Annotated in this window: 113 protein-coding genes, 2 tRNA genes and 2 pseudogenes (2 of these 117 only partly in view); 85 read left to right on the top strand and 32 right to left on the bottom strand. The window is 68.3% G+C overall.

Annotation, left to right across the window (positions count from 1 at the left end):
* Positions 1 to 191, bottom strand: partial view of a polysaccharide lyase 6 family protein gene (locus HDA39_RS22480; protein ID WP_184798081.1) — the start only. Its footprint begins 1,237 nt before the window's first position; 191 of the gene's 1,428 nt are visible here — the first part of the coding sequence; it begins with the start codon at positions 189 to 191; its stop codon lies beyond the left edge, outside the window.
* A gap of 246 nt (positions 192 to 437) precedes the next feature.
* On the opposite strand from HDA39_RS22480, the gene HDA39_RS22475 reads away from it, so the two are divergent.
* Both HDA39_RS22475 and HDA39_RS22470 read left to right on the top strand, forming a co-directional pair.
* Entirely contained in the window at positions 438 to 1,265 is an 828-nt protein-coding gene (locus HDA39_RS22475) for an SAM-dependent methyltransferase (RefSeq protein ID WP_184798079.1), read from the top strand.
* Positions 1,266 to 1,542: 277 nt separating this feature from the next.
* Complete coding sequence (locus tag HDA39_RS22470) at positions 1,543 to 5,196, top strand: CARDB domain-containing protein (RefSeq protein WP_184798077.1); 3,654 nt, start codon at positions 1,543 to 1,545, stop codon at positions 5,194 to 5,196.
* 265 nt (positions 5,197 to 5,461) lie between these two features.
* Here the strand turns inward: HDA39_RS22470 and HDA39_RS22465 are convergent, their stop codons facing one another.
* Positions 5,462 to 6,139, bottom strand: coding sequence for a GAF and ANTAR domain-containing protein (locus HDA39_RS22465; RefSeq protein ID WP_184798075.1), 678 nt, complete (start codon positions 6,137 to 6,139; stop codon positions 5,462 to 5,464).
* Between the two features lie 73 nt (positions 6,140 to 6,212).
* Positions 6,213 to 7,187, bottom strand: coding sequence for a GlxA family transcriptional regulator (locus HDA39_RS22460; protein ID WP_184798073.1), 975 nt, complete (start codon positions 7,185 to 7,187; stop codon positions 6,213 to 6,215).
* 142 nt (positions 7,188 to 7,329) lie between these two features.
* On the opposite strand from HDA39_RS22460, the gene HDA39_RS22455 reads away from it, so the two are divergent.
* From HDA39_RS22455 to HDA39_RS22440, 4 genes are read left to right on the top strand one after another with little or no spacing between them, the layout of a single operon-like run.
* Complete coding sequence (locus tag HDA39_RS22455) at positions 7,330 to 7,779, top strand: hypothetical protein (RefSeq protein WP_184798071.1); 450 nt, start codon at positions 7,330 to 7,332, stop codon at positions 7,777 to 7,779.
* A 2-nt stretch (positions 7,780 to 7,781) separates the two neighbouring features.
* Entirely contained in the window at positions 7,782 to 8,036 is a 255-nt protein-coding gene (locus HDA39_RS22450) for a DUF3817 domain-containing protein (RefSeq protein WP_184798069.1), read from the top strand.
* Between the two features lie 58 nt (positions 8,037 to 8,094).
* Positions 8,095 to 9,045 (top strand): quinone oxidoreductase family protein, encoded by a 951-nt coding sequence (locus HDA39_RS22445; protein WP_184798067.1) that lies wholly within the window; start codon positions 8,095 to 8,097, stop codon positions 9,043 to 9,045.
* An 18-nt stretch (positions 9,046 to 9,063) separates the two neighbouring features.
* Complete coding sequence (locus tag HDA39_RS22440; RefSeq protein ID WP_184798065.1) at positions 9,064 to 9,342, top strand: hypothetical protein; 279 nt, start codon at positions 9,064 to 9,066, stop codon at positions 9,340 to 9,342.
* 6 nt (positions 9,343 to 9,348) lie between these two features.
* Here HDA39_RS22440 and HDA39_RS22435 read toward each other — a convergent pair whose 3' ends face one another.
* From HDA39_RS22435 to HDA39_RS22425, 3 genes are all read right to left on the bottom strand, one after another.
* Positions 9,349 to 10,086 carry an LmeA family phospholipid-binding protein gene (locus tag HDA39_RS22435; RefSeq protein ID WP_337925849.1) on the bottom strand — a complete coding sequence of 246 codons (738 nt, stop codon included), beginning with the start codon at positions 10,084 to 10,086 and terminating at the stop codon, positions 9,349 to 9,351.
* Between the two features lie 257 nt (positions 10,087 to 10,343).
* Positions 10,344 to 10,871, bottom strand: a complete 528-nt coding sequence (locus HDA39_RS22430; protein ID WP_238356124.1) for a DUF1707 SHOCT-like domain-containing protein — start codon at positions 10,869 to 10,871, stop codon at positions 10,344 to 10,346.
* Positions 10,868 to 11,566, bottom strand: coding sequence for a PadR family transcriptional regulator (locus HDA39_RS22425; RefSeq protein ID WP_184798063.1), 699 nt, complete (start codon positions 11,564 to 11,566; stop codon positions 10,868 to 10,870). The genes HDA39_RS22430 and HDA39_RS22425 overlap by 4 nt, the downstream gene beginning before the upstream one ends.
* A gap of 153 nt (positions 11,567 to 11,719) precedes the next feature.
* On the opposite strand from HDA39_RS22425, the gene HDA39_RS22420 reads away from it, so the two are divergent.
* The 9 genes and pseudogenes from HDA39_RS22420 (at position 11,720) to HDA39_RS22380 (ending at position 22,885) form a co-directional block, all read left to right on the top strand.
* Complete coding sequence (locus HDA39_RS22420; RefSeq protein WP_184798061.1) at positions 11,720 to 11,896, top strand: hypothetical protein; 177 nt, start codon at positions 11,720 to 11,722, stop codon at positions 11,894 to 11,896.
* Between the two features lie 126 nt (positions 11,897 to 12,022).
* Positions 12,023 to 13,033, top strand: a pseudogene (locus HDA39_RS22415) (IS481 family transposase).
* A gap of 209 nt (positions 13,034 to 13,242) precedes the next feature.
* Positions 13,243 to 14,311 (top strand): annotated as a pseudogene (locus HDA39_RS22410) (IS110 family RNA-guided transposase).
* A 426-nt stretch (positions 14,312 to 14,737) separates the two neighbouring features.
* On the top strand, positions 14,738 to 15,424 hold the full coding sequence (locus tag HDA39_RS22405) for a hypothetical protein (protein WP_184798057.1): 687 nt from the start codon (positions 14,738 to 14,740) through the stop codon (positions 15,422 to 15,424).
* Complete coding sequence (locus HDA39_RS22400) at positions 15,421 to 16,047, top strand: RNA polymerase sigma factor (protein WP_184798056.1); 627 nt, start codon at positions 15,421 to 15,423, stop codon at positions 16,045 to 16,047. Before HDA39_RS22405 ends, HDA39_RS22400 begins: the two co-directional genes overlap by 4 nt.
* 80 nt (positions 16,048 to 16,127) lie before the next feature.
* Positions 16,128 to 16,823, top strand: a complete 696-nt coding sequence (locus HDA39_RS22395) for a hypothetical protein (RefSeq protein WP_184798053.1) — start codon at positions 16,128 to 16,130, stop codon at positions 16,821 to 16,823.
* Positions 16,801 to 21,981 (top strand): hypothetical protein, encoded by a 5,181-nt coding sequence (locus tag HDA39_RS22390; RefSeq protein ID WP_184798051.1) that lies wholly within the window; start codon positions 16,801 to 16,803, stop codon positions 21,979 to 21,981. The genes HDA39_RS22395 and HDA39_RS22390 overlap by 23 nt, the downstream gene beginning before the upstream one ends.
* A 110-nt stretch (positions 21,982 to 22,091) precedes the next feature.
* Complete coding sequence (locus HDA39_RS22385; RefSeq protein WP_184798049.1) at positions 22,092 to 22,487, top strand: hypothetical protein; 396 nt, start codon at positions 22,092 to 22,094, stop codon at positions 22,485 to 22,487.
* 23 nt (positions 22,488 to 22,510) lie between these two features.
* A complete protein-coding gene (locus HDA39_RS22380; protein ID WP_184798046.1) occupies positions 22,511 to 22,885 on the top strand; it encodes a YchJ family protein in 375 nt (124 codons plus the stop codon).
* 10 nt (positions 22,886 to 22,895) lie between these two features.
* On the opposite strand, the gene HDA39_RS22375 is transcribed toward HDA39_RS22380, so the two are convergent.
* The 4 genes from HDA39_RS22375 to HDA39_RS43350 all read right to left on the bottom strand — a co-directional run bounded on the left by HDA39_RS22375 (position 22,896) and on the right by HDA39_RS43350 (position 25,965).
* Positions 22,896 to 23,762 (bottom strand): nucleotidyltransferase domain-containing protein, encoded by an 867-nt coding sequence (locus HDA39_RS22375; RefSeq protein ID WP_184798045.1) that lies wholly within the window; start codon positions 23,760 to 23,762, stop codon positions 22,896 to 22,898.
* Position 23,763: 1 nt separating this feature from the next.
* Positions 23,764 to 24,051 carry a YiaA/YiaB family inner membrane protein gene (locus HDA39_RS22370; protein WP_184798043.1) on the bottom strand — a complete coding sequence of 96 codons (288 nt, stop codon included), beginning with the start codon at positions 24,049 to 24,051 and terminating at the stop codon, positions 23,764 to 23,766.
* Positions 24,052 to 24,128: 77 nt separating this feature from the next.
* Positions 24,129 to 24,350 carry a hypothetical protein gene (locus HDA39_RS22365; protein ID WP_184798041.1) on the bottom strand — a complete coding sequence of 74 codons (222 nt, stop codon included), beginning with the start codon at positions 24,348 to 24,350 and terminating at the stop codon, positions 24,129 to 24,131.
* 73 nt (positions 24,351 to 24,423) lie between these two features.
* The gene (locus tag HDA39_RS43350; protein ID WP_184798039.1) at positions 24,424 to 25,965 is read right to left on the bottom strand and encodes a serine/threonine-protein kinase; all 1,542 of its coding nucleotides are present in this window, start codon (positions 25,963 to 25,965) and stop codon (positions 24,424 to 24,426) included.
* 79 nt (positions 25,966 to 26,044) lie between these two features.
* Here HDA39_RS43350 and HDA39_RS22355 point away from each other — a divergent pair, with 79 nt between their 5' ends.
* The 4 genes from HDA39_RS22355 to HDA39_RS22340 all read left to right on the top strand — a co-directional run bounded on the left by HDA39_RS22355 (position 26,045) and on the right by HDA39_RS22340 (position 28,568).
* Positions 26,045 to 26,854, top strand: a complete 810-nt coding sequence (locus tag HDA39_RS22355) for a phytanoyl-CoA dioxygenase family protein (RefSeq protein WP_238356123.1) — start codon at positions 26,045 to 26,047, stop codon at positions 26,852 to 26,854.
* A gap of 124 nt (positions 26,855 to 26,978) precedes the next feature.
* Positions 26,979 to 27,632 (top strand): phosphatase PAP2 family protein, encoded by a 654-nt coding sequence (locus HDA39_RS22350; RefSeq protein WP_184798037.1) that lies wholly within the window; start codon positions 26,979 to 26,981, stop codon positions 27,630 to 27,632.
* Positions 27,569 to 28,243 carry a phosphatase PAP2 family protein gene (locus HDA39_RS22345; protein ID WP_184798034.1) on the top strand — a complete coding sequence of 225 codons (675 nt, stop codon included), beginning with the start codon at positions 27,569 to 27,571 and terminating at the stop codon, positions 28,241 to 28,243. The genes HDA39_RS22350 and HDA39_RS22345 overlap by 64 nt, the downstream gene beginning before the upstream one ends.
* 154 nt (positions 28,244 to 28,397) lie before the next feature.
* The gene (locus tag HDA39_RS22340; RefSeq protein ID WP_184798032.1) at positions 28,398 to 28,568 is read left to right on the top strand and encodes a hypothetical protein; all 171 of its coding nucleotides are present in this window, start codon (positions 28,398 to 28,400) and stop codon (positions 28,566 to 28,568) included.
* A 35-nt stretch (positions 28,569 to 28,603) separates the two neighbouring features.
* Here the strand turns inward: HDA39_RS22340 and HDA39_RS22335 are convergent, their stop codons facing one another.
* Entirely contained in the window at positions 28,604 to 29,266 is a 663-nt protein-coding gene (locus HDA39_RS22335) for a hypothetical protein (RefSeq protein WP_184798030.1), read from the bottom strand.
* Positions 29,259 to 29,777 carry a hypothetical protein gene (locus HDA39_RS22330; protein ID WP_184798028.1) on the bottom strand — a complete coding sequence of 173 codons (519 nt, stop codon included), beginning with the start codon at positions 29,775 to 29,777 and terminating at the stop codon, positions 29,259 to 29,261. The genes HDA39_RS22335 and HDA39_RS22330 overlap by 8 nt, the downstream gene beginning before the upstream one ends.
* A gap of 165 nt (positions 29,778 to 29,942) precedes the next feature.
* On the opposite strand from HDA39_RS22330, the gene HDA39_RS22325 reads away from it, so the two are divergent.
* The 22 genes from HDA39_RS22325 to HDA39_RS22220 all read left to right on the top strand — a co-directional run bounded on the left by HDA39_RS22325 (position 29,943) and on the right by HDA39_RS22220 (position 49,377).
* Positions 29,943 to 31,439, top strand: a complete 1,497-nt coding sequence (locus HDA39_RS22325) for a carboxylesterase family protein (RefSeq protein ID WP_184798026.1) — start codon at positions 29,943 to 29,945, stop codon at positions 31,437 to 31,439.
* Between the two features lie 505 nt (positions 31,440 to 31,944).
* Positions 31,945 to 32,145, top strand: coding sequence for a hypothetical protein (locus tag HDA39_RS22320; protein ID WP_184798024.1), 201 nt, complete (start codon positions 31,945 to 31,947; stop codon positions 32,143 to 32,145).
* Positions 32,142 to 32,798 carry a toprim domain-containing protein gene (locus tag HDA39_RS22315; protein ID WP_184798022.1) on the top strand — a complete coding sequence of 219 codons (657 nt, stop codon included), beginning with the start codon at positions 32,142 to 32,144 and terminating at the stop codon, positions 32,796 to 32,798. The genes HDA39_RS22320 and HDA39_RS22315 overlap by 4 nt, the downstream gene beginning before the upstream one ends.
* 16 nt (positions 32,799 to 32,814) lie before the next feature.
* On the top strand, positions 32,815 to 33,072 hold the full coding sequence (locus HDA39_RS22310) for a hypothetical protein (protein WP_184798020.1): 258 nt from the start codon (positions 32,815 to 32,817) through the stop codon (positions 33,070 to 33,072).
* Positions 33,072 to 34,220, top strand: a complete 1,149-nt coding sequence (locus tag HDA39_RS22305) for an AAA family ATPase (RefSeq protein WP_184798018.1) — start codon at positions 33,072 to 33,074, stop codon at positions 34,218 to 34,220. The genes HDA39_RS22310 and HDA39_RS22305 overlap by 1 nt, the downstream gene beginning before the upstream one ends.
* 552 nt (positions 34,221 to 34,772) lie before the next feature.
* The gene (locus HDA39_RS22300) at positions 34,773 to 36,440 is read left to right on the top strand and encodes an HNH endonuclease (RefSeq protein ID WP_184798016.1); all 1,668 of its coding nucleotides are present in this window, start codon (positions 34,773 to 34,775) and stop codon (positions 36,438 to 36,440) included.
* Positions 36,441 to 36,660: 220 nt separating this feature from the next.
* Positions 36,661 to 37,851, top strand: coding sequence for a phage portal protein (locus HDA39_RS22295; RefSeq protein WP_184798014.1), 1,191 nt, complete (start codon positions 36,661 to 36,663; stop codon positions 37,849 to 37,851).
* Complete coding sequence (locus tag HDA39_RS22290) at positions 37,844 to 39,544, top strand: hypothetical protein (RefSeq protein WP_184798012.1); 1,701 nt, start codon at positions 37,844 to 37,846, stop codon at positions 39,542 to 39,544. Before HDA39_RS22295 ends, HDA39_RS22290 begins: the two co-directional genes overlap by 8 nt.
* A gap of 15 nt (positions 39,545 to 39,559) precedes the next feature.
* Positions 39,560 to 39,889 carry an SAP domain-containing protein gene (locus tag HDA39_RS22285; RefSeq protein WP_184798010.1) on the top strand — a complete coding sequence of 110 codons (330 nt, stop codon included), beginning with the start codon at positions 39,560 to 39,562 and terminating at the stop codon, positions 39,887 to 39,889.
* A 9-nt stretch (positions 39,890 to 39,898) separates the two neighbouring features.
* Entirely contained in the window at positions 39,899 to 40,219 is a 321-nt protein-coding gene (locus HDA39_RS22280) for a hypothetical protein (RefSeq protein WP_184798008.1), read from the top strand.
* Positions 40,219 to 40,554, top strand: coding sequence for a hypothetical protein (locus HDA39_RS22275; RefSeq protein WP_184798006.1), 336 nt, complete (start codon positions 40,219 to 40,221; stop codon positions 40,552 to 40,554). Before HDA39_RS22280 ends, HDA39_RS22275 begins: the two co-directional genes overlap by 1 nt.
* A 3-nt stretch (positions 40,555 to 40,557) precedes the next feature.
* Positions 40,558 to 40,965, top strand: a complete 408-nt coding sequence (locus tag HDA39_RS22270; RefSeq protein WP_184798004.1) for a phage tail protein — start codon at positions 40,558 to 40,560, stop codon at positions 40,963 to 40,965.
* On the top strand, positions 40,965 to 41,306 hold the full coding sequence (locus HDA39_RS22265; protein WP_184798002.1) for a hypothetical protein: 342 nt from the start codon (positions 40,965 to 40,967) through the stop codon (positions 41,304 to 41,306). The genes HDA39_RS22270 and HDA39_RS22265 overlap by 1 nt, the downstream gene beginning before the upstream one ends.
* Positions 41,306 to 41,566 (top strand): hypothetical protein, encoded by a 261-nt coding sequence (locus HDA39_RS22260; protein ID WP_184798001.1) that lies wholly within the window; start codon positions 41,306 to 41,308, stop codon positions 41,564 to 41,566. The genes HDA39_RS22265 and HDA39_RS22260 overlap by 1 nt, the downstream gene beginning before the upstream one ends.
* Positions 41,567 to 41,720: 154 nt before the next feature.
* Entirely contained in the window at positions 41,721 to 42,173 is a 453-nt protein-coding gene (locus tag HDA39_RS22255) for a hypothetical protein (protein ID WP_184797999.1), read from the top strand.
* A 109-nt stretch (positions 42,174 to 42,282) separates the two neighbouring features.
* Positions 42,283 to 43,863, top strand: a complete 1,581-nt coding sequence (locus HDA39_RS22250) for a hypothetical protein (protein WP_184797998.1) — start codon at positions 42,283 to 42,285, stop codon at positions 43,861 to 43,863.
* Between the two features lie 5 nt (positions 43,864 to 43,868).
* Positions 43,869 to 45,287 carry a hypothetical protein gene (locus HDA39_RS22245; RefSeq protein ID WP_184797996.1) on the top strand — a complete coding sequence of 473 codons (1,419 nt, stop codon included), beginning with the start codon at positions 43,869 to 43,871 and terminating at the stop codon, positions 45,285 to 45,287.
* 5 nt (positions 45,288 to 45,292) lie between these two features.
* Positions 45,293 to 46,432, top strand: a complete 1,140-nt coding sequence (locus HDA39_RS22240) for a DUF5047 domain-containing protein (RefSeq protein WP_202893095.1) — start codon at positions 45,293 to 45,295, stop codon at positions 46,430 to 46,432.
* Complete coding sequence (locus HDA39_RS22235) at positions 46,432 to 47,130, top strand: hypothetical protein (protein WP_184797991.1); 699 nt, start codon at positions 46,432 to 46,434, stop codon at positions 47,128 to 47,130. The genes HDA39_RS22240 and HDA39_RS22235 overlap by 1 nt, the downstream gene beginning before the upstream one ends.
* Positions 47,131 to 47,140: 10 nt before the next feature.
* Positions 47,141 to 47,719: a hypothetical protein gene (locus tag HDA39_RS22230; RefSeq protein ID WP_184797989.1), complete on the top strand. Its 579-nt coding sequence runs from the start codon at positions 47,141 to 47,143 to the stop codon at positions 47,717 to 47,719.
* Between the two features lie 2 nt (positions 47,720 to 47,721).
* Positions 47,722 to 47,931 (top strand): hypothetical protein, encoded by a 210-nt coding sequence (locus HDA39_RS22225; RefSeq protein WP_184797987.1) that lies wholly within the window; start codon positions 47,722 to 47,724, stop codon positions 47,929 to 47,931.
* A 117-nt stretch (positions 47,932 to 48,048) separates the two neighbouring features.
* A complete protein-coding gene (locus tag HDA39_RS22220) occupies positions 48,049 to 49,377 on the top strand; it encodes an Arm DNA-binding domain-containing protein (RefSeq protein WP_184797985.1) in 1,329 nt (442 codons plus the stop codon).
* Positions 49,378 to 49,540: 163 nt separating this feature from the next.
* Here HDA39_RS22220 and HDA39_RS22215 read toward each other — a convergent pair whose 3' ends face one another.
* Together HDA39_RS22215 and HDA39_RS22210 are read right to left on the bottom strand one after the other, a co-directional pair.
* Positions 49,541 to 49,810 (bottom strand): hypothetical protein, encoded by a 270-nt coding sequence (locus tag HDA39_RS22215; RefSeq protein WP_184797983.1) that lies wholly within the window; start codon positions 49,808 to 49,810, stop codon positions 49,541 to 49,543.
* Between the two features lie 197 nt (positions 49,811 to 50,007).
* A tRNA-Arg gene (locus HDA39_RS22210) sits at positions 50,008 to 50,080 on the bottom strand.
* Positions 50,081 to 50,196: 116 nt separating this feature from the next.
* Between HDA39_RS22210 and HDA39_RS22205 the strand changes: the two genes are divergently transcribed.
* Positions 50,197 to 50,712 (top strand): putative immunity protein, encoded by a 516-nt coding sequence (locus HDA39_RS22205; protein ID WP_337925848.1) that lies wholly within the window; start codon positions 50,197 to 50,199, stop codon positions 50,710 to 50,712.
* Here HDA39_RS22205 and HDA39_RS22200 read toward each other — a convergent pair.
* The 5 genes from HDA39_RS22200 to HDA39_RS22180 all read right to left on the bottom strand — a co-directional run bounded on the left by HDA39_RS22200 (position 50,702) and on the right by HDA39_RS22180 (position 55,312).
* Complete coding sequence (locus tag HDA39_RS22200; protein ID WP_184797981.1) at positions 50,702 to 51,967, bottom strand: S1 family peptidase; 1,266 nt, start codon at positions 51,965 to 51,967, stop codon at positions 50,702 to 50,704. The two genes, HDA39_RS22205 and HDA39_RS22200, sit on opposite strands and share 11 nt — an antisense overlap.
* Positions 51,968 to 52,103: 136 nt before the next feature.
* The gene (locus HDA39_RS22195) at positions 52,104 to 52,709 is read right to left on the bottom strand and encodes an META domain-containing protein (RefSeq protein ID WP_184797979.1); all 606 of its coding nucleotides are present in this window, start codon (positions 52,707 to 52,709) and stop codon (positions 52,104 to 52,106) included.
* A gap of 81 nt (positions 52,710 to 52,790) precedes the next feature.
* Positions 52,791 to 53,285: a sigma-70 family RNA polymerase sigma factor gene (locus HDA39_RS22190; RefSeq protein ID WP_184797977.1), complete on the bottom strand. Its 495-nt coding sequence runs from the start codon at positions 53,283 to 53,285 to the stop codon at positions 52,791 to 52,793.
* A 105-nt stretch (positions 53,286 to 53,390) separates the two neighbouring features.
* On the bottom strand, positions 53,391 to 54,752 hold the full coding sequence (locus tag HDA39_RS22185; RefSeq protein ID WP_184797975.1) for an alpha/beta hydrolase: 1,362 nt from the start codon (positions 54,750 to 54,752) through the stop codon (positions 53,391 to 53,393).
* A gap of 158 nt (positions 54,753 to 54,910) precedes the next feature.
* Positions 54,911 to 55,312 (bottom strand): hypothetical protein, encoded by a 402-nt coding sequence (locus tag HDA39_RS22180; protein ID WP_337925847.1) that lies wholly within the window; start codon positions 55,310 to 55,312, stop codon positions 54,911 to 54,913.
* A gap of 415 nt (positions 55,313 to 55,727) precedes the next feature.
* Here HDA39_RS22180 and HDA39_RS22175 point away from each other — a divergent pair, with 415 nt between their 5' ends.
* The 3 genes from HDA39_RS22175 (at position 55,728) to HDA39_RS22165 (ending at position 57,932) form a co-directional block, all read left to right on the top strand.
* Complete coding sequence (locus HDA39_RS22175; protein WP_184797973.1) at positions 55,728 to 56,414, top strand: hypothetical protein; 687 nt, start codon at positions 55,728 to 55,730, stop codon at positions 56,412 to 56,414.
* Between the two features lie 345 nt (positions 56,415 to 56,759).
* Positions 56,760 to 57,413: an alpha/beta fold hydrolase gene (locus HDA39_RS22170; protein ID WP_202893092.1), complete on the top strand. Its 654-nt coding sequence runs from the start codon at positions 56,760 to 56,762 to the stop codon at positions 57,411 to 57,413.
* Between the two features lie 39 nt (positions 57,414 to 57,452).
* Entirely contained in the window at positions 57,453 to 57,932 is a 480-nt protein-coding gene (locus tag HDA39_RS22165) for a GNAT family N-acetyltransferase (RefSeq protein WP_184797971.1), read from the top strand.
* Between the two features lie 713 nt (positions 57,933 to 58,645).
* Here HDA39_RS22165 and HDA39_RS22160 read toward each other — a convergent pair.
* The 3 genes from HDA39_RS22160 to HDA39_RS44130 form a co-directional block, all read right to left on the bottom strand.
* Positions 58,646 to 59,032 (bottom strand): MscL family protein, encoded by a 387-nt coding sequence (locus tag HDA39_RS22160; protein WP_238356121.1) that lies wholly within the window; start codon positions 59,030 to 59,032, stop codon positions 58,646 to 58,648.
* 186 nt (positions 59,033 to 59,218) lie between these two features.
* Positions 59,219 to 59,830: an SAF domain-containing protein gene (locus HDA39_RS22155; RefSeq protein WP_184797967.1), complete on the bottom strand. Its 612-nt coding sequence runs from the start codon at positions 59,828 to 59,830 to the stop codon at positions 59,219 to 59,221.
* A 71-nt stretch (positions 59,831 to 59,901) separates the two neighbouring features.
* Positions 59,902 to 60,258, bottom strand: coding sequence for an FmdB family zinc ribbon protein (locus HDA39_RS44130; protein WP_184806441.1), 357 nt, complete (start codon positions 60,256 to 60,258; stop codon positions 59,902 to 59,904).
* 219 nt (positions 60,259 to 60,477) lie between these two features.
* Here HDA39_RS44130 and HDA39_RS22145 point away from each other — a divergent pair, with 219 nt between their 5' ends.
* Complete coding sequence (locus tag HDA39_RS22145) at positions 60,478 to 62,745, top strand: hypothetical protein (protein ID WP_184797965.1); 2,268 nt, start codon at positions 60,478 to 60,480, stop codon at positions 62,743 to 62,745.
* On the opposite strand, the gene HDA39_RS22140 is transcribed toward HDA39_RS22145, so the two are convergent.
* A complete protein-coding gene (locus tag HDA39_RS22140) occupies positions 62,705 to 63,166 on the bottom strand; it encodes a DUF1203 domain-containing protein (RefSeq protein WP_184797963.1) in 462 nt (153 codons plus the stop codon). The genes HDA39_RS22145 and HDA39_RS22140 overlap by 41 nt on opposite strands.
* 99 nt (positions 63,167 to 63,265) lie before the next feature.
* Here HDA39_RS22140 and HDA39_RS22135 point away from each other — a divergent pair, with 99 nt between their 5' ends.
* Positions 63,266 to 65,797, top strand: coding sequence for a penicillin acylase family protein (locus HDA39_RS22135; RefSeq protein ID WP_184797961.1), 2,532 nt, complete (start codon positions 63,266 to 63,268; stop codon positions 65,795 to 65,797).
* Positions 65,798 to 65,800: 3 nt separating this feature from the next.
* Here HDA39_RS22135 and HDA39_RS22130 read toward each other — a convergent pair whose 3' ends face one another.
* A complete protein-coding gene (locus tag HDA39_RS22130; protein ID WP_184797959.1) occupies positions 65,801 to 66,727 on the bottom strand; it encodes an aminoglycoside phosphotransferase/kinase family protein in 927 nt (308 codons plus the stop codon).
* 27 nt (positions 66,728 to 66,754) lie between these two features.
* Entirely contained in the window at positions 66,755 to 67,306 is a 552-nt protein-coding gene (locus tag HDA39_RS22125) for a 5-formyltetrahydrofolate cyclo-ligase (protein ID WP_184797957.1), read from the bottom strand.
* Positions 67,307 to 67,372: 66 nt separating this feature from the next.
* Between HDA39_RS22125 and HDA39_RS22120 the strand changes: the two genes are divergently transcribed.
* From HDA39_RS22120 to HDA39_RS22085, 8 genes are all read left to right on the top strand, one after another.
* Entirely contained in the window at positions 67,373 to 68,761 is a 1,389-nt protein-coding gene (locus HDA39_RS22120; RefSeq protein WP_184797955.1) for a UTP--glucose-1-phosphate uridylyltransferase, read from the top strand.
* 9 nt (positions 68,762 to 68,770) lie between these two features.
* Positions 68,771 to 69,253: a GNAT family N-acetyltransferase gene (locus HDA39_RS22115; RefSeq protein WP_238356120.1), complete on the top strand. Its 483-nt coding sequence runs from the start codon at positions 68,771 to 68,773 to the stop codon at positions 69,251 to 69,253.
* Positions 69,250 to 70,476: a molybdotransferase-like divisome protein Glp gene (gene glp, locus HDA39_RS22110; RefSeq protein ID WP_184797953.1), complete on the top strand. Its 1,227-nt coding sequence runs from the start codon at positions 69,250 to 69,252 to the stop codon at positions 70,474 to 70,476. The genes HDA39_RS22115 and glp overlap by 4 nt, the downstream gene beginning before the upstream one ends.
* Positions 70,473 to 70,997, top strand: coding sequence for a cyclic pyranopterin monophosphate synthase MoaC (gene moaC / locus HDA39_RS22105; protein ID WP_184797951.1), 525 nt, complete (start codon positions 70,473 to 70,475; stop codon positions 70,995 to 70,997). Before glp ends, moaC begins: the two co-directional genes overlap by 4 nt.
* A complete protein-coding gene (locus HDA39_RS22100; RefSeq protein WP_184797949.1) occupies positions 70,994 to 71,482 on the top strand; it encodes a molybdenum cofactor synthesis domain-containing protein in 489 nt (162 codons plus the stop codon). The genes moaC and HDA39_RS22100 overlap by 4 nt, the downstream gene beginning before the upstream one ends.
* Positions 71,482 to 72,099 (top strand): GNAT family N-acetyltransferase, encoded by a 618-nt coding sequence (locus HDA39_RS22095; RefSeq protein WP_184797947.1) that lies wholly within the window; start codon positions 71,482 to 71,484, stop codon positions 72,097 to 72,099. Before HDA39_RS22100 ends, HDA39_RS22095 begins: the two co-directional genes overlap by 1 nt.
* Before the next feature lie 98 nt (positions 72,100 to 72,197).
* Positions 72,198 to 73,058, top strand: coding sequence for a divisome protein SepX/GlpR (sepX, locus tag HDA39_RS22090; RefSeq protein WP_184797945.1), 861 nt, complete (start codon positions 72,198 to 72,200; stop codon positions 73,056 to 73,058).
* A gap of 229 nt (positions 73,059 to 73,287) precedes the next feature.
* Positions 73,288 to 73,360 (top strand) — tRNA-Ala (locus HDA39_RS22085).
* Between the two features lie 588 nt (positions 73,361 to 73,948).
* Here the strand turns inward: HDA39_RS22085 and HDA39_RS22080 are convergent.
* On the bottom strand, positions 73,949 to 74,824 hold the full coding sequence (locus HDA39_RS22080) for an STAS domain-containing protein (protein ID WP_184797943.1): 876 nt from the start codon (positions 74,822 to 74,824) through the stop codon (positions 73,949 to 73,951).
* A gap of 289 nt (positions 74,825 to 75,113) precedes the next feature.
* Here HDA39_RS22080 and HDA39_RS22075 point away from each other — a divergent pair, with 289 nt between their 5' ends.
* Positions 75,114 to 75,836, top strand: a complete 723-nt coding sequence (locus tag HDA39_RS22075) for a hypothetical protein (protein WP_184797941.1) — start codon at positions 75,114 to 75,116, stop codon at positions 75,834 to 75,836.
* A 119-nt stretch (positions 75,837 to 75,955) separates the two neighbouring features.
* Here HDA39_RS22075 and HDA39_RS22070 read toward each other — a convergent pair whose 3' ends face one another.
* Positions 75,956 to 76,651, bottom strand: a complete 696-nt coding sequence (locus HDA39_RS22070; protein ID WP_184797938.1) for a pentapeptide repeat-containing protein — start codon at positions 76,649 to 76,651, stop codon at positions 75,956 to 75,958.
* A 175-nt stretch (positions 76,652 to 76,826) separates the two neighbouring features.
* Positions 76,827 to 77,660, bottom strand: coding sequence for an ROK family protein (locus HDA39_RS22065; RefSeq protein WP_184797936.1), 834 nt, complete (start codon positions 77,658 to 77,660; stop codon positions 76,827 to 76,829).
* Positions 77,661 to 77,877: 217 nt separating this feature from the next.
* On the opposite strand from HDA39_RS22065, the gene HDA39_RS22060 reads away from it, so the two are divergent.
* From HDA39_RS22060 to HDA39_RS22040, 5 genes are read left to right on the top strand one after another with little or no spacing between them, the layout of a single operon-like run.
* On the top strand, positions 77,878 to 78,408 hold the full coding sequence (locus HDA39_RS22060; protein WP_184797934.1) for a hypothetical protein: 531 nt from the start codon (positions 77,878 to 77,880) through the stop codon (positions 78,406 to 78,408).
* A 55-nt stretch (positions 78,409 to 78,463) separates the two neighbouring features.
* Positions 78,464 to 79,156 (top strand): YcnI family copper-binding membrane protein, encoded by a 693-nt coding sequence (locus tag HDA39_RS22055; RefSeq protein ID WP_184797932.1) that lies wholly within the window; start codon positions 78,464 to 78,466, stop codon positions 79,154 to 79,156.
* A gap of 2 nt (positions 79,157 to 79,158) precedes the next feature.
* Positions 79,159 to 79,668: a copper resistance protein CopC gene (locus HDA39_RS22050; RefSeq protein ID WP_184797930.1), complete on the top strand. Its 510-nt coding sequence runs from the start codon at positions 79,159 to 79,161 to the stop codon at positions 79,666 to 79,668.
* Entirely contained in the window at positions 79,665 to 80,675 is a 1,011-nt protein-coding gene (locus HDA39_RS22045; protein ID WP_184797928.1) for a CopD family protein, read from the top strand. Before HDA39_RS22050 ends, HDA39_RS22045 begins: the two co-directional genes overlap by 4 nt.
* 39 nt (positions 80,676 to 80,714) lie before the next feature.
* Positions 80,715 to 81,200, top strand: a complete 486-nt coding sequence (locus HDA39_RS22040) for a MarR family winged helix-turn-helix transcriptional regulator (RefSeq protein WP_184797924.1) — start codon at positions 80,715 to 80,717, stop codon at positions 81,198 to 81,200.
* A gap of 6 nt (positions 81,201 to 81,206) precedes the next feature.
* Here the strand turns inward: HDA39_RS22040 and HDA39_RS22035 are convergent, their stop codons facing one another.
* On the bottom strand, positions 81,207 to 82,613 hold the full coding sequence (locus HDA39_RS22035) for a serine hydrolase domain-containing protein (RefSeq protein ID WP_184797921.1): 1,407 nt from the start codon (positions 82,611 to 82,613) through the stop codon (positions 81,207 to 81,209).
* A gap of 55 nt (positions 82,614 to 82,668) precedes the next feature.
* Between HDA39_RS22035 and HDA39_RS43345 the strand changes: the two genes are divergently transcribed.
* From HDA39_RS43345 to HDA39_RS21985, 10 genes are all read left to right on the top strand, one after another.
* Positions 82,669 to 83,292, top strand: coding sequence for a TetR family transcriptional regulator C-terminal domain-containing protein (locus HDA39_RS43345; RefSeq protein WP_184797919.1), 624 nt, complete (start codon positions 82,669 to 82,671; stop codon positions 83,290 to 83,292).
* 191 nt (positions 83,293 to 83,483) lie between these two features.
* Complete coding sequence (locus HDA39_RS22025) at positions 83,484 to 85,019, top strand: ABC transporter substrate-binding protein (protein ID WP_184797917.1); 1,536 nt, start codon at positions 83,484 to 83,486, stop codon at positions 85,017 to 85,019.
* On the top strand, positions 85,020 to 85,958 hold the full coding sequence (locus HDA39_RS22020; protein ID WP_184797915.1) for an ABC transporter permease: 939 nt from the start codon (positions 85,020 to 85,022) through the stop codon (positions 85,956 to 85,958).
* Positions 85,955 to 86,758, top strand: a complete 804-nt coding sequence (locus HDA39_RS22015) for an ABC transporter permease (RefSeq protein ID WP_184797913.1) — start codon at positions 85,955 to 85,957, stop codon at positions 86,756 to 86,758. The genes HDA39_RS22020 and HDA39_RS22015 overlap by 4 nt, the downstream gene beginning before the upstream one ends.
* Positions 86,755 to 88,299 carry an ABC transporter ATP-binding protein gene (locus HDA39_RS22010; protein ID WP_184797911.1) on the top strand — a complete coding sequence of 515 codons (1,545 nt, stop codon included), beginning with the start codon at positions 86,755 to 86,757 and terminating at the stop codon, positions 88,297 to 88,299. Before HDA39_RS22015 ends, HDA39_RS22010 begins: the two co-directional genes overlap by 4 nt.
* Positions 88,296 to 89,357, top strand: coding sequence for a pyridoxal-phosphate dependent enzyme (locus HDA39_RS22005; protein WP_337925846.1), 1,062 nt, complete (start codon positions 88,296 to 88,298; stop codon positions 89,355 to 89,357). The genes HDA39_RS22010 and HDA39_RS22005 overlap by 4 nt, the downstream gene beginning before the upstream one ends.
* Positions 89,358 to 89,367: 10 nt before the next feature.
* Positions 89,368 to 90,159, top strand: a complete 792-nt coding sequence (locus HDA39_RS22000; protein WP_238356119.1) for a phytanoyl-CoA dioxygenase family protein — start codon at positions 89,368 to 89,370, stop codon at positions 90,157 to 90,159.
* Complete coding sequence (locus HDA39_RS21995) at positions 90,159 to 90,977, top strand: Rossmann-like domain-containing protein (RefSeq protein ID WP_184797907.1); 819 nt, start codon at positions 90,159 to 90,161, stop codon at positions 90,975 to 90,977. The genes HDA39_RS22000 and HDA39_RS21995 overlap by 1 nt, the downstream gene beginning before the upstream one ends.
* On the top strand, positions 90,974 to 92,218 hold the full coding sequence (locus HDA39_RS21990) for an MFS transporter (protein ID WP_337925845.1): 1,245 nt from the start codon (positions 90,974 to 90,976) through the stop codon (positions 92,216 to 92,218). Before HDA39_RS21995 ends, HDA39_RS21990 begins: the two co-directional genes overlap by 4 nt.
* Before the next feature lie 107 nt (positions 92,219 to 92,325).
* Positions 92,326 to 92,982 carry a DUF1707 SHOCT-like domain-containing protein gene (locus HDA39_RS21985; RefSeq protein WP_184797905.1) on the top strand — a complete coding sequence of 219 codons (657 nt, stop codon included), beginning with the start codon at positions 92,326 to 92,328 and terminating at the stop codon, positions 92,980 to 92,982.
* Here HDA39_RS21985 and HDA39_RS21980 read toward each other — a convergent pair whose 3' ends face one another.
* Together HDA39_RS21980 and HDA39_RS21975 are read right to left on the bottom strand one after the other, a co-directional pair.
* On the bottom strand, positions 92,983 to 94,416 hold the full coding sequence (locus tag HDA39_RS21980) for an alpha-amylase (protein WP_184797903.1): 1,434 nt from the start codon (positions 94,414 to 94,416) through the stop codon (positions 92,983 to 92,985).
* A gap of 16 nt (positions 94,417 to 94,432) precedes the next feature.
* Positions 94,433 to 95,983, bottom strand: a complete 1,551-nt coding sequence (locus tag HDA39_RS21975; protein WP_184806433.1) for a phospholipid carrier-dependent glycosyltransferase — start codon at positions 95,981 to 95,983, stop codon at positions 94,433 to 94,435.
* Positions 95,984 to 96,213: 230 nt separating this feature from the next.
* On the opposite strand from HDA39_RS21975, the gene HDA39_RS21970 reads away from it, so the two are divergent.
* The 7 genes from HDA39_RS21970 (at position 96,214) to HDA39_RS21940 (ending at position 101,456) form a co-directional block, all read left to right on the top strand.
* Positions 96,214 to 96,453: a hypothetical protein gene (locus tag HDA39_RS21970; RefSeq protein WP_184797901.1), complete on the top strand. Its 240-nt coding sequence runs from the start codon at positions 96,214 to 96,216 to the stop codon at positions 96,451 to 96,453.
* The gene (locus HDA39_RS21965; protein WP_184797900.1) at positions 96,450 to 96,869 is read left to right on the top strand and encodes a PIN domain-containing protein; all 420 of its coding nucleotides are present in this window, start codon (positions 96,450 to 96,452) and stop codon (positions 96,867 to 96,869) included. The genes HDA39_RS21970 and HDA39_RS21965 overlap by 4 nt, the downstream gene beginning before the upstream one ends.
* Positions 96,866 to 97,708 carry a 16S rRNA (cytidine(1402)-2'-O)-methyltransferase gene (rsmI, locus tag HDA39_RS21960; protein WP_184797898.1) on the top strand — a complete coding sequence of 281 codons (843 nt, stop codon included), beginning with the start codon at positions 96,866 to 96,868 and terminating at the stop codon, positions 97,706 to 97,708. The genes HDA39_RS21965 and rsmI overlap by 4 nt, the downstream gene beginning before the upstream one ends.
* A 32-nt stretch (positions 97,709 to 97,740) precedes the next feature.
* Positions 97,741 to 99,309 (top strand): methionine--tRNA ligase, encoded by a 1,569-nt coding sequence (metG, locus tag HDA39_RS21955; RefSeq protein ID WP_184797896.1) that lies wholly within the window; start codon positions 97,741 to 97,743, stop codon positions 99,307 to 99,309.
* 79 nt (positions 99,310 to 99,388) lie between these two features.
* Positions 99,389 to 99,811, top strand: a complete 423-nt coding sequence (locus HDA39_RS21950; protein ID WP_184797894.1) for a hypothetical protein — start codon at positions 99,389 to 99,391, stop codon at positions 99,809 to 99,811.
* A complete protein-coding gene (locus tag HDA39_RS21945; protein WP_184797891.1) occupies positions 99,808 to 100,197 on the top strand; it encodes a YciI family protein in 390 nt (129 codons plus the stop codon). Before HDA39_RS21950 ends, HDA39_RS21945 begins: the two co-directional genes overlap by 4 nt.
* Before the next feature lie 2 nt (positions 100,198 to 100,199).
* Positions 100,200 to 101,456 (top strand): sigma-70 family RNA polymerase sigma factor, encoded by a 1,257-nt coding sequence (locus HDA39_RS21940; protein ID WP_184797889.1) that lies wholly within the window; start codon positions 100,200 to 100,202, stop codon positions 101,454 to 101,456.
* Here HDA39_RS21940 and HDA39_RS42450 read toward each other — a convergent pair.
* Positions 101,453 to 102,766, bottom strand: coding sequence for a LuxR C-terminal-related transcriptional regulator (locus tag HDA39_RS42450; RefSeq protein WP_184797886.1), 1,314 nt, complete (start codon positions 102,764 to 102,766; stop codon positions 101,453 to 101,455). The two genes, HDA39_RS21940 and HDA39_RS42450, sit on opposite strands and share 4 nt — an antisense overlap.
* Positions 102,767 to 102,919: 153 nt before the next feature.
* On the opposite strand from HDA39_RS42450, the gene HDA39_RS21930 reads away from it, so the two are divergent.
* The 7 genes from HDA39_RS21930 to HDA39_RS43340 form a co-directional block, all read left to right on the top strand.
* Complete coding sequence (locus HDA39_RS21930) at positions 102,920 to 103,825, top strand: NADP-dependent oxidoreductase (protein ID WP_184797884.1); 906 nt, start codon at positions 102,920 to 102,922, stop codon at positions 103,823 to 103,825.
* 61 nt (positions 103,826 to 103,886) lie between these two features.
* Positions 103,887 to 105,632, top strand: coding sequence for a methionine--tRNA ligase (gene metG, locus HDA39_RS21925; protein WP_184797882.1), 1,746 nt, complete (start codon positions 103,887 to 103,889; stop codon positions 105,630 to 105,632).
* Between the two features lie 64 nt (positions 105,633 to 105,696).
* Positions 105,697 to 106,122 (top strand): SRPBCC domain-containing protein, encoded by a 426-nt coding sequence (locus tag HDA39_RS21920; RefSeq protein ID WP_184797880.1) that lies wholly within the window; start codon positions 105,697 to 105,699, stop codon positions 106,120 to 106,122.
* An 81-nt stretch (positions 106,123 to 106,203) separates the two neighbouring features.
* Entirely contained in the window at positions 106,204 to 108,447 is a 2,244-nt protein-coding gene (locus HDA39_RS21915) for a hypothetical protein (protein ID WP_184797878.1), read from the top strand.
* Between the two features lie 18 nt (positions 108,448 to 108,465).
* The gene (locus tag HDA39_RS21910; protein ID WP_184797876.1) at positions 108,466 to 109,377 is read left to right on the top strand and encodes a TatD family hydrolase; all 912 of its coding nucleotides are present in this window, start codon (positions 108,466 to 108,468) and stop codon (positions 109,375 to 109,377) included.
* On the top strand, positions 109,377 to 109,991 hold the full coding sequence (locus tag HDA39_RS21905; protein ID WP_184797874.1) for a nitroreductase family protein: 615 nt from the start codon (positions 109,377 to 109,379) through the stop codon (positions 109,989 to 109,991). The genes HDA39_RS21910 and HDA39_RS21905 overlap by 1 nt, the downstream gene beginning before the upstream one ends.
* Positions 109,992 to 110,209: 218 nt before the next feature.
* Positions 110,210 to 110,832: the 5' portion of a transglycosylase family protein gene (locus tag HDA39_RS43340; RefSeq protein ID WP_184797872.1), read on the top strand. 493 nt of this gene lie beyond the right edge of the window; 623 of the gene's 1,116 nt are visible here — the first part of the coding sequence; its start codon is at positions 110,210 to 110,212; the stop codon falls past the right edge of the window.

The following is a 110,832-nucleotide window of genomic DNA, read 5'->3' as shown; positions in this document are numbered from 1 at the left end:
ACGTCGTACGTGCCGTCGGCGAGCGTGATGAACGCGCCCGGGCCGGCAGAGGCGATCTGGCTGCGGAGCTCGTCGAGCGTGCGGGCCCGGGTCGCGCGGGCGCGGGTGGTGGTCGAGCTGTGGGCCGGGGTGGTGGTCAGGCCCGCGACGGCCAGCGCGGCGGTCGAGGTCAGGAAGGTACGGCGGTGCATGGGCGGTCCTCCGGTACGTCGGGGCGGTGCCGGAACCGTGTCCCACGGCGCCGGGTGGCGCTCAGTCTGAGGTCCCGGCGGACGCCTGGCAAGCGCTTGCCGTCGGAACGCCCAGCGATTTCTGTGCACCGGAACGATCACGTCTCGTAGTTCCGCAGGACAGGAGGATGAAGGCAACCGCCGACCTGCGATAGCCTCGCGACAATCCGGGTTTTCGGATCCTTCGGCGCGGTGGGGTGAACGCGAGTGGCGGCAGACGGCAGCGGGCGCTCCTTCCTGCCGGATGTGGACACCAGCCGCCCGAACGCGGCCCGCGTGTACGACCTGCTGCTCGGCGGCAAGAACAGCTTCGAGGTCGACCGGCAGCTGCACGCCGAGCTGCTCAAGGTCGCCCCCGAGATCCCGAACCTGGTCCGCGAGAACCGCCGCTGGCTGGCCCGGATGATCGAGACGATGGTCCGCGACGGCGGCGTCGACCAGTTCCTCGATCTCGGCTGCGGCCTGCCGACCACGGACAACACCCACGAGATCGTCCAGCGGCTGAACCCGCGCGCGACCGTGGTGTACGTCGACAACGACCCGACCGTCGCCATCCACGGCCTCGCCCTGCTGGCCGACGAGCGCACGGTCCACTTCGTCGACGCCGACCTGACCGACCCGGCCGCCGTACTGGCCGACCCGGTGGTCGCGAAGGTCCTCGACCTGAGCCGGCCGGTCGGCGTACTCCAGGGCCTGGTGCTGCACCACGTCCCCGGCCAGGAGCGCGCCCGGCACGCGGTCGACGGCTACCTGTCGGCGATGGCGCCGGGCTCCTACCTCGCGATGACCCATCCGATCAACCCCCGCGACGGCAGCCGGCTCGCGGAGTTCTCGGCGGCCGTCGAGGACGCGCTACGGCCGGCAGTCCAGCCGAGCGCCTTCCGCACGCCGGCCGAGGTCGCCGAGCTGCTCGAGGGCTTGGAGCTGCTGCCGCCGGGCCTGACCACGATCGCGGACTCCTGCCCAACCGGAGACCAGTCCGCCAAGCCCACAGGCGTCACCCGCCTGGTCATGGCAGTCCTCGCCCGCAAGTAACTGGTGCACCCCTTCAAATAGTCGCCCCGTCAGGCGCACATCACCAATCCCCCTCCGCCACCCCAGTCGCGGCTTTCCTTCCCTGGCACTCCCCACCTGCACCGTCGAGCGACGAACCGTTGACGAAAGCTGCACCACTTGCACCAGCGAGCGACGAACCGTTGACGAACGGCTGCCTCGCCTGCAAACTTTGGCTACCTACGGCGCAAGAAACTAGCAACACAGCGCAAGTTACGTAGCTCAGACTGCAGTTCCCCGCCCAGACCTGAGGACGTCCATGAAACGGAGCCAGCCCCGCAGGCGGCTGATCAGTGGTCTGCTCTCCGCAGCCCTGATCCTCGCCGGTGCCACACCGGTCATCGCCTCCGCGACCGTCACAGCCCAGACCGCCCCGACCGCAGCCGCTGCCCCCGCGGCTGTGCTCCCGAAGACCCTGTCCGCGAGCAGCCAGCTGGGGGAGTACCCGGCGAGCAACACCGGCGACGGCAACCAGAACTCGTACTGGGAGAGCAACAACAGCCAGTTCCCGCAGTGGCTGCGGGCCGATCTGGGTGCGACCAAGAGCGTCGACCGGGTCGTGCTGAAGCTCCCGGCGTCCTGGGGTGCGCGCACCCAGACGCTGTCCGTCCAGGGCAGCACCAACGGCACGGCGTACAGCGACATCGTCACCAGTACCGGCCACAACTTCACGCCGGCCAACGCGAACACCGTGACGATCACCTTCCCGGCGACCAGCGTCCGGTACGTCCGGCTGAACATCACCGCGAACACCGGCTGGCCCGCCGGTCAGCTGTCCGAGTTCGAGGTGCACGGCCCGGACACCGGCGGTGACACCCAGGCGCCGACCGCGCCCGGCAACCTCGCCCTGACCGAGCCCGCGAGCGGCCAGATCCGGCTCGCCTGGTCGGCAGCGACCGACAACGTCGGCGTCACCGGGTACGTCGTCTACCGCAACAACACCGCGGTCACCACGGTCGCGGGCAACGTCCTCACCTACACCGACAACCAGCCGGCCTCCGCGACGGTCGAGTACGCCGTCCGCGCGAAAGATGCCGCAGGCAACGAGTCCGCCGACAGCAACCGGGTCCGCCGGGCCGGCCAGGGCGGCGGCGCGAACCTCGCCACCGGCAAGCCGATCGAGGCGTCCTCCACGATCCACACCTTCGTCGCCGCGAACGCCAACGACAACAACCTGGCGACGTACTGGGAGTCGAACGGCCTCCCGGCCACGCTGACCGTCAAGCTCGGCTCGAACGCCGACGTCAGCTCGGTCGTCGTCAAGCTCAACCCGGACCAGGCCTGGGGCGCCCGCACCCAGAACTTCGAGGTGCTCGGCCGCGAGCAGAACGCGACCGCCTTCACCACGCTGTCCGGCCGCGCGAACCACGTCTTCAACCCGTCCGCGCAGAACACCGTCGAGATCCCGGTCAGCGGCCGGATCGCCGACCTGCGGCTGCAGTTCTTCAGTAACACCGGCGCACCCGGCGGTCAGGTCGCCGAGCTCCAGGTGATCGGTACGGCGGCGCCGAACCCGGACCTCGTCGTCAACGCCCTGTCCTGGACGCCGGCCGCACCGAGTGAGACCAGCCCGATCACGCTGTCCGGCACCGTGCAGAACACCGGCTCGGCCGCGGCCCCCGCGACCACGGTCAACTTCACCCTCGGCGGCACCGTCATCGGCAGCTCCCCGGTCGGTGCACTCGCCGCCGGTGCCTCGACCACGGTCACCTTCAACGCCGGCACCCGGGCACAGGGCTCGTACGCCGTCGGCGCGGTCGTCGACCCGACCAACACGGTCGTCGAGCAGAACAACGACAACAACGCCTTCACGGCCCCGACGCAACTGGTGATTGCGCAGGCGCCCGGCCCGGACCTCCTGGTCACCGGCGTCACGACCAACCCGGCCAACCCGGCGGTCGGTCAGGCGGTCAGCTTCACCGTTGCCGTCAACAACCGGGGCACCTCGGCGTCCGCCGCTTCGGTGACCCGCGTGGTCGTCGGCGGTACGACGCTCAACGGCACCACTGGCACGGTTGCGGCTGGTGCCACCAGCAACGTTGCGATCAGCGGGACGTGGACGGCCACCAACGGCGGCGCGACCATCACGGCCACGGCCGACGCGACGGGAGTCGTTGCCGAGACCAACGAGACGAACAACGCGTTCGCCCGGGCGATCGTGGTCGGCCGCGGCGCCGCCGTACCGTACACGTCGTACGAGGCGGAAGCGGCGAACTACACCGGTCAGCTGCTCGTCACCGACCCGCTGCGCACCTTCGGCCACACCAACTTCGCGACCGAGTCGTCGGGGCGGAGCTCGGTGCGGCTGACCACCCAGGGCCAGTTCGTCGAGTTCACCTCGACCAACCCGTCGAACTCGATCGTGGTCCGCAACTCGATCCCCGACTCCGCCAACGGACAGGGGCTGGAGGCAACGATCAGCCTGTACGTGAACGGCACGTTCAGCCGCAAGTTGACACTGTCGTCGCGGCACAGCTGGCTGTACGGCACCACCGACCAGCCCGAGGGACTCACGAACACACCGGGTGGCGACGCACGTCGCCTCTTCGACGAGTCGAGCGCGCTGCTCGGGACGTCGTACCCGGCCGGGACGAAGTTCAAGCTGCAGCGCGACGCCGGCGACAGCGCGTCGTTCTACATCATCGACACGATCGACCTCGAGCAGGTCGCTCCGGCGCTGAGCCAGCCGGCGGGTTGCACGTCGATCACGCAGTACGGCGCCGTGCCGAACGACGGGATCGACGACGCCGACGCGATCCAGCGGGCCGTCACCGACGACCAGAACGGCGTGATCTCCTGCGTCTGGATCCCGGCCGGCCAGTGGCGGCAGGAGAAGAAGATCCTCACCGACGACCCGCTGAACCGGGGTCAGTACAACCAGGTCGGGATCAGCAACACCACGATCCGCGGCGCGGGGATGTGGCACTCGCAGCTGTACTCGACGATCGAGCCGCAGAACGCGGGCGGGATCAACCACCCGCACGAGGGCAACTTCGGGTTCGACATCGACAAGAACACGCAGATCTCGGACCTCGCGATCTTCGGGTCGGGCCGGATCCGTGGTGGTGACGGCAACGCCGAGGGTGGCTTCGGGCTGAACGGCCGGCTCGGGGTCGGGACCAAGGTCACCAACGTCTGGATCGAGCACGCCAATGTCGGGGCCTGGGTCGGTCGCGACTACGACAACATCCAGGAGCTGTGGGGTCCGGGCGACGGGGTCGAGTTCAGCGGGATGCGGATCCGCAACACCTACGCCGACGGGATCAACTTCACCAACGGCACCCGCAACTCCAAGGTGTTCAACTCGTCGTTCCGCACCACGGGTGACGACGCGCTCGCGGTCTGGGCGAACAAGTACGTCAAGGATCCGTCGGTCGACATCGGTCACACCAACTCGTTCACCAACAACACCATCCAGCTGCCGTGGCGCGCGAACGGCATCGCGATCTACGGCGGCTACGACAACAAGATCGAGAACAACCTGATCTACGACACGATGAACTACCCCGGCATCATGCTGGCGACCGACCACGACCCGCTGCCGTTCTCGGGTCAGACCTTGATCGCCAACAACGGGCTGTACCGGTGCGGCGGCGTGTTCTGGAACGAGGACCAGGAGTTCGGCGCGATCACGCTGTTCCCGCAGAACCTCCCGATCCCGGGTGTCACCATCCGCGACACGGAGATCCTGGACTCGACGTACGACGGCATCCAGTTCAAGACCGGCGGCGGGCTCCTGCAGAACGTCGCGATCACCAACGTCCGCATCGACAAATCCAACAACGGCTCCGGAATCCTGGCGATGGGTGGCGTCCGAGGAAACGCCACCCTGACCAACACCACCATCACCAACTCCAGGGACGGCAACGTCCTGATCGAACCGGGCTCGCAGTTCACCATCGCGGGTCAGTAGTCCCACCTGAACCCCCGGGCCCGACGCCACAGCGCCGGGCCCGGGGTGCGTTCGCAGTGGTAGGTGTGAGGAGGAGGCCGGCCGCCCAGAAGACCTACCGCCTTCGGCGGTGGTCGCGCGGGGCGGGTGGTGAAGAGGTGGGGAGGCCGGGGGCCCGGGGGACCTACCGCCTTCGGCGGTGGTCGGGCGGGGCGCGGCGAAGACGCCCGGCGGGCGCGGAGCGCCTGGCCGTCGGGGGCGGTGGGCTCCTCCTCTATCCCCTCTGTCAGGCGCGTTGGTCTAGTTCTTTGACGAGTTCTTCGGCGACGCGGTGGAGTTTGATGTTGTGGTCCTGGGAGAGGCGGGTCAGGAAGGCGAAGGCTCGTTCGTCGTTCAGTTGGTAGCGCTCCATCACGATGCCGACGGCCTGGCCGATGGTGCCGCGGGTGTGGATGGCCTGTTGGAGGTCGTCGATCTCCTGGGCGTACGCGATCGCGGTCGCGGCCTGGTGGGTGAACAGGGCACTGATCGCCTCGAAGTCCTCGAAGGCGCCGATCTCGGTGGCGTACAGGTTCAGCGCGCCCTGGGACTTGGGGGCGTCGAAGAGGCGCAGGCCCGCCTGGGACTTGATTCCGGCGGCCACCGCGACCGCGGCGTAGCGGGGGAAGCGGGTGTCGCGGGCGAGGTCGGGGGAGATGATGTGTACGGCGTCGACGGCCGCGTAGTAGCACGGGCCTTCGCGGAACTCGTACTGCGCGGCGTCGAGCGGCAGCAGCCGCTGGTCGGTCGGGGCGCTGGTGCCGAGCTTGCCGTCGCTCTGCAGCACGGTGATGCTCGCGTACTCGACCCCGGGGATCATCGTGACCGCCGCGTGCGTGATCTGGCTCAGCGTGTGGTCGAGATCGCCGGGCGTGAGCGCGCGGCTCAGCAACCGGGCGGTTTCGATCAGGCGCGTGTCATTCATGCCCCCGAAGTACCCAGCACGGCGGTTGGCGAACCGGCGCCGGTACGACGGGCGCGCGCTTCGCGCCGCCAGGTCAGGCGGGGGCTGCCCGCCGTACGGCCGGGTCGGACTGGCGGAAGGCCGCGCGGTAGGCGTGCGGGTTGGTGCCGACGACGCGCTTGAAGCGTTCGCGGAAGGCGCTGGGGGAGCCGAAGCCGACGCGGCCGGCGATGCGGTCGACCGGCTGGCTGGTCGCCTCGAGCAACGACTGCGCGCGGCGGATCCTGGTCCGCAGCAACCATTGCAGGGGAGTGGTCCCGGTCTGCTCGCGGAAGCGGCGGTTCAGCGTGCGGGTGCTCATGCCGGCCTGCGCGGCGATCGCCTCCAGGCTGAGGTCACGCGCGCAGTGCTCCTCCATCCAGCGCAGCAGCGGTTCGAACTCGGAGCCGCGGGGAGTCGGCGGCTGGTCGTGCACGATGAACTGCGCCTGCCCACCTTCCCGTTCCAGCGGCATCACCGCCGTCCGGGCGGCATCGGCGGCGACGGCCGAGCCGTAGTCCCGGCGTACGACGTGCAGGCAGAGGTCCAGCCCCGCGGCCGCGCCTGCTGACGTGAGGAACTGGCCGTTGTCGACGTAGAGCACGTTCGGATCGACGTCGATCGCCGGGTGGCGCTCGGTCAGCACATCGGCGGCGAACCAGTGCGTCGTGGCGCGCTGCCCGTCGAGCAACCCGGTCGCGGCGAGGACGAACGCGCCGACGCAGATCGACGCGATCCGCGTGCCCTGTCCCGCGGCGTCGCGGAGCGCGTCGAGCACCTGAGGCGGGATCGGACGGTCGAAGTCGCGGCAGCCCGGCAGGACGATCGTGTCCGCCTCGCCCAGCGCCTCCAGCCCGTACGGCGGCTGCAGCGCGAACGCGCCGGCGCTCACCGAGGGGGTCGCGCCGCAGACCTTCACCTCGTACGCCGCTCGCCCGTCCGGCAGCCGCGCCCAGCTGAACACCTCGATCGGCGTCGCCAGATCGAACGGGATCACGTCGTCGAGAGCGAGCACGGCCACGGTGTGCATGGCTGGATTGTAGATGCCCTGCTGATTCCAGCCAACGCCTGGTATCGACAAATCGCCTCGCCATGACCGGTGGCCAGAATCCGTTGCAGTCTGGCTGTCCAGCCAGTTCCTCCCGAGGCGCGTACGCCGCTACCGTCCACCCGTGACCAAGCTGCTGCTCTCGATCCACGTCATCGCGGCGATCCTCGCCATCGGCCCCGTGGCAGTAGCCGCCAGCCGCTTCCCCGCGGCCACCCGCCGCCTGCTGGCCGACGACGGAGCAGAACGCGAGGTCGCCGAACTGCGGACCCTGCACAAGATCTGCCGGATCTACGCCGTCGTCGGCATCGTCGTACCCGCGTTCGGCCTCGCGACGGCTCAGAGCCTCGACGTGCTCGGCGACCCCTGGCTGATCATCTCGATCGCCCTCACGGCCATCGCGGCCGCCGTACTGGTCCTGCTCGTTCTCCCTGGCCAGGAACGCGTTCTGACCACCACGCCCGACGAGAAGACCCCTGCCCGCCTCGCCATGCACGCGGGCCTGTTCAACCTGCTCTGGGCCACCGTCACCGTCCTGATGATCACCCGCCCCGGCTCGACGACAGGAGTCTGACCATGAACCCCCTCCGAGCCGCCGCGACCGCCGAGGTCGTCTCCCTGGTCATCCTGTTCACCAACGTCTTCACCGTCCACTGGCCGGCCGTCTCCTCCCTGATCGGCCCGATCCACGGCTGCTGCTACCTGCTCGTCGTCATCCTCACCGCCCGCACAGTGCAAGCCGCCACGAACACCAAGCTCCTTGCCCTCATTCCCGCGATCGGCGGCCTGCTCGTCCTCCGCCGTCTCAACACCGTTGCCTCAAGCAACTAGTAACGTCCACTAGGTGGGACACCTGCCGCGCGACTAACCGAATGCCTAGCGTGAAGACATGCGAGCGATCCAGGTCACGAGATTCGGCGGTCCCGAAGTCCTTGTCCCGGCAGAGCTGCCGACACCAGCAGCAGGTCCCGGCGAGCTGCTGGTCGAGGTGAGCGCCGCCGGCGTCAACTTCGCCGACACCCACCGCACCGACGGCTCGTACCGCGGCGGCCCGAAGCTCCCGCTCGTCCCCGGCGTCGAGGTCGTCGGCCGTACGCCGGACGGCCGCCGTGTGCTCGCGCCGGTCTTCACCGGTGGCGGCTACGCGGAGTACGTCGCAGTGCCGGCCGACCGCGCAGTCGACGTACCAGCTGACCTCGGCGACGGCCCGGCGCTTGCGCTGCTCGTCCAGGGCCTGACCGCCTGGCACCTGCTGCGCAGTAGTGCCCGGATGAGTCCAGGGGAGTCCGTCGTCGTCAACGCCGCCGCCGGCGGGGTCGGCACGCTGGCGGTCCAGCTGGCCCGGCACTTCGGGGCGGGCCGGGTGATCGCCGTCGCCTCGACTCCAGCGAAGCGCGAGCTGGCGCTGAAGCTGGGTGCCGACGTGGCCGTCGACAGCGATCCCGACGAGTACGCCGACCGGGTGCGGGTCGCCAACGACGGTCAGCCCGTCGACATCGTGCTCGACTCCACCGGTGGGCCGACCTTCGCCGCGGCCCTGCAGGTGCTCGGCGGATTCGGCCGGCTGGTCAGCTACGGGACGGCTGCCCGCGCCGGGCGCCCACTGGTCGACCCGTCCGAGCTGGCCGACCGGAACCTGGCCGTCGCGGGCTTCTGGCTCGTGCCGGCGATCGCCGACACCACGGCGTACAGGGCTCCGCTGCTAGAGCTGTTGGACCTGGCGGCGACTGATCGGCTGAGCCCGCTGGTGGGAGAGGAGTACCCGCTGGCCGAGGCGCGGCGCGCTCACGAAGACCTGCTGGCACGCCGTACGAGGGGGAAGCTGGTGCTGCGCCCATAGGGATCTAGCCTGGGCCGCATGGTGACGTGTGAGGGGTGCGCGGCGGAGATCGATCCTCGGGACCGGATCTATCAGCGCAACGTGCGGGAGGCACGCGGCGCGGTCTGTACGACGTGCACGATCGGGCTGCTCCCCGAGTGGCGCAAGGCCGGCGGGCGGACCGACGGCAAGAGCTGCAGTGCGTGCGGGGCTCCGTCGGGACTCGGCTGGGCGGCCCGGCGGCGGATCCGTCGGCTCGGCGGACGGCAGCTGTGCTCGACCTGTGCCGAGCGCGAGCAACGCGCCCGTACGGCGTAGCGGCCGTCAGGACCCGGAGAGCTTCACGTCCGTCGCTGTCGCGGTCACGAGCAACGACTGACCCTGGACGTCCGCCCCGGTCACCCGCGCCCCGAACGGCAGATCCGGAATCCGCACCCCGCGCGCGAGCAGCGCGGTGACCACTGTCCGAACCTGCGACGGCACGCCGTCCGGCAGGTTCTCCACGATCAACCCGATCCGCCCGTTCCGCACCTCCGGCCGCACGGTCGCCGTCGCGTCGTACCCGCGCACGGTCAGCTTCGCCTGCAGCTTCTCACCGATCGCCGACAGGTTCAGCCCCTCGATCCCGCTCGCCGCCGACGTCAGCTTGGTCAGCGCGGCCGGCGACATCGTCAGGTGTACGTCGGCGCGGCTGACCGTCACCGTCGCGCTCGTGTCGCCGGTCAGCAGCTCGCGGGGGATCTGGATCCCCTTCATCACCATCGTCAGTTCCTCGGCCGACACCTTCGAGACGCTCGGCTGGTCCATCGTCACGGTGATCTCGGAGAACTCGCCCTGCGCGAGCTGCGGCAGGAACCCGAAGCCGCCGACCTCCGCCGTCGTGCTCGCCGCGGTCACGTCGTACTGCGCCGCCTCGTTGACCGCCTCGGTCGCCAGCCGCTTCTCGGCCACCGACTCCGCCACCCGGTCCCCGACCACGAGGATGATCAGCACGATCACCAGAAAGATCAGGAACCCACGTCCCCGGCGGCGCGGCTTCGGACGCACTTCGCGAGTACTCACGGGCGGGAGCCTAGGGCATGTCTCCCGATTCCCGCCTACTGCGCGGCACTCGGCACGGCACCTCGGAGCACTGGAGCAAAGCCCACGATGGAAGAACATCGAGGGCTTCACTCCAGCACTCCGAGCTACCGCACCGAGCACCTGCTCGCTACGGCGGGAATCGGGAGACATGCCCTAGCGACCTTCAGTGCCGTCCGGTGCATCGCGCCGACGCTCGCCGTACGGCGACGTGCGCCGTACGGCGACCGCGGGGCCGATCAGTGGCGCTGGCCGTGGCGGTGCCGGCGGTGGTGCATCGGGCCGCCGAACAAGGCGATCCAGAAGAACACCCACAGCACCCACGGCGCCGCGAACGAGACGCTGGCGATGACGAGGCCGACCATCAGGAACGGCAGGACGAACAGGAACGCCGGCGGGCGGCCCTGCGCCACCCAGGACGGCGGCCTGCCGCGACCGGCGGCCCACGCGGGCTGCCGCCCGGCGGCCTGCACCACCGCGGTCTCGTCGGGCAGGTCGGCGAACAGGGGCGCGAGCTCGTCGTCGTACCGGGCCCTGGTCGCCCGCTCGCTGCGCTCCTCGAACTCGTCCTGCGTCAGGCGTCCCGCGACGAAGTGGTCGCCGAGCGCCGCGACGGCCCGGTCGCGCTCGGCGTCGCCGATCCGCAGCGAGCCCGTTCGCGTTGATCCGAGCCGCTCGGGGCCGAGCTGCTCCGGCCTGAGCTGCTCCGGCCCGAGCCGCTCCGGACCCAGCCGCTCCGGACCCAGCCGCTCCGGGAAGGGCATCATCGGTCCTGCTCGTCGTCGCCGAGGATTCCGTACAGCGTGCGGCGCAGCTCGATCAACGCCTTGCGTGCCTTGGCCTGCTGCTCCGGGGTCCCGGTCGCGAGCACCTGCCACAGCGCCCCGCCGACCTGGCCGAGCAACGGCTTCAGCCCGTTCTCGTCGTCGTCCGCGCCGGCGCTCATCGCCTCCCACGGTGCCGACACCTCGTCGGCGTGCTCGGCGACGTACGCGCGTCCCTCGTCGGTCAGTGAGAACGTCCGCCGCCCGGTCGCCGCGTCGGCCGTCACCAGCCCCTCGTCCTCGAGCTGCTGCAGAGTCGGATAAATCGAACCAGGGCTGGGTTTCCAGGCCCCGCCACTGCGCTCGGCCACGACCTGGATGATCTGGTAGCCGTTCATCGACTCCTCGGCCAGTACGGCGAGGATCGCGGCCCGTACGTCGCCGCGCCGCGCCTTCGACTGCCGCCAGCCGCGCGGACCCGGGCCTCCGGCCCACGGCGGTCCGCCGAACATCGGGCCCCACATGCCACCGAAGGCCTGGTGATGCCCGCCGTGCCGTTGCCGGCCGGTCATCGCGGCCAGCAGCTCTTCCTTCAGTTCGTCGAACGACGAACACCCGCGGCCGAATTGTCCCCGCCCGAACTGTCCCTGCCCGAACTGCCCGAACGGCCAGCCCGCCGCGTACGCCGATCCACCCATCTCCGACCACCGTCTCTCTCGCCCAGAGGTTGCTTGCCCAGAGGTTGCGATAGTTCGACGATATATCGCGAACGGTCGTCACCCAAGGGGATGGCAATGAGGTGGTGTGCCACCGGGTACCTGAGGTGTTCAATGCCTTAGGAGGGATGTGCGATGACGAATCCCAGCAACCGTTACGAGAACCTCACCCCGACCCGGTTCGAGAAGACCCACTCGGTCACCGACTCGGAGATCAACGAGGCCCTGGAACGCGACGGCGCCGTCGAGGATTCCGGCCTGGCCGACCGCGAGGTCCTGCACGACGACGGGACGAAACCCGCCGACGACTGACCTAGTTGTAATGTCCAGGGAGGTTGTCCTGGAGGCTGGTGAGTCGGCGGGTCGTTGCGACAGGCGAAGGCCTCCGGTTATGAAGTGGAGCTGTCTAAGGAACCGCTTCACCACCAGGAGGCCTTCATGTCCCACGTTAATGCCGCACTGACTCCACGCACGTCTGCGACTGGCACGCTTGATCGTTGACCAAGGCTGGACCTGCGCCGCGGCCGCGCAGATGTTCATGGTCGCACCGAGAACAGCCCGCAAATGGGCCGACCGGTACCGGGCCGAGGGGCCAGTCGGCATGTACGACCGCAGCTCGCGACCGCATCGCTGTCCCACCAAAACACCACCACATGTGGTCCGGACGATCGTCAGGTTGCGATGGCGGCTGCGACTTGGACCGGTCCAGATCGCCGGCCGCGTCGGCGTCCCGGCCTCGACCGTTCACGCAGTACTCGTGCGATGCCGGATCAGCCGCCTGTCCCGCATCGATCGCGTTACCGGCGAACCGTTGCGCCGCTACGAACACGACCACCCCGGCTCTGTCCTGCACGTCGACGTCACCAAGTTCGGCAACATTCCCGACGGCGGAGGCCACCGCTACGTCGGCAGGCAACAAGGCAAACACCACCGCACCACCACCGCCTTACGCACCGGAGACCGCGATCGATACAACGGCCCCGCCTCGGCCGCAGCTACCTGCACACTGTCGTCGACGACCACTCCCGCCTGTCCTACGCCGAAATTCACACCGACGAAAAGGCCGCTACCGCCACCGCAGTCCTGCGCCGAGCCGTGGCCTGGTACGCAGACCATGGCATCACCACCGAACGCGTCCTGTCCGACAACGGCTCGGCCTACCGCTCCCGGACCTGGCACGACACCTGCACCTCGCTAGGCATCACACCCAAGAAGACCCGCCCCTACCGGCCCCAGACCAACGGCAAAGTCGAGCGATTCCACCGCACCCTGGCCGACGGCTGGGCCTACGCCCGCTTCTACGCCAGCAACCAAGAACGCAACTCAGCCCTCGCACCCTGGCTCCACTTCTACAATCACTGTGAGTCTCCGGGTGGCTGGTCTGGGATCGGCCACGTCAGGGTAGGCGTTGGTCGTTCCGGCTCGGGGCGTGACTCATACAATCACTAGCCCCGCCTGGGTGCTTTTCGGTGGACTTGTCCGTCCGGAGGCGAAGCGGCCGGTGCCTTCCCGGGCCCCCACCTCGGTGCCTTGATCAGGAGATTGCCCAACCGCGAGGTTGTGGCCCATCACAGTGCTGCCCCGATGTGAATTCCCCAGGCTGGCGACGGCCGCATGCGGCCAGACCATGTTCTGGATCAGGAAGGATTCCGACCGCTGTGACCATCGTCGCGCACAGCCATCCGTTCGTCACCCGGGGTGGACGCGCACGCACGCAACCACGTCCTGGCCATCCTGGCCGCCACCGGGCAGCAGATCGACTCTGCCGGCTTTCCCACGACCAAGGCGGGCATGGCCCGTGCGATCGCTTGGGCTGCCCGGCGCACCGACGGCGACCTCGCTGCCCTGTGGGTGATCGAATGCACCGCGACATACGGTGCCCAGCTCGCCCACGCCGTGACCGAGGTCGGCTATCAGATCCTCGAAGCGCCCCGGATGAACGCTCGCGGCCACCGCGGAGTCGGTAAGTCCGACCCTCTGGACGCCCGCCGGATCGCCGAGGCCACCTTGCCGTTGGAAGCGGACCAGCTGCGGCGCCCACGGACTGGCGATGGTGAACGTGCCGCACTGCGGGTCCTGGTGGCGGCCAGAGACCACATGACCGGTGAACGCACCGCCACCGTCAACGCACTGATCGCGCTCGTCCGTGCCGTCGACCTCGGAGTCGAGGCTCGTCGCCCGTTGAGCAACCAGCAGATCGTCGAGATATCCCGATGGCGAACCCGAGACGAGCCGTTAGCGGCCATGACCGCTCGAGCCGAGGCGGTGCGCCTAGCAAAGCGGGTCGTCGCACTCGACGAGGAGTTGTCGGCCAACCACAAGACGATGGACACCTTGGTGCGCTCCACCTCCGCGGCCGGCTTACTAGACAAGATCGGGATCGGACCGGTCACCGCAGTGGTCTGTCTGGCTGCCTGGTCCCACCACGGCCGGATCCGCTCAGAGGCCGCCTTCGCCTGCCTGGCCGGAGTAAACCCGATTCCCGCATCGTCGGGAAACACGATCCGTCACCGCCTGAACAGAGGCGGAGACCGGCGCCTGAACCGCGCCCTGCACATGGCGACAATCACCCGCATGATCCACGACCCCACCACCCGCGACTACGTCGAACGACGCCGCTCCGAAGGACGCACCACCAAAGAGATCCGCCGCTGCCTGAAGCGATACCTCGCCAGACAGATCTACCGCCACCTCAACGCAGCCAGCACCCAACCCCGCCCCTCTTGACAGACATAGGAGAGTCCACCGACCCCACACCGCCATCGGAGGCCAGCCACCCATCACCCGACTGACCAACCTCCCTGGACATCACACCTAGTTCGGAGCGATAGTTTCCGAGTCATAACTCTAGGTCGATTGATCTGGTTCTCCGGCCGCTGTAACGTTTCGGCATTACGGTCGATATGAGGACTGCTGGGCAATTGGTTGAGCACAGTGGATGGGTTAGTGCTTCGTAAGTGCAAAATCATCCAAGCGTTTGACCATCGAGATCGGAGATATTGCTTGGTGGTTCGTACTTGCCACTTCGGGCCAGGTGCTTTCTGATGGACCGATGTGGTGCGGTCTGGGGTATCCGCGTGTTCGGCGTTGCTGCGGATCGCTGCCCAAATGGGGGATATGGCAGCAGGTAACTCGGCAAGGAAGGCGCGTGGGGTGCTCACGATCGGGGTATCGGCCATCAGTGCGTGGATTTTGAGCGAGTTCTCCCTGGATTCCGACCAGGCGGCATTTTGGCGTCGGTGGTTAGGGCGGTTCAGCTACTGGTGGCGTCGTGCGCTCTACGCAGTGATTCCGCTCGGTACGGGTATGGTCGCTGCAATGTTCCTCCGGCCTGCGGATTCAGTGGGGCAACAGATTTTTCAGGGTTTCGTCGGAGGCTGCGCTGCGACCGGGGCGCTCCGCGTTACTCCGCCGGGGCTAGCGCCCGGACGATCTGCGAGAGGCCAGACGCCGGACCAGGTGAAGGCGAACTCTGTGCTGACATGGATGCACAAGCGAGCAATCGAGCGGTTCGACGCCCTCACTCGCCGGAAGATCGACGAGGACTTGACTAGATGCCGGGTCTCGAAGGACGGAGACCCGTCCGAACTCCTGAAGTTGGCGGAGGAGATCGCGGGTGCGCTTCGCCAGGAATCGCAAGCCGCGCTCGCCAAGCAGCGTGAGCGATCCGCCCGGGTGCTGGTCCAACTCAATGCGCTGATGGACGAAGTGGGTGATCCGTTGGCTACTGAGAGCCAGCACAACAAAGCCGTGTTCAGCACTGCTGAGCTCCTCCGGGAAGAACTATGCGCACGGCGTTGGAACCGTCCGCCGGTCAGCAAGTCGAAGGAGGGACGATGACGGACAACAAGGAAAACGCCGGCCGGTTTGCTTCCGAATGCAGGGAGATCACGCTGCTTCTTGGCAGCGCGGAGAGCAGGATCCTCACTGCCGACGAAGAAGTGCGCCTAGAGAGCGCGTTGCGGCATGTGCGGTCCACCTTGCCGAATCTTCTGAGTTGGCGAGGTGGAGACGGCTTACCCGACCCCGAGGACACGGCGCAGGAAGCCCTGACGGCCTTCCTGCGGGTAGTGAAGTCTGGCCGGGTGGATGCCGCCAAGTCGCCGGCAGGTTATTTGGTCACGATCGCTTTGAATGTTGTTCGGGACCACGTGCGACGGGGGGTGCCGATCCCGTTGGGCTCTCCCGAGATCGTCGTCAGCGATTCTGCGGACGTTGACCACGCAGTGGGACTGATCGACCGCCTGGTGTCGGCCGACCAGGTTCGGAAGGCGCTCAAGCGCGCCTATGAGCTCAACGACCAGACCGTCATCGAGGTCGTTCATGCTTGGCTGAACCTTGCGCATGATGCGAGCGAAGGCCCGGCCAGTCGCGATGTTGCCTTGGTTGTTGGAGTCAGCAAGTCGACGGTGGCGAAGGCGCTGGCGAGATTCAGGGGTTATCTGCAGTTCGAGAATCGGTGACCAACTCGGTGGCCAAGGAGGGAGGTCCCTGCGTACTTGTCATTGGGGGTCCCACCGGAGGACTTCGAGGTACTAGTTGGTTGGAGAAGCTGATGTGCCCTGGCAGCGACGAATCGGATGACTATGTCGATCCACCGGGAACGGTCGATGAAATCGATAAGACGGAGGCGCAGCGAGTTGCGGAGTCTCTGCCGAACACCCTGATCGACATGGTCGGTGGACTCGCATATCTGACGCCCTCGGCTCAGGAACTCGCTCTTCAGGCGATCGGCCCTGGCTCCCGTCTCGTCCTGGAGGCACTGGAGATTGTCACACCAGGACAACTCGGCGGTCTGACGACCTTGGGCGAGGCCGTCGTGAGGCTACTGGCCAGAGCGCCCGGCGAGGCCGATCGAGTGGTGGTCTCCCTCCGTCATCGGGGGGTGCGCCGGGTGGGGAGAGTGGTAGCGGACGACGACCTGGAGAGAGCAGTAGCTTCGACGGGGATCGTTGCTGAGCAAGATGGACAACGACGGGCGACCTATCACCTTGCGCCGGAGGGTGATCAGGGAAGTAACGAGCCCGGAGCGCAGGTGATGGCAGCCAAGGTGGGATCTAACGTGATCCTGTGGCAGACCGCAGGGCCCCTGACGGCAGTGACTGTCAACACTATGGATGAGCTGCCTCATGGTGGCCAGCCTGTGCTAATCCCGAATCCCGAAGATCTGCCGCCGTCCAGAGTACTACGCGACCACATCGGTCTGGTTGATCCGGATGACGTCGATGACGAGCACTGACGGATCTTCGAACACTCGCCGGCTTGCATTGCAGGTACAGGCCGAGTTGATCGACCTCGACTCTGCTGTGCGAGCCGTGAACCTGGGGGACGACCTGGAGGCACAGGAGTCCGGAGAAAGGATCCGGCATGCCGTGTACGCGGTGTGGGACGCATACCAGGCGCTGATACGGAACGATCCTGCTGGTGTCGGATTCATCCCCGAGTGGCTGCGTCCGGCGCTGGAAGGAGCTGGAGTCGAACCGCCATCTGGCCGTGGTGGACTGTCTCTTCTGCAGTCCCGCATCCGGCTTGCGGACGGTCCGTGGCAAAGAATTGGAGAGCATCTCGACGAATGTCCGGCTGGCTACCTGCTGAACGAGTTGGTCGGGGGGCTGGCGACGGCAACCGCGCCACTCGGCACGGCAGCTGTCTCAGACATCCGCTTGACAGATGATCCGCAACGCCTCGAGTTCGCGTTTCCTGCAATCCACGTGAAGTCGAATCGCGGAATAGTTCTCGAGATCGTGGCGTACGCCGCAGGCAACGCGGGCGGCAGCACCATCAAATCAGGACTCCGGCTAACTGGTCAGTTCTGCGAGGGCGTTGCCGCGGGGCTGCGAGCTGGGCTGCTTGCCGCGGGTGAGATGGGGGTGGCGCCGGAGATCCTCGAACGATGGCACACGCTGGAGCTCGCTGAGCTCCACGGGTTCCCGCCGAACTTGGAGGTGCACGACAAGTCGGCCGGTGCGGCAGTTGCCGGCGCGATCATGCAAAAACTCTTGGAGTTGCCCGCATCGGAGGTCTTGCTGTCAGGTGCGGTCTCCGCGGCCGGAGAGATCATTGACAGCTTGAACAGCGGCGAGAAGGCGGTGAAGTCCAAGGCGGTCGAGCAGTACGGGCTGACCCTGTATCAGCGAGGTGCGGTCGGCGCAGTCACGACGGCATGCTCGGAGATCTGGCCGGAGATCTGGTCGTCGGTCGTCACCCGGACGGCGGAGAAGCGATTGCGGCAGTTGGAGCACAGCGCTTCTCTCGTCGAGAACCCGGTGACGCCCATCGTTGCGCACCATCCGCACGACATCGTCCCAACATCGACCGCGAGAACGATCTTGCGGAAGCTTCGGGCAGGTGCGCCGGTCATCGTGGTGGGTGGTCCTCGATCGTCGGCGCGCACAGTCTCCACTCGCCAGGCTTTGCTGAAGTTCGTGGCGGACTCGGAAGCGAAGCAACGGCCGATCATCGAGCTCCAGCTGAGCAACGGCTTGCTTCCGAACGCTGCTGAACTCACTCACCTGGTGAGGCTTGCCCACGCTGCCACTGAAGTGCCCATGACCTCGAATGCCTTGGTTGTTCTCGAGGACCTGCTGCCGCACTCAGCGGCGTCGGACCTCGATGGTGTTCTGCCTGGTGTGGCGGTGGAGACTGGCGTGGTGATCGTGGCCGTCTGCTTGTACGCGGGCGGCACGCGGTGGGCCACCGACGAGGTGGCCACCGTTCCGAGCCTGGTCAAGGTCGAACAGATCAAGACCTTCACCGAGGACTTCGCGGTCGCGAATAATCTGGATCTGTCCACCGAGCAACTCGCGCTGGCCCGCCGGGCAGCAGGGGGAGACATCTGGTTTCTGGCTCATCTCCTGCTCGAACGCTCGCCGGATCTCGTAGAGAACCACGCGGCCGCCGCGAAGACGGCGACATCAGCAAGCAGCTCAAGCCCTGGTGGTGGACAGACGGCGACCGAGTTCATCACCCCGGCGGAGGGTATCCGGCGAGCCTACGGCCGGCGGATCTGCGCCGACCTTGCCGAGCCGGAGCGATCCGAACTCGTTGCCCTCGCCGCGTGCAGTCTCGTCCGCGTCGGTGTACCGGCCGAGCTCCTGGCCAAGACCGGTCAGCTGACCATGCAGAAGCTGGGCGCACAAATGGACACCTCTGGGCGCTGGCACCTCCGGCAGACATCCGTGTGCCGAGCTCTACTAGCGTCCGCATCTCCCCCTTCGGCCAATCCGTACTCCGACGAAGGATGGCGGCGGATGGCCGAGGCTCAGTACCAGGCCTTGATCGTGTTCTTCGAACCGTTCCTGCGGACGTACAACCAACCGGCCCTGGAGCTGATGACCGCGACATTAATGGCTGCGGATGCTACTGCTCCACGCCTGCACCGACGGCTGCTTCTGCGGCTGACGGATACCCTGACCAAGCACATTACCGCCGATGCCCCCGCGATGCTGACAGCGCATGCGCTGCTGGCCGGCGGCACACATTTCAGTCACGAGGACCGGAATCAGCTTCTTGATGCATTGCTCAAGAACCTTGCGATCCTCGGCTGGGGGCACCAGTCGCTGCGCGAGTCCGCCACCTGTCTGCGGGCGATCCGTGCGCACCGAGACCACGCGATCGACAACGACCTGCAACTGCTCTACCTGGAGGTCCTAGCGGGTGTCGCGGACAGCGTGCGTCCGCTAATTGTGACTCGGCCACCCTCGGAGGCGGTGCCGTTCATTCTGGAGCTCGGCCGCCTGTTCGAAGAATCCACAGCCAAGCAACTCGAGAGCCTGGTCGTAGCTGCCGTGGAGACGGCGGACCCACGCTCAGTCGAGCACTATAAGGCGTGTGTCCAGCTCGTGGAAGCAGCGCTCAAATACGGGGCCGAGCGGCGGTCGCTTCTTCTCGACCGGTTTAAGAGGTCCGCCGGGATCAGACGAATGCTGAAGACCGTGCCGACGGGGAATGCCGGCCTAGTCCTTGCGCACATCGCACTGCGGCGCCTTGTCGACAGGACGGAAACTGGTGAGCACCCGACCCCGGAACACCGTCGCCTTGGCGAATTGGTGCGGGCATCGCTTCCATCTACTACGGTCTACAGCTTCAATCAAGGGTTGCATCTGCTGGGCGAGATCGACGGTTGGACTGCTCGAGGGGTGCTGAAATACTCCGGGGTCCCGGCTTGGGTGAGATCGCACGTGTGGTGCAAGCTGCCGCAGCAGCCTGCCACCCCCTGGCTGTCCGCACGCCTGATCTGGAATCTGCTGAGAATCAATGGTTCATCGGCTATGACTGTTCTCTACGCGAATGACCGCATAACACTCGATCAGGCGGTACTCGATTCTTTGTCGGCATCGGTACTGGAAATGGCGGACCTCAAGGGAGCCGGTCATGTTCTCTCGGCTCTCGCGGCAGTCGACAACATCTGGGGACCCGCTGGTGAGAGCATGTCGACGATGATGGTGCGCGAATTGACGCCGTTCATCAATGAATCTCTGCGGCAAGAGGTGCGGGGAAGCGTCGTTCTCTCGTTGATGACGTCACTCATCGGCGCCCACGCGCCGCAGGAGATCATCGATGGTCTCCTCGATCGTTGTGCCGAAGTTTTCCTGTACGAGTTCCGAGACAACGACAAGGATCATGCCCCTCGACTAGCGCTCCTGCTCGCCGGTCACGAAGATGGAGACATTGCCAAGCGGTTCCTGGACATTCTGTCGGCCAGAATCGACCAGAATCTGTTGTTGTCCAGGATGACGAACTCTCAGTCGATCGAGGCGCGCACCTCATTCCATCGACTTGCCCGCGCGCTGCGGCTCACGAAGTCGGACGAATTTGCCGACAGATTCCTCGACGACGTCTGGTTGGAATCGGCACTCAAGGTTCTGAGAATTGGCAACGTCCTGCTCGCTCTGAGAGCGGTTCAGGCACTATGTTACACGCTGCAGGACGCTGGGATGGAGTTCCGGAGGGAGGGCATCCTGGCCGGTGTCCATGACGAGGCGAGGGTGTGGGCCGCCAGACTGAAGCAACTCGCCAGTCCAGCGCAACTTGCGGAAGCTCTGCACCTGCTTCGTGCTCTCGCCCCGGTCTTCGCTCTGGAATGCGTGCGTGAACTCAATTGGCTCTACCTGGGTGGCCGTTTCAGCGGAGTGGTGAAGCGGCGTGCCAAAGTTTCAAGTCCGGCCGGAACGTCGGCCGATGCCAGCACGCCCTCGCCGATGCGGATCGCGAAGATTCTCAAACAGAAGCATGCACAAGATGTTGTCTACTCCACCGATGGGATCGTGCGGCTGGTACAGCGCGAGTTCGTCAATCCGACCTTGGCTATCGAGTTGATCCACGCTATCAACCGCATTGATGCGCCGTTCGCCGAATCGATCGGCGTGGCGCTGTCGAAGCCCGGCAGCAAGTGGAGTCAGCGCGCACGTGCGTTGCGGGACATCGATTCTCCTGTTCAGCTCGGGATGCTGATGCGAATGACTGCCCGCTCAGCGTTCGAGGTGCCGGATGAAGTGCTGACGGGGCTCTTCTATGCCTGGGGTAGCCGAGCCCGCTACTTCAGGTCGCCGATGGCTGTGCAGAGTCTTCTCAGAGGGTTCGCATCGTGGGGACCGCAGGGAGCCAAGATCGCCAGGTTGTGGGCTCAGCAGATTGACGTCGAAGGCGTGGCACGCCGGATCTCCTGGGGCTTTGCCTCTGACTTGAAAGCCTGCCCGATGCTGCTCGGTGCGCTGGAGATCTGGGGGCCTCGCGGATATGCGATCGAGTTGGCGGAGGCGATTTCAGACGATGCCATCGCTGGTCTCGCTGTCCGCGATGCAGCCCACCTCCTGCGTGCACTGTCTGAGCTGGATTTGGCGCTAGCGGATCGGCACAGTGCCTCAATTGTCGGCGTGATCGAGCGGGCAGCCGATCGGGAGTTCATCGTGGACTCTGAAACGCACTGGATGAGTCTGGGATGGCTGGTGAGGGTCGCCTCCGCGTTGCCTTCTTTTGATCTTGAGCGTGCTTCGGCATCCCTTCAACGCGCGGTCATCTCCATCGACGATCCCGACGTACATGGCTGGGTCGCAGCTAGTGTCGGTCTCGGTCGAGGAAGCAGGCAGGAGGAGTACCGGCAGAACTGGCGCGGAGCCGCCGACATCCTAGTCGACACTCGCCTTGGAAGCCTGAACGTGCGGGCGGCCGGCCTGGCATTCGGAGCTGATCTCTTGGAGCGTGTCTCACCTCAGTGGCAGGTCGAGCTCAGTCGCGCAGCTCTCACTGATGCAGATCTGCGGGGCGCGATCGCTAACCAGCTCGAGTATCTCGACGACTATTCCGAGTGGCTGGTTGAGGTAGGTCAGCCGGTGGGCAGATCCCTACAGGCGGCAATCCGGTCGTTGTACGGTGCGAATACCGACGAGGCCGGTTAGTATCGAGGGCTCCGGCCGACGACTGACGACGTTGAGCGCTCAGTTGAACGCGGTCTGTAGGTTGATGAGTTCATAGCTCGTCCCCAACCCTGAGACCGAAGGATTTCGCGATGAGCATTTTCGACAAGTTCAAGGACAAGGCGACCGAGATGCTGCAGGGCGCCGGTGACAAGGTCACCGAGGCCACCGGCATCGACGTCAGCGGCGTCACCGACCACCTCGGCGGAGCCGCCGAAGGGGCCACCGACCAGGCCCAGGGCGTCACCGACCAGGCCCAGGGCCACGTGGACGGCCTGGCCGACCAGGCGCAGGGCCACGTCGACAACGCGCAGGGCGCCGCGGACCAGTTCACCGAAGCCACCGGTGTGGATGTGCCCGTCGACCAGGTCACCGAAGCAGGCCAGGGCTACGCGGACCAGGCCCAGGGCCACGTGGACGGTCTCGCCGACCAGGCGCAGGGCCACGTCGACAACGCCACGGACCACATCGACCCGACCCAGCGCTGACGCCGTAGGCGACAATCGTCGCCATGGCGAAACGACGTCCGGCGGTCTTCTGCCCGTGCGGCTCGAGTACGACGTACGAGTCCTGTTGCGGGATGCTCCACCGAGGTGAGAAGACCGCCGCGACCGCGGAACAGCTGATGCGCTCGCGCTACTCCGCGTTCGTGGTCGGCGATGTCGCCTACCTGCTCCGCACCTGGTCGGCCAAGACCCGGCCGCCGTCCCTCGAACTCGACGCCACCGACTGGACCGGCCTGGAGATTCTCGGCACGACGGCCGGCACCGCCTTCCACACCGAAGGAACCGTCGAGTTCCGCGCGTCGTACACCGGCGGCGCCCAGCAGGAGAACAGCTACTTCACCCGCGAGCACGGCGACTGGGTCTACGTCGCCCCTCGCTAGGACCGCGGCTCTAGCCGTCGCTTGGGAGTTCCTCCAGCGGGGTGCGCTCGGATCGGAAGGTCGTGCGCAGGCGCTCGAGGTTCACCTCCGGTAGGTGGATCTCCAGCAGGTCGAAGGTTTCCTCGACCAAGCTGCGGAGGACCTCCGTGTCGTGCGTGGCGAACACTTGGCGCAGCCGCTTCGCCAGGTGGGGTGGTGCGATCGTCAGGTGCCGTTCCATCGTGTCGAGTCTCTTGAAGGCGAGCACATGGCCGCAGTACTTGCCGTTCAGGGCGTGCAGGACGTTGAGCAGCTGGTTCGAGATCCGCACGGACTCGCGGGCGAGCAGCAGTGGGTTCTCGCGCTCGGTCAGCATGCGCAGGCGCCAGAACTTCTCGATCGCGCCGTTGGACTCGACGACCGCGATCGCCAGGCCGCGGGGATAGTCGGCGGCCCGCGCTTGCCACCGGCGTACGACGTCCGTCCGTACGCCGGTCAGCTCGCGCCCGTCCACGATCCCCTGGAGCAGACCGAGCGCCGGCCCGTCGGGCTTGTGGTCGTGGAGTACCTCGTCGAGCGTCTGTTCGACGGCGCTCGTCAAGGTGTGCTCGACCTCGACCATCAGCCCGTCCGGACTCTTCGCGCCGAGCGAGATGTGGTCGTGCCAGGGCGGGCCGTGCTCGTTCACCACCCGAACGTCTGCTGCCGCGACGATCGCGCGGCGTTCCTGGATCGACGGCGGCCGGGACCAGAACACCCCGACCTCGACGTCCGACCAGCGGTCGGCGTCCCCGCGCGCCGTCGACCCGCCGACCATTGCCGCGTCGACGCCCGGCGTACCGGCGTACGCCGTGAGCATCGGCCGTACGGCACGCAGCCGCCACTCCGCTGCGGTCAATTCAGACCTCCACCTTGAACGGATCGTGCTCGCTCAGCAGCTTGTCCAGCCGCGCCTGATCGACCCGGTTGGTCATGCCGGCCAGCTCCTGCCGGTCCCGCACCACCTTGCACAACACGACCGTCGAAGTCACGACGTACAGGAGTCCCAGGGCCAGGAACCCCCGTACCCAGGCCTCAGCGGGCAGGTAGATCAGCCCGATCGCCATCGCCGTCACCGAGATCCCGAAGGATGCCACCGCCTGCGCGTAGAACGCCCCCGTCTGGGAGGGCTGAACTGGTTTCGTCATGACCAAGATCCTCCGGCCGCCGGGCGATCGGCGCATGAGGAGAATCACTCAACCTCGGCGTTCGATCGCCGTGGGTGCTAGCCGTGCCACGGGTGGCCGGCGGACAACCCCGTGCCGTGGAAGCCGTCCGACCCGACGTCCCACGGGTGACCGGCCGACAGCCCGCTGTTGTGGAATCCGTCCGAGACGCCGTGCCAGGGGTTGCCCGCGGACGCGGCGCCCGCTGCCGAGGTGGCGATGAGCGCGGCACCGGCCAGTACGGCGATCGCTGCGCCGATCGACCTCAGGGTGTGCTTCATGGCGATTCTCCGTTCGTCGCTGTTACGACGAAAGAGTGGTGAAGTACCCGGCGAGGTTGGCTCGGGCGCGGTTTCAGTCCGACCGGGGCGTGGCGCTGTTGCGCTCGTCCGGTGTGGTGGGCGGGTCGGCCGGCGTACTGGGTGGTGGGGTGTTGGACGGCGGGGTGCTCGACGGGGTGTTGGACGGCGTCGGCGTGGACTGCGGCGGGTCGCTGGGGGTGGGGGTGGGTTGCGTGGTGGGCGACGGCGTCGGGGTCGGCGTGCTGGATGGGGTGGTGGTCGGGGTCGGACTGTTCGACGGCGTCTGCGTGGGTTGGGTCGTTGCCGGGCCGGTGGGGCCGGTCCGGGTGGGGTCGTTCGTGGTGCTCGGGTCCGTCGTACTGGTGGCTGAGCCCGGCGTACTGGGGGTGACGTTCGGTCGGAGGTCGGTCGTCGGCGGCCGGGTCGGCTCGTTGCCGTAGAGCACGACGCCGGTGATCGCGGCCGCGGCTGCGGCCAGTACGCCGACCGCGCTGATCGCCATCAGCTTCGTGCGCGACTTGGCAGGCCCTCCGGCCGCCTGACCACCGGGCGGTACGGCGCCCGTTGGATCTCCTTCGGCGGTCAGCCCCTGGCCGAGGGTCGTGCCGTCGCCGGCCGCCCCGGCCGCAGCTGCGACGGTCGGCGCATCCGCTCCGGCAGCGCCAGCTCCGGCTGCGCCTATGCCTGCGCCGGCTGCGCCTGCTCCGGCGACGCCCATCCCAGCGGCGCCAGCCCCGGCAGCACCAGCGCCCGCAGCGCCCGCCGCAAGCCCGCGCCAGTCGCTGCCGATCGATCGCGCCCGCAACGCCCCGCCCGCGATCTCGGCGGCCGTCGGGCGGGCGGCCGGGTCCTTGGCGAGCATCCGCAGCAGCACCTGCTCGAACGCGCCCGCGAGCTCGGGCCGCTCGGCGCTCGGCGGCACCGGATCGGCGTCGACGTGCTGGTAGAGGATCGCGGTCGGATTGTCCGCGGTGAACGGGGGATCGCCGGTGACGAGCTGGTAGAGCACACACCCCAGCGCGTACACGTCCGACGGCTGACCGGCCCGCCCACCCCGCGCCCGCTCCGGCGCCAGGTAGCGGGAGCTGCCGATGATCTGGCCGGTCGCCGTCAGCGTGGTCGCGCCCTGGCCCGGAACGGACGCGATGCCGAAGTCCGCGACCTTGACGATGCCGTCCGCGCCCACGAGCAGGTTGCCGGGCTTCACGTCGCGATGGACGACGTCCACCCGGTGCGCGGCGGCGAGGCCGTGCGCGGCCTGCTCGACGATGTCGATCGCCCGGTCCTTCGGCACCGGCCCGTTGTCCTCGAGCTCGCGGGAGACGTCCCGGCCCTCGACCAGTTCCATCACCAGGAAGAACCCGTCGCCGTGCGGGCCGAAGTCGTACACCGACACGACGTGCGGATCGCTCAGCCGCGCGGCCGCGCGGGCCTCCCGCTGGAACCGCTCGCTGGCACTGGAATCGTGCTCGGTCGGCAGCAGCAGCTTGACCGCGACCGGCCGCTCCAGCACCTCGTCGACGGCACGGAACACCTCACCCATGCCCCCACGCCCGATCGACGGACCGAGCCTGTACCGCTTTGCTACGAGCATCCGGCCCCCGTACCCATCACCACTGCGCCCCAACCTTCCCGCCCTGAAACCGTCTTGATCTGCCAGCCTAGTTCGCTCGATGCTGGAATCGTTTTCCCACCCGGACAAGGAGCACCTGATGGACATGGCGACCGCGCTGCGCGACCTCGGCGTGACCGGCAGCGAACTCACCCAGGACGAGCTGGACCGGCTCGACCGCGACGGATTCCTTCCCCTGGAAGACGTTCTCACCCTCGAGGAGGTGGACACGTTCAACCAGCGGATGGCAGAACTCACCGCCGCCGAGGGCGACCAGGCCGGCCTCGAGGTGCACCAGGAACACGGAGCCGACCGCCTCGCCGACCTGATCAACAAGGACCCGATGTTCGAGATCTGCTTCAGCCACCCACGAGTCCTCGCCGCGATGCGGCACGTGCTCGGCGCCGAGTTCAGGCTCTCGTCCCTCAACAGCCGCGCCGCCCTCCCCGGCCAGGGCCACCAGTCCCTCCACGCCGACTTCGACCGCCCGGTCGCCCCCGGCGAGTACGAGGTCTGCAACTCGATCTGGCTCCTCGACGACTTCACTCCCGAGAACGGCGCCACTCGCGTCGTACCGGGCTCTCACCGCCGAGGCACCATGCCCGGCGACGAAATGCCCGACCCGGCCGCCACCCATCCGGACCAGATCCAGCTCACCGCCAAAGCCGGCACGGTCGTCATCTTCAACAGCCACCTCTGGCACGGCGGCACCCAGAACCACACCACCCGCCCGCGCCGAGCGATGCACTCGTACTTCGCCCACCGGCACCTCCCGCAGCAGCTGGACCAGCAGGCCTACCTCCGCCCGGAGACGTACCAGCGCCTGACACCCGCCCAACGCTTCCTACTGGACGTCACCGGCACCGACTGACGTGCAGCGATACGGGACCTGTCTCGGCAGGTGAATGTCAGCCTGTACCCACGATGGGTACAGGCTGGTGATGACGGTGCGGTGGGCAAGTGCGGCTGCGGTCGTCCGGACGCGGAGCTGGAGGTTGTTCCGTGGGGTCCTGGCGATGCTGGTGTTCGCGCTGCCGGTCGTGCTGCTCGGGCTGGCAGTGCGGCAGCAGTTCGATCCGCTGATCCGGGCCGACGAGGCGGCGATCCGGGAGGCGACCGGGTTCAGCGTCCGGCACGGGCTCGTACCGGCGCTGACCGTGATCCAGGTCGTCAGCCTGCCGATCTTCGTGTACGCCGTGGCGACCGCGACAGCGGTCTGGACCTGGCGGTCCAAGCAGCTCAAGGGCCGGGCGCTGTGGGCGTTCGTCACGATGATGGTCGGGTGGGGGATCGGCGGCATCGCCAAGCCGATCGCGCAGCGCGCGCGACCGGTGGTCGACGACTCGGTGCCGCACGCGCACGGCTACTCGTTTCCCTCCGGCCACGCGCTGAACATCACGCTGGCGGCCGGCGTACTGGTGTTCCTGCTCTGGCCGCTGCTGTCCGCGACCCAGCGCCGCGTCGCCGTCGCGCTCGCGATCGTCGTACCGGTCGTGGTCGGTCTGGACCGGCTGTTCATCGGTGCGCATTTCCCGTCCGACATTCTCGCCGGGCACGTACTCGGTCTGGGCATTATGTTCGCTTCATGGATCGGATTCATCGGCAGGACGGCGTCGACCTCCTCACCAGGACCGTCGCACCCGGCGTAGCCCTCGGCGGCCTGATCATCGGCTTCGGGCTCGCACTGAAAGGACCGTTCGACGGCATCACCGGCGCCGAAGAGACCGTGAACGAAGACCTCGCCGCCGGCCGGGACGGCACCTGGGACACGATCACCGCCGTCTGGTCGCAGATCGGCAACACCGTCGGCGTGATCGGGGTCTGCATCGTCGTCGCGTCGCTGATCCTGTGGCGGACCCGCGACCTGCGCCTGGCCTTCGTCGCCCCCGTCGCGATCGCGATGCAGGGCCTGATCTTCCTGATCGCCGCCAAGATCGTGGACCGCGACCGCCCCCAAGTCGAAAAGCTCGACGCGTCACCACCGACCGCCAGCTACCCCAGCGGCCACACCGGCGCGTCCACCGGCCTGTACGTCGCCTTCGCGCTGCTCGCCCTCCGCATCGAACGCCCCTGGCTGCGCTGGACCACGGTCGTCCTCTGCCTCGCGATGCCGCTCCTCGTGGCGTTCTCCCGCCTCTACCGCGGAATGCACCACATCACCGACGTCACCGCCGGCCTCCTCAACGGCACGATCTGCGCGTTGCTCGCCTACGCGTGGTACCTCCACTGCAGCTCCCGCCGCAGGAAGCGCCGCAGCTGACTTCCCGCCAACGTGCAAAGGCTTTCCGGGTACGGCGTCCGCTGATGGTCAACCCCACCAGGAGTTTCAGCGCGAGCACGTCGTACTCGCCGGTCCGCCCACGCCTCGCCGTCCAGTCGCCTGACCTCGGTGAGTTAACGCTAGGATTCCTTCTGTGACAGAGGGAACAGGCGCTCACGCGCAGCGCGCGCAGACCTGCGGCGCAACCGCCGAGATGACACTGCAGGGCGTCAGCGCCCACGACCACCACATCTGCCGCCGCCCTGCCGGCCACGACCTGGCCCACCGCTGCTCGGTCTGCCCCCACAGCTGGGAAGTCAAGTAGCACTGGGCTCTCGCCTCCGCCCCGGCAGGACCTGACTACTGCCCGCGCTGCGGATCCGGCCGACCACCGACCTGCCGGCCGGCCTGTCTGGTCGTGCCGCTCGAACCGGTCCGGCTTCCGAAGCCTGCCTCGCTGAGCGGCCTCGTCCCCGACAGCGGCGTCTGGCCGTCGAACGCATGCGCGATCGCACGATTCGCGTCCAGCACGGGATGGCGCTGATGTGCCTTGCCGCCGCTCCCGACCTGCGCCTCACCGAACCGGTCCAGCTCCGCGATCCGGTCGGCCGTCCGTCCGAGCCGCGCCCCGGTCTGCTGATAGACGTTGTCGTCACCGTGCCGAGCACCGATCGCGATCACGTCCCGCGCATCGGTCCCGCCGGCGTTCCGGCCGGGAATCTCACGGAAGGTCAGACGATGGTTCGGCTTCCCCGTACCGTCGCCGATCTTCGACACGACGATGTCCCGGCCGTCACCGATCCCGCGGTGGGCGCCGAGCACGTGGTGCCCCTTCGACGCCCCGGTCTCGAGATCCTGCAGCTCGCGCAGGACGTTCTTGAACAGCGTGCGGTTCGCGGTGCGCGCCGCCGACTTGTCATCCGGGTACTGCGTGGCCTCCGCGGCCGCCGCATCCCGCAGCCGGTTCAGGTCCTGTACGGCGCCCTCGCCGAGCAGGACCTGGAACGGCCGGCTCTCAGCCATCGGCCGTACCGCGTTCCTGCCGGATCTCGTCGAGCATCTGTTGGGTGAACGGATCGTCCTTGGCCCACTCGTCCACGCTGAACGGCTTGCTGCCCGGCGTCGGCGCCGAGTCGTAGGTGCGGATCGTCGGGTCGTCGATCACGCCTGGCGGCGGCTCGTCGTCGCCGCGCAAGGTGCGGTACTGCTGTGCGGACATCACCACCAGCACTGGTTCGGCCTGGTCGCCCACCAAGACCGGAGGGCCGAACGTTCCGCGGCGGATCGCCTCCACCATCTCCGGCAGCTGGCGGCTCAGGATGTCGGGACCGACCACGTGCTGGTGGCTGCCGAACACCTCCGCACCGCGAAGCTCGTCGTACTGGTCGAAGCTCGCGACGACCGCCTCGGGCACCCCGCCGTCGCCGAACGCGAACGCGTGAGTCTCGCCACCCACGAACCGCGCGACCACGCCGGCGACGTCACCAGCGATGTCGGCAACAGACGGCAGTTCGGCGTACGGCGACACGGACATGCCGTCAGATTACGCGCCCGCCGGGTGACCTAGCGGGCTGCAGCCTGGAGGCCTGGATCCAGCGGCGACCCGGGTGGTAGCACCACCTCCTTCGTAGGTCTGGCTCGACTGTGCCGCGCGGCCTCGGGTGGAAGCGTGAGGACTCCGCCAACATGAGGAGCAACCGTGATTCAGGAGCTGATCGCAGTCGCCGGGGTTGTCGCGCTGAGCGCCGGGGGAGTCACGCCGACCGCCGACGGGACCGTCGTACGGACCGAGAACGGGGCGATCCGGGGGATTGCGCGAGCGGAGGTGCAGAGCTATCGCGGCGTCCCGTACGCCGCACCTCCGACGGGTGAGTACCGCTGGCGTTCGCCGCGACCTGCGCCGGGCTGGGCCGGCGTACGGGATGCCACGCGACCCGCTGGATCCTGTGCGCAGGGCGAGTTCCCGATCGCCGTACCGAGCACGAACGAGGACTGCCTCTACCTCGACGTCACCACGCCGTCGCGGCGGAGTGGTCAGAAGCCAGTCGTCGTCTGGCTGCACGGCGGCGACTTCAAGTACGGCGCCAACAGCCTGTACGGCCCGGACCGGCTGGCGTCCCGTGGCGACGTGGTCGTCGTCCAGCCGCAGTACCGGCTCGGGGTGTTCGGATTCCTCGCGGACCCGTCGCTCGGAAAGTACGCGGGCAACTTCGGCCTGGAAGACCAGCAGGCCGCGCTGCGATGGGTGCGCCGGAACGCGGCCGCCTTCGGCGGTGACCCGCGGAACGTGACCATCATGGGCGAGTCGGCCGGCGGCTACAGCGTGTGCGCGCACCTGACCTCGCCCACCTCGACCGGTCTCTTCGACCGCGCGATCATCCAGAGCGCGCCGTGCGCTCAGGAGTCCACCACGTCACGCGCCGACGCGCAGAAGTTCAGCAGCGCGCTGGCCACGTCGTTCGGGATGCAGCACGCCGCCGGCCTCCGATCGATCGGCGCGAAGGAACTGCTCGCCGCGACGGAGACCGCCGAGTTCCGGCCCATCACCGGCGGACCGATCCTTCCGCGCGACCCCAGCCAGTCGCTCCGCGCCGGCCGGCTCCATCGGGTCCCGGTGCTGCACGGCGTCAACCACGACGAGGAGACCGGGCGGTACGGCGCCCAGGAGGTCGCGACCGGGCAGCCCATCACGCAGGCGGCGTACGAGCTCGCCATCCGGGACGCCTTCGGCACTGACGCTTCGAAGATCATCGCCGAGTACGCCGACGTCCGCCCGAGCGGCCGCGCACTCGCCACGGTGATGACCGACGCGAACTGGTCCCTACCCGCCGACCGCACCAACCGCCTGCTGGCGGCGCGGACTCCCACCTACACCTTCGAGTTCTCCGGCGACGCCCCCTGGTACGCCGGAATGCCGCGGCCGTACTGGCCCACCGGATCCCACCACATGAGCGAGGTGGCGTACTTCTTCGACCTGACCATGTTCGAGCCCCCGAACGAACGGTTCGCCGACGAACTGATCCAGCGCTGGACCGCCTTCGCCCGCTCCGGAAACCCGAATGTCAGCGGCACGACGTACTGGCGCCCGGCAACTCCGACCGACCGGTCCGTCCTGTCGCTAGCCCCGTCCGGAACCCGCCGGACCGACTTCACCAGTGACCACCGCCTGACGTTCTGGCGATCCCTCGGCCGCTAGCCGCTGCCGGCACTGCCGGGGCACCGCAGTACGACGAAACTCCGGTGCCCCCGGCAGGATTCGAACCTGCGACGCACGGTTTAGGAAACGACGAAACCTCATTGCGTGGGTTAACAGCGGTCTACGACGGTCAACGTACGCGATGTCGTCAAACCCCAGTATTGCAAGGGATTCCGTCTCACCAGCACCCTGACCAGGGCAAACGCCTGTAGGTGTGGCTGATCGGAGCCCTACAGCGCCGTAGCAGCGCGGCCGGGCGTGAATTACTCCTGCTATTCGCCGTGAACCATGACGAACCGTCGTGGCATGTCCGGTCGGGTAGGCTTTGTGCCGTCCGATTGAGACGGACGAGTGACGCCGATCACTGAGCAATACCGGCGCTAACGCGCTGACTGACCTGTTGAGGTCTGCGCCGGTTCCTATTCGACGCAATTTGTCGGAAGGGGAGCCGGAGGCAGACCTCTTTGTCGTCTCCGGCTCCTCTCTGGCGAGGAGAGGAACGACCATGGCAGCGACCAAGACCAAGCTGCTCCGGGTGGAGGCGATCTCGGAGGAGTACGGGTTCACCCTCCGGCAGATCCGACGCTTCATCACCGAGAAGAAGTGGGCGGTGATCAAGCCGTCCGGTCCCAAGGGTCCGGTGTTCGTGGAGCGGGAGGAGATTGACCGCTTCATCGAGCAGCACAGAATCCCGGCCGAGCGATGAAGCGCACGCACGTCTTCCCGTACTACGACGAGCACAAGAACGGCTCGTTCATCAAGGTCCGCTTCGAGACCAACGACGAACGCGGCAAGACCTTCCGCTACTTCATGCCCTACGGCCGGGACGGCTGGAACTCGGGATGCTTCGAGCCGGGTAAGCCCGATGACGCGGACCGCATCCTGTACCGCCTTCCCCAGGTACTCCGCGAACGCAAGACCGGTGCGGACTTGTTCTGGACCGAGGGTGAGCGGGACGCGGACGCCATCGCCTCACTCGGCTACGTCGCAACGTCGCACCACCAGGCAGCCGGCCATGCAACCCAGGCCCAAGCTGACTGGTTGAAGGGCTGGCGCGGACGCATCTACCTCGTAGCCGACCGGGACATTCCCGGCGCGGTGTGTGCCTTACGGCGCTACGACCTCCTGCGGTGGGCGGGCATCCCCGCTCGCAAGCTCCGCATCGTCCGCACCCGCATCGGCAAGGACGCACGCGACCACATCGAGGCCGGTCACTCGGTCAACCGGTTCCACCGGCTCGATCCCGAGGCGCTGCGCGAGATTGCGGAGACGGCTCGTGCCGAGGACTTCACCAGCGCTGGCTACACCTTCAACCTCACTGCCGATGAGCGCGCGCTCGGCTTCCCCTCCTTCCCCTGAAAGCAGGTTCAGCACTATGAGCAACAACGAACCCTCGTTGATCGATCCGGGCGACTGGGTATTAGTCCGCCTCCGCAAGAGCCACTTCGTGTACGGGTACGTCGAGCGCACCGAGGCCCACGGCTTCCGCGTCATCGTTCACCGGCTGTCCGGCCGGTACCTGTGCGAGGACCCGGCCGAGTTCGTGATCCCCTGGGCGAATGTCGCCGGGCACATCGCTGTCGTTGATCCGTGCGGTTGCGATTGGGTGCCGGACTTCCCGGCTGGTGCGTGATGGCCGTCCGCCGCACTGCGCCCAAGGTCGATCCCGACCGTCCCCACATCGATAACCAGAAACGCAAGTTCCGCATCAATGATCTGGCCAAGGCCGAACTGCTGGCTGAGGGATGGAAGCCGCCACGAGCTACAGGCACGCTCGATGAGTACCTGGAGATGGACTATCCGGACCTTGAGTTCACGGTTGCGGACCTGATCCCCGAAGGTGCGAACGTCCTCCTCAACGCCCAGTACAAGAAGGGCAAGACCACCGCAGCCCTTAACCTCGTGCGCTCGATCGCTGACGGGGATGACCTCTTCGGAGCCTTCCGGATCACCCCGGTTGGCAACGTCGCCTGGTGGAACTGCGAGGTGTCCGAGCGGCAGGCCGTCGCATGGCTGAAGGACATGAAGGTCCGCAACCCCGAGAACGTGTCCCTGCTACACCTGCGCGGACAGTCGATGCCCCTTAGAAACAAGGAGGTTCGCGACTGGGCCGTTAAGTGGTTGAAGCGTCACAGCGTGAAGGTGTGGGTGGTGGACCCTTTTGGCGCGCTGTATGACGGCGAGGAGAACAGCAACAGCGAGATCCGGGAGTGGCTGCGGGCGCTGGACGAGATCAAGCGTCGGGCGAAGGTCAACGTGCTGGTGCTGGTAGCCCACACCGGCCACGACGCCCAGGACGACGACGCGGTTGTCCGGGCGCGTGGTGGGGCGAGGCTGATGGACTGGCCGGACGTGATCTGGACGTACCGGGGTGGCTCGGACATTGACCCGTCGCTGCGGTTCATGACGGCGATGGGCCGTGATGTCGAGGTCCCCGAGTTCACCCTGTCCTTCGAGCCGTCCACCCGCACCCTGACGCGCGTGAATGGCGTGGGGTCGCGCGCCGATCAGCGCCGGGTATCGCTCGCCTACCAAGTCGCAACGCTGGTGCGGGAGCAATTCGACGCGACCGGAAAGCCCATCAACAAATCCGGCATTGAGAAAGAGATCCACAAGAAGGCGACCGAGGTTCAGCGCGCGGTCTCGTATGCGGTCGATATGAACTGGATCCGGGTTGAGGACGGGCCGAACAGGTCGAAGCTCCATTACCCAGGAGAAGACGAGCCGGAGTTGACTGCTTCGGGCTGGAATCCGGTGGTCGTGGGGAGTGAAAAGGAGTGATTACGGCCGGTGGTTCCCAGTGGTTCCCAGTGGTTCCGGAACGACCGGGAACTACCGGAGCCGTGTGGTTCCCCCGGTGCCTCCCTATAGGGGGCACCGGGAACCACCGGGCGGAGGAGTTCCTACAGCAAATGAAAGATGTGCGATCCGAAGTAGATGCAGGGAACCACCGAACAAGCGAGATAGAAGGGTGTCTGCAATGAGAGTACTGAGAGCGATGTTGATTGTGTTCATCGCCCAGCTTCTGTGTACGGCGACGATTGTTGCTGCTGTTATGGCGGTTGGTACGGATAAGCCTGTGGTGACGATTGCGGTTGTTTGGGGACTCGCTGGAGTTAGCTACATCGTCGCAGAGACGTGCCTTGCGTTTGGGGTCCGGCGGGGAGTGGGACGATGAGCGCTTGGGGAGGGAGGAAGGTTGAGGTAGCTCGGCAGTATGTAGGCCAGCGGTTGCCTGCTGAATGCGGGCAGTGCGGGAAGGTTGTTGGGTCGAACGATGCTTGGGTTGTTGGCCACATCAAGCCGAGAGCTACTCACCCTGAGCTGACCTGGGTGCCGAGCAACTGGTGCGTCGAGCACAAGGCATGCAGCGATAAGTCAGGTCAGTCTGTTGTCATTGCGAAAGCCAAAGCTGACGCACTGCGTGACGCTGGTTTTTCCGCTGCAACACCACTAACGGAATCGCGGCCTCTTCCTTTCTCTCTCTCTGCAAGCAAGGATGCACCATCCCCCACCAAGGAAGTCCCAGAAAGGCTCAGGTGGGACCCTGACATCGGCGGCCGCTACCCGTGGCTGCGGACGACCGTGCCGGATGACGCTGCGCCTCCGCTCGCTATGACGCCTCCGCCGGACAACGCTGTGGGCTCGTACGGCGCTGAGGCGATCCAGTGGATCGAAGCCACCCAGACCGACAACTCCGGACGGCCGCTGACGCTGCGGTGGTGGCAGAAGCTGGCGATTGTGCGGCAGTTGGAGCACGACGCGGACGGACGCCTGGTTTGGCGGACGGTCGTTGAGTCCGGCCCGCGCCGGATCGGCAAGTCCATTCGGCTGCGCGGGGTTGCGTTGTGGCGCATGGCTAATGCGGAGTTGTTCGGCGAGGTCCAGACCGTCATGCATACCGGGCAGGACATGGCGATCTGCCGCGAGATCCAGCGGCACGCCTGGCGGTGGGCTAGTGGCGTCGAATGGAAGGTGACGAAGGGGAACGGCAAAGAGGCGATCGAAACACCGGACTCGGACCGGTGGTTGGTGCGGGCGCAGGATGCCGTGTACGGGTACGACGTCACGCTGGGGATGGTGGACGAGGCGTGGGCCGTCAAGCCGGACACCGTGAGCGAAGGTCTCGAACCGGCGTTGATGGAGCGGGAGGAGCCGCAGCTTCACCTCACAAGCACCGCACACCGTCGTGCAACGAGCCTGATGCGGAACAGGATCAGGGATGCCCTCGCGGCCGACGACGGCGAGACGCTGTTGTTGCTGTGGGGTGCGCCGGAGGGTGCGGACATCTCCGACCCGGAGGTCTGGCGGGCCGCATCGCCGCACTGGTCCGAGGACCGGCGACAGATGATCACCAAGAAGTACGCGAAAGCCCTTGCAGGCGAGGAGGACCCGGACGCGGACGACCCTGATCCGATCGAGGGGTTCAAGGCCCAGTACCTCAACATGTGGAAGCTCAAGGGTGCTGCAACGCGAGGGCAGGAAGCCGTCAAGCCCGAGGTCTGGGAACTGCTGCAAGCCAGCCGGCCAACCAGCCCGCCCGATGCGGCAGCGGTTGAGAGTTGGTTCGGTGCCGGGTGCTCGGTGGCGTTTGCCTGGCGAGTAGGCGACCGGGTTGTGGTGTCGTCGGAGGACTATGCGGACCTGGGCGATGCCGTTGCAGCGGTCAAGGCGACCGGCTATCGCAAGCTGGTGACGGTTGGGGCGAGCCTCATGGAGGACCCGGCGGTGCGAGGGCTGCGGACCCGCAAGGGTGTCAGCCGGTCGGGATCATCAATTGCCGAGTTGCAAAGACTGATCGCAGAAGATGCCTTCCGGCACGACGGCGGTGCACACCTATCGGGGCAGGTGCTCTCGGCAAGGACCACGCCCGGTGCTGACGGGCCACGACTCGCCTCGAAGGAGCGGGCTGACGCGATCAAGGCTGCGGTGTGGGCGGTGAGTGCGTTGCGGAGGAAGGCGGCCGGGCCTGTCCGGCTGATCGTGGCCAGGGGCCGATGAGAGCCGTTTGGGCGGGTAGGGGCGTCCCGGAGGTCCCGGAATGCCCGGCAAGCCATGACATCCAAACCTCGCCAGCGCCGTACAGGGCTCCGGGCGGAGGTCCCGGCGTAGGGGCCGTGAACGGTTGTGCGCCGAGACCTCAAGTGCGCTTCAGGTATCGTTTATAAGCATGGGCTTATGGTCGTTGCTGCTAGGGCGTTCGCCGGTGGTGCGGCACGCCATGTCTGCTGAGCTTGTACGTGCACCCGAGTCGAAGGCTCCACGGTTTGGAGTCGACATCGACTCGGGTGTTCTGTATGGAACGCCAACGCTGGATGACTACATCTACGGCCGGGGCAAGATTCCCAGGGCCGACGCCTTGGCTGCTCCGGCGATCAAGCGTGCAAGGGATCTGATCTGCGGCGAGATTGGTCAGTTCCCGTTGCTGTTGATCGGGCCGGACGGGAAGCCGACCGACTGGAACCTGTTGAGTCAGCCGGAGTCCGGCGTGGCTCGCTCGGTGACGATGACCCGAACGATTGAGGACATGCTCCTGTCGGAGCGGTCGTGGTGGAAGGTGACTCACGTCGGCTGGCACCAGAAGCCCGCTGAGGTTGTGCGCCTGGACGCCGAGACGGTGACTGTGCAGCCGCGATATGTCTACTACCCGGAGGGATCGGCGCTGGTCTGGCCTGACATTCCGGGCCTGATTCGCATCGATTCCCCGAACGGTGGCTTGCTCACTGCCTCCGCTGCAATCCGTGCCTACATCGCCCTGAACCGGATCGCGATGCGTGCAGCGGATGGCATGCCGCCAGCCGACTGGTTCACTCCGGCTGAGGATGCTGACCCGATCGTGGGAATCCCGGCGGGCGACGAGACCCAGGAAGAAGCCGATGAGCGGACGATCCAGGAAATCCTGGACAACTGGCTCTGGATGCGACAGCAGCGGTTGACCGGCTACGTGCCCGCTGCGCTCAAGTACAACCGCGACGGCTTCAACCCCGAACAGCTGCAGATGGCACAGGCGCGCGAGTTCGCGGTCACCGAGATTGCGCGGCTGACCGGCATCGACGCCGAGGAGCTATCAGTCAGCACGACTTCGCGCACCTACTTCAACGCACAGGACCGGCGACGCCAACGGCTGGAGTCCGTGCTTGGCCCGTACATGACTGCGGTAGAAGGCCGGTTGTCGATGGACGACGTGACGCCACGCGGTTTCAAGGTCATGTGGGACACGTCTTCGTACCTGCGGCTGGATGACCTGGCTGCGGCGCAGTCCGACGAAATCCTCATCCGTTCCAGGGTTCTGGTGTCGGACGAGGCGCGCGAGAAGCGCGGCCTGGAGCCGTTGGGGCTGCCTGCACCGGAAGCCAACACCACCCCGGCTGCCCTGCCAGCCGTACCCGAGGGAGCCGACAACAATGCCTGACCAGACACTCACCTTCACGGCGGCATCGTTCGCTGTCGACAAGGAGACGCGCACTCTCACCGGCGTATTGCTGCCGTTCAATGAGGTTTCGCGTCCGGCGCGTGACGCGGTCACCGGGAAGGTTGCGCGGTTCTCCTTCGCTGAGGGAACGATCACCCTTCCGGCCGACCCCAACGATGTGGTGCTGAACTACGGCCACGATGGGAAGTCCCTCTACACGCAGGTCGGCGTTGCAACTGAGCTGACCCCGCAGCCGGCTGGCGTACTGGCGAAATTCAAGGTCGCCCGGACCCCTGAGGGTGACCGTGTTCTGGCGCTCGCCGAAGACCGGGTGCTAAAGGCGTTCTCTGCCGAGGTCGAGGGCGAGTTCAGCGCCGGACGGGACGGCGTACAGCACGCCAAGGCAACGACCCTGACCGGCGCTGCTGTCGTGCCGATCCCCGCGTTCACAGGAGCGCAGATCACAAGCGTTGCGGCGTCCGCCGCATCAAACAAGGAGGAAGACATGCCTGAGGGCGAGAAGGAGACCGGGGCCGTTGCCACGTTCTCCAAGGAGGATGGCACCGCGCTCATGGCGCAGGTCCAGTCCTTGACCGAGAAGATCGCGGAACTGGAAAACGTCAAGATCCCGGTCGGTCCGGGTACGGCGCAGTTCCAGGTCGTGGAAGAGCCCATCTACCGGTTCGAGGGTACCGAGGGTGCGCCGTCCGGTTTCGACTTCGCGACCGACCTGCTTGCCGCTGGCAAGGATGGTGACATGGCGGCGCTGGCTCGGCTCCAGAAGTTCACCGCCGAACGGCTGAGCCCGGAGTTCGTCACCACCGCCGGCACCACCGCAGTCAACCAGCCGACGTACCGGCCGGACATGTTCCTGGGCCAGGCGCCGGTTCCGGCCTCGCCGCTGTACGACTACTTCCACAAGGGCTCGCTGAACTCGGTTCAGCCGTTCTTCTGGTCGAAGCTCGACCGTGCCGCGACCAACGCGATGGTTCGCGATCATGCGGAAGGCGTCGAGCCGACCCCGGACGACGTCACCACTGCGACGGGAACCACGGTCACTCCGACTCCGGTGTCCGGCAAGGTCCACATCACTCGTGAGGTCGCGGATCAGGGTGGTAACCCGGTCGTGTCCGGCCTGGTGTGGAGCGAGTTCGAGCGGTCGTTCAAGATCGCGCTGGAGACCCGGACCGCTGACCTCATCAACGCGGCTGTCGTCACTGAACTCGGCGCTGCAATCGCGGTGGGCGCGACCGGTCTGGCGGCCGGTGCGGCGGTTGAGGCTGGTCTGCTCGGTCTGCAATTCCTCGCGGACGGCTTCCGGTTCAGCCGGGCGTTCGGCCACGTGGATCTCTACACCAAGCTCGGCCTGGCGACGAACGCCGCAGGTGACGAGAAGATCTATCCGATCATCAACCCGCAGAACCGGGACGGCCAGACGGCCAGCAAGTTCGCGTTCATCGACATCGCTGGCTACAACATGTACCCGGCTGCCTCGCTGGGTGCGACCGGCGTCAACGACAAGTCGTATGTCGCGGACCCGAACGCGGTTCACGTCTGGAACTCGGGCCTGCAGCGGCTCGACAAGCTCCTGGAGGACGTCGAGGGCTGGGACATGGGCGTGTTCGCCTACTTCGCCGGTGTGGTCTACGACGTCACCGGCCTCCGCAAGATCACCTACAACGCGGCCGCGTGATCGGAGAACTGACCAATGAGTGAGCAAATCAACGTTGGTGAGTCGATCGAGTTCGACACAACCGGATACGTCCGGCTGCCGGATGGTGCGGTGGTCACGTCCAGCCGTACGTACACCGTCCGGCAGGAAGGGCTGCATGTCTTCGTCAAGGGCAACGAAGAGCGTGAGTTCGAGGGCATCAACCCGGACAAGCCGATCGAGGACGGCGACGACGACAGCGAGGACTACAACGACTGGAAGGCCGACACCCTGCGCGCTGAGCTGCGGGAGCGCGAGCTTCCCGCGTCCGGCAACAAGGCCGAGATGGTTGCGCGTCTCGAAGCTGACGACGAAGACGAGGACTGAGGAAAGGTCATGACCGCGCCGACCGTCACCGATGCCGACAACTACCTCGGTGACACCAGCTACACCACCGAGGAGTTGGGCAAGGCTTTCGCTGCCGAGAAGAAGGCACAGGCCAAGGTCTGCCGGGTTCCGGCTGACGATGCGGAGTGGGACGAGGACTTGTCTGAAGCCCTGTTCCGCAGAGTCGCCCGGAACCTCGCCATGCGGGGCATCCCGCTAGCGATCCTCCAAGGAGACGCCGACCTAGGCACGGTTGGTGCGAGGCTCCCCGGCCGTGACCCGGAGGTAAGGCGTCTCGAAGCGCCGTGGCGCAAGCTGGTGATGGGCTGATGATCACCACTCGCAAGAGCATTGCTGACGCCTTGTCTACGGTCCCGGGCATCAAGGGCTATGCCAAGAAGCCGAAGGTCACGAAGGCCGGGGATGCTTGGCCGCTGATCAACGAACTGACCCGTGGCCCGGCCTTGGTGTTTCAAACAACCTGGCGGATTGCGGTGACGATCGGGAGTGACGAAGGCTCCGCAATCGACAAGTTCGACACGTTGATTCCCGAAGTGACGCAGGCGCTGCAAGAAGTCGTCTACGTCGATTCCGCACGACCCATCGCAGTACCCACCGAAGCAGGCGACCTCTACGGCGTCGAACTCATCGCAAGGAGTGAATGACTTATGGCTGCCCCAGCTGGCGCGTACGTGTTGAAGGACGCGCTGTTCACGGTCGAAGCGACCGACTACGCCAACCAGGCCACGTCAGTGATGCTGACCCCTGAGCAGGCCACCCAGACCCTCCGCACCCTCGTGCCGGACGGCGTTGTCCAGGACGTCGACACGGCGACCTGGACTTGTGCCATCAACGGCATCCAGGACTACGTCGCCGCACAGGGCCTGGCGCGGCTGTTGACCGACATGGCCGGGCAGCAGATCGACATCGTGTTCGAGCCGAAGAAGGGCGGAGTATCGGCCACCGTGACCGTGGTTGCGAAGGCCGTTCCGTTCGGCGGACCGCAGGGTCAGTTCACCACGTTTGATGTCGAGTTGCCGGTTGTCGGCGCTCCCGTCTTCGGAGACCCGATCTGATGGCCCGCGAAATCGTAGCGACGCAGAAGATTGTCGGTGCCGGACTCGCCGTCAACCTCACCGCGCCGACCGCAGAAGGCGATGTCATCGACAACGGAGCGGTCGCTCTGATGGTCGTGAATGGTTCCGGTGCTCCGATCAACGTCACGGTTCAGACCCCGGCCAAGCAGTCGGGCCTGGATGTTGAAGAGCGCATCGTTGCCGTCGCGGCTGGAGCTACCGAACTCATCGGGCCATTCCCCAAGAGCACCTACGGCCGTACGTCTGCGCCTGACGTAGGTCAGGTGTACGTGGACTACTCGGCTCAGCTCAGCGTCACTCGTGCGGCGGTGGGTTTCTGATGCTCACTCTCAAGGTCACACCTGACGACGGAGAGCCGTGGAACGTCAAGGCGCACACCCGTGACGTTCTGGTGTGGGAGAAGGCGAGCAAGGGCAAGTCGTTCACCGACCTGCTGGTGTCCCCGAACCTCACCGATCTCTACAAGGTCGCCCACATCGCTGCCAAGCGTCAGCAGCTGTTCAGCGGCACGTTGCAGGAGTTCGAGACGCAGACCGACATCGAGATGATTGGCGAGGACGAGGAGCCGGACCCTACCTAGTCGGCTCGCTCGGCTATCGCCTTGTGCAGTTGGCGATCCGGACGGGCATCCCACCGAGCGTGTGGGCCGAAGAAGGCGAACGGGCGATCAAGACAGCGTTGGAACTGCTCGAAGAGCGGCCACCAACTGAGACCAGAGGGGAGGCACCGGCCGGATGGGAATTGTCGTAAAGGTTCGGATTGACGGCGCTCGGGAGACCCTGGCGGCGTTCCGTAAGCTGCCGAAGGAAGCCAGCGCTGAGCTTCGTGATGCGAACCAGAAGATCAGCGAGGACATGGCGGAGAAGATCCGCACCGCCGCACGCTCGTCAGACGCCCAGTCGGCTCTTGTTGCCCAAGGCATCAAGGCTCGCCGTGACCGAGTGCCTACTGTTCAGGCTGGCGGGAAGAAGAGGGTTGGCCGGAACAGAAAGCCACTCGACAAGGTGCTGCTGGGTGCGAACTTCGGCGCAAGGTTCCTGAACCAGTTTCGTCGGCAGACCGGCGGCTTCCAGGGCAGCGAGGACTACTGGTTCTTCAGCACGGTTGAGCGGGAAGAGCCGCGCATCGCCAAGGAGTGGACCGACGCGGCCGATCGGGTCCTGAGCCAGTGGGGTCGTGGTGGCTAGCGCGTCGCGTACCGTCAAGGTCCGCTTTGACGGTGACGCGAAAGGTCTATCCAGAGCGGCTGCATCGGGCGAGAGGCAGCTATCCAAGTTCCAGAAGTCCATGTCCGGCGTGAACAAGATGGCCGGAGGTCTGGGCAAGGGTGTGGCCGGTATCGGCAAGGGCTTCGGCATTGCTGGCGTGGCCGTCGGTGCGCTCGGTGGTGGGCTGCTTGTCGCCGGTAAGCAGATCTTCAACATGGCCGGTCAGCTGGAGTTGATGGGCAAGAAGGCCAAGGTTGTCTTCGGGGACCAACTGCCTCAGGTAGAAGGCTGGGCGTCCCGTACGGCTCACTCGATGGGGCTTACGACGCGGGAGGCTGTCGGCCTGGCCGCTGGCTTCGCTGACCTGTTGATTCCGATGGGCTTCACCCGCAAGCAGGCCGCAGATATGAGCACGGATGTGATCGGCCTGTCGGGTGCGCTGGCGGAGTGGTCGGGAGGCACTAGGACCGCTGCCGAGGTCTCCGACATCCTCAATGCTGCGATGCTTGGGGAGCGTGATGCCTTGCAGGGTTTGGGTATCTCGATCAGCCAGGCCGAGGTTGACGCGGCCCTGCTGGCCAAGGGTCAGGAGAACCTGACCGGGAAGGCTCGGCAGCAGGCGGAGGCTACCGCGACGCTCGGCCTGGTCATGGACAAGAGCAAAGACGCACAGAAGGCGTTCGCTGACGGTGCTGGGTCCTTGGCCCGCAAGAACGCTGAGAACAGCGCCCGCCTGAAGGAGATGGGCCAGGCGCTGTTGACCACAGCGACCCCGGCACTCATCAAGATTGGCGAGGCGATCAGCAAGCACGTTCTACCAGTTGCGGAGCGATTCGTCACCTGGGTCAGTGGACCGGGCAAGTACGCCATTGCGGATTGGGCATTGTCCGGCGCGCAGTGGGTGTTGAACTTCGCGGACCAGTTCCTGGCCGGCCTGGAGACCATCACCCGCTTCATCGGCAAGTGGGGCAAGGCTCTCCTGCGGTCTATGGCCGTCACGATGGCGCCGTTCAACGCCGGTCTCGCCAAGTCGATGTGGGATGCAAGCAACAGCGTGGGTGACTTCGCAGACAGCACCCTGACGTCTCTGGGGAATGCTCGCGCCGGGATCAAGACCACCGAAGACAAGATCAAGAACGCCAAGCTGGTAGCGAAGCTCAGTGCCGACAAGGCGAGCCTGGACCAGAAGCTCAGGGACGCTCGCAACGCGCTCAACGACCCCAGCCTGACCAAGGAGCGTCGGGCAAGGCTCAACGCGGAGATCGTCCAGCTTCAGCGGCAGGTCAACGCCGCACAGTCCAAGATCAACTCGTTGCGCGGGAAGACCGTCACCATCACCGCGCGGGCGATTGCCATTGTGTCTAAGCAGTATGAGGCGGTCACTAGCGGTCGGCTCGACTACTTCGGCAGCAGCATCAGCGGAGCGCGAGCGGCGGGCGGTCCGGTGTCGGCTGGCCGGTCGTACCTCGTGGGCGAGCGCGGCCCCGAGATCGTGACGATGGGCGGTAACGGCAATGTGACGCCCAACCACGCGCTCGGTGGAGACACCTACGTTTACGTGACCATCGATGGCCAGCAGCTACAAGGCCGCATCGACCGCACCGTCAGGGAAGGCAACCGGCAGACTCGCCGAGCAGTCGGCTCCGGAGCCAAGAGAGGGGCCTACTAATGGCAATGACGGTGACCTACGATCCGGTGCTGTCTCGCGTCCGCATCGACGCTGACAACCTGGGCTCCGCTGCTACGGCGGTGGTCGAACGCTCGCCCGATCAGATCAACTGGACGACCGTTCGCGGCGGAGCAGAAGCTCAGGTCAACAGCGGAGTTCTTCAGACGCTGGATGACTACGAGTTTCTGGCAGACGTGCCGAACTACTACAGGGCGGTAGTCGCTGAGCCTCCGGAATTCTCGGTCGGCGTGGGTGCTGGGGTCTCGGGCACGATGGACGTACCTTTCACGATTCCGTTACCTGCAGGGGTCACCGAGGGAGACCTGCTTGTCGTCTACGTCGCCTCGGGATGGGTCACCGGCTTCAGCGCCACCATCCCCGGTTACACCAGGCTCCCAGGGGGTCAGCTTGACGACATGTTCGTAAAGGTGGCGTCCGCCTCCGAGGAGGACCCGCAGGTGTCCACCGCCGCCGAGGATGACTGGCCGGTCGTTGCGCAAATGGTCTACCTTCGCGGGGCCTCACTTCCCTACAGCAGCGCGGACCACGACAACACCGTAGGTATCACCGGAGCGAACATCAGCTACGGGCCTCTTACGATCACAGAAAACAATCAGGCCATCATCTATGCCGGTTTCAAGCACGACAACGTCTCGACTCCGGTCTGGACTTCGGTAGACACCATCCCCGGCGCGACGGAGATTGGCGAGGTCAAGGTAGCGGGAACGTCCTCGAACGTGGGCATCGTTTGGGACTACGAGTTCCGGGCGGTGGCTGCGGACGTGACAGAGGGTCAATTTGTAGTCAACGGTGCTACTGCCACCAACGAGAGCGGGAATGGCCGCGTGGTGGCCTTCCCGACCGGATGGGATGCGGTACAGGTTGCCTCGCTCACCCCGAGCCTTGACGGCAAGCTGTGGCTGAAGGTTGTGGCTCGCCCGTACCTGAACCGTCAGGTCACCGTGGCGGCTGTCGGCGACGTGCAGCGCAAGGCCCGTACCGGAGTCCATCAGGTCGTCGGTCGTACGATGCCTATCGCTATCAGCGATGTGCGGGGTAGCCGGGAGTACGAACTCCAACTGCTGACCGAGACCCCTCAGGAGTCTGAGGATCTGGACTACCTGTTCGCGTCCGGGGAGCCGGTCTACCTCCATGTGCCCGCCGATGAGTCGAAGGTGCTGGGCGGATACTTCACGGTCGGGGATGTCAGCGACGCTCCGGTTGGGCGGCTGTCGGACAAGCGGATCTTCACATTGCCGATGGTGGAGGTCGCTCCTCCGGGTGCCGATGTGGTCGGCACAACCGTTACCTGGCAGACGGTTCTCGACACCTACGCGACCTGGGCCGACCTCATGGCGGCTCACGCGACTTGGGGAAGCCTGCTGGAGATGGTGGCCGAACCGTCCGAGGTGATCGTCCAGTGAGGCCGGTGAGCGCAGCGTTCCTGCGCACTCTCAGAGGCTCGCATGTGATGGTCGCGCGGGTCCGCGTGTGCGAGACCTTCCAGACCGGCCTGACCCCGGAGGGCACCGAGCTACCGATCATCGGCGGGGATGTGGTGTTGGACGGTTCGGCCGACGTGCGGGGAAGTCTCGACCTCGCGACCAACGGCGAGGGCATGTGGCCGGACCAGGCAACGGACCTACTCGCGCCGTACGGAAATGAGTTGTTCGTTGAGCGCGGGCTCCGCTACGGCAACGGTCGTACCGAGTGGGTATCTCTTGGGTACTTCCGCATCAACACCCCGGAGCAGGACGTTGTCCCGGATGGACCGATCCGCCTTACTGCTCAGGACCGCATGGCAGGCATCAAGGAGGCGCGGCTCCTTGCCCCTAAGCAGTACGCCTCCCTGACCTACACGCGCGGCGAGATCATGGCGGACTTGGTGAATGAGGTCTACCCGACCGCCGTCATCGAGTGGGCCGACACGGATATTAGGGATGCCTACGTGGCTCGGGCAATGGTGGCCGAAGAAGACCGGTACGCCTTCCTGAACGACCTGGTGACCTCAGCCGGCCAGATCTGGTTCTGGGATTACCGGGGCGTGCTCGTCATCAAGCCTCCGCCTGACCCGGGCAGTCCGGTCTTCACCATCGACCACGGCCGTAACGGTGTCCTGGTGGAGATGTCGCGGGACCTCTCTAGGGAGGAGGTCTACAACGCCGTAGTAGCGACGGGAGAAGCCGGTGACACAACGCTGCCGAGTCGAGGCGTGGCCTATGACGACAACCCCGCCTCGCCCACCTACTGGGACGGCAAGTTCGGCAAGGTGCCGCGCTTCTACTCCTCCCCCTTCATCACCACCAACGAACAGGCGTTCTCTGCGGCTAGGGCAATCCTCCTGCAGTCGCTGGGGGTGCCGTACTCGGTGACGTTCGGCGCGATCCCCAACGCGGCGCTGGAGCCGTTCGACCCGGTCAAGGTCAACTACCCGTTTCAGTCGCGCTCCCGGTCGAGCCAGACCGAGACGCACATTATCGACCAGTTGAGAATTCCGCTCGATCCGGACGGCGTGATGACCGGATCGACCCGCAAGCAACTCCTCGTGACTATCGGGCAGGTGTCGTGATGCGTAGCTCTGACTTGGTGCCGTTCCTTGCCCCGGACAACGGGCTGTCGTTGAAGTTCCGGCAGGGCAAGGTCCTCAGTTGGGACTCCGGCACCGGCGCAAACGTCGTGGACGTTGGGGGAGCGATCCTGACTGACGTGCCGATCCTCAACACCGGCGAGGCAATCGCCTTGAGGGAAGGGCACATCGTCGGGTTGCTGGCTATGGCCGGGTCGTTCTTTATCCTCGGCCGCATCACAGTCCCCGGTGATCCTGACTTCGCAGGAGCCTCAGTCTCGTTCGGTGGCGCGAGCGTCACTACAACCAACTGGGCCCCGACCATGGCCGGAACCTGGGTCATCGACTCCGAGCCCATCCCCATTCCGTCTTGGGCAGATGAGGCGATTGTCATGGTGTCGGCGAGTGTTCGGGTGGTCAATACGCGCGGCGTAACTGACATCGCGCTCATGCACCCGTTCATCACAACCACCTTCGGCGGAGGCATCCACCCGGACGAGGTAGCGGTGACCCTCGCGGCAGGCGGCAACGGGAACCTCAGCAACTCGGCCCAGAAGCTCTTCACCGAACTGGACCCCGGCAGCGACCCGGACATCACCGCCTCGGTGATCGTCCAGGCGGGTGGCACAGCCAACTGGGCTGCCAACGTCTCCAACACAGCCATCCTCTCCGCAATCGCCATCTTCCGCTCTACCACCTAAGGAGGCAGCAATGCCTGGTTCAACCCCCATCTACGGCTTCCGCTGGCAGGAGCTTGGAGATGCACCGGACGGCCCGGACCTCGGCAAGAACGGCTTCGAGGACGTTGAGGCAGAGGTCGCCCGCATCGACGGCGAGCTTGACACCGCTCAGGCCGACATCGTCTCCCTGAAGACGGCGGCCTGCCAATTGCGCCAGACCGTGGCCCAGACAATCCCGAACGTGGCCGGGCGGACGATCGAACTGGACACTGTCGACGTGGACACGGACGGCATGGCCGACCTTGTCAACGACCGGATCGTGATTCAGACGCCCGGTACCTACCTCATCACCGCGACCGTCGCATACACGTTCGACGCGGACGGCTACCGGCGCGCTGCGGTGTACGTGAACGGCGTCAACGTGTACCCGATGGACGCCAGGGATGCCAACAGTTCCAACAGCCTGCCGACGCTGCCTCAAGCTCAGTTGGTCCGCAATCTGGTCGCCGGGGACCTGGTGACGATGCAAGGGCTCCACACTGCCGGCGGCGACTTGCTGACCAACGCGGCGGCTCCGTACCAGTCGGTGCTGTCCGCAGTGAAGGTATAGCCGTGACTCCTCCTCAGACGCCCACCCCGGACGACTTCGCCCAGTTCGAGCGTCTTGTCCGGATTGAGACCAAGCTCGACTTGTCCAACACCAACCATCAGGACCATGAGACCCGAATCCGTCGCCTTGAGCGGTCGATGTGGCTGATCGCTGGAGCGGCTGCGGCGGGCGGAGGGATCGCCGGGCAATTGGTCGCGCCGCTCCTCAAGTAGCCCTAGGCAACTAGTGGCGTTTAACAGGTGTTATTCACGCTCCGTTAGGTTCAGCGGCTCCCCGCTGCAGGCTCAGGTAGAATCGGTGACTCTGGGTAACTGCAACTGGGAGCCGCTATGAACGACCGGAAGCCTTGCGCGTGGGTCCGTAAGAACGCCCGCACGAAGAACCTCCACCCTTCTAAGCAGAAGTGGGAGGTCATATACGAGGACCCGCACGCCAACCCGCCATTCAAGCAGCGGACTAAGGGTGGCTTCCGGACGAAGAAGGCGGCTGAGGACTGGGCCAACGACTGGACCGACCCGACCAACCCGCACGTAGACCCGTTGAAGTCGTCGGAGCCGTTCGAGTCGGTGGCGAGCGAGTACCTGGGCAGCCGACACTTCCCGAAGGCCAACACCCGCGCGTCCCTCGAACAGATCCTGCTCAAGAGCAGCGCGCCTACTGGTCTCCCGGAGAACTACGGAGGCAAGCCGGTCGGGGAGATCAGCTATGAGGCGGTGTTGCGGTGGCTGGCGGACTTCTCGGGGAAGCGGAATGCCACAACCGTCCGCAATACCTTCTACGCCTTCCGGACCGTGTTGGACTACGCGGTCGATACCGGCCGGATCAAGGTCAACCCCGCGCGCATGGGCGAACTGGCGAACCCGAAGCGACGGCTGCCGAAGGTGAAGAAGATGCACATTGCGGAGGAGGAGCGCTACCAGCTCACCGCCGGGGAAGCCGAGACGGTGCTGTCGTTCATGCCCTACCCGTTCAACCTGTACGCCCTGACCGCTGTGAAGTCGGCAGCAAGGCCGGAGGAGGTCGCCGGGTTCGTAGTCAACAACTACACCGACGACGGAACGCTGAAGGTGCGCGGCGTGGTGGTGACGGTGAACGGCGAACTCATCCGCGAGGAGTACGCGAAGAACGCCAGCAGCCGCCGTGAGATCCCACTCGACACGGACTCAGCCGGCCAACTCGACGAGTACCTGCAACTCCACATCGCAAGGGCTCGGCTCTGGTACGCGGAGCACCGGCCCGATGAGGCACTGGACCTAGGCAAGCTGCCGCTGTTCGTCGGGCTCAAGACCGGTCGGGCGAACAAGAAGGGCATCCTGGAGCGGCTCGACTACTCGAAGCCCATCCGGCACTCTCTCGTCGTGGCGAAGTACTTCAAGCCCGCGCTCAAGGCTGCAGGGCTCCCGTCGTCGGTCCGGTTCTACGACCTGCGGCATGCGCGGATCTCGCAACTCGTGGATGCGATCGGCCAGCCGGACGCGCTGACGCTGAAAGAGGTCCAGGACCTTGCCGGGCACGCATCGTCGGTTATGACCCTCGATCGGTACGCCCACACGAAGCGGCCCGACGTGGCCCGGTCGCGTAAGGCTCTCGACGGCCTGACCGGTACGGCTCCGGCAACGAAGGTCCGCCGTCTGCGCTCGGTCTCGGACGCGGGCTAGGACCCCGATAGGAAGGTGCGGACGGGCCGACCCAGGCCCGTAGGTGCGGGAGGCCGTTCGGCACGCTCTCGCCCAAACCTCGCCACGGCGACGCACCCTAGACGTGACTCGGCCCCGGCGCTCTAGCGGAGCAAGCCGGGGCCAAGTCGTCTAGCAAGAGGGGCTAGTCCCGAGGATCGTAGGGCGTGTCGTCGTCCGGCAGCGGGATGACGGTTCGGGGTCCGTCCGCCTCGCGTAGCTCCTGCTCCACCATCAGCCGGAGATCCAGCAGGCTCGAAGCGAGCGAGTCGATATGGCTGATGGCTTCGAGGGCTGAGAGGCGCTGGGAGTTCGTGGGGTCCTTGCCTCGCTCGCTCCAATCGTCAATCGCGATGTTGAGAAGGGTCAACCACACGAAGCGGTCTCTGGTGGCGCGGTCGTCATCGGAGCTCATCGCATTCTCCCCATAATTGAACGTTCAACTAAGGGAAATCTAGCGCTGAATCGTTTCAGTAGCTACCGCAGACCAAGGCAGACCGTGGTTGACCGGCCGATCCTGAGTCGATTGCAACAGCGCGAGGACAGCGCGGGCCTGAACAGGGAAGCGCCTGGTCAGGGCTGGAAGTCTGCTCTGACCAGGCGCTTTATCGGTGCCCCCGGCAGGATTCGAACCTGCGACGCACGGTTTAGGAAACCGACGCTCTATCCCCTGAGCTACGGGGGCGCACGATGGGACAGCCTAGCGGAATCGGGTGGAGGGATGGGGGCAGGATGGGTGGGTGAGCGATGGGGTAGGTCGAGAAGTCTCCACCGGTGGCTTCAAGGATAAGGTTGAGGCTTGTGGAGATTGCGGATCGGCGGGTGCTGGCGGGGTGGGCGGCGGAGTGTGCTGAGCGGGTGTTGCTGCTGTACGAGGTGCGGGCGCCGGGGGACTTGAGGGCTCGGGAGGCGATTGCGGAGACGCGGGGCTTTGCCGAGGGTGGGCCGCGGACCAAGGGGATTCGGACGGCGGCCTGGGGTGCGTTGAAGGCGGCGCGGGAGGTCGGGGATGCGGTGGGGATGGCGGCAGCTCGGGCCGCGGGGTATGCGGCGGGGACGCCGTACATCCATGATCTGGTGAGTCCGCATCAGGTGAAGCACGTGCAGGGGCCCGCGGTGCAGATGGCGTTGGCCGAGGAGCTGGCGGCGGGTGGGGATTCCGCGGTGGGGGACGCGGCGATTCGGTGGGCGGTCGAGCTGGCGCCGGCCGGGGTGCGCGACCTGGTGGTTGAGTTGCCTAGGGCAACGTTTGGGAAGAGCCGGGTCGGGGTGCTGAGCCGGCTGCTGGACGAAGGGTTGCGGGGGATCAGCCGGTGAGGGCGCGGACGCCGAGGTGGCCGGCGATGGAGTTGTAGCGTTCGGCGTACAAGGTGGTGCAGCGGGAGGCTGCGCAGCCGGAGCCGGCGAAGGCGAGGCCTCGGATGGTGGCGGTGGTGGAGGACGGGCGGGAGTAGACGGGGCCGCCGGAGTCGCCGCCGATGATGGCGATCTGGTTGTTGCGGGTGGCTCGGATGACGTACGTCGTGCAGCCGTCGGAGTCGCAGTACTTGGCGCTCAGGGAGCGGATGGTGATTCCGCACAGGGACGTGCTGAACGAGCCGGACTGGCAGACCGATGCGCCGACGGCGGGGTCGCCGCCGCCCTTGACGGTGCGGGTGTCGGCGGAGTCGCCGGGGCCGTCGGTCCAGATCTTGGCGCCGTACGAGCTGCCGGTGATCAGGGCCTGGTCGTAGTCGGGGTAGTTGGTGCGGACCGACGTGGTGCCGTAGTAGTGCGATCCGCTGCGCCAGACCGTGCCGGGGCCGCCGCAGTGGCCGGCGGTGACGGAGGCGCGGGTGTTGTTCGACTTGCGGACGACGGAGAAGCCGGCGGTGCAGTTCTTCAGCGCCGAGGTGATCCGCGCGCCGCCCCAGTGGCCGCCCTTGGGGGTGTCGTTGAAGCGGGTCGTCCGGGCGACGCCCGTCGGGACCGCGTCGACGCCGGCGAGGTTGCCGAGCGCTTCGGCGCCGGCCGGGGACGTGGTCGCGGCGTCGTACTCGACGACGACGTCCTCGCTGGCCGGGTCGAGGTCGGCGGTGAACGTGGTCTTCGTGGCGTCGGCGGACCAGGCGCGGCCGCCGACGGCCTTCCAAGCAGCGGCGACCGAGCGCGCCGAGCGGCAGCTGCGCTCGACCGTGAGCATCGGCTTGCCGGCTGCCGGAACGTTCTTCTGTACGGCGGCCTGGTACCGCTTCTCGTCGACGACCGAGTCGTCCAGGACGACCTTGTACCCGGTCTCCTGCGTGCCCAGTACGCCGATGATGCCGACGCTCAGCCCGTACGGCAGGCCGGACTTCGGGCGGCCGGTCGCGTCCAGCGGCTCGATCGAGCGGACCGCCGCCGCGACTCCTTCGCCGAGGGCCTGGCCGAGCGGCCGGGTGTCCTTGGCGCTGGTCGGCTGGGCCAGTCGCTTCGAGTGTTCAGCGGTGGTGATCGGGTTGTTGTGGTTGCAGACAGCGACCGACGCGGGTGAGGCCGCGGCGGCCGGAACGGGGGTCGAACCGGCAGGGACGGCGACTGCGACGAGTGACATTGAGCCGAGAGCGAGCAGCGGGACGGTAGCTGAGAGTCGCACTAGGCTCCCCTGATCGATGGACAGGCCGCCCTCGATCCTTCACGCTCCGACTCCGGATAGTCAAGAGCTGACTACGTTCCGCGAGCAAATCCCGCTACCGTGTGCGAGCGTAGATCGCAACTTCGCGCCCGTCGGCGGCGTAGAACTTCAGCGTCGTCCGGTCGGCCGCGACCCGTTTGGCGGCCTGCACGACCGCCGTGTGCGGCACGTTCGCGCACTCGATCAGCCGTTGGTTGCCGGCCGTCCCGGTGAACTCGCCGCGCTGGCCGATGGTGAAGGTGCCGCTGATCCCGTTGCAGCCGTCGGAACCCGTCCAGGTGCCGTCGGTGTTGAAGGTGAGAACCGGGTTGTCCGGGCGGGCGGTCTTCAGCGTGCTGAACCCGTCCATCCTGAGCGGACGCCAGGTGCCCGCCAGCTGCTGCGATGCGACGACCGGCTTCGCGCTGGAGACGCTGGGTGTGGGAGGCGGAGCGGCGGGCTGCGGATCGGTCGACCCGCCCAGACCGCCGCCGAGCGCGAAGCCCCCAGCCGCGATCACGGCGACCGCCGCGACGGCCGCACCGGCGGCGACGTACGTACGGCGCTGGGCCTGGCGGACGCCGTCGGTGGCCCGCGACGCCAGGTCGAGGGCAGGCGGAACGGAAGCGGCGGCGCGGTCGAACGTCGCGCGCAGGTCTTCCTCGAGCTCGGTGGTGCTCACGGCAACCTCTCAACGAGATGGTGGGTGCTGACGTCGTCGACGCGGTGGGTGCTCACGGCAACCTCTCGGTCCGGCGGGTGCTCACGGCAACCGTCCGTCGACACGCTGGGTCTGCCTCGTCTTCCGCAGCGTGCCGAGCGCTCTGCTCGCGAGGCTGCGGACCGAGGACGGTTTGATGCCGAGCAGGTCGGCGATCGTCCGGTCGTCCAGGTCCTGGTAGTAGCGCAGCACCAGGACGACCCTCTCGCGCGCCGACAACGTGGCCAGCGTGCGCCACAGGTCGTCGGAGGTCACGATGTCGTGGGCGGGGTCGGGCACCGTGCGGTCGGGGTCGAGGTCGGCCGCCGGCGCCTCGGTGAAGGAGCGCCGGCGCGTCATCGACAGGTAGGAGTTGACCAGGATCCGCCGCACGTAGGTGTGCGGGTCGTCGGCCCGCTGCACCTTGCGCCAGGACCGGAACGCCTGCATCAGCGCGATCTGGGCCAGGTCCTCGGCGCGCTGGTAGTCGCCGCAGATGGTGAACCCGAGACGCACCAGCTCCTGCCCGCGCGCGGACGCGTACTCCTCGAACTCCACCGGCAACTCCCCAACTGGGCGTACAACACCTCACGACTATTAGACGCATCGAGCTGGTCGAGGTGCTGCAGACAATGTCGCTCAGTTCCATCTCAGACCGGTGTGTCACCCCAGTAAGAAGGCTCTGACCTGCGCCTTTCCGGTCTGGTCCACCTGGCTGCCCTGCACACCGTGACCACTGCCCGGTACGACGACCAGCTGCGCCTGACGGGCGTTGTCCCGCTCCCACTCGGCCCAGGAGGTCGGGCAGAACAGGTCGTTGGTGCCGTGCAGGATCAGCGTCCGCGGCTGCAGCTCCTGGCCTGCCGGGTAGGTCGAGACGCGCGTCGCCGGCCAGCGCAGGCAGCCGTCGACGATCAGCTGGTTGCGAGCGGTCCGGACGTCGTACGGGTGGAGCTGGGACGGTGTCAGCTTGCTGATGGCCGTGTTGAGCAGGCCGGGTCGCGCGTCTGCTGGGGTGTCCGGCTTCCAGGGGAAGCGCAGGTCGGAGCAGAGGGTGGCCAGGTGGAGGCCGGCCGACAGTTCGTCGTACGGCGTGCCGCGGCTGGTCGCGCGCTGGAACATCTCCTTCAGCGCGGCGGTGTCGCCGCCGCGGGCGTCGTGCAGGACCTTCGGGATGCCTTCGAGGGACGGGTTGACCGAGTTGAGGCTGAGGATCGACAGCGACTCGATCAGGCTCGTGCCGTTCACCGGTGCGCCGTCGAGCTCACCGCGCTGCACCAGCCAGGCCAGGTCGGCCACCGGGTCCGTCGTACAGGCTGGGTCGCGTTTGCAGGTCGCTGCGAGGACTGTGCCGGTGTGGGCCATCAGGTCGGCGCCGAAGGGGTCGAAGCCGCGGTGCGGGACGACCGAGTCGAGGACGAGCGAGCGGACGTGGTCGGGGTACTTCAGCCCGTACTGCGCTGCCGTGAAGCTGCCGTACGACGTGCCGTTGAGCGTGAGCTGGTCCCGGCCGAGTGAACGGCGTAGGAGGTCGATGTCCTCGACCGTGTCGGGGGTGCCGTAGAAGTTGATGCTCGGGCCGAGCTGGCGGGCGCAGGCGTCGACGGCGTCGGCCGGTGGGGTGAGGAAGTCGGAGCCGCCTACTGCTCGCTGCAGCTCGGGGCAGTCGATCCCCTTCGTGCCCGTGCCGCGCTGGTCGAACATGACGAGCTGGTACTCCCGCAGTACGGCCGGGTCGAGGTACGAGCGGATGCGACGGAGCAGTGTGATACCTGGCTGGCCGGGGCCGCCGGTAAGCATCAGGAGTACGCCGCGGGGTGCGTCGACGTTGGTCGCCGCGGCGACTGCGAGTTCCAGCTTGGTGCCGGTCGGCTGGGAGTGGTCCAGCGGCACGCTCAGCGTCGTACAGGTGAAGCCGGCGAGGCCTTCGCACTGCTTGGCGGCGTCGGGCACGGCGTCTTCGAGTGGGTCGGAGCAGGCAGAGCAGGCCAGCAGCAACGCGGCTACCAGTGCGACCAGCCGCATACGGCCTCCCTGATGGGCTCTTGCCGATCAGGGTGCAGCCAATGAGGTGCTGGGGCAAGGCTCTGCCACCCACCTTGCGGGTCAACCCCAGGGGGACCCGCAAGGCGGGCGGGATGACCCCGTCCCGGACGGCTTCGGGGGGCGCGTCCGGAGCGGGGTCAGCGCAGGCCGAGCGACTTCAGCAGCTCGGGTGTGGTGGCCCGGGGCGCGGCGAGGTCACCAGGCTTGCCCTGGCCCTCGAACGAGGTTGCCACCAGTCGGTGACACCCGAACGCCTCGGCGGTGTAGGAGAGGACGCCGCGGTCGTTGTCGGTGAACCGCAGCACGTACGTCGGGCCGAGCTCCTTGGTGCAGAAGCCGGGCTTCTTGGCCTCCGGCTTGGCGGAGTTGACCAGGGCGAACAGGTCGGTCGCCTGCTTCATGGTCCGCTTGGTGGTCACCGTCGCGTAGTCCTGCCCGGACGCCTGGGCGTCGTACTGGCAGATGGTCACGCTGACCGGCTGGAAGGCCGACTTCGCCGCGCCCTTGCCCCAGACCGCGGCCTCGACGGGCTTGCGCACCGCGGTGATCGTCTCCGGGCAGTCCGTGCTCGGCGTTCCGCTGGGGGTGGGCGGGGTGGCGCTGGCAGTCGGCAAGGTGGGGGTAGGGGTGGGCGTTGAGCTGGGCTGGGCGGCGGGTCCCGAGGAGCCGCTCTCGTCACCGCAGGCGGCGGTGACTCCGAGGACGGCTACCACTAACGACGCTCCGATCAGGCCCCGTGTCCTTGATGCACTCACGACTCGGTCCTTCCGGGTAGGCAAGGAGCACCATCATGGTCGACCGAGGTCTCGCGGACCGTGGCAGAAGTGTCACGGAGGCGCGTCTATCCGGTCACGGGACGGATCGAGTGGCAAAAGCAGCAGACCTGTAACAGGTGCGCGCTGTTCACCCTGGAGAAATGGGATGATGCCGGGTGCAGCCGGAGGAAGGACGGACGTGGGCAAGAGAAAAGACTCGGCCGAACTCGCACGCCGTGAGCAGGAGGAGTGGCAGCTGGGGCAGGACTGGGCGCGCTTCCTGCGCGGCGGCGGTGCGCCGCAGGCGCTGCCGCTGTACGGGATCGTGCTGGAGCCCGGTGAGGTCGCGTACCTGCAGACGTCGGTGCACTACGCCCGTCTGTACGGCGGCGACGGCCGGTACAACAGCAGCGGTGGGTTCTTCTTCGGTGGTGCCGGTTTCGTGCTCGGCATGATGGCGGCGAACGCCGCGGTGAACTCCAGCCGGAAGGCGGCGGCGCGGCGCGACATGCAGCTGCTGTGGCGCGATCTGCAGGAGGTACAGCTGATCGCGACCAACTACCGGCTGATGACGCATCTGCAGCAGCGTGGGTGGTTGAGCTTCTACTACAACTCGGTGCAGGAGTTCTATCCCGATCCGGCGAACTGGACGGTGACGTTCGGCTTCCAGCAGGCCGAGCCGCTGCAGCTCGGCGGGCTGGCGACGCCGACGCTGTCGATCCTCACAGCGTGGTCGGTGCTCGGTGCTGACCGCTGGCAGAGCGAGCCGGGGATCGCGCCGCTGCTGCAGGCGGCCAACCCGCAGGTCGCGCCTGGGCAGGGTCAGGGGCAGGGGCAGATCGAGGGTGGTCAGCAGAACCTGCCGCGGATCCCGGGGCAGGACTGAATCGGTGTCCGGGCAAGAAGTAGCACTTGCCCCGTCAGGTCGGCGGTGATGCGGCCGGGGCGGTCGGCGGGGGCTGAGGCCGCTGCGGCCGGGAACAGTGGAAGTGGTGTGCTCGGCGGTAGTTGAGGAAGTGGTGTAGTCGTGGGTGGGGTTACGGCGGTCCCGTAATCTGGGGGTATGAGTACGCCGTACGAGGATGATGAGCCGTTGTTTCCTGAGCAGACTCGGGACGATGACGCGCGGTCCTGGGGTGAGCGGGACAGCGGGAGTGACGACGACGAACGGATTCTTCGTGAGGTGCCTCCGCATCATGGGTCGTAGCTGACGGGGCGTGCCGGGGTGGCTGTGATCCTGGTGCACGGGGGTTTGTGGGACCGGACCGATGCCGCGATGTTCTGGCATGCGCCGGGGATCGTGGCGGGGCTGGAAGCGGTTGGGTTGGACGTTGTGGCGCCGGATCGGGTGCGACGGCCGGTGGACTGGAGGCAGGAAGTCGGCGAGTTGGGTCGGTTGCTGACCAGCGCGGCGGAGCCGGTGACCTTGGTGGGGGCATCGAACGGGTGCACTGTCGCGGTGCTGCTGGCGGCGGATTATCCGGAGGCGGTCGGGCGGTTGTTGCTTGCTTGGCCGGCGACGGGGGATGACCCGGAGGTCAGTGGTCGGGCTCGTGCGGGGCTGCTCGAGCGTGGGGCTTCGGGGGCGGTTGCTGATGGACTGCTGGCTGGGGAGACGTTGCGTGGGGTGACTGACGCGCAGCTGGTGTCCTTGGGTGAGTACCGCGGACCCTGGCGGCCGGGGTTGCCGATCGGGGTGTTGCCTTCGGTGCCGGAAAACCCTTCACACCAAAGGAAAACGGTCGATGCGCTGCTGCGGTTGATGCCGTCGGCGGTCGAGCTGCCGGGGTCTCCCGAGCCGCCGCGGCCGGACTTCGGGCCGCATCGGGATCGGTTGGTGGCGGTGCTCGGTGCGTTTGCCGGAGGCGGACAAGCCGGCCGATAAGGCGTGGATGTTCGGGTCGGATCGCGTGATGCTTGGGCTGTGGAGCTGCGCGGGTTCGAGGTGGGGAAGGCTGCGGTGGTCGCCGGGTGGGCGACCTCGGCGCAGGAGGTCTCCTTGCTGTCGGGGCGGACCGCGTTCCCGTTTCCGGTCGAGCTCGCGGGGAGCTGGCCGAAGGTTGCCGACGATGTGCGGTCCTACTTGTACTACGTGGGCGGCGAGCCCGTCGGGTACGGCGAGCTGTGGCTGGACGACGACGAGGACGAGATCGAGCTGGCCCGGATCATCGTGCGGCCGGGCTCGCGGGGGCGGGGGATCGGGACGGCGTTCGTGAAGGCGTTGCTGGGGCCGGCCCTGGAGGCCGGGTACTCCGAGGTGTTCCTCCGGGTCCGTCCGGACAACGATGTGGCGATCCGGACCTATCGACGGGTGGGCTTCGAGTACGTGGCGGCTGATCTGGCGGACGAGTGGAACAAGGATCAGCCGGTCGCCTATACGTGGATGCAATACCCGACCAGCTGAGGTTGGCCGCCGCGGTGATGCGGCCGGGGAGGTCTGCGATGGCTCGGGCCGCTGCGGCCGGAGAGAGAGCGGGGAGGGGGAGCCCGGGGGGAGGGCGCGGGAGGGGGAGCCCGGGGGGAGGGCGCGGGAGGAGGAGCCCGGGAGGGAGGAAGCCTCGTCGGCGGCCCTGCCCGGGGGCGGCCGCCCTGAACGGGGGTCAGCCGTGAACGGGGGTCGGCCGCCTTGCCCCGTGACGGGTCGGCTCCGAGTACGTGGCCGCGGACCTGGTCGACTAGTGGAACAAGGGCCAATCGGTCGCCTGCACGTGGATGCGGTACCCGACGGTCACCAGTTGAGGTTGGCCGCCGCGGTGATGCGGCCGGGGAGGTCTGCGGTGGCTCGGGCCGCTGCGGCCGGAAAGAGCGCAGGGGATTGGGGAGCGCGGGAGAGGGCGTGCGGGGAGGGGAGCGCCCGGGAGGGGAGCGTGCGGGAGGGGAGCGTGCGGGAGGGGAGCGTGCGGGAGGGGAGCGTGCGGGAGGGGAGCGTGCGGGAGGGGAGCGTGCGGGAGGGGAGCGTGCGGGAGGGAGGCCTCGTCGGTGGCGCAGTCCGGGGAGGGGGCGCGCGAAGGGTGTGCGGGAGGGTGCGCGCGGAGGGTGTGCGCGGAGGGTGTGCGGGAGGGGGAGTCTCGTCGGTGGCCCTGCCCGGGATCGGGCAGGGCCACCGACGACGGCGGACTACTGCTGGCGGGCCTTGAGGGCGTCGCGGATCTCGACCAGGAGTTGCTGGTCCATGGTCAGCGGTTCCGGCTCCGGCTCGGCCTCGCCCTTGGCGGCGGCCGCGGCGGCGCGACGGTCCTGGATCTTCTTCATCGGGACCACGAGGACGAAGTAGACGACCAGCGCGGTGAGGAAGAAGACGATGAACGCGTTGATGATCGCAGCGAAGTCGATGGTCGACTTCGGGTTGCCCTCGACGACCGTCCAGGCCAGCCCCTGCACGTTGCTGCCGCCGAGTGAGGCGATCAGCGGGCTGACCAGGTTGTCGACGACGGTCTTCACCACGGTGGCGAAGGCGGTGCCGATGACCACGGCGATGGCCAGGTCGAGGACGTTGCCTCGCATCAGGAATTCCTTGAAGCCCTTGAGCATCTCTTTCTGCCTCCACGAGAGGGTCCCGGTGGACCCGCGGCGATCTGTACCCGGCCAACGTAGGACTCCGTCCGGAGGCTGGCGAGGGACCGCGCCGCAGGGCTGCGGATCGTGGTCGGAGATGTCCGCTCAGTGACGTTCAAGGGGTCGGTGAACGTGTCAGCTGGTGTCCCGGGTCAGAGCGACGGCTATTCGCGAGTTGGTGGTGGACTGCGCCAACCGGGCGGCGGTCGAAGGAGACGTGGCGAGGACCACCAAAGCGCCACCGGACGAGCGGCTCGGCGCGGGCAGTGCCAGGACGCGGACCTCAGTCGCCAAGCGGGCGGCGGAAAGGTCGGCCGTGGCCGAGGCGGCGTACAGGTCGACGTGGTCGCCCGGGCGCAGGAGGGCGGCGATGTCGGGATCGTCGAGGCGGAGCGGGTAGGCGACCAGGCCGGCTGGAACCGCTGTGGGGGTGAGGAATCGGGCGTCGGTGAGTGGTTCGCCGGCGCGCACCGGGGTCGCGAGGACGCGGTCGGCCAGATCGGTGTCCGGTCGAAGGACGCCGTTGGGGACCGAGGCCGGTGGTAGTCGCACCACCCGGAGGTCACCGGCCGACGGGGTGACGCCGCCGGGAAGGTCGCGGGCTGCCGCGAGGACCGCGGTCGACGCCGCGGCCGGCGGTGAGAAGGAGGCCAGGCCGAAGTAGACGGCAGCCGCCGCGAACAGGCCGGCGAGGAGCCGGCGGTGCCAGCGGGCGGCGCGGATGAGGTCGTGCCAGAGGTTCGTCATGCCAGGGAAGGTACGAGTTTCCCCGGAAAAGCCGATTCAGTTGTCCACAGGCCCGCGCGACGAGCGCGGGATCAGGCGGCGCTGGTCTTGCTGGAACCGGACGAGGAGCCACCGGACGAGGACGAGCCCGACGAGTTCGACGACGAGGAGGAGCCCGACTTCGAGGAGTCCGAGGACGACGAGGACGACTTCGAGGAGTCCGACGAGGACGACGACGAGTCCGACTTCGCGCTGATCGTGCTGGTGCTCGAGGAGCGGCTGTCGTTGCGGTAGAAGCCGGAGCCCTTGAACACCACGCCCACCGCGTTGAACACCTTGCGCAGCGTGCCCTGGCAGTTCGGGCAGACCGTCAGCGCGTCGTCGGTGAAGCTCTGCCGGACCTCGAGCGCTTCGCCGCAGTCGGTGCACTGGTACTGGTACGTCGGCACGTTCTTCCCCTTCAGGCCGTCTGGCACTCCTACTACTCGACTGCTAATAATGCGCCAGAGCGCCGCAGTATTCCAACTCCGGCGGTCTGGACCGGTTTTCGGTCGGTTCCGGCCACCGTGCAACCCGACGGCCCTCGGCGAGCGTCTCCTCAGGCGTGGGACCACTGGGGAGGGACCAGGAAAAGGCAGGGGGACGTAGTCGCGGTTCTGCCCGGGATCGTGGTGTGGGCGGGCGCCGGTGTCGTGCTGGCGGCGTACGGGACGCCGTGGAGCGCGATTGCGGCGTACAGCGCCTACCTGAGCCTCGGGATCATGCTGCCCGGCGTCCTGCTGTGGCGACTGCTGCGCGGGAATGAGGACGGGTTCGCGGTCGATCTGGCCTTCGGGACCGGCTTCGGGTTCGCGCTGTCGATCCTGAGCTATCTCCCGGGCCGGGCCATCGGCATCCCCTACCTCCCGCTGGCCGTCCCACTCCTGACGATCGCGGCGTTCACAGCGCTCAAGCACCTCCGCCCGTACTGGCGCAGCAAGCGGTCTCCGATGCCGACCTGGTGGGCCTGGTCTGTTGCCGGAGCCGTGGCGCTGGGCCTGTGGGTGATCACCCGTGCCGGTCTCCAGATCGAGCCGATCGCGTTCCCGGACGCAGCTTTCCAGTACAGCGACATGCCGTACCAGCTGGCCCTGGCCGCCGAGTTGAAGCACCACCTGCCCGGCCAGATCCCCTTCGTCACCGGCCAGCAGCTCGACTACCACTGGTTCCTCCACGCCGAGCTGGCTGCGGCCAACTGGCAGACCGGGATCGAGCTGGACGTCCTGCTCCGCCGCCTGATGCCGGTGACGGCTGCCCTCGTCCCGATCCTCTCCGTCGCAGCCCTGGCCACCAGGCTCGCCCGCAAGTCGTGGGCCGGCCCGTTGGCCGCCTGGCTGCTGGTGACGGTCACCAGCTTCGACGTCTACGGCTGGGGCGGTCGCGATCTGATCAGCCAGGCGGCGTACTCGAGTGCTGTCCTGATGTACAGCCCCACGCACGCGTTCGCCGTAGTACTGGCGTTCCCCGTCGTCTACTCGATCGTCTGCCTACTCCGCCGGGATCCACACCGCGGCACCTGGCTCCTGCTGGTCATCGGCCTGGCAGCGCTCGCCGGGGCCAAGGCGTCCTTCGTGCCGCTGCTGGTGGTGGCAGTCGCTCTGGCCATCGCCGTGAGGCTGGTGACCGAGCGCAGACTCGACCGGACCTCCGTGGGACTCGGTCTGGCCGTCCTGGCCGCGTTAAGATTTGCCCAGTTCGTCCTGTTCAGCGCCGGCTCGTCCGGCATCGCCTTCGGCCCGGGCCAGGCCTTCCGCGCGATGGCCGGTCGCGTCGGCTTCGAGAGCCGCTACAGCGACCACGCCGCAGCCGCCGTGGTCATCGGTACGACGGGCGCCACCCTCCTCGTCTCCTGGTCGCTGGCCGGCCTCGGGATGCTGGGCTTCGCCCGCGAGCGCAAGTGGAAGGACCCGGCCGCGGTCTTCCTCGCCGGCTTCGTCCTCGCGGGGATCGCCGCGGCTGCTCTGCTCCGACATCCGGGGTTCAGCCAGCTGTACTTCCTGCGGGCGGCCTTCCCGTTCGCCATCGCGGCCTCGGCCTGGGGGCTGACCCTGCTGCTGAGTGGACCCAGGCTCCGGCAGATCGGGCCGCGGCTGCTGCTCGCCCTGGCAGGCGGGATGGTGCTGGCGCAGGTCGTGGCTTACCTGACTCCGCGCAGACCGCGGAGTGGCCAAGGCGTGCTGGCTGTCAGCTTCCAAGTGATCTGGCCCTGGGCGGCCGTCCTGCTGGTCGCCGGACTCGCGGCACTGGTCCTCAGCCGTACGGCGGAGCGCACAGCCGCCCTCGGCCTGGGCATCCTGATCGTCCTGGGCGCGGCCGCGGTCAACGTCCCGAAGACGATGGTGACCACCCTCACCGACCAGGTCTGTGTCGCTGGTCCGGACCGGCCGGAGTGCCGGCAGACCAGGCGGCAGGTCCCGACCGGAGGCGCCGAGGCCGCTCGCTACATCCGCGACCACTCCGCTGTCGGCGACAAGCTCGCCACCAACTCGCACTGCACACCGGTCTACGCGGACAGGACTTGCGACGCCCGCAACTTCTGGCTCGCCGCCTACTCCGAGCGGCGGGTGCTGGTGGAGGGCTGGGCCTACACACCGACGGCGCAGGGCCGGCGGAACGCCGACGCCGCGATCAACGGCCCGTTCTGGAACCAGCCGCTGCTGCAGCTGAACGACAGTGCCTTCAAGCGGCCGTCCAAGCGTGTCCTGGACCAGCTCTGGAACCAGTACGGCGTCCGCTGGCTCGTGTTCGACACCAACCTCGACTGGCCGCCGGGCGAGCTCGAGGGCCTCGCCGAGCACCGCTACTCCCTCGGCGCGGTCGCGGTCTACGCGCTGACCGCGCCGACGGAGGACGCGGCTACGCCCGGCGTACGGAGAAGTTCCAGCAGCCCGCGATGACGTTGCGGACGTGGACCAGCTCCACGGCTGGGTCGTCGAAGAGCCGCTTCAGCTCGCCAGGAGCGGTGCCGGGCTCGGCCAGTACGCCGTCCAGCATCCGCCCGGTCGCGTCGTACGGACGCAGTACGGCGCGCCGCTCGCGGAAGTCGGCGGGGAAGTCCGGACCGTCGTACCCGGAGCATTCGGAGAAGTGGACGAAGACCGGGCCGACTTCGGCGTACGGACCGCCGAGTGGTGACGGCCGGTAGGCGACCAGGGCGATCCGCTCACCCTCGGTGGACATCCGCAGGCAGCACCGCAGCGGCGCCCCCGCGCCGGAGTCGAAGCCGACCAGCTGGTTGCCGTGGTCGTCGTGGCCGTTGCATCGGATCCGGTCCAGATCGGTGGCCGGAACGGGCAGGAACTCGAGTTCGCTGGACATGACCGTGGAACGTTGGGGGACCCGCTGGTGTGAGTACGCAGCGTTAAGGACCGGTATCAGCATTTGGGGTGCGGGGCGGCATTCTCTACGGTTGGGTCCGTGCGTCGCCTGCTTCGGTTACTCGTCATCAGCGGAATTGCGCTGGCCACCGTCCTGCTCGTGGTGGCCGGGACCGGCATTTTCGTCGTCCGCCACTCCTTCCCCTCCTACGACGGCACGATCGAGCTGACCGGCCTGGACGCCGACGTCGAGGTGGTCCGCGACGCCAACGGCATCCCGCAGATCTACGCCGACAGGCCGGCCGACCTGTTCGCCGCCCAGGGCTACGTCGCGGCCCAGGACCGGTTCTTCGAGATGGACTTCCGCCGGCACGTCACGTCCGGCCGGCTGGCCGAGCTGTTCGGCGCGGACGCCCTGGAGACCGACAAGTTCGTCCGGACGCTCGGCTGGCGCCGGGTCGCCGAGAAGGAGCTGGGCCTGCTCAGCCCGGCCACCCGGCAGTACCTGGACGACTACGCCCGCGGCGTGAACTCCTACCTCGACCAGCACAGCGGCTCCGGGCTCAGCCTCGAGTACGCCGTACTGTCGCTCAAGGGCACCGACTACCGGCCCGAGCCGTGGACGGCGGCCGACTCGCTGGCCTGGCTGAAGGCGATGGCCTGGGACCTCGGCGGCAACATGGAGGAGGAGATCACCCGGACCAAGCTGGCCGCGTCATTGCCGGCCAAGACGATCGACAGCCTCTACCCGGCGTACCCGTACAGCCGCAACGAGCCGATCCTGTCCAGCGGCGCCGTCGACGAGGAGAACAAGTTCACCACCGCGCCGGTCGACAGCGAGGCGCCGGCCCGGGCGATGTTCAGCAAGGAGCTGCTCAAGTCGCTCGACAGCGTGGACAAGGTCGCCAAGGGCCTGCCGCTCCTGCTCGGCCGCGGTGACGGCATCGGCTCCAACTCCTGGGTGGTCTCCGGCGAGCACACCACCAGCGGCAAGCCGCTGCTGGCCAACGACCCACACCTGGGCGCGACCATGCCGGGCATCTGGACGCAGGTCGGGCTGCACTGCAACAAGTTCAGCCCGCAGTGCCCGTTCGACGTGGCCGGCTTCAGCTTCTCCGGTCTGCCCGGTGTGGTGATCGGCCACAACAGCGCGATCTCCTGGGGCTTCACCAACCTCGACCCCGACGTTCAGGACCTCTACCTGGAGCGCCTGACCGGCAACGGCGCGCTCTACAACGGCAAGGTCGAGCCGCTGAAGCTGCGGACCGAGGAGTTCAAGGTCGCCGGCCAGAAGGAGCCGGAGCGGATCATCGTCCGGGAGAGCCGGCACGGCCCGCTGATCTCCGACGTCGACGACGACGCCGAGCAGGCCGGTGAGCTCGCCGCCAAGGGCAAGAGCACCGAGCCGTACGGCATCGCCCTGAAGTGGACCGCGCTCACCCCGGGCCGGACGGCCGACGCGATCTTCGCCATGAACAAGGCGCAGAGCTGGTCCGCCTTCCGGACCGCGGCCACCCTGTTCGAGGTCCCGTCGCAGAACCTCGTGTACGCCGACCGCGAGGGCCACATCGGCTACCAGGCGCCGGGCAAGGTCCCGATCCGCCGGGCCGGCACCGGCGACTGGCCGGTCCCCGGCTGGGACCCGAAGTACGAGTGGGCCGGGTTCATCCCGTTCCAGGCGATGCCGACCGAGTTCGACCCGGCCGACGGCATCATCGTCACCGCGAACCAGGCGGTCGTGCCGAAGTCGTACCGCTACGACCTGACCAACGACTGGGACTACGGCTACCGCTCGCAGCAGATCCTCGAGCGGATCCAGGCGGCCGGCAAGCTGGACGTCGCCGCGATGAGCTCGATCCAGCTCGACACCAAGAACCGCAACGCCGAGATGCTGGTCCCGTACCTGCTCCGGATCGGGATCTCCGACGACTTCGACAAGCAGGGCCAGGACACGCTGAAGGGCTGGGACTTCACCCAGCCGGCCGACTCCGCGCCCGCGGCGTACTTCAACATCGTCTGGCGCAACCTGCTCGCGCTGACCTTCCACGACCAGCTGCCGGAGGCGGTCTGGCCGGACGGCGGCTCGCGCTGGTTCGAGGTGATCCGCAACCTGGTCGTCCAGCCGAACAGCTCCTGGTGGGACGACCTGCGGACGCCGCAGCGGGAGAGCCGCGACGACATCCTGCGCGAGGCGCTGGTGCAGGGCCGGGCCGAGATCACCACCAAGATGGCCCGCGAGCCCAGCAACTGGCAGTGGGGCCGGCTGCACAAGCTCACGCTGACCAACCAGACGCTGGGCAAGTCCGGCATCGGTGTGGTCGACAAGCTCTTCAACCGCGGCCCGTACGAGCTGGGCGGCGGCGAGTCGGTCGTCAACGCGATCGGCTGGGACGCCTCCGAGGGGTACGACGTGACCTCGACCCCCTCGATGCGGATGGTCGTCGACCTGTCCGACTTCGACAAGTCGCGCTGGATCAACCTGACCGGTGTCTCCGGCCACGCCTTCAGCGGCCACTACACCGACCAGACCGAGCTGTGGGTCAAGGGCGAGACGCTGCCCTGGGCGTTCACCAAGGGCGCGGTGGAGGCCAGGCGTGAGCACACGCTGACCTTCACCAAACCCGAGCGGTAGCCGCTAGACGAGCCCGTTGCCGAACGGCATGGCGCGCCAGGCCTCCACGAAGGGCTCGAGCGTCTCAGCCATGCCGTCCGGCATCTGGGGGAGCAGCGGTAGGCAGACGATCAGCTGGAAGGCCCTGGCCAGGTCCATCGCGGCGACGGCCTTCTCGTCAAGCTGGGGGCGGCCCAGCTCGGCAGCGGCGTCGTTGTAGACCTTGCTGAACTCCGGACCGACGCTGGCCAGGTCCCACTCCAGCGGTCCGAAGCAGCAGTCCTCGAAGTCCGACCAGAGCACACCGTCCGCCGTCGGGATGATGTTGTAGTACGGCGCGTCGCCGTGCAGCGGCTGGACGTGCGAGTCGGGGAACGCGCGCTCCCAGCCCTCGCGGGTCGTCAGCACCGGCGCGACGGCGTCCCACTCACGGCGTACCCGGTCCACGTCGGCTGCGCTGAACAGGCGGGTGTCGGCCGACAGCTGCTCGAGCCCCTCCGGTACGACGTTCGTGACCGGCGCGAGCCAGGGCAGGTCGCCCGGGTAGTCCTCCAGCAGCTGGTGGAGCTCGGCTGCGCGGACCAGGCCCTGTACGTAGTCCGGCTCGGCCGACCTGTCGTGCTCGACGTACTCCCAGAAGGACATCGACAGGCCGTCGCGCTGCACCGAGCGCAGTGGGACCAGCGGGCTCGGCCGGACCACCAGCTGGTCCCGGTCGGAGACCCACTGCGCCAGCTCGAGCTCCCGCTGCTGGCGGGCGCCCGCGGCGGCCGGCTCGAGCAGGGAAGCGGGCAGTACCTTCGGGACCCGCGCTACGACCGGTGACGGCTTCAGGTGCACCACGACCGAGAACACGTCGTACAGGACGGTCGGGTCGGTCACCCTCAGGCCGAGCTCGCGCCCAGCTGCGGCCGCGGCCGCCACTGCTTGGTCGGTACGTTCCGTAGTCATCCGGCTATCCAAGCAGCCGGACGGGGCTCAGGTCAGCGGGATCAGGCCACTGGGTGTGAGCGCCGCGTGGACCGGCCGGTCGTGCGGGTCGCTCGGCAGGTGGTCGAAGATCTCGTTGTCGTAGACCGCCGCCCACACCGGTACGCCGGTGGGCACGCGGGCCAGCGCCCGGTCGTACGAGCCGCCACCACGACCCAGCCGTACGCCGGTCCGGTCGACCGCCAGCGCCGGGCAGATCACCAGGTCCGCCGTCGCGATCGCCTCGGAGCCGAGGTCCACCCGTGGCTCGGACAGGCCCAGCCGGCCCGGCACCAGGTCGGCCGCGCCAGGCGCCAGGCCCCAGCCGAGGTCGTTGTCGGCGTACAGGATCGGCAGGAGCACCTCGTGGTCACCAGCCAGCAGCCAGTCGATCAGCCCACCGGTCTGCGGCTCCGGGCCCATCGACACGTACAGCGCGACCCGCCGGGCCTGCTGGACCTGTCTGGTCGCCCGGGCAGCGTCGAGCACGCCCTGACCGGCTGAGAGCGAGCGACGGGCATCCAGAAGTGACTGCCGCACGGCAGCCTTGGTGGAGATCACCCCTGGATTGTATGAAGCACGCCACTCGCCATCGGCCCATCACACACCGTCCCCTAGTGTTGGGTCATGAGTGAGGCGGGGCTTCAGCAGGCACAGGCGAAGATGCGGGCGGCCGGTACGGCCGAGGTGGCGATCCGGGTCTTCTCGCACTACTACCGGTTGCTCGAGGCGGGTCAGCAGGGCACGATCCGCGAGGACGAGATCGACCCGGTGGGTGACCTGCCGCACCTGGAGCACCTGGACACCGACGCCGAGGCGATGCGCGCGGCGCTCGCCGAGACCGTCGTGATCAAGCTGAACGGCGGCCTGGGCACCTCGATGGGCGTCACCGGGCCGAAGTCCGCGCTGCCGGTCAAGGACGGCCTGAGCTTCCTCGACATCATCGCGCGGCAGATCCTGGCCACCCGCAAGGAGTACGACGTACCGCTCCCGCTGGTCCTGATGAACTCCTTCCGGACCAAGGAGGAGTCGCTGGCCGTGCTCAGCGAGTACGGCGACCTCCCGGTCGACGGGCTCCCGCTGGACTTCCAGCAGAACATGGAGCCCAAGCTCCTCGCCGACGACCTGACCCCCGCGGAGTGGCCGGCCGACCCCGAGCTGGCCTGGTGCCCGCCCGGCCACGGCGACCTGTTCACCGCGCTGGTCGCGTCCGGCATGCTCGACAAGCTGCGCGAGCGTGGCTTCCGGCACGCGTTCATCTCCAACGCCGACAACCTGGGCGCCACGCCGGACGGCCGGATCGCCGCCTGGATGGCTGAGCACGACGTGCCGTTCGGGATGGAGGTCTGCCGCCGGACCCGCTCGGACCGCAAGGGCGGGCACGTCGCGGTCCGGAAGTCCGACGGCCGGCTGATCCTGCGCGACAGCGCGCAGGTGCACGCCGACGACGTGGACTCCTTCCAGAACACCAAGCTGCACACGACGTTCAACACGAACAACCTGTGGATCGACCTGGACCGGCTGGCCGAGCTGATGGACGGCCACGACGGCGTCCTCGGGCTGCCGATCATCGTGAACCGCAAGACCGTCGACCCGTCCGACCCGGGCTCGCCGAAGGTGATCCAGCTGGAGACCGGCATGGGCACCGCGATCGAGACCTTCGAGGGCTCGCAGGCGGTGATCGTGGACCGCAGCCGGTTCAAGCCGGTGAAGACCACCAACGACCTGCTGGTCCTGCGCTCGGACGTCTACGAGCTGAACGAGTCCGGCGACCTGACCACGACGCACGAGGGCGACGAGCCGTACGTCGACCTGGACGGCGACCACTTCAAGATCCTCGCCGACTTCGAGGCGCGGTTCCCGGCCGGGCCGCCGTCGCTGGTCCGGGCCGACCGGCTCGAGGTCCGCGGTGATGTTGCCTTCGGCAAGGACGTGGTCGTGGTCGGCGAGGTCGAGGTGAGCGCGCCCGAGGGCGAGCGGCTCGAGATCGCCGACGGCACCGAGCTCCGCGGCTGAGCCCGGCCGATGCTGGACGACCTGCTGATCCGGCCGCTGGAGCCGTGGGACACCGACGAGGCGGCCGGGGTGTGGTGGGCGGCCCGGCATGCCGAGGGCTCGCAGTTGCCGCCGGCGATCCACACGGAGGCCAACGTCCGGGCGTGGTTCGGCAACGTGCTGCTGCCGGACGGGCAGAGCTGGGTCGCGGTGGACGACGACCGGATCGTCGCCGTGCTGACGCTGGACGGTGACGACCTCGACCAGCTGTACGTCGACCCGTCGGTCGCCGGGCAGGGCATCGGGTCCACGCTCGTCGACCTGGCCAAGGACCTGCGGCCGGGCGGGCTCGCGCTGTGGACCTTCCAGACCAACACCCGGGCGCAGGCCTTCTACAGCCGGCACGGCTTCACCGAAGTACGGCGTACGGACGGCAGTGCCAACGAGGAGCACGCGCCGGACGTGAGGATGGTCTGGGGCGCCCATCCCGAGCGACTAGAGTCAACTGTGTGAGACGCAGCGTTGACGAGCACCTGGACGTAGTACTCGGCAGGGTTCGGGCCCTGCCTCCCTTTGAGCAGCCGCTGATGGAGGCGCTCGGGCTGGTGCTCTGCGAGGACGTGGTGTCGGGTGTGAGCCTGCCGGGTTTCGACAACTCGGCCATGGACGGGTACGCCGTACAGGCGGCCGACCTGGCGGGCGCGTCACAGGACGAGCCGATCACGCTGCCGGTGGTCGGCGAGATCGCGGCCGGGCGCAGCGAGCCGATCGTGGTGACCACCGGGACCTGCGTGCGGATCATGACCGGCGCACCGATGCCCCGCGGCGCCGACAGCGTCGTACCGGTCGAGTGGACCGACGGGGGAGCGGTACAGGTCCGCATCGCTCAGCAGCCGGCGCTCGGTGCGTCGGTACGCCGGTTCGGTGAGGACCTGAAGGCCGGGGACAAGGTGCTGGACGCCGACACCGTGCTGGGGCCGCGGCAGGTCGCCGTACTGGCTGCTGTCGGGCGGGCCCGGGTGAAGGTGCGTCCGCGCCCCCGGGTGGTCGTGGTGTCGACAGGTGCCGAGCTGCGCGAGCCCGGTACGCGGCTGGGCGACGGACAGATCTACGACTCGAACAGCTACACCCTGGCCGCTGCGGCGCGGCAGGCCGGTGCGGTGGTCTACCGAGTCGGCATCGTCGACGACGACCCGAAGAAGATCATGGACACACTCTCGGACCAGCTGGTCCGCGCCGACCTGGTGATCACCTCCGGGGGCGTCAGCAAGGGCGTGTACGACGTGGTCAAGGAGGTGCTGACCAAGCTCGGCACCATCGACTTCCCCGAGGTTGCCATGCAGCCGGGCAAGCCGCAGGGCTTCGGCGTGATGGGCGACGACGAGGTGCCGATCTTCACGCTGCCCGGCAACCCGGTGTCGGCGTACGTGTCGTTCGAGGTGTTCGTGCGGCCCGCGCTGCGCAAGCTGATGGGCCAGATGCCGTACCGGCGGACCCCGGTCCAGGGGATCAGCCTGGACGGGTTCGGCTCACCGGCCGGGCGGCGCCAGTTCGTCCGCGCCGCGGCCACCTCCGGCGACGAGGGCTGGATGGCCAGTACAGTCGGCGGGCACGGCTCACACCTGCTCGGCGGGCTGAGCCGCTCGAACGCCCTGATCGTGGTGCCCGAGGACGTCACCGCCGTCCGGGCCGGCGAGCAGGTCGAGCTCTGGCTGCTGGACGAGGAGACCGGATGACGCAGGACGCGGACCGCCTGGCCGCCGAGGACGTGGGCGCCGCCGCGGGAGCCGGTGGGCTGACGCACGTCGACGCCACCGGCGCGGCCCGGATGGTCGACGTGTCGGACAAGACCGAGTCCGCCCGGCGAGCCGTTGCCTCCGGCAAGGTGTACGTCTCGGCCGAGGTGGTCGAGGCGCTGCGCGGCGACGGCGTACCGAAGGGCGACGCGCTCGCGGTCGCGCGGATCGCCGGGATCATGGGCGCCAAGCGGACGCCCGACCTGGTGCCGCTGTGCCACCCGATCGCGGTGACCGGTGTGAAGGTCGCGCTCGAGGTGGCCGACGACGCCGTACTGATCGAGGCCGTGGTGAAGACCACCGACCGGACCGGTGTGGAGATGGAGGCGCTGACCGCCGTCTGCGTCGCCGGGCTCGCGCTGATCGACATGGTGAAGGCACTCGACCCGGCGGCGGTGCTGTCCGACGTACGGGTGGAGACCAAGGACGGCGGCAAGACCGGTCACTGGGAGCGCGCGTGAGAGCCCTTGTCGTCAGCATCTCCAACCGGGCGGCCGCGGGGATCTACACCGACACCACCGGCCCGCTGATCGCGGAGCGACTGACTGCTTGGGGTTTCAGCGTCGACGGGCCGCAGGTCGTACCGGACGGAGCGCCGGTGGGTGAGGCGCTGCTGGCTGCCGTCGAGGCGTCGTACCAGGTGGTGGTGACCACTGGCGGTACCGGGATCTCGCCTACTGACGAGACGCCTGAGCAGACCGCCGGAGTGATCGAGAAGGAGATCCCGGGCATCGCCGAGGCCATCAGGGCCTACGGCATCGCGCAGGGCGTGCCGACTGCCGCACTGTCGCGTGGCCTGGCGGGTGTGGCCGGCAAGACCGTGATCGTGAACCTCCCCGGCTCCCGTGGCGGAGTCAAGGACGGCCTGACCGTACTGGAGCCGCTGCTGCGGCACGCTGTCGACCAGGTCGCCGGCGGTGACCACGTGCGGACGGACGACGCCTGATGGCAGTCGTCCACTGGCCGGTGGAGCTGCAGCACGGACAGGTGGGGCTGCGGCCGCTGCGAGCCGGTGACGGCGCTGAGTGGAGTGCGGCCCGGCAGCGGAACATCAGCTGGCTGCGGCCGTGGGACGCCACCCAGCCGCCCGGTGCGGACGACGGTGCACGCACCTTTCGGGCCATGGCCCGGGACTGGAACCGTCAGGCCCGGTACGGGCGGATGCTGCCGTTCGTCATCACGTACGGCGGGGCAGCGGGCGCCGGTGCCCGGGCCAAGTGGCCGCTGGTCGGGCAGCTGACCGTGTCCGGGATCACCTACGGCTCGGCGCGCTGGGCGAACCTCGGCTACTGGGTCGACGAGCAGTACGCCGGCCGCGGGATCGTCCCGACGGCAGTGGCGATGGCGGCCGACCACTGCTGGTTCACCCTCGGGCTGCACCGGCTGGAGGTCGCCATCCGGCCGGAGAACAAGGCCAGCCTGCGCGTGGTCGACAAGCTCGGCTTCCGCTACGAGGGCGAGCGGCCGCGGTTCCTGCACATCGACGGCGAGTGGCGCGACCACCGGATCTTCGCCCTCAACGCCGAGGAGGTCGGGCCCGGTCTCGTGGCCCGGCTGACCTGATTACGCTGCGTGGTTGTTCACACCAGTCACACGAGTCTTCTTGCGACACACCGTCCCACGTACCCCACCTGACCCGTCCGGGGTCTTAGCGTCGTCGCATGGGGACGACAGGGCTGATCTATGTGGCGATCGTCGCCGCGTGGGCTGCCTACCTCGTCCCGATGATGCTGAAGCGCAACGACGAGGCGAGCAAGCGCCGCTCGGCGGAGGCGTACTCGTCGTCGGCCGCGCGCGTGCTGTCGCGGACCGACGGAGGGTACGCCGTACGGGCTCCTGCGACGGGGGTGACGACGTCGGCCGGGACAACCGTGACCGGTACGTCGGCGCACGGCGCGACGGTCACTGCGGCCTTGGCTCCGCAGGCCGAACCGCCGCCGCATCGCTACGTCCCCAACCGAGCCCGCCGGGTGGCCGCCATGCGCCGCCGGCGGGTGCTGTCGATCCTGACCCTTTCGCTGCTGTCGATGACGGCACTGGCCGGGCTCGGGATGCTGCTGTGGTGGAGCGTGTCCATCCCGGCTGGGCTGATCGTCGCTTTCGTCGTACTGACCCGGGTGCAGCTGCGCAGGCAGGCCCGCGAGCGGACCGCCTTCGTCGCCGAGCGCCGGGCGCAGGCCGCTGCTCGCCACGATCGCGGACCGGCCGTCGCGCCGCCGTCGTCGCCGGACAACGAGATGACGGTCGAGGTCAAGCTCCCGGTCGCCGAGCCCGCCAAGCCCGAGCCGAAGCCGGTCTCGTCGGAAGGCCTGTGGGACCCGGTGCCCGTCACGCTGCCGACGTACGTGCTGAAAGAGAAGGCCCCCGACCGGACGGTCCGCACGATCAACCTGTCCGGCCCCGAGGTCTTCTCGTCGGCGCGCATCGTCGAACCGGAGCCCACCGCGCCGCCGATCGTCCCCGACGAGATCGTCGAGAAGCCGGTCGTCGAGCCCGAGATCAAGCGCGCCGTCGGCGACTGATCCGGCCCTCGCGAACCCCCTGACCGCACCTCCCAGCGGCGGGCAGATCCGTCTCCTGCGGTGCAACGTCCGAAGAACCGGCATGCGTCCGAAGGACCGTGCGCTATAGCCTCGGCTTCTTCGGACGCAACGCGAATCTTCGGACGCTACGGACCCGGAACCGATTTCAGCTCCACCCCGTCACCGTGTTAGAGTTTCGCGGTCGCCAGGAACACCGGCGACGTGGTTTGGGGCTGTGGCGCAGTTGGTAGCGCGTCTCGTTCGCAATGAGAAGGCCAGGGGTTCGAATCCCCTCAGCTCCACGAGTGCGATGGGCGATTCGTGTCCGCGGAAAGCGCGGACCGGGTCGCCCTCGTCGTTTTGTGCGGCTGCGCTTCGCTTGCCGCGGTGCGGGGGCTTCGCCACCCGCACCCCCTTGCGCCTTCGCTTCGCTCGGCTGTTGGGGCTGGGGTTGGTTGTTGTGCGGCGTTTTGGTGCATCAGCTTTGGTGCGGAGTCCGTTTCGGCCTTCGCTTCGCTCGGCTGCTGGGGCTGGGGTTGGTTGTGGTGCGGCGTTCTGGCATCAGCTTTGGTGCGGAGTCCGTTCTGGCCTTCGCTTCGCTCGGCTGCTGGGGTGGGGCGTTAGGGGGTTGCCCTCGCTTCGCGCTGGTGGGGGGCGCCGCGATGGGAGGCCTTCGCTTCGCTCGGCGATGTGGTGGGCCCGCGCGGGTGGGCGCGGTGCGCGCTTAGCGCGCGGTGGCCCCACTGTGGCGGGCGTTGGTGCCCAAACTTCTTGCTCGCTTCGCTTGAGAGCGGCGGCCGGGGTGCTCTCGGTGAGCGAGTGTGGTTAGCCGGAGGGTGTCGGTGTGGAAGGTCGCGCGAGGGCGTGGCGGTGGTTGCTGGGAGCAACGGTTAGGGGTGGTGCTGCCAGGGGGCCAGGTGGCTGCGGCCGGTGTGGCGGGTTGGTGGGGGGAGTTGGGGGCGGTGCAGGGCGCCGAGGGGGAGGTCGTCGGGGTGGGCGTTGGGGTCGCGGAGGACTGCCCAGTTGATGCGGTCGCCGTTGCGGGTGGGGGAGGAGCCGCAGGCCTTCGCCAGTTCGGAGAGGATGCGGATGCGGATCGGGTCCACTGGTGGACCGCCGGGGAGGGCGGTGGCTCCGGGTGGGTCGGGGCAGTCGTCGGTGACGGCGACCGTCAGGAGGTCTCGGCGGAGTTCGAGGCGGAGGACCAGGTCGCCGGCTGAGCGGTGGAGGGCGGAGCAGACGAGTTCGTTGGCGACCTGTACGGCGTCGTCGAGCAGGGTGGTGCAGCCCCACGTCGTACAGACGTCGGTGACGTAGGTGCGGGCGTTGTGCGCGCTGGCCTCGGACGGCGGGAGGATCATCACCGCGAGGCGGCGGAGCGGCGTACGCCGGGCGGCTGCTCGGGCCTGGGGCAGTGTCGGGTAGATCCGGACGAACCGGCCGAGGGTCCGTGCGGCGAGGCTCAGGCCGCCGCCGAGTGCGGCGCCCGACACGAGGATGAGCTGTACGCCGGACCAGAGCGCGGCGCGGCGGGCGACCATGCTGAAGACGTTCAGGACGTAGGCCTGCTCCAGTCGCGCCAGGCTCAGGTCGACGACGATCGCCGACGGCTGCTCGGCGATGCACTTCATCAACGTGTCGCGAATCCGCGGCACGGCCGACAGCGACACCGCGCCGGTCAGGGTCACCACCGCGATGCCCACGGTGGAGTCGTCCACCGCGATCATCAGGGCGGCCCCGCCCGCGCTGATCAACTGTTCCGGCACGCCATGATCCACGGCGAGTCACCCCCGGGCGTCGTCCGCCGACGCTGAGGGCGCCAACGTGTGAGCCACGTTACACCTGATCAAATGTCAGAGCTGCCCCGGAGTTGGGACGGGGAGCTGCGCGAAGTGCCGTTTCGCTGGCGACTGGCAAGACGGTCGACATCGGAGTCGGGGCGCGTGGTCAGGGGCGGAGCATGGCTGCAGCACCTCCTGGAGGTGTGGGTGCAGCAGGTTGGGGGTGGCTTGTGCCAGGGTAGGTGCGTCGGGTGGGCGCGTGGAGGTGAGTGGTGTGAGGCAGCGCGTGGCGGCGGGGTTGTTCGTGCTGGCGTTCGCGATGGCGGGGGTCGCGGCGGGGCACGGGAATGCGGTGCAGGATCGCGGCGAGAGCAAAGGGTGCGAGCTGCTGGTCGAGGGGGCTCCGCCGGAGGCCGGGCGTGGGGCCGGCGAAGAGCCGCCGTTGATGGTGACGAAGGAAGCGTCGGGGCTGGTGAAAGGGCATGTGTTCACGCCGGCGGCGTTTCTGATGGTGAAGTCGACCTGCCCGGAGGCCGGGATGTGGGAGAGCTGGCAGGGGAGTCAGCATCTCGACGGGGTGGAGTTCACCGGGTCGGATCTGGCCAAGGTGCACGTGTACGACGGGGATCCGCTGGGGTTGCGGACCTGGCGGGGGCCGCAGGGCGTGGAGTCGCGGCCGGTGGACGTGGACATCCGGCTCGGCACCGACATCCAGTCGATCGCGAGTGTGCCGCAGGACGACGGCGGGGTGGAGTCGACGTACGTCGTACTGCGTTACTCGCCGGACGACAAGGGACTCGTGCCGTACGCCGGGGTGGGCGTGACGGTCGAGAAGCGGTGTGGCGAGAAGTGGTCGGAGCTCGCGAAGACCGGGACCGACGGCGAGCGGGGGGAGTTCACCGTCGCCGTACCGGCTGGTGAGTGTGCGGAGGAGTTGCGGGCGACGGCCGACGACGCCGACGACACCTGGGGGCGGCCGATCGTGCTGACCAGCTAGGTCTGGGCAGTCTGCGAGGCGCCGGGCGGCCGGGCGGCCGCGAGGCGCCCGGCGTACGGCGCCCGGCGTACGGCGCCCGGCGTACGGCGCCCGGCATACGGCGTACGGCGCCCGGGCGTTTAGGCGGTGAAGTCGTCGGGGTCGCCGAGGGTGATGCCGAGGGCGGAGGCCATCGCGAGGGTGACGGCGAGCGCGTCGATCGGGGAGGAGTTCGCGATCGTCGCGCCGCCGAGGTTGGCGATGCCGCGAGTGCCGTCCCACGTGCAGTCGACGAAGACCGCGCCGTTCGCCTTCACCTGGGAGAACTCGGCGCCGGTCAGGTCGCAGCCGCGGAAGACCGTGCCGGACAGGTCGGCCGAGACGAAGTCGGCACTCTGCAGCCGGCAGTCGGTGAACTCGGCCCGGACGAACTTGGCGAACCGGAACGAGCTGAAGTCGAGCACGCTGTCGCGCACGGTCACGTGCTGGAGGTTGAGCGCCGGGCCCGCGAAGCCGGTCAGGCGGGACGAGTTGATCTGCACGCGGGTCGCCGAGGCGTCGGACCAGCGCGCGTTGGCGAGATCGCAGTGGTCAAGTACGACGTCGACCAGGATCGCCTTCTCCAGCTCGGACCTACCGAGATCACACCGCGTCAGCCGGCAGCCGCCGATCTCCAGGTGCTCGGCCTCCAGATCCCGCAGGTCCACGTCCTCGAGCTCCAGGTCGAGCAGCCGGTCCTCGTCCTCGATCCCGTCCACCGAAGGTGTCGCCCGCTCCAGATCGGCCCGAAGCCGAGGTGTCGCGATCTTCAGTGCAGCCTTGCCCCGCCCACTCATGCGGCCACCGTATCGGGCCCCACGGACAACGGCCGCCGTTGGCGGGGGAGAGGGAAGGGAGCCGGTCGCCCCCGGCCAGCGGAGGTGCAGGTGTTGGGGCGGCCGTCTCTGGTGGTTGGGGTGGAGGCTGGGCTCTGCGCCTCCGGTGGTGGAGTCGCCTGTCGTACAGGTGGGCTCAGGCGAGCGCACGTACTGCGGCGCCGATGATGGCTGAGTGTTCGGTGTCCTTGGTGACTGCTACGTCGAAGGTGAAGACCTGGCTGACCAGGTCGAACGCACCGGAGATGGAGCCGCCGAGGACTGCTCGGGTGGCGCCGAAGCGGGCTAGCCAGGGGGTGAGGGCTTCGGCGAGGACGGTGAAGGCTTCGACGAGGGTCTGGTGGGCGTGGGTGTCGCCGGCTCGGGCGGCTTCGGCGACTTCTTTGACGCCGATACCGTCGGGGCCGTCGTACGCGCGGAGGATGGCTCGGGAGGAGATCCAGTCTTCCAGGGGTTTGCCGGCGATGTCGGTGCGGTAGAGCTCGCCGCCGGGTGGGACCGTGTCGCCGGTGCGGACGACCTGGCCGTTGGTGAGGAACGCCGTGCCGATGCCGGTGCCGATGGTGACGCCGCAGCAGCGCTCCAGGCCCTGGAGCGTGCCGGTGGTCCACTCGCCGACGGTGAAGGCCTCGGCGTCGTTCACGAAGACGACGCGGTCGAGGTCCAGCTGGGAGCGGAGGCTCTGGCCCAGGTCGAAGCCGTAGAGAGAGTCGAACTTGTCGACCCCGCGGTACCAGGCGATCCCGGCGGCGTAGTCGAACGGTCCGGGCATCGCCAGCGCCAATCCGTTTGCCAACGGCAACTGTGTGGCCGCGGCGGCCAGCTGGGTGACGATCTGCTCGGCCGAGGTCTGCGAGTCCAGCGGCGTACGCCGGAGCGACCCGACCTCCCACGAACCCTGCGAGACCACCGCGGCGGTCACGTGACTGCCGCCGACCTCCAGCACGGCCACCCCTGCATCGTTGCTCATGCCCCCCATCATTCCCGATCGCCCGGCCGGGCCGGGCACATTGGGTGGGTACGAAGAACGAATCCGAGGTCGACGCTGCCGGCGGTCGTCGAGTCACCACCCGCCGACCAGGGCAGGTTCCGGAACCATCAGCCGATGCCGGGACGGCGAGCCTGTGGAACCATGGAGGAGGCGGTTCACCACCGCCCACCGCCCGAGCAAGGAAGTGTGACCGGTTTTGCACGCCGAGAGGACAGCCACGTCCGCGGTCCTGACGCTGAGCGTCGGGGTCGCGGTGATCGGCCATGCTCTCGCGGGCGGCGCCGTCACCGGCACTGTCCTGCCACAGCTGCTCGCGCTCGCGGCGGCGTGCTGGCTGCTCGGTGACCACCTTGCGGAGCGGCAGGAGGCCGCGGTGGTTGTGCTGGCCGCGATCCAGCTGGTCGTCCACTTCTCGCTCGACTCCGCTCACCACATGGCGTCGATGCACGGCGGTGCCGCCGGTTCGCTGACGATGGCGACGGCCCACCTGGTCGTCCTGCTCGTCGGCATCGGTCTGGTCGACCGGGCCCACCAGTGGATTTCGCGCGTACGGCGCATCGTCGCGCGACTGGTCCCGGCGCTGCCCGCGCCGATCGTGGCACTCCCGGTGAGCCACCGGGCGCCGCGCGCCGAAACGGCCGGCCCGTCGTACTGGCAGCGCCAAGACACCGCCAACGTGTCGCGGCGCGGACCGCCGGCCGGACAGGTTCTCCCCGTTCCGTCCTGAACCGGTCGCGCGCACCTGCGGGACCGGGTCCCGTGTGTCCGCGAAAGGCTCACCCATGTTCACGAAAGTTGCCCTGCGCGCCGCCGCGATCTCCGCGGCGTCCGCGCTCGTCCTGGTCGGCGCGGCGGGCTCCGCCTCGGCCCACGTCACCGTCTCCTCCCCGGACGCCAAGCCGGGCGGGTACGCCAAGCTGGTGTTCCGCGTCCCGACCGAGTCCGACACCGCCAGTACGACGAAGCTCGTGGTCTCGTTGCCGGCCGATCGCCCGTTCGCGTCGGTCGGGGCGCAGGTGAAGGACGGCTGGAAGGTCGTCAAGACGACCACGACGCTGCCGGCGCCGGTCAAGGTCGGCGACGTCACGCTCACCAAGGCGATCACCACGGTCACCTGGACGTCGACGGGCGCCGGCGTACCGGCGAACGACTTCGACGAGTTCGCGCTGTCGGTCGGGCGGCTCCCCGAGGGCGTCGACTCGCTGAGCTTCCCGGCGGAGCAGACCTACAGCGACGGCGAGGTGGTGAACTGGGCGGAGGTCGCCAAGAGCGACACCGACAAGCCCGAGCACCCGGCGCCGTCGCTGAAGCTGGCCGCCGCGATCACCCCGGTCGCCGCCACCACGGACGACGGTGACGAGTCGGGCTCGGACGTGCTCGCCCGCTCGCTGGGTGGCGCGGGGCTGCTGCTGGGGCTGATCGCTCTGGGTCTGGCAGTACGTCGTACTGGCGCTTCCTCGGGTGAGGCCAAGTAGTCGTGCGCAAAGTACTCGCGGTCCTGGCCGCGTCGCTGCTCGTCCTGGTGGGCTCCACCGGGACGGCGGCGGCGCACGCCAAGCTGGACTCGATGACGCCGGGCGACGGAACGACGATGGCGGTCCCGCCGACGCAGGTGGTGCTGACCTTCAACGAGCCCGTCGGCAGCACCGGCGCCCAGGTGCAGGTGAAGTCGCCGACCGGCGTGAACGTTGCCCTCGGCGACATCCAGGTGATCGACAACACCGTCACCCAGCCGGTCGGCGCGATGATCGAGACCGGCCGGTACCAGGTCGACGCCCGGATCGTCTCCGCCGACGGGCACCCGATCACCGTCGCCGGCGCCTTCACCGTGACCCATGCCGGTCACGACCCCAACAGCCCGGTCACGCCGACGGCAGCTCCTGACGAAGGCAACTCCAACGTCGTCACGATCGTCGCGATGTCCTTGGTGATGCTGGTGGTGGTCGCATTGGCCATCGTCATCGTACGCCGCCGTCCGGCCGCATGACCAGTTCGTCCACCACGGCCCGGCAGTCGCGACGAGGCACGGTCGCCGCCGGAGTAGTTGCCTCAGGCATCGTCGTTTGCGTGGTCGCGCTGCTGCTCGCGGGTGGCGCGCCGAAGTCGTTGCCGGCGGGACTTCATGGCGCAAGCCTGCCGGTGTCGTGGGCAGTGCCCGTACTGCGGTTGCTCGCCGATGGGGCTGCGATCTTCTGTGGTGGTGCGGTGCTGGCCGCCGTCGTGCTGCTGAAGCCGGAGGCGGACGGAAAGCTTGGTCAGCAAGGGCTCCGGGCTGTCCAGGACGCGGCGGTGGCGGCCGGGGTGTGGGCGGTGGCGAGCATCGGTGGATTGGTCGCGACGGCTTCGGTGATCCTTGGGTTGCCGTTGTCGCACCTGGCGGAGCATGCCGCGGTGGCGGGGCAGCTTGATCAGGTGCGTGCATTGGCTGTTGCGGTGGCGCTGACAGCCGTAATGGCTGTTGTGCTGAGCGGGTGCCGGACGGTGGCCACGGCGAGGTTTGCTTTGGTGCTGACCGCGTTGGCTTTGGTTGGTCCGTTGCTCACCGGGCACGGGGCGATCGAGCGGACTGGGACCTGGAGTGTCCTCGCGACTGGGTCGCTAGTTGTGCATGTGCTTGCGGCGACTACTTGGATCGGGGGGCTCGGGGCGGTGATTCGCTACGCCAAGGACGGGGTCGAGACCTTCAGCCGGCTCGCGCTGATCTGTGCCGTGACGGTCGGCGCGACCGGGCTGCTCACCGCCGAGATCCACCTCGGCGGCCGCGAGGACGGCTGGGGGCTGATCACTCAGTGGGTCACCACCGGGTACGGCGCGCTGGTGTTCGCGAAGGCCGCGGCGTTCGCCGTACTGGTGGCCATCGGCTGGTGGCACCGCCGCGCGACGCTTCCCGCGCTCGCGGACCGGCCCGCGTTGTTCTACCGCCTCGCCGCCGTCGAGCTGCTGGTGATGGCCGGCACGGTCGGCCTGGCCGTGGCACTGTCCCGGACGCCGTGAACGATCGGTGATCTGTCAACGAACCCGTATGCTTGGTCGATGGCTGAGGTGCAGTGGCTCGATGCGCGCGAGGCGCAGCTGTGGCAGACGTACCGCGACTCCTACCGGGAGTTGATGGCCGCGCTGGAGGGCCGGATGACGGCCAACGGCGGCCTGTCCCCGGCCGACTACGCCCTGCTGCACCCGCTGTCGTCGTCCGAGGACGGCGTCCTGCGGACGCGCGAGCTCGGCAAGTCCGTGGGCTGGGAGCGCAGCCGCCTGTCGCACCAGGTCAGCCGGATGGAGAAGCGCGGCCTGGTAATCCGCGAGGAGTGTCCGTCCGACGCCCGCGGCTCGATGGTCCGGATCACGCCGGCCGGCCGGGCGGCGATCGAGGCGGCCGCGCCGGACCACGTCGACGCCGTCCGGACGTACGTGTTCGACCGGCTCTCCCGCGAGGAGCAGGACGTGCTGGCCGGCCTGCTCGAGCGCGTCCTGAGCGGCCTGCCGACCCGCGACCTGTGCCGCACCGACGCCGACTGCTGACCCCCGTCACTGTCCCGTCAGCCGAGCACCTGCGTCAGTCGTCCGCGGCCTGACCTGCCGCTGACGGGCGGTGAGCACGACCTGGGCCGCGGCGAGCAGGACGATCAGGCCCAGGATCGTGTTCACCAGCCAGGCCAGATCCGGTGCCCAGAGCACGAGTTGATCGAGCTCGAGACCCAAGGCTCGCGGCAGGAACCAGGCGAGGATCGTGGCCAGCCCTCCGAGCAGGAGCAGCGACAGGGCGAGGCGCCACAGTCTCCTGGGCCGGCGGGGGTGGATCGCCCGTTGGATGCTGAAGGCAAGCAGTACGACGAGCAGCAAGGCGAGCGCGACGAACCCGGCGAGTGCCGCGGGATAGCTGATGCTCGCCTTGCTGGGCGTCGGTTCGCCGCCTGCCAGCAAGGTTGTGAGTCCGAACGCCGTGTCCAGAAGCTGCGGCTCCTGGAACGTCCCGTACGCATTCTGCAGTACGACGACCGCCCGGTCCTGCGACGGCAGCAGCATGATCGCGGCCTGGTAGCCGGCCACCGCGCCGCCGTGCCACACCACCGGCTGGTCCGAGTCGACACCGAAGTTCTTCAGCGGCCAGCGCCGCCAGCCGAGCCCGTACTCAAGCCCTTCGCCCGCAGGGGTCTCGCCACGGTGCAGTTCGGTCAGCAGGTCCGAATCCAGCACCTTCGGGGCCGCGCCGAGCTGGGCCTGGGCGAAGGCGATCGCGTCCTGCAGAGTGCCGCCCAGGTAGCCGTAGCCGACGCCGGCCGCGTCGTACGGCGAATCCATGGCGACCGGCTGCCCGAAGACGTACCGGTGTCCGGGCGGCAGGCGATCGCTCGGTGCGGTGATCGCGCCCTTCATGCCGAGCGGCTCGAGCAACCGCGTCCGCAGTACGTCGGCGAACGGTTTGCCGGTGACCTGCTCGATCACCGCCGAGAGCGCCAGGTAGTTGAGGCTCGAGTAGTGGTGCTCGGCGCCCGGCTCGCTGACCGCGCTGATCGTGGCGAAGTCGGGAATGGTCGCCAGCGGTCGACGTCCGGGATCGAACTGGTCGGTCAGGGTCAGTGAGGTGGGGATTCCGCTGGTCTGGTTGAGCAGTTGCCGTACGGTGATCCGCTCGGCGCCTGGTTCCTTCAGCCGGAAGGCCGGCAGGTAGCTGACGACCGGGGCGTCGAGCCGGAGTTCGCCGGACTTCGCCAGGGTCATCGCCAGCGTCGCGGTGACCGGCTTCGAGACCGAGCCCCAGAGGAACGGGGTGGATGCGGTCACCGGCTTTCCGTCGCCGTCGGTGCCGAAGGTGCCGGTGTGCACGACGTCGCGGGCGCTCACGACGGCGTACGCGACGCCGGGCGCCTGGGTCGCCGCCATGCGCTCCCGCACGTGCTCGTCCGGGCTCAGGAGGATCAGTAGTGAGGTCAACGATAGCAATATGTGCATATTTTTATCGTAACCATATGGCTGTATTGTCTGCACTGTGCCTCGTGTCGCGGACCATGCCGAACGTCGTCTGGCCATCGCTGCCGCGTTCCAGAAGCTGGTCGCCGACGAAGGGTTGCGGCGTACGTCGTTCGCGCGGGTGGCCGCCGAGGCGGGAGTGTCGGTCGGGCTGATCCAGCACTACTTCGCGAACCGCGACGAGTTGCTGCTGTTCGCGTACCAGGAGGGGCTGCGGTCGATCTTCGACCGGGTCGAGGCGCGGATCCAGGCGGGTGAGGCGGCCGGCCGGCCGATCTCCTCGATGGTGCTGGACGGTCTGGCCGAGCTGCTCCCGCTCGACGAGCAGCGGACGGTCGAGTACCGCGTGCAGCAGAGCCTGCGGTCCGAGGCGCTCAATGACGACGGGCTGGCTCAGGTCGTCCAGCAGGCCGCGGCCGCGTTGCACGAACGGGTCGCGACCGCGGTCGAGAACGGCAAGGAGTGTGGTGAGGTCGAGGCGGCCGTCGACGCGGGCCGGTCCGCCATGATGATCCTCGCGACCGCCGACGGGCTGGCCGCCGCGGTCGCCCTCGCTCGCCCGGCGTCGACGCCGGCGGACGCCGTACTGCGGCCTGTTCTGGACCTGGTCTTCACCGGTCGCTGCCGGCACTTCGACCGCTGAGTCTGGAAGTCACTGCCAGTACTCGGAGGTAGTTGGCGGTGACACGCCGTCACGGGCAGCGAGGGGCCGACGGGCCGTCAAGAATGAGATTCGTTCAGATGCGCCTGAATTTGACAACGATTTTCATTAACGGCAGGATCGACGCCGGCGGGGGAACTCGCCGGGACCCATCGCACCGTGAAGGAAAACTGATGTCCGAAGCGCTGAACAGACGTGGGTTCCTGGGCCTGGCCGGGGGACTGGGACTGGCCGCGATCGCCGGCTGCGGGAGCGGCGGCGACCAGCCGGCCGCGCAGCCGCAGCAGGGTGGCCGGCTGCGGGCGGTGTTCGCCGGCGGCGGCGCCAAGGAGGTGCTCGACCCGCACGTGCAGAGCCTGTTCGTCGACATCGCGCGGCACAAGGCGCTCTACGAGAAGCTGGTCGAGCTCGGGCCGGACCTCAAGCCGGTGCCGCGGCTGGCGGAGAAGTGGGAGCCGGACGCGCAGGCCGCGACCTGGCGCTTCACGCTGCGGGATGTCACCTGGCACAACGGCAAGTCGCTGACCACCGACGACGTGCTCTACAGCCTGGCCCGGATGGCGGACCCGTCCGCGCCGGACCGGGTCGCCCAGTCGTCGCTGGCGTCCCTGGACCTCAAGCGGTGCCGCGCGGTCGACAAGCGCACGGTCGAACTGACGCTGACCGCACCGAACGCCGAGTTCCCCGCGCTGCTGGCCGGGATCGGGACGCAGATCGTGCCGGACGGGTTCAAGGACCCGACCAAGCCGATCGGCACGGGCGCCTTCACTTTCGTCTCCTTCGAGGCCGGCCGGTCCATGGTCGCCAAGCGGTACGCCGACTACTGGGACGGCGCGGCCCGGATCGAGGAGCTGCACCTGCTGTCCGCCGAGGCGGAGGCGCGGGCCAACGCGGTGCAGGGCGGCCAGGCCGAGTACGCGAACGACATGACCGCGACCTTCGCGCGGACCGCCGAGGCCGGCCGGACGGTGAAGATCGTGGCGGCCAAGGGCAGCACGATGCAGTCGTTCGTGATGAAGACCGACCAGGCACCGTTCGACAACCCCGACGTCCGGATGGCGTTCAAGCTGCTCGTCGACCGGCAGCGCCTCGTGGACGTCGTCCTGGCCGGGCGCGGCGTGGTCGGGAACGACCTGTTCGGCAAGGGCTACCAGTACTACCCGGACGGACTGCCGCAGCGCGAGCGCAACCTCGACGAGGCCAAGGCGCTGCTGAAGAAGGCCGGCCTGGTGAACAAGGAGATCGAGATCTTCACCGCCGACGCTTCGGCCGGGTTCGTCGAGGCCGCGACCCTGCTGGCCGAGCAGGCCGGTGAGGCCGGGGTGAAGCTGAAGGTGACGACGGGCAGCTCGCAGACGTACCAGAAGGACCTGCTGACCAAGGGCGCGATCGGCAGCCACCGGTCCGGCGCGATGCCGATCCCGCAGTACATCACCGACCGGCTGCTGTCGAAGTCGCCGTTCAACGCGACGCACTGGCGGCGGCCGGCCTTCGACGCCGCGTTCGCGTCGGCCCAGGTGCTGACCGACGAGGCCGCGCGGGCGGCCAAGTACGGCGAGCTGCAGAAGACGGTGCGCGACGAGGGCGGCATCCTCGCCTGGGGACACCCCGACTACCTGATCGCCGTGTCGTCCAAGGTGCAGGGGGTCGAGGCGGTTCCGCCGAACACCCTGGACCAGGGCCGGTTCGACAAGGTGTGGCTGGCCTGAATGCGGGCCTACGCGGCCCAACGGGCTGCCCTCGCGGTGCTCCAGCTCGCCGTCTTGTCGGTGCTGGTGTTCGTGCTGACCTCGCTGCTACCAGGTGATGCGGCGGACATGCGGTTCACCGAGACGCTGACGCCGGAGCAGGTCGCCTCGCTGCGGGCGCAGCTCGGGCTGGACCAGCCGGCGATCGAGCGGTTCGGCCACTGGGTCGGGAACGTGCTGAGCGGAGATCTCGGGACGTCGCTGATCAGCGGTGGGCCGGTGCTGGACATCGTGAAGGCGTCGGTGGGCGCGACGCTGGTGCTCACGGTGGCGACGCTGGCGGTCGTCGTACCGGTGGCTGTTGCCTTGGGCATCTTGATGGGGACGCGCGAGAACGGGCGGCTGGACCGAACCGTCACGTCGATCACGCTGGCGTTGAGCGCGATTCCGGACTTCGTGATCGCGGTGGTGCTGGTGGCGGTGTTCTCGCTGAAGCTCGGGTGGCTGCCGGCGACGTGGGTCGGCGGTGATCTCCTCGCGAGTCCGGTGCTGCTGGTGCTGCCGGTCGGCGTACTGCTCGGGCGGACGGTGTGCCTGCTGTCGCGGCAGGTGCGGGCGGGGACGATCAACGCGCTGCACGCCGACTACGTCGTACAGGCTCGGCGGCTCGGGGTGCCTCGGCGGCGGTTGCTGCTGCGGCATGTCCTGCCGAACGCGGCGGTGCCGGGCGTGCAGGAGCTGGCGCGGACCGGGGACACGCTGCTCGGCGGCGTGCTGGTGGTCGAGGCGATCTTCGCGATCCCGGGGTTCGCGACGGCGTTGGTCGATGGTGTCGAGACGCGTGATCTACCGGTGGTGCAGGGATTGACGCTCGTCCTTGCTGTGGCCGCGCTGCTGATCAACCTGGGGGCTGACCTGGTCTGCAACCGGCTGGTCCCGCGGTCGGAGTTGCTGCGATGAGAGCCCGTACGCCGGTCGCCGTGTCGCTGCTGCTCGTACTGATCCCCCTGCTGGTGGCGGCGTTCGGGCCGTTGGTCCCTCTCGACCCTGCTCCGGGCCTGCCGTACGAGCGTGGCGCCGGGCATCCCCTCGGCACCGACGGGCTCGGTCGCGACGTACTCGCGCTGCTGCTCGACGGTGGACGGACGGCGCTCGGGATGGCGCTCGGCGCGGTCGCGATCGCCTACCTCGTCGGCGGTCTGATCGGGCTGGTTGCCGCCTCGACGCGGCACCGCTGGCTCGACGAGCTGTTGATCCGGCCGCTGGACGTGCTGCTCCCGCTGCCGTCCCTGCTGGTGATCAGCGTCGTCGCGGTCGGGTGGCGCGCTTCCGCCCTCGCGATCACGCTCGCGGTCGCCGCGGTCAACGTGCCGACGGTCGCCCGCCTGGTCAGAGCCGCCGCCCTCGACGCCGCCAGCAGCCCGGTGGTGGAAGCCCTGCGGATGCAACGCGAAAGCTGGTTCGGCATCCACCTCGGGTACGTCGGCCGCGCCGTCCTCGGACCGGTCGCCGCCGACATCGGCACCCGGATCACGCTGGCCGTCTTCCTGGTCGCGTCGGTCAACTTCCTGGGACTGGGGCTGAGCCCGACCGCGCCGGACTGGGCGGTGAGTGTGAGTCGCAATCGCGAAGGGTTGCTGTTGCAGCCGTGGGCCGTGCTGGCTCCCGCGTTGCTGCTGGTGGCGTTCACGCTGGGGTTCAACCTGCTGGCCGACCGCTTGGTGCACCGCACGCGCCGGATGGCAGAGGTCAGCCGATGACAGCACTGGTGCGAGTCCGTGACCTGTCGGCGCGAGCAGGCCGATCCATCCTCGTCGATCAGGTGAGCTTCGAGGTGTGGGCCGGGCAAGTGACTGCTCTGGTCGGTGCCTCGGGATCAGGGAAGACGACCTCGGCGTTGGCTCTCCTCGGGGAGCACGGGGATCGTGTCGATCTGCGGGGGCTGGTCGAGGTCGCCGGAGAGATCGTTGTCGACGACAACGGCCCGACGGCCGCGGAGGTCCGTGGGCGGGTGGTGGCCTACATGCCGCAGCACCCGGGCAGCGCGTTGAATCCCGCGCGGCGGATCGGGGCGGGGCTTCGGGAGCTGGAGAAACTGCATCATCCCGGGCAGGACGTCGTACCGGAGGCTTTGCGGGCGGCGCAGTTGCCGCAGGACCGGAAGACCCTGCGACGGTTCCCGCACCAGTTCTCGGGCGGGCAGCGGCAGCGGATCGCGCTGGCGCAGGCGTTGACGTGCCGGCCGCGGGTGCTCGTGCTGGACGAACCGAGTACGGGGCTGGACTCGATCACGCGGTTGCAGCTCGTGGGAGAGCTGCGGGAGCTGGCGGGCGAGGGGCTGGGGATCTTGCTGCTCAGTCACGACCTCGATCTGGTGCGGGCGCTGGCGCATCACGTCGTCGTCCTCGATGCCGGGCAGGTGGTCGCGTCCGGCGGATCCGAGGTCCTGCCGGACGGGCCGGAACTGCCCGTCGTCAAGGGAACCGATCACGGCAGCGAGCCGTTGCTCCAGGCAACAAGACTGTCCGCGCGGGTGCGCGGACGGGAACCGATCCTGCGAGAGGTCGACCTCAGCGTGCTGCCCGGAGCCTGTCTCGGCGTGGTCGGGCGGTCCGGGAGCGGCAAGACGACGCTCGCGCGGTGCCTGGCCGGGCTGCACGAGCGGTACGACGGGGAGATCACGCTCGACGGCGACGTACTCCCGGTACTGCGGAAGCGGACGGCCGAGCAGAACCGGCGGGTCCAGTACGTGTGGCAGGAGGTCCGCGGGTCGTTCGACGAACGGCGGCCGGTGGTCGACCAGGTCGCGCGGACTGCGCAGCGGCTCAGGGGCTTCCGGCCCCTGGAGGCCAGGGACGAGGCGGTCGCCGTACTGGCTCGACTTGGCGTGTCGGCGATGGTTGCCGGGCGGCCGCCGAGCCGGCTGTCCGGCGGTGAGCTGCAGCGGGCCGCGCTGGCCAGGGCACTGCTGGCCAAGCCCGACGTACTGATCTGCGACGAGATCACCACCGCGCTCGACGAGCACGGCACCGGACTGGTCGTCGAACTGCTGCAGGAGCTGAAGCAGCAGGGCACCGCGCTGGTCTGGATCAGCCATGATCTCGGCCTGGTCGCGGCCGTCGCCGACGACGTCCTGGTGATCGACGCCGGCCGGGTCGCCGAGCAAGGACCCCCGGCGACCGTGATGACCCACCCGTCCACTGAGGTGACCCGGCGGCTGGTGAGGGCCGCCCGGGTCGGACAAGATCCGCCTCCGCCCGTGCCATCCCTGAGTACTGACACGAGGAGCACCCCGCAGTGACGATCCCTGGCACAGCCCGGCTGCACGACCATCTCGCGGAGGCGATCAAGGACCCGGACCCGATTCGCGTCGGTGACGACCTGATCTGCCTGCGGTTCGAGACGATGAAGGTGTACTCCGCGCTCGGCGCCGTACGGCATCTGCTGGAGACCGGCGCGGTCCGGACCGGTGACACGCTGATCGACAGCTCGAGCGGGATCTACGCGCACGCGCTCGCGCTGGCCTGCCACCGGTACGGGATGAAGTGCCACATCGTCGGCTCGACCACGGTCGACAAGACGCTGAGGGTCCAGCTGGAGATCCTCGGTGCCACCGTCGAGCAGGTGCCGTCGTCGAACAACCTGCAGCTCGACCAGAACCTGCGGGTCCGCCGGATCGCCGAGATCCTGCGCGACAACCCGTCGTACCACTGGATGCAGCAGTACCACGACGACATCCACTACCTCGGGTACGGCGCGGTGGCCGACCTGGTCGACCAGGTCGCCCCGGCGGGGCCGCTGTGCCTGGTCGGCGGGGTCGGGACCGGCGCGTCGACCGGCGCGATCGCGGCGTACCTGCGCGACCGCGGGCGGGACGTGAACCTGGTCGGCGTCCAGCCGTTCGGCAGTATCACGTTCGGCGCCGGGCACACCCAGGACCCGGAGATGATCATCGCCGGGATCGGCAGCTCGATCGAGTTCCGCAACGTCCGGCACGAGCTGTACGACCGGCTGCACTGGGTCTCGTTCGACTACGCGATGTCGGCGGCGGTCGACCTGCTGCGGACGTCCGGGGTGTTCGCCGGGCTGTCCGCGGGCGCGGCGTACCTGTCCGCAGTGTGGGAACACCAGTGCGACAGCAGCCGGCAGCACGTCTTCCTGGCCGCCGACACCGGGACCCGGTACGTCGACTCCGCTTTTTCCCGGCATGCCGAGGCGCGGCCGATGAACAGCATGCGGCCGCGGGAGATCGACTCGCTCGAGCAGCTCGCCGTACCGTGGTCGGCGATGTCCTGGGACCGCCGGGAATCGGCACTGGTACGGCGCGAGCAGTTTCCCTCTGCGACTCCGTCGCATTAGCCTGATGAGCATGTCGGGGTATGTGCTGCTGCCGCGGTTGTTCACGGCAATGGAGCTCGACCGCCTGCGGGACGCGGTCGAGCAGGTGCACGCCGCGGTCGTCTCCGCGGCGGAGGCCGGGCAGACCCAGCTGACGGTCTGGCCGGACGGGCACCGGCTGGAGGAGATCGACGGGACGACGATCCACTGGGAGCCGGACGCGCCGGGCAAGGCGGTCCGCTCGCTGTCGCCGGTGTCCGGGATGTCGCCGGTGATCGACGCGCTGTGGACCGATCCGCGGTTGACTCGGCCGATGGCGGCCCTGCTGAGTTCCTTGCCCACCCCAATGGCCCGGTCGCTCGGGGCGTCGTCGCTCGGGCCGTTCGTGGCCAAGCTCAACTTCAAGCGGGCCGGGGTCGGGTCGGAGTTCGCGTGGCACCAGGACTTTCCGTACTGGTACGGCTGCGCCGGCTCTTCGGCGTACGAGATCGCGACGGCGATCGTGATGCTCGACGACAACACGGTCGCGAACGGCGCGATGACGCTCGTCCCGGGGAGTCACCTGGGTGGTCCGGCGCGGCGCGATCCGCGGGACCCGACCGGGCTGTACGTCGATCCGGCGGCCGTCGACGAGTCCGCGGCGGTGACGATCGAGGCGCCGGCCGGGTCGGTGCTGATGTTCCCGGGGCTGATGGTGCACCGCTCGGCGCCCAACCGGACGGCGACCGATCGCCGGTCGCTGCTGTTCTGCTTCCAGCCCGCCGGCCGTCCTGAGTTGTCCGCCCTGACCTACGACGCCGAAAGGCTGGCCTCACTGCCTTGATGACCTCTGTCGCCGCTCTGACCTCTTCTGTTCTCGCCGGGGAACGGGGGCCCGTGCCGTCGACCGTGCCGGTGATCAGCGCGTTCTGGTTGCACAACACGACGCGGCTGCCGGGCGCCGACGTGACGTACAAGAACTACTACGTGCTGCTGCGCGTCGGTGAGGTCTTCGGGGCGTGCGCCTTCGAGGAGGGCGAGCTCGATCCTTCGTTCTGCGCCTCCGCGTCCGGGCTCTCCGTGGCGGAGTTGCTCGAGGATGCGCCGCTGCCGGTGCGGATCGCCGCCCTGGACGCCTACCTGGCGTCGGTCGAGCCGCACCACACGGCCGCCGGTGCCGAGGAGATCGTCCTGCCGGCCGGTACGCCGGACGTGCGGGCCCGGGCGCGCGACGCGGCCGTCGCCGGGCTGCTCGACGTCGCGCCCGGCGCGAAGGTCGCGCTGATCGGCGTGGTGAACCCGCTCGTGGACGCGATCACGTCACGAGGTGGTCTCTGTTTGCCCTGCGACTTCAACCTGCGCGAGACCGCCTCCGGACTGCCGGTTTCCCGCGACATGACGGAGGTTCTGGACGCCGCCGACGCGGTCGTCGCGACCGGAATGACCTTGAGCAACGGCAGTTTCGACGTCCTCGTCGACCGTTGCCGTGAGCAAGCGAAGCCGCTGGCCGTCTATGCTCAGACCGGAAGTGCGGTGGTGCGCGCCTTCCTCGGCTCCGGGGTCACCGCGGTGTCCGCCGAGCCGTTCCCCTTTTCCCAGTTCAGCTCCCGCCCGACGAGCTTGTACCGCTACCACCTCCAGGACGGAGCGTCCCGCACGTGAGCACCGACAGCCGCAACCCAGCTGTTTCTCCTTCGCTGACCACCCCCGAGGAAGTCCCCGGGGATCTCCGGATGGCCCGGCGCCTGTGGCCGTTCCTGCTGGCCTCGACGATCAGCCTGATTCCGTTCACCGTGTTCGGGATGTACCTGGTGCCGATCGCCGACACGGCGGGCGGCAGCGTGGCGGAGATCGGCGGGCTGCGGGGGCTCGGTGGTCTGGCCGCGCTGGTGGTCGGGTTCGCGCTCGCGCCACTGATCGACCGGCTGGCGCGTGAGCTGGTCGCCGCCGGCGGACTGGCGCTGCTCGGGTTGTCCGCGCTGTTGGGTGCTGTGGGCAACGTGTTCGCGCTGGCCGCGTTCTGTCTGCTGATCGGGGCGTCGACCTCGATCCTCGGGCCGTCGATCGGCGCGGCCGCGGCGGACCGGTTCAAGTCGCCGGCTGCCGCCGGGCGGGCGGCGACGCTGGTGTCGGCGACGACGTCGATGATGGCGATGCTCGCGGCGCCGGTGCTCGCCGTACCGGGGATCGTGTGGGGCTGGCGCGGCAACCTGATCGCCGCCGCCGTCATCTCGCTCGCGCTGTCCGCGGCGTTCTTCTGGCGGGGCTGGGGGCGCAAGGCGCCGCTGCGCGCCGACGGCGCGGCCCGGATGAGCTACCTGGCGACGTACCGGGCCCTCGCGCGGATCCCCGGTGCGGTCCCGCTGCTGGCCGTCGCGATGCTGCGGACCGCCGCCTTCATGGGGTACCTGGCGTACCTCGCGGCCTTCTACGACGAGAAGTTCTCGCTGGAGCCCGGCTGGTTCGCGCTGGTCTGGTCGCTGAGCGGTGCGTCGTTCTTCCTCGGCAACCTGTTCGCCGGCCGCTTCCTCGCGACCGACCGGACGTGGCTCGGCCCGGACAAACTGCTGCTCGCCGGTGTGGTCGTCGCGCTGGTCAGCGTCACGGCCTTCTACTTCTCGCCGACGCTCCCGACCACGCTCGTCCTCACCGCGCTGATGGGCGTCAGCCACGCCACCGTCGCCGCCTGCGTCACCACCCTCCTCGTACGCCGAAGCGGCGACCTCCGTGGCTCCGCCCTCAGCGTCAACGCCGCCGGCATGTCCCTCGGCGTGTTCCTCGGCGCAGCGATCGGAGGCCTCGGCCTGGGCGTCGCCGGATACCCAGGCACGGCCGCAGCTTTCGGAGTCATCACCCTGCTCGCACTTGTCTTCGCTTTCCGTGTGCGGGCTACCGACGCCTGAGCCGGTCGGGGTCTTCCCCTGACTGTCCCTGGGGTTCTTCCCGCCGACCCTGGAAGGAAGAATTTCGCGTTCCCGGGTGGACGGAGTGCGGGATATCGTTCGGGGTTATGGAGAATCTGCCCGAGCGCCAGAACCCGCACGCGCATCTGCGGGCGTCCGACACCGATCGCGACCAGGTCGTCGAGGTGCTGCGGGACGCGCTGATGAGTGGGCGGCTTTCGCAGGACGAGCACGCCGAGCGGCTGGAGCAGACGCTGAGCGCGCGCACCCTGGGCGAGCTCGAGCCGATCACCGTCGACCTGGCGATCCCGGGGCAGCCGTTCCGGCCGGCCGCGGCGATGCAGGTGCCGGCGAGCGGGCGGGTGCCGATCGAGGAGCCGACCGGTTCGCAGGACAGCTTCGAGCTGGTGGTCGGGATCTTCGGCGGCAGCGAGCGCAAGGGCCGCTGGCGGGTGAAGCGGCGGACCAACGTGCTGGCGATGTTCGGCGGGTGCGACCTCGACATGTCGAACGCGGTGTTCGAGGGCCGTGAGGTGACGGTCTACGCGTTCGCGATCTTCGGCGGGATCGACATCGTCGTCCCGGAAGGTGTCGAGATCCGGAACCAGGGCTTCGGGATCATGGGCGGCTACGGGGTCTCCGGCGGGCAGGGCGAGATCGACCCGACCGCGCCGGTCGTCGTACTCAAGGGCCTGGCGCTGTTCGGCGGAGTCGGCGCGAAGGTCTTCAAGCCGAAGAAGAACAAGAAGAACCCGGACGCCTGATCAGGAGACCTTCGCGCCGACGTGCAGCGCGAGGCCGTCCCGGGCGGCCACGTCGGCCGTGAACCAGCCGCCCGCGTCGACGGTGTAGGTGCGTCCGGTGCAGGACCCGCCGGCGAAGTCGCCGTGGAAGACGTCGCAGTAGGTGCCGGCCGGCAGCGAGGTCTGGTACGAGCGTCCGGTCACGGCCGAGGTCTCGTCGTTGAGGATCAGGTACCCCTTGGCGCCACGGCCGAAGGCGATCGTGTCGTTGCCGTTGTCCCACCAGTTCCCGACCGTCGTACCGCGGACGGCGTTGTGGAACCCGACCAGGTTCGCGATCACCTGCCACCGGTGCTCGCAACGCCAGCGGTCGGTGAAGCACGTGGTGTCGGTGGTCCGGCCGGTCGACGTCGCCGGCGGGCCCTGGTCGTTCGACGCGTAGTCGTAGCTCGACATCACCTTCGGCGTGCCGTAGGTCCAGGCGAGCATGAAGGCGTTCGCCAGCGCGTACCGGCCGTTGTCGCGGAAGGTGAGCACGCCGGAGCCGCGCTGGGTGTCGTGGTTGTCGGTGAACACGACGGCCCGGTCCGACGCGAGTGGTGAGGCGAAGGTCCGCAGGTAGGCCAGTCGCTCGGTGTTGAAGATCTTGGCCAGGTCCTTGCCGTACCGGAACTCCAGCACGTCGCCGTTGCCGGTGTACTCCTCCGGAGTGATCGGCTCACCGGCGCCGTGGATGACCTCTTGGTAGAGGTACGCCGGCCTGCTCAGCCGGCTCTTGATCGCGGCGATGTCGGCGGCCGGCATGTGCTTGGAGGCGTCCAGCCGGAAGCCGTCGACGCCGACCGAGAGCAGGTCGTTCAGGTACCCGGCGATCCGGTCGCGGACGTAGCCCGAGCCGGTGTCCAGGTCGGCCAGGTCGACGAGTTCGCAGTTCTGCACCTCGTACCGGTCGTTGTAGTTGACGATGTCGTCGTTGCCGTTGCGGCCGCAGTGGTGGAAGTCCTGGGTCTGGTAGATCCCGGGATAGTCGTAGTGCGAGTACGCCGACCCGGCGCTGCCCGTCCCGCCGCTGCCACCGCCGGTCATGTGGTTGACGACGGCGTCCACGTAGACCTTGACGCCGGCGGCGTGACAGGCGGACACCATCGCGGCGAAGGCGGCGCGGTCGCCTCTGCGGGTGTCGTCCAGCCGGTAGCTGACGGGCTGGTAGTCCTGCCACCAGGGATACCCGTTGCCCGGGAGGACTACGTGTTCCTGCGGTGGGGAGATCTGGACCCCGCCGTACCCTCGCGGGCCGAGGAAGTCGCGGCACTCCTTGCCGACCGACGTCCAGTTCCACTGGAACAGCTGGACCACGACATCGCGATCGCCCGCGGGGGCGGCGACGGCCGGGGCCGCGCCGGGCAGGACGGCGCCCAGCAGAACCAGGCAGAGCAGCAACGGCAACCGGCGCATGCCGACAGTTCTTCCCTCAGATCCAGGACTTGAACCACATGCGGTTGAGCCAGTCGGGGTGCGGGAGGACCTTGTCGGTGAGGATCGGCCAGATGTAGGCGAAGTTGAGCACGACCAGGACCACGAAGGCGCCGACCACCGCGCTGCCGATCAGGCGTCGTGGGGTCGCGGTCTGGAAGGCGGTCTTGGCGGGGCCGAGGACCTTGCCGAGGACGAGGGCGACCGCCATCACCGTGAACGGGATCATCGTCACGGCGTAGAAGAAGAAGATCGGTCTGTCGTCGAAGAAGAACCAGGGCACCCAGCAGGTCAGGTAGCCCACGATCGGTACGCCGAAGCGCCAGTCGCGCTGCGCGACCCACAGGACCAGGGCGGCCAGCAGCGCCAGCGCGCCGCCCCACCAGAGCAGCGGCGTACCGACGGCGGAGATCACCGACAGGCAGTTCGTGCCCTCCTTGGCCTCGCAGCCGTTGGTACCGGGCTTGATGTCGTTGACCGCGTCGAAGCCGATCGGGCGGGCGACGATCATCCAGCCGGCCGGGTGCGAGGAGTACGGGTGAGTGGCGTTCTTGATGTAGTCGCCGGTGTGGAAGGCGAGCACTTCCTGGTGGTAGTGGATCAGCGACCGGAAGTCGTCGGGCACGACCTTCATCACGCCGGTCGCCGGGTTCTTCGAGGCGTAGTCGTGGTCGTAGGCGTTGTCGTGCAGCAGCCAGCCGGTCCACGTCGCGGTGTAGGTGACGAGCGCGACCAGGACGATGCTGAGGAACGCCGGGATGCCGTCGACGACGGCCGATCGCCAGAACGCGTGCCGTACGCCGAGCGCCCGCCGCGCGCCGAGGTCCCAGGCGAACACCAGGATGCCGAAGCCCGCGATCACCCAGACCGCCGACCACTTGGTGCCGAGCGCGAGGCCGAAGCAGACACCCGCCGCGATCCGCCACGGGCGGAGCAGCAGCAGTCGGCCGACAGCACGGCGTACGCCGGGACCGGTGCCGTCGTCGAGGGACTCGGCGTGCCGCCGGCGGGTCCAGTCGCGGTCGGCGACCAGGCAGGAGACCGCCGCGACCAGCCAGAACGCCAGGAAGATGTCGAGCAGGGCGACCCGCGACATCACGAAGTGCAGGCCGTCGACGGCGAGCAGCAGACCGGCGATCGCGCCGATCAGCGTCGAGCGCGTCATCCGGCGGACCGTCCGGATCACCAGCAGCACGGTCAGCGTGCCGAACAGGGCCGGCATGAACCGCCAGCCGAACGTGTTCATCCCGAACAGGTGCTCGCCGGCGGCGATCATCCACTTGCCGACCTCGGGGTGCACGGTCAGGCTCGGGGTGTCCTTGAAGACGTCCAGGTTGCCGGCCAGGATCTGCTTGTCGGCGATCCCCTCCGGCTTGTCGATGAACTGCCGCGCGTACCCGAACTTGAGCAGCGAGTACGCGTCCTTGGCGTAGTACGTCTCGTCGAAGACGAACTTCACCGGGTTGCCCAGGTTCCAGAACCGCAGGATCGCCGCGAACGCCGTGATCGCCAGCGTCGCGATCCAGCCGCCCTCGAAGTCCCGCGGCATCGGCGGGTACAGCCGCTGCTTCACCGGCGGCAGCTCACGCCCGAACGCGTCCCGTCCGAGCGTCTCCCGCGCTGGCACGGCACCCGCACCCTGGTCATCGATCACGGCAGTCACGCCCGCCATCGTACGGAGCCCCCGGTCAACCGTCTCCCCACACCGCCGTCCGGGTGGTCCGGGTTCCTGCCTGTGGATATCCCCACGGCGCCGGTCAGACCTTCTAGACTCGACGTATGAGTACGCCACGCGAAGAGCTGCACGCTCTCATCGACTCGCTCTCGGACGGGGCCGCGGCGGAGCTTTTGCCAGAGCTTCGGCTGCTCAAGCTGCAGGCCGAGGCACGCAACGAGCATCCGCGGGGTTCGGGTACATGGCCACCAGCCTGGTTCGGGTCGATCGAGGGCAGTGCCACGGACATCTCCGAGCGCGCTGACGAGATCCTCCGCGCGGAGATGGGCCGCGGCCGGCAGTGATCGTTGTCGACACCGGCCCTTTGGTCGCCGCGGCGATCACGTCGGACAAGAACCACCGTCAATGCGTTGAGCTGTTTGCGTCTCTGAGGATGAACAAAGAACGGCTCGTCATCACGCCTTTCGTGGTGACCGAGGTGTGCTATCTGCTGGCGCGCCAGGGTGGCGCGAAACCGGAGGCGGCCTTCGTACGTTCATTGGTGGCGGGCGACTTCACCGTCGTTCCGTCAACGCTCGACGGACTGGAACGCACCGCTGACCTGATCGGTCAGTATGCCGACCTGCCGCTCGGGATGGTGGACGCTGCTGTGATCACCCTGGCGGAGCAGCTGGGAGTGGATGAGATCGCGACGCTCGACCGCCGGCACTTCAGCGTGGTGAGGCCGAGTCACGTTCCGGCGTTCACCCTTCTCCCATGACTGGGCGACTGATCTTGGCGGGGACTCCGATCGGGGATCTGGGGGACGCGACGCCTCGGCTGGCTCGGGTGCTGTCGACGGCGGACGTGGTGGCGGCGGAGGACACGCGGCGGTTGCGGCGGTTGACCAGTGAGCTGGGGATCGTGGTCGGCGGCCGGGTGACGAGTTTCTTCGAGGGGAACGAGCGGGAGCGGACGCCGGAGCTGGTGGCGGCGCTGGTCGAGGGGCAGACCGTCGTGGTGGTGACCGACGCGGGGATGCCGAGCGTGTCGGATCCGGGGTACCGGCTGGTGGCGGCGGCGATCGAGGCTGGGGTGGACGTCACCGCGGTGCCGGGGCCGTCGGCGGTGCTGACGGCGCTGGCGTTGAGCGGGTTGCCGGTGGACCGGTTCAGCTTCGAGGGGTTCCTGCCGCGGAAGGCGGGCGAGCGGGGGAAGGTTCTCGCGGAGCTGGCGCAGGAGCGGCGGACGATGGTGTTCTTCGAGGCGCCGCACCGGCTGGCCGCGTCGCTGGAGGCGATGGCCGAGGCGTTCGGGGCGGACCGGCGTACGGCGGTGTGCCGGGAGCTGACGAAGACCTATGAAGAGGTGAAGCGGGGCCCGGTCGTCGAGCTGGCCGCGTGGGCCGCGGACGGGGTGCGCGGGGAGATCACGGTGGTGGTCGCCGGCGTCGACCCGTCGGCGCGTCAGCTGGGGCCGGAGGAACTGGCCGCCGAGGTCGCGACCGACGAAGAGGCCGGTACACCGCGCAAGCAGGCGATCTCCGACGTGGCCAAGCGGTACGGCGTACCGAAACGGACCGTGTACGACGCCGTACTGGCTGCCCGCGAACCCCGGTAAATCACGCTGGCCGGGCGCACTACGCTTGAGTCATGTCGGAGAAGCCCTACTACGTCACCACGCCGATCTACTACGTCACGGCCGCTCCCCACATCGGCAGCGCGTACACGACGGTCGCCGGAGACGTCCTGACCCGCTGGCACGCCCAGCGCGGCGAGCGCAAGTGGTACCTGACCGGTACCGACGAGCACGGCGAGAAGGTGCTGCGCAGCGCCCAGGCCCAGGGCATGTCGCCCCAGGAGTGGACCGACAAGCTGGTCGAGGAGGCCTGGAAGCCGGCCTGGGTCGACGTCGACGTGGACTACGACGACTTCATCCGGACCACCGAGCCGCGGCACACCGAGCGGGTCCGCGAGTTCGTCCAGGCGCTGTACGACCAGGGCGACGTCTACAAGGGCGAGTACGAGGGCCTGTACTGCGTCGGCTGCGAGGAGTTCAAGCTTCCCACCGACATCCGGACCGACGAGGACGGCACCCAGCGGTGCCTGATCCACGGCACCGAGCTGGAGAAGGTCTCGGAGACCAACTACTTCTTCCGGCTCTCCGCGTACGCCGACCGCCTGCTCGCGCTGTACGAGTCGCAGCCCGACTTCGTCGCGCCGGCGAGCGCGCGCAACGAGGTGGTCTCGTTCGTGAAGCAGGGCCTGCAGGACCTGTCGATCACCCGGTCGACGTTCGACTGGGGCATCCCGGTGCCGTGGGACGACAAGCACGTCCTCTACGTCTGGGTCGACGCGCTGCTGAACTACGTGACCGCCGCGGGCTACGGCTCGGACCCGGAGCGCTTCGCGCAACTGTGGCCGGCGAACGTGCACCTGGTCGGCAAGGACATCCTGCGGTTCCACGCCGTGATCTGGCCGGCGATGCTGATCGCCGCCGGGCTCCCGGTGCCCAAGCAGGTCTTCGCGCACGGCTGGCTGCTGGTCGGCGGCGAGAAGATGAGCAAGTCGAAGCTGACCGCGATCGCGCCGAAGGAGATCACCGACCACTTCGGCTCCGACGCGTTCCGGTACTACTTCCTGCGCACGATCCAGTTCGGCTCGGACGGCTCGTTCTCCTGGGAGCACCTGAACGCGGTCTACACCTCCGAGCTGGCCAACGGCCTGGGCAACCTGGCCTCCCGGATCGCTGCGATGGTCGGCAAGTACTTCGACGGCGTCCTGCCCGAGCCGACCGACCACGGCCCGGCCGAGCAGGTGCTTGCCGACAAGCTGGCCGAGACCGTCGCGACGGCCGACAAGGCGATGGACACGCTCGCGTTCCACGACGCGCTGGCCGCGATCAACGACCTGGTCGGCGCGGTCAACGGCTACGTCTCCGAGCAGGAGCCGTGGAAGGTCGCGAAGGACGAGGCCCAGCGCGAGCGCCTGGCGACGATCCTCTACACGTCGGCCGAGGTCCTGCGGGCGGTCGCCGTACTGCACCACCCGACGATGCCGAAGACCGCCGCCAAGCTGTGGTCCCTGCTCGGCGCCGAAGCCAAGCTCGGCGCTCTGGCCGACCAGCACGTTCAGGACACCGGCACATGGGGCCAGCTCCCCGCCGGCTCCACACTGGTCAAGGGCGACGCGCTCTTCCCACGCCTGACCGAAGAATCCTGATTCTTTTCCGGGAGCTGTAGAGAAGGGCTCGACGACTCCGATAACCGGGTGAAAGCTCACCTACGCATCGGAGGACATCGTGAACAGCACCGGGAAATCCGTCAGTCTGCAGTCGCTCGCCCCGCTGGTCGGCACCTGGTCGATCAGCGGGCCGGGCCAGAGCGGCAGCGTCCGGTACGAGTGGTTCGAGAACCGGTCGTTCCTGGTCCAGCACATCGACATCGTCTCCGACGGCGAACCGACCCGGGGGATCGAGTACATCGGAGTGGACCCGGACACGGCTACGCTCCGGTCACACTTCTTCGGTACGAACGGCAAGATCCTCGAGTACACCTACGACCTGTCGGACGGCACTCTGACGATCTGGTTCGGTGGCCCGGAGTCGCCGGCGAAGTTCGTCGGCGAGTTCGACGCCACCCGGACGGTGAACACCGGCGCCTGGCAGTGGCCCGGCGGCGGGTACGAGTCGACGATGACCCGCGTGGACGGTGACGCACGATGAAGTACATGATCATGACGTTCGGCGACTCCTCGGCCTGGGACACCCTCGGCCTCGGTGGTGGTGAGGCGACCTGGTCCGAGGACGAGATCGCCGCGCACTTCCAGGCGATGGGCGACTTCTACGGCGAGCTCGCCGCCAACGGCGAGCTGGTCACCGGGTTCGGCCTGGCCGACCCCTCCCACACGATGACCGTCGAGATCGTCGACGGGCGACCGGTCACCTCCGACGGCCCGTACGCCGAGACCAAGGAGGTCCTGGCCGGCTTCGGCATCATCGACGTCCAGTCGCACGACCGGGCGGTCGAGCTGGCCGCACGGTTCTCGGCCCTGGTCCAGACCCGCGTCGAGCTTCGTCCGGTGTCGGAGCCCGGCGGCCAGGACCTCTGACCGTGGCCGAGGCCGCGCCGACCACGAACGGCATCGAGAGCCTGCTGCGCGAGCACGCGCCGCGGGTTCTCGCCGCCGTCACCCGGCGGTTCGGCCGGTTCGACGTCGCGGAGGACGCCGTACAGGAAGCACTGCTCGCGGCCGCGACCCAGTGGAAGCAGGACGGCGTCCCGCCCAACCCGCCCGGCTGGCTGATCACGGTCGCCGTACGCCGGATGACGGACCTGCTGCGCAGCGAGCAGGCCAGGCGGCGCCGTGAGCAGCTCGACGCGACCCGGCAGCTGCCGGAGGACCTGCTGGGATCGCCGGCTGACACCAAGCCCGCTGAGCAGGACGACACCCTGGTGGTCCTGTTCCTCTGCTGTCACCCCGATCTCCAGCCGCCGAGCCAGGTCGCCCTCACGCTCCGGGCGGTCGGCGGCCTGACCACGGCCGAGATCGCCCGGGCCTTGCTGCTTCCCGAGGGCACGATCGCGCAGCGGATCACCCGCGCCAAGCTACGGATCCAGCAGTCCGGCGCGCGATTCCGGATGCCGTCCGAGGCCCAGCTCCGGGACCGCCTGGGCGTGGTGATGCAGGTGCTCTACCTGATCTTCAACGAGGGCTACACGGCGTCGTCGGGCGAGGCGCTCCAGCGGGCCGAGCTGGCCGGCGAGGCGATCAGGCTGACCCGGATGTTGCGGGCGAAGCTGCCCTCCGAGCCGGAGGCCGGCGGGTTGCTCGCGCTGATGCTGCTCACCCACGCCCGGCGGGTGGCGCGGTCGGGGCCGAGTGGCGAGCTGATCACGCTGGCCGAGCAGGACCGCTCGCTCTGGAACCGCGACCTGATCGCGGAGGGCGTGCACCTGCTCGAACAGGTGCTGCCCAGCCGTCGTCCCGGCCCGTACCAGCTGCAGGCCGCGATCACGGCCCTGCACTGCGAGGCTCCGTCGTACGCCGACACCGACTGGCGGCAGATCGTCGCGCTGTACGACGTCCTGGTGCGGCTGTCGAACGATCCGGTCGTGCGGCTGAACAAGGCCGTCGCCGTCGCCATGGTGCAGGGGCCGGCGGCCGGGCTGGAACTCGTCGACGCGCTGGCCGCTGATCCGAAGTTCGTGGCCCACCATCGGGTCGCTGCCGTGCGGGCTCATCTGCTGGAGGAGGCGGGTGAGTTCGAGGCCGCCCGCGGGGCGTATCTCGACGCTGCCAAGCGCACGATCAGTGTGCCCGAGCAGCGGTATCTCCGGAGCCGGGCCGCGCGGCTGACCGACGGCTAGGCCGAGGCCGTCGCCAGGTACAAGGCGGCGGCTTCGGTGCGGCTGGTGACGGCGAGTTTCGTCAGGATGTTGGCGACGTGGTACTTCACCGTCGACTCGCTGATGTGCAGGTTGTCGGCGATCACGCGGTTGCGGTGGCCTTGAGCGAGGCGTTCGAGGACTTCCAGTTCGCGCTGGCCCAGGGCCGCGAGGGGTTCGGCGGTGAGGATCTTGCCGGCGGCCGAGAGTGTGGTGGTGAGGGCCCGGGCGGTCTTGGCGACGTCGGACAGGGCGACCGGGAGCATGATGCGCAGCGTCAGGCCCCAGCCGGGGACGGCTTCGACGTCGAGGCGGCCGCCTTGGGCGCGGAGGCGTTCGGCGATGCGGCCCAGGTCGAGCCGGTCGTCCAGTACGCCGGGGCCGTCGTCGCGGACGGTGGCCTGCAGGCCGGTCGGGTTGATGCGCCAGCCGACGCGGATCCGGCGTACGCCGTCCTGACCGAGCATCGCCAGTACGGCGGCGCGCACGGCGACCCGGGCGGCGTGCGCGAGGTCCGACGGGAGCAGTCGGTCGTTGCTGGGGGCATCCAGTTCCAGCTCGACCGGGAGGTGCCGGAGCAGGGTCTGCAGCGAGTCGGCCAGGCGCTGGAAGGCGCGGCCTGCGGGTTCCTCGCCGGCGTCGGCGCGGTCACGCTGCGAGTCGGTGCGGAGGTCGGCCAGCGCGTTGAGCGCGAGGTCGACGGCCGTCGTACGCGCTGCGGCATCGTCGATCTGGCGATTGCGCAGTACGCCGAGCAGCGCGGCGAGCGTGGCCGTGTGGGCGTCGGACAGCTCGGCGGCGACCACCTCGCGGGCCATCGCGACCGCGCGGGACTGGGCCAGGACGCTCGGCTCGATCTCGAGGGTGAGCCGGTTGAAGTGCGCGGTGACCACGTCCCAGAGGGCCTGGATGAGCGGCAGCGTCTCGTCGGCGACCCGGTGGCCGGGCGCGAGGACGAAGGCCAGGACCGAGCCGCGCGGCGCGTGGTCGCTGGCGACCGTGAGCACGGTCTCTTCGGTGCCGCCGATCTGCGCCTCGCCCTGCCAGGGCCGGCCGGCGCTGACCGAGCCGATGAACGGCGCGAGCTCGGCGCCGGTGATCACGCTGGTGATCCGCGGGTCGCCGACCGCGCCGAGCGGAGAACCGGCGCACTGCGGGGTGAGGTTCGCGACCGCGCGGTGCGGGACGACGGTCGCCAGGGTCTCCGAGAGTTCCGCGATCATCTGCGGCGGCTCGACCTGGACCAGGCGCGCGGCGGCGGTCAGGACGGTCACGGCCTCGGAGTTCTCCATGGCGTCCAGACTACGTGGGTTGATCCATCCACCCGGCCGTTCTTTCGGACGGCGGACAGCTGGCCGAAAGGCCAGTCGGGAATAGGCCGGGCGGGTTCAGGCTTGAAGACGAGGAAGCTTGATTGAGGGCTCAACTACTAAGGACGGTATCTGATGGAAGCGGTCGTGTTCGAGGAGTTCGGTGGTCCCGAGGTGCTGCGCAGCCGCGAGATCGACGCGCCGCACGCCGGGCCGGGGCAGGTCCGGATCAAGGTCCTGGCGGCCGGGGTGAACCCGATGGACTCCAAGGTCCGGCGCGGGTGGTTCGAGGCGATGATGCCGACCACGTTCCCGGCGGTTCCGGGCGCCGAGGTCGCGGGGGTCGTGGACGAGGCCGGCGAGGGTGCCGAGTTCGCCGTGGGCGACGAGGTGGCCGGGTGGGCGGCGACGGGTGGGTACGCGCAGCACGCGCTGCTCGGGAACGCCGTACGGAAGCCGGCTGGGGTGTCGTTCGAGCAGGCGGTCGCCGTACCGGTTGCTGGTGAGACCGCGCAGCGGGTGCTCGACCTGCTGCAGGTGAAGGCGGGGGAGACGCTGCTGCTGCACGGTGCGGCCGGTGCCGTTGGAGCTGTCGCCGCGCAGTTGGCGGTTGCTGCTGGAGTGACGGTCGTCGGTACGGCGTCCGAGGCGAACCACGAGTACCTGCGGTCGCTGGGGGTGACGCCGGTTGTGTACGGCGACGGGCTGGTCGATCGGGTGCGTGCGGTGGCGCCGGTTGTCGACGCGGTGTTCGATGCCGCGGGGCAGGGTGGGTTGAAGGAGTCGATCGAGCTGCGCGGTGGGACCGACCGGATCGTGACGATCGCGGACATGGCTGCCGGGGAGCTCGGGGTTGAGGTGTCGTACGGCGGGGACGACCCGGCTGTTGCGCGGCGTGGGCTGAGCCAGCAGCTGCAGCTGGCTGCCGACGGTCAGCTGAAGGTGCGTATCGCCGGTACCTTCCCGCTCGCTGAGGCGGCCAAGGCGCAGGAGATCTCGGAGTCCGGGCACGCGAAGGGGAAGCTGGTACTTCTTCCGTAACACCTGGGCCGGGCGACTTTAACCAGTCGCCCGGCCCGTGGTGCGGTTCTACAGTCGGCGCATGACGCACATCCTCGCCGCGGTGGCTTGGCCCTATGCGAACGGGCCTCGGCACATCGGGCATGTATCCGGGTTCGGAGTTCCTGCGGACGTGTTCGGCCGGTACCAGCGGATGATGGGTCACGACGTGCTGATGGTGTCGGGGACCGACGAGCACGGGACGCCGATCCTCGTGCAGGCCGAGCGCGAAGGCGTCAGCCCGCGCGAGCTCGCCGACCGCTACAACCGGGTGATCGTCGAGGACCTGCAGGGCCTCGGCCTGTCGTACGACCTGTTCACCCGGACCACCACCCGCAACCACTACGCCGTCGCGCAGGAACTCTTCAGAACCGTTCACCGCAACGGATATCTGATCCCGCGGACGGCGATGGGCGCGATCTCGCCGTCCACCGGCCGCACGCTCCCGGACCGCTACATCGAGGGCACCTGCCCGATCTGCGGGTACGACGGCGCCCGCGGCGACCAGTGCGACAACTGTGGCAACCAGCTCGACGCGATCGAGCTCCGCAACCCGCACAGCCGGATCAACGGCGAGACCCCGAGGTTCGTCGAGACCGAGCACTTCTTCCTCGACCTGCCGGCGCTCGCCGACCAGCTCGGCTCCTGGCTGCAGACCCGGACCGAGTGGCGTCCGAACGTGCTCAAGTTCGCCACGAACCTGCTCGACGACGTCCGCCCGCGGGCGATGACGCGCGACATCGACTGGGGCATCCCGGTCCCGCTGCCCGGCTACGAGAGCAAGCGCCTCTACGTCTGGTTCGACGCGGTGATCGGCTACCTCTCGGCGAGTATCGAGTGGGCTCGTCGCTCCGGTGACGACGACGCGTGGCGTGCCTGGTGGTGCGACCCGGCCGCGCGCTCGTACTACTTCATGGGCAAGGACAACATCACCTTCCACGCCCAGATCTGGCCCGCCGAGCTGCTCGCGAACAACAGCACCCCAGGCCCGTACGGCGTACTGAACCTGCCGACCGAGGTGGTCAGCTCCGAGTTCCTCACCATGGAAGGCCGCAAGTTCTCCTCGTCCCGGTCGGTCGTGATCTACGTCCGCGACGTCCTCGAGCGGTACGGCGCCGACGCGCTGCGCTACTTCATCGCGGCGGCCGGCCCGGAGACCCAGGACACGGACTTCACCTGGGCGGAGTTCGTCCGCCGCAACAACGACGAGCTCGTCGGCACGTGGGGCAACCTGGTGAACCGGACCGCGTCGATGATCGCCAAGAACTTCGGCGCGATCCCGGCGGCCGGCGAGCTGACCACCGCAGACCACGACCTGCTCGCGCGCAGCCGAGCGGCGTACGGCGTGGTCGGCGAGCACCTGGATCACCAGCGGCTCCGGCAAGGCATCGGGGCAGCGATGCGCGTCGCCGCGGACGCGAACCAGTACCTGTCCCAGCAGGCGCCCTGGAAGGAATCCGACCCGGCCCGCAAGGGCACGATCCTGTACGTCGCCGCGCAGGTGGTCAGCGACACCAACCGGCTGCTGGCGCCGTTCCTGCCGCACGCGGCGCAGCAGGTGCACGAGACGCTCGGTGGGACCGGCGCGATCACCGACCGGCCGGAGATCCGCGAGGTCGCCGATCTGGACGGCGGACCGGCGTACCCGGTGATCATGGGCGACTACTCCGGTACGCCGTCGTGGGCGTCGCGGCCCGTCGTACCGGGGACGCCGGTGGCGGCGCCCCGGCCGGTGTTCGCGAAGCTGGCGCCGTCGGTGGTGGACGAGGAACTCGCCCGGCTGGCCTGACGCTTTTCTCCAAGACCCCTCGCGGGTACCGGCCTACCGTCGGGGCGAAAGGAGTTGAGGTCCTATGGCCGGATACGTGGCCACTGCGCGAGTCGAGATCGAGGCGTCGCCCGAGCGGGTCTGGGAGGTGCTGCTGGACCCGGTCGCGACCAAGGAGTTCATGTTCGGGGCCGACCTGGAGACCGACTGGAAGGTCGGCAGCCCGATCACCTGGAGCGGCGAGTACGAGGGCAAGGCGTACCAGGACAAGGGCGAGGTGCTGGAGGTCGAGCCGGGCCGGCTGCTGAAGGTGACGCACTACAGCCCGCTCGGCGGGCAGCCGGACGTGCCGGAGAACTACCACACACTCACGTACGAGCTGAGCGGCGACAGCCCGACGTCGTTGTCGCTGAGCCAGGACAACAACGCGTCCGAGGAGGAGGCCGAGCACGCGCGCGGGATGTGGGAGATGCTCGTCCAGGGCGTGAAGAAGGTTGCCGAGTCAGGCTGAGGAACGCTGTGGCAGGGCCCGTCCCGGAGGTTCGTTAAGCTGCGACGACTTGTTGTCCGGTGGGAGTAGCAGAAACCTCTGATGCCCGTGCGTGTGCTCCGGCCCGCTCTGTGGATCGCCCTGCCTGTGGTGACGGTCCTGACGATGGCGGGGGTCGGAGACCCGGTCACGGAGACCATCAGGTACCTCATCACCTGGCTGCTGACGGTCCTGGTGCCCGGCGTACTGATCTGGCGGGTGCTGGCCGGCGGGCGGTCGGTGCCGCAGGACCTCGGGTTCGGCGCCGTGATCGGCATCTGCTGGCAGCTGCTCGTCTGGGCGACCTGTACGGGGCTGGGCGTGCCCAGTCTGCAGTGGGTCCTGGCGCTCGGGTTCTACGCCGTGTTCTTCGCCGTACCTGCGCTCCGGCGGCGGGTGACGTGGCAGCCGGGGCCGGGGTGGTGGCAGCCGGCGATGGCGGTGCTGTTGCTGCTGGCGGTAGTGCGGACTGTGGTCGGCCTGCTCCGGGCCTGGCCGTTGCCGCCGATCGCGTTCGACCGGCACCAGGACTTCTGGTACCAGCTCGGTCTGATCCAGATGCTCAAGCACGACATCACTCCGCCCGACCCGTCGGTGCTGGGCGAGCCGCTGATCTACCACTGGTTCGCCAACGCCTCCATGGCAGGCCAGTCGGTGATGGCGAACGTCGAGCCGTCCCACATCCTCATGCACCAGTGGCAGATCACCTTCGTGATCAGCCTGGTCCTCGCCGGCTGGGCCGCGGGGGAGGCGCTCACCGGCAAGACCTGGGTCGGAGCTGTGGCCGGCCTGCTGACCGGTGTGTTCCCGGCGACACTTCAACTCGCCACCACGCCGGTCGTCGAGGCTTCGCCCGCACAGGGGGTCCAAGGGCCGACCGGTGCGCTCGCTGCTTTGGTGATGCTCGGCCTGGTCGGCCCGGTGGTACAGATCCTGCGCAAGCAGACCACACGCGGTACCTGGCCGGCGATGATCCTGATGACAGCCCTGGCGACCGGTACCAAGCCGACCGTGTTGCCGATCTTCCTGGCCGGCGCGGTAGTGGTTGGCGTGTACAGCTGGGTCAGGGAGCGTAGGCCGCCCTGGCGGATCGTCGTACTCGGTCTGCTGGCTGCTGGGTTCTTCCTGGCCGCCACGTCCAGCCTGGTCGGCAGCACCGGTGGCAGCCGGATCCAGTTCCTCGCAGCGCTCCGGGCCCAGCCCTTCTACGCCTCGGTCTCCGGTGACCGCTCCTTCCCGGCCACCGGCGGCTGGGTGCTCCCGACGCTCGCAACTGGCGAGCCACGGCTCCTCCTCTTCGTCGGAACCCTCCTGGTCTACTACCTGCTCATCAACTCGGCTCGCCTGCTCGCACTACTCGGTACGACGACCAGTCGGGCTCGTGGCGACCCGGCGTACTGGTGGCTGGCGGGCTGTGTCGCGGCGGGGACCTGCATCACCCTGGTGTTCTCACACACGGGCTACTCGGAGTACCACTTCGTCCGGACCGTCACCGGTCTCGGTGTGGTCGGCGCGGTCGCTGTGGCGTCCACTCTGGTCGACGAGACGACCCGCTGGCGCCCTGTGCTCGTCGCTGGGCTCGCGGGCATCCTGACAGCACTGCTGATCCGCCTGCTGTGGTTCCCCGGACCGGACGGGCCGCCGACAGTCGGCCGGGTGATCGTCGCCCTGGTCGTGCCGTTCCAGGTGCTCGCCGTGGTCGGCCTGGTCGTGGTCTTCCTGACCAGACGGCGCTCCCGGTCCCTGGTCTTCCTGCAGGTGATCGTCCTGGTCGTCGCTGCCGGTCTGCCCAACCAGGTTGCGGTGTTCTCCAGCAACCTTTACCACTCGGCCTCCGACCGCCTGGTCGTTGGCAACCGGAACGACCGGGTCTACCTGACCGAGAACGAGCAGCAGGCGATGATCTGGCTCGGGGAGAACGCGCGGCCGGGTGATGTGGCCGTCAGCAACGTCTTCTGCATGCCGCCGCGCTTCTACACCTACTGCAAGGCCGACGCGTTCTGGACCTCCGGCCTGAGCGGTGTCCAGCAGTACCTCGGCGCCTGGGCGTACGCCCCGAAGAACCTCGAGGCGACGCAGAACAAGACCAGCTTCCTGACCCAGCCGTCGCCGTGGCCCGACCGCCTCCAGGAGAGCCTGGACGCCGTACGCCGTCCGACGCCGGCCCTGCTGACCAAGCTGCGCCAGGAGAACGGCGTCGACTGGCTCATCGCCGACCTCCGCGCCGGCCCGGTCTCACCGGCCCTCGACCGCTTGGCCGCGCCGGTCTACTCGAACCCGGACGTGCGGATCTACCGCCTGCGGTAAGTAAGTACGCTGGGCCGCATGTCTGACGGTGTGGAGGTCGAGCGGCCGACCAGGGAGCGTGCGGCGATCGGGGAGGACGGGCGATCGCGGGACCGGAGCCGGCCGGCGTTGCCCGACCAGTTGCCGATGGCTGTGGTGGACGCGCACTGCCATCTGGACATCGCCGACGGCGAGGACGGGAACTGGCTCGGTGCGGCCGAGGCGATCAAGCTGGCCGCGTCCGTCGGCGTGACGCGGATCGTCCAGGTGGGCTGCGATCTGCCGGGGGCCTTGTGGGCGGTCGAGGCCGCGGAGAAGCACCCGAACCTCATCGCCGGCGTTGCGCTGCACCCGAACGAAGCGCCGAAGCTCAAGCAGGCCGGGGAGTTGGACAGCGCGCTGGTGGAGATCGAGCGGCTGGCGTCGAGCTCGGCCAAGGTCCGCGTGATCGGCGAGACCGGGCTCGACTACTTCCGGACCGGCGAGGACGGGCGCGCCGCGCAGCACGAGTCGTTCGCGGCGCACATCGAGCTGGCCAAGCGGCTCGACAAGACGCTGATGATCCACGACCGGGACGCGCACGACGACATCCTCGCGATCCTCGACAGGGAAGGCGTTCCGGACCGGCTGGTGATGCACTGCTTCTCCGGCGACACCGAGTTCGCGCGCAAGTGTGTCGAGCGGGGCGCGTTCCTGAGCTTCGCCGGGGTGGTGACGTTCAAGAACGCGCAGTCGCTGCGGGACGCGCTCGCGGTCACGCCGCTGGACCGGGTGCTGGTCGAGACCGACGCGCCGTACCTGACGCCCTCGCCGCACCGGGGTCAGCCGAACGCGTCGTACCTGATCCCGCACACCGTGCGGAAGATGGCCGGCGTACTGAACATCTCGGTGGCCGAGCTGTGCGGCGCGCTGACCGACAACGCCTTCCGCGCGTTCGGCGGCCGCTGGTAGTGGAGTTCTCCGAGGTCGTCCGGCGGCGCCGGATGGTGCGCGACTACGACCCGTCGCGCCCGGTCCCGGCCGGCATCCGGGAGAGGATCCTGGCGAACGGGCTGCGCGGCCCGTCGGCCGGGTTCAGTCAGGGGTGGGAGTTCCTGGTGCTGGAAGGCGCCGATCGGGACCGGTACTGGGCGATCACGGCCGCCGATGTCGACGAGAAGTATGTGCGATGGGTCACAGGACTGCGGCGCGCGCCGCTGCTGGTCCTGGCCTTCGCGGACAAGGCCGCGTACCTCGACCGGTACGCCGAGGCCGACAAGGGACGGACCGATCGCGACGAGTCGCGCTGGGCGGCGCCGTACTGGTTCGTGGACACCGGGATGGCGTCGTTGCTGATGCTGCAGACGGTGGTCGACGAGGGGCTGGGAGCGTGCTTTTTCGGCGTACCGAGCGCTCTGCTGCCGGCGGTGAAGGCCGAGTTCGGCGTACCGGAGGAGCTGGAGTTCGTCGGGGTGCTCTCGATCGGCTACCCGGCGCCCGACCGGAGGTCGCCGTCGCTGCGCCGAGGGCGCCGGAGTACGGGCGAAGTGGTGCACCGCGGCCAGTGGGGCCGACACGCCGGGTAGTCGGCCCGTTACACCATTTTCGGCACGCCGGGGGAGAGGATTGGCGCTCTCGGGACTTCTTCGTTACTGTCTCGTGATGTTGGCCGGGATCGGGGAAGGTTCCGGACAGCACGCCCCTCGGCGGAGACCCAGCTCTCCGGGCCCACAAGGCCCGGCGTTCACGGTGTCCGCCAGTGCTGTCGGACCCCGTGCCCGGGTAGCCCTACCTGGGAGCATGAGTGCGTAAGTCCATCATTGCGGTCGTCGGTGCGACGGCTGCGATCGCCGTCGTGGGCGGCAGCGTGGCCTATGCGAGCAAGAGCAAGACGGTGAGTCTGTCGATCGACGGCCAGGTCCAGAAGGTGCACACCTTCGGATCGACCGTGGCCGACGCCCTGAAGGCCAAGGACATCCAGGTCGGAGACCGCGACCTGGTCGCGCCGGCGCTGGACGCCAAGCTGCAGGACGGTCAGGAGATCGCGGTGCAGTACGGCCGCCAGCTGACGGTCAACCAAGACGGCACCAAGAAGAACTTCTGGACCACGGCCGACAGCGTGAACGAGGCGCTGACCGACCTGGGACTGCGCTACGACGGCGCGTTCCTGTCCACCAGCCGCAGCGCCCCGATCGGGCGCGAAGGGCTGGCGCTGGAGGTCCGGACCCCCAAGACCGTGCAGTTCGTCCGGCAGGGCAAGGTCGTCCAGGTCAAGTCGATGGCGATGACCGTCGGCGAGGCGCTGACCGGGGCGAAGGTCGGGTACGACAAGGACGACCGGATCACCCCGGCGGTCGCGACGGCGCTGAAGCCGGGCGTCAACCGGATCACCGTGGTCAAGGTCGACGTCAAGAAGGTCAGCAAGAC

Source organism: Kribbella italica, from assembly GCF_014205135.1.
Classification (GTDB): Bacteria; Actinomycetota; Actinomycetes; order Propionibacteriales; family Kribbellaceae; genus Kribbella; species Kribbella italica.
This window is presented reverse-complemented; position numbering and strand designations above follow the sequence as displayed.

What these genes read in the sequence shown, in the direction of transcription:
- HDA39_RS22220 (WP_184797985.1), top strand. Translation starts at nt 48,049, where the DNA reads ATGAACGACCGGAAGCCTTGCGCGTGGGTCCGTAAGAACGCCCGCACG.
- HDA39_RS22065 (WP_184797936.1), bottom strand. Translation starts at nt 77,660, where the DNA reads ATGAGCAACGATGCAGGGGTGGCCGTGCTGGAGGTCGGCGGCAGTCAC.
- HDA39_RS22330 (WP_184798028.1), bottom strand. Translation starts at nt 29,777, where the DNA reads ATGTCCGTGTCGCCGTACGCCGAACTGCCGTCTGTTGCCGACATCGCT.
- HDA39_RS22070 (WP_184797938.1), bottom strand. Translation starts at nt 76,651, where the DNA reads ATGAGTGGGCGGGGCAAGGCTGCACTGAAGATCGCGACACCTCGGCTT.
- HDA39_RS21945 (WP_184797891.1), top strand. Translation starts at nt 99,808, where the DNA reads ATGAAGTACATGATCATGACGTTCGGCGACTCCTCGGCCTGGGACACC.
- HDA39_RS22355 (WP_238356123.1), top strand. Translation starts at nt 26,045, where the DNA reads ATGCTGGAATCGTTTTCCCACCCGGACAAGGAGCACCTGATGGACATG.
- HDA39_RS22400 (WP_184798056.1), top strand. Translation starts at nt 15,421, where the DNA reads ATGACGGACAACAAGGAAAACGCCGGCCGGTTTGCTTCCGAATGCAGG.
- HDA39_RS22025 (WP_184797917.1), top strand. Translation starts at nt 83,484, where the DNA reads ATGTCCGAAGCGCTGAACAGACGTGGGTTCCTGGGCCTGGCCGGGGGA.
- HDA39_RS21980 (WP_184797903.1), bottom strand. Translation starts at nt 94,416, where the DNA reads ATGCGCCGGTTGCCGTTGCTGCTCTGCCTGGTTCTGCTGGGCGCCGTC.
- HDA39_RS21910 (WP_184797876.1), top strand. Translation starts at nt 108,466, where the DNA reads ATGTCTGACGGTGTGGAGGTCGAGCGGCCGACCAGGGAGCGTGCGGCG.
- HDA39_RS21975 (WP_184806433.1), bottom strand. Translation starts at nt 95,983, where the DNA reads ATGCCGCGGGACTTCGAGGGCGGCTGGATCGCGACGCTGGCGATCACG.
- HDA39_RS21970 (WP_184797901.1), top strand. Translation starts at nt 96,214, where the DNA reads ATGAGTACGCCACGCGAAGAGCTGCACGCTCTCATCGACTCGCTCTCG.
- HDA39_RS22015 (WP_184797913.1), top strand. Translation starts at nt 85,955, where the DNA reads ATGAGAGCCCGTACGCCGGTCGCCGTGTCGCTGCTGCTCGTACTGATC.
- HDA39_RS43350 (WP_184798039.1), bottom strand. Translation starts at nt 25,965, where the DNA reads ATGCTCGTAGCAAAGCGGTACAGGCTCGGTCCGTCGATCGGGCGTGGG.
- HDA39_RS22115 (WP_238356120.1), top strand. Translation starts at nt 68,771, where the DNA reads ATGCTGGACGACCTGCTGATCCGGCCGCTGGAGCCGTGGGACACCGAC.
- HDA39_RS22310 (WP_184798020.1), top strand. Translation starts at nt 32,815, where the DNA reads ATGAGCAACAACGAACCCTCGTTGATCGATCCGGGCGACTGGGTATTA.
- HDA39_RS22450 (WP_184798069.1), top strand. Translation starts at nt 7,782, where the DNA reads ATGAACCCCCTCCGAGCCGCCGCGACCGCCGAGGTCGTCTCCCTGGTC.
- HDA39_RS22235 (WP_184797991.1), top strand. Translation starts at nt 46,432, where the DNA reads ATGCGTAGCTCTGACTTGGTGCCGTTCCTTGCCCCGGACAACGGGCTG.
- sepX (WP_184797945.1), top strand. Translation starts at nt 72,198, where the DNA reads ATGGGGACGACAGGGCTGATCTATGTGGCGATCGTCGCCGCGTGGGCT.
- HDA39_RS22385 (WP_184798049.1), top strand. Translation starts at nt 22,092, where the DNA reads ATGAGCATTTTCGACAAGTTCAAGGACAAGGCGACCGAGATGCTGCAG.
- HDA39_RS22160 (WP_238356121.1), bottom strand. Translation starts at nt 59,032, where the DNA reads ATGCGAGGCAACGTCCTCGACCTGGCCATCGCCGTGGTCATCGGCACC.
- HDA39_RS22255 (WP_184797999.1), top strand. Translation starts at nt 41,721, where the DNA reads ATGGGAATTGTCGTAAAGGTTCGGATTGACGGCGCTCGGGAGACCCTG.
- HDA39_RS22295 (WP_184798014.1), top strand. Translation starts at nt 36,661, where the DNA reads ATGTCTGCTGAGCTTGTACGTGCACCCGAGTCGAAGGCTCCACGGTTT.
- HDA39_RS22120 (WP_184797955.1), top strand. Translation starts at nt 67,373, where the DNA reads ATGAGTGAGGCGGGGCTTCAGCAGGCACAGGCGAAGATGCGGGCGGCC.
- HDA39_RS22465 (WP_184798075.1), bottom strand. Translation starts at nt 6,139, where the DNA reads ATGAATGACACGCGCCTGATCGAAACCGCCCGGTTGCTGAGCCGCGCG.
- HDA39_RS22230 (WP_184797989.1), top strand. Translation starts at nt 47,141, where the DNA reads ATGCCTGGTTCAACCCCCATCTACGGCTTCCGCTGGCAGGAGCTTGGA.
- HDA39_RS22290 (WP_184798012.1), top strand. Translation starts at nt 37,844, where the DNA reads ATGCCTGACCAGACACTCACCTTCACGGCGGCATCGTTCGCTGTCGAC.
- HDA39_RS22140 (WP_184797963.1), bottom strand. Translation starts at nt 63,166, where the DNA reads ATGTCCAGCGAACTCGAGTTCCTGCCCGTTCCGGCCACCGATCTGGAC.
- HDA39_RS22265 (WP_184798002.1), top strand. Translation starts at nt 40,965, where the DNA reads ATGGCCCGCGAAATCGTAGCGACGCAGAAGATTGTCGGTGCCGGACTC.
- metG (WP_184797882.1), top strand. Translation starts at nt 103,887, where the DNA reads ATGACGCACATCCTCGCCGCGGTGGCTTGGCCCTATGCGAACGGGCCT.
- HDA39_RS21985 (WP_184797905.1), top strand. Translation starts at nt 92,326, where the DNA reads ATGGAGAATCTGCCCGAGCGCCAGAACCCGCACGCGCATCTGCGGGCG.
- HDA39_RS22020 (WP_184797915.1), top strand. Translation starts at nt 85,020, where the DNA reads ATGCGGGCCTACGCGGCCCAACGGGCTGCCCTCGCGGTGCTCCAGCTC.
- HDA39_RS22380 (WP_184798046.1), top strand. Translation starts at nt 22,511, where the DNA reads ATGGCGAAACGACGTCCGGCGGTCTTCTGCCCGTGCGGCTCGAGTACG.
- HDA39_RS22460 (WP_184798073.1), bottom strand. Translation starts at nt 7,187, where the DNA reads ATGCACACCGTGGCCGTGCTCGCTCTCGACGACGTGATCCCGTTCGAT.
- HDA39_RS22430 (WP_238356124.1), bottom strand. Translation starts at nt 10,871, where the DNA reads ATGATGCCCTTCCCGGAGCGGCTGGGTCCGGAGCGGCTGGGTCCGGAG.
- HDA39_RS22185 (WP_184797975.1), bottom strand. Translation starts at nt 54,752, where the DNA reads ATGCGGCTGGTCGCACTGGTAGCCGCGTTGCTGCTGGCCTGCTCTGCC.
- HDA39_RS22130 (WP_184797959.1), bottom strand. Translation starts at nt 66,727, where the DNA reads ATGACTACGGAACGTACCGACCAAGCAGTGGCGGCCGCGGCCGCAGCT.
- HDA39_RS22440 (WP_184798065.1), top strand. Translation starts at nt 9,064, where the DNA reads ATGGTGACGTGTGAGGGGTGCGCGGCGGAGATCGATCCTCGGGACCGG.
- HDA39_RS22420 (WP_184798061.1), top strand. Translation starts at nt 11,720, where the DNA reads ATGACGAATCCCAGCAACCGTTACGAGAACCTCACCCCGACCCGGTTC.
- HDA39_RS21915 (WP_184797878.1), top strand. Translation starts at nt 106,204, where the DNA reads ATGCCCGTGCGTGTGCTCCGGCCCGCTCTGTGGATCGCCCTGCCTGTG.
- HDA39_RS42450 (WP_184797886.1), bottom strand. Translation starts at nt 102,766, where the DNA reads ATGGAGAACTCCGAGGCCGTGACCGTCCTGACCGCCGCCGCGCGCCTG.
- HDA39_RS22315 (WP_184798022.1), top strand. Translation starts at nt 32,142, where the DNA reads ATGAAGCGCACGCACGTCTTCCCGTACTACGACGAGCACAAGAACGGC.
- HDA39_RS22470 (WP_184798077.1), top strand. Translation starts at nt 1,543, where the DNA reads ATGAAACGGAGCCAGCCCCGCAGGCGGCTGATCAGTGGTCTGCTCTCC.
- HDA39_RS22045 (WP_184797928.1), top strand. Translation starts at nt 79,665, where the DNA reads ATGACCAGTTCGTCCACCACGGCCCGGCAGTCGCGACGAGGCACGGTC.
- rsmI (WP_184797898.1), top strand. Translation starts at nt 96,866, where the DNA reads ATGACTGGGCGACTGATCTTGGCGGGGACTCCGATCGGGGATCTGGGG.
- HDA39_RS22055 (WP_184797932.1), top strand. Translation starts at nt 78,464, where the DNA reads ATGTTCACGAAAGTTGCCCTGCGCGCCGCCGCGATCTCCGCGGCGTCC.
- HDA39_RS22425 (WP_184798063.1), bottom strand. Translation starts at nt 11,566, where the DNA reads ATGGGTGGATCGGCGTACGCGGCGGGCTGGCCGTTCGGGCAGTTCGGG.
- HDA39_RS22285 (WP_184798010.1), top strand. Translation starts at nt 39,560, where the DNA reads ATGAGTGAGCAAATCAACGTTGGTGAGTCGATCGAGTTCGACACAACC.
- HDA39_RS22370 (WP_184798043.1), bottom strand. Translation starts at nt 24,051, where the DNA reads ATGACGAAACCAGTTCAGCCCTCCCAGACGGGGGCGTTCTACGCGCAG.
- HDA39_RS22155 (WP_184797967.1), bottom strand. Translation starts at nt 59,830, where the DNA reads ATGACGAACCTCTGGCACGACCTCATCCGCGCCGCCCGCTGGCACCGC.
- HDA39_RS22040 (WP_184797924.1), top strand. Translation starts at nt 80,715, where the DNA reads ATGGCTGAGGTGCAGTGGCTCGATGCGCGCGAGGCGCAGCTGTGGCAG.
- HDA39_RS22000 (WP_238356119.1), top strand. Translation starts at nt 89,368, where the DNA reads ATGTCGGGGTATGTGCTGCTGCCGCGGTTGTTCACGGCAATGGAGCTC.
- HDA39_RS22345 (WP_184798034.1), top strand. Translation starts at nt 27,569, where the DNA reads ATGGATCGGATTCATCGGCAGGACGGCGTCGACCTCCTCACCAGGACC.
- HDA39_RS22390 (WP_184798051.1), top strand. Translation starts at nt 16,801, where the DNA reads ATGACGTCGATGACGAGCACTGACGGATCTTCGAACACTCGCCGGCTT.
- HDA39_RS22365 (WP_184798041.1), bottom strand. Translation starts at nt 24,350, where the DNA reads ATGAAGCACACCCTGAGGTCGATCGGCGCAGCGATCGCCGTACTGGCC.
- HDA39_RS22270 (WP_184798004.1), top strand. Translation starts at nt 40,558, where the DNA reads ATGGCTGCCCCAGCTGGCGCGTACGTGTTGAAGGACGCGCTGTTCACG.
- metG (WP_184797896.1), top strand. Translation starts at nt 97,741, where the DNA reads ATGTCGGAGAAGCCCTACTACGTCACCACGCCGATCTACTACGTCACG.
- HDA39_RS22260 (WP_184798001.1), top strand. Translation starts at nt 41,306, where the DNA reads ATGCTCACTCTCAAGGTCACACCTGACGACGGAGAGCCGTGGAACGTC.
- HDA39_RS22445 (WP_184798067.1), top strand. Translation starts at nt 8,095, where the DNA reads ATGCGAGCGATCCAGGTCACGAGATTCGGCGGTCCCGAAGTCCTTGTC.
- HDA39_RS22305 (WP_184798018.1), top strand. Translation starts at nt 33,072, where the DNA reads ATGGCCGTCCGCCGCACTGCGCCCAAGGTCGATCCCGACCGTCCCCAC.
- HDA39_RS22280 (WP_184798008.1), top strand. Translation starts at nt 39,899, where the DNA reads ATGACCGCGCCGACCGTCACCGATGCCGACAACTACCTCGGTGACACC.
- HDA39_RS22215 (WP_184797983.1), bottom strand. Translation starts at nt 49,810, where the DNA reads ATGAGCTCCGATGACGACCGCGCCACCAGAGACCGCTTCGTGTGGTTG.
- HDA39_RS22245 (WP_184797996.1), top strand. Translation starts at nt 43,869, where the DNA reads ATGACGGTGACCTACGATCCGGTGCTGTCTCGCGTCCGCATCGACGCT.
- HDA39_RS22200 (WP_184797981.1), bottom strand. Translation starts at nt 51,967, where the DNA reads ATGTCACTCGTCGCAGTCGCCGTCCCTGCCGGTTCGACCCCCGTTCCG.
- HDA39_RS22320 (WP_184798024.1), top strand. Translation starts at nt 31,945, where the DNA reads ATGGCAGCGACCAAGACCAAGCTGCTCCGGGTGGAGGCGATCTCGGAG.
- HDA39_RS22275 (WP_184798006.1), top strand. Translation starts at nt 40,219, where the DNA reads ATGATCACCACTCGCAAGAGCATTGCTGACGCCTTGTCTACGGTCCCG.
- HDA39_RS21995 (WP_184797907.1), top strand. Translation starts at nt 90,159, where the DNA reads ATGACCTCTGTCGCCGCTCTGACCTCTTCTGTTCTCGCCGGGGAACGG.
- HDA39_RS22095 (WP_184797947.1), top strand. Translation starts at nt 71,482, where the DNA reads ATGGCAGTCGTCCACTGGCCGGTGGAGCTGCAGCACGGACAGGTGGGG.
- HDA39_RS22335 (WP_184798030.1), bottom strand. Translation starts at nt 29,266, where the DNA reads ATGGCTGAGAGCCGGCCGTTCCAGGTCCTGCTCGGCGAGGGCGCCGTA.
- HDA39_RS21930 (WP_184797884.1), top strand. Translation starts at nt 102,920, where the DNA reads ATGGAAGCGGTCGTGTTCGAGGAGTTCGGTGGTCCCGAGGTGCTGCGC.
- moaC (WP_184797951.1), top strand. Translation starts at nt 70,473, where the DNA reads ATGACGCAGGACGCGGACCGCCTGGCCGCCGAGGACGTGGGCGCCGCC.
- HDA39_RS22010 (WP_184797911.1), top strand. Translation starts at nt 86,755, where the DNA reads ATGACAGCACTGGTGCGAGTCCGTGACCTGTCGGCGCGAGCAGGCCGA.
- HDA39_RS21920 (WP_184797880.1), top strand. Translation starts at nt 105,697, where the DNA reads ATGGCCGGATACGTGGCCACTGCGCGAGTCGAGATCGAGGCGTCGCCC.